At 46.0% G+C, this 115,343-nt stretch carries 99 protein-coding genes, 1 rRNA gene and 1 pseudogene (1 of these 101 running past the window's edge); 47 read left to right on the forward strand and 54 right to left on the reverse strand.

From position 1 onward, the window contains the following. The first annotated feature begins 111 nt into the window (after window positions 1-111). Window positions 112-227 (forward strand): 5S ribosomal RNA (rrf, locus tag L5M29_RS11400). A 299-nt stretch (window positions 228-526) separates the two neighbouring features. Then, window positions 527-2,977 carry a GGDEF domain-containing phosphodiesterase gene (locus L5M29_RS11405; protein ID WP_263167886.1) on the forward strand — a complete coding sequence of 817 codons (2,451 nt, stop codon included), beginning with the start codon at window positions 527-529 and terminating at the stop codon, window positions 2,975-2,977. Here the strand turns inward: L5M29_RS11405 and L5M29_RS11410 are convergent. Both L5M29_RS11410 and L5M29_RS11415 read right to left on the reverse strand, forming a co-directional pair. Beyond that, the gene (locus L5M29_RS11410; RefSeq protein ID WP_263167889.1) at window positions 2,934-3,917 is read right to left on the reverse strand and encodes an alpha/beta fold hydrolase; all 984 of its coding nucleotides are present in this window, start codon (window positions 3,915-3,917) and stop codon (window positions 2,934-2,936) included. The two genes, L5M29_RS11405 and L5M29_RS11410, sit on opposite strands and share 44 nt — an antisense overlap. Window positions 3,918-4,012: 95 nt before the next feature. Further along, window positions 4,013-5,824: a DUF885 domain-containing protein gene (locus tag L5M29_RS11415; protein WP_113940146.1), complete on the reverse strand. Its 1,812-nt coding sequence runs from the start codon at window positions 5,822-5,824 to the stop codon at window positions 4,013-4,015. A 210-nt stretch (window positions 5,825-6,034) separates the two neighbouring features. Here L5M29_RS11415 and add point away from each other — a divergent pair, with 210 nt between their 5' ends. Then, the gene (gene add, locus L5M29_RS11420; protein ID WP_263167891.1) at window positions 6,035-7,030 is read left to right on the forward strand and encodes an adenosine deaminase; all 996 of its coding nucleotides are present in this window, start codon (window positions 6,035-6,037) and stop codon (window positions 7,028-7,030) included. 364 nt (window positions 7,031-7,394) lie between these two features. Here the strand turns inward: add and hemN are convergent, their stop codons facing one another. The 5 genes from hemN to L5M29_RS11445 form a co-directional block, all read right to left on the reverse strand. Then, entirely contained in the window at window positions 7,395-8,771 is a 1,377-nt protein-coding gene (hemN, locus tag L5M29_RS11425) for an oxygen-independent coproporphyrinogen III oxidase (protein ID WP_263167893.1), read from the reverse strand. 261 nt (window positions 8,772-9,032) lie between these two features. Continuing rightward, window positions 9,033-9,500, reverse strand: coding sequence for a DUF2489 domain-containing protein (locus tag L5M29_RS11430; protein WP_006079358.1), 468 nt, complete (start codon window positions 9,498-9,500; stop codon window positions 9,033-9,035). Between the two features lie 74 nt (window positions 9,501-9,574). Next, on the reverse strand, window positions 9,575-10,135 hold the full coding sequence (yihI, locus tag L5M29_RS11435) for a Der GTPase-activating protein YihI (RefSeq protein WP_263167896.1): 561 nt from the start codon (window positions 10,133-10,135) through the stop codon (window positions 9,575-9,577). Between the two features lie 90 nt (window positions 10,136-10,225). Next, entirely contained in the window at window positions 10,226-10,864 is a 639-nt protein-coding gene (locus tag L5M29_RS11440; protein ID WP_263167897.1) for a class I SAM-dependent methyltransferase, read from the reverse strand. Window positions 10,865-11,683: 819 nt separating this feature from the next. Beyond that, entirely contained in the window at window positions 11,684-12,307 is a 624-nt protein-coding gene (locus tag L5M29_RS11445; RefSeq protein ID WP_105250761.1) for a c-type cytochrome, read from the reverse strand. Between the two features lie 167 nt (window positions 12,308-12,474). Here L5M29_RS11445 and yihA point away from each other — a divergent pair, with 167 nt between their 5' ends. Further along, window positions 12,475-13,134 carry a ribosome biogenesis GTP-binding protein YihA/YsxC gene (gene yihA, locus L5M29_RS11450; protein WP_006079362.1) on the forward strand — a complete coding sequence of 220 codons (660 nt, stop codon included), beginning with the start codon at window positions 12,475-12,477 and terminating at the stop codon, window positions 13,132-13,134. Between the two features lie 1,021 nt (window positions 13,135-14,155). On the opposite strand, the gene polA is transcribed toward yihA, so the two are convergent. Beyond that, window positions 14,156-16,924, reverse strand: coding sequence for a DNA polymerase I (polA, locus tag L5M29_RS11455; RefSeq protein WP_263148609.1), 2,769 nt, complete (start codon window positions 16,922-16,924; stop codon window positions 14,156-14,158). Between the two features lie 387 nt (window positions 16,925-17,311). Here polA and elbB point away from each other — a divergent pair, with 387 nt between their 5' ends. Next, a complete protein-coding gene (elbB, locus tag L5M29_RS11460) occupies window positions 17,312-17,974 on the forward strand; it encodes an isoprenoid biosynthesis glyoxalase ElbB (RefSeq protein WP_263167898.1) in 663 nt (220 codons plus the stop codon). Window positions 17,975-18,062: 88 nt separating this feature from the next. On the opposite strand, the gene glpG is transcribed toward elbB, so the two are convergent. The 5 genes from glpG to L5M29_RS11485 form a co-directional block, all read right to left on the reverse strand. After that, window positions 18,063-18,908 (reverse strand): rhomboid family intramembrane serine protease GlpG, encoded by an 846-nt coding sequence (gene glpG, locus L5M29_RS11465; protein WP_263167899.1) that lies wholly within the window; start codon window positions 18,906-18,908, stop codon window positions 18,063-18,065. Next, window positions 18,905-19,210, reverse strand: a complete 306-nt coding sequence (gene glpE / locus L5M29_RS11470; protein WP_006084745.1) for a thiosulfate sulfurtransferase GlpE — start codon at window positions 19,208-19,210, stop codon at window positions 18,905-18,907. Before glpE ends, glpG begins: the two co-directional genes overlap by 4 nt. Before the next feature lie 101 nt (window positions 19,211-19,311). Beyond that, window positions 19,312-20,337, reverse strand: coding sequence for an L-threonine 3-dehydrogenase (gene tdh, locus L5M29_RS11475; protein ID WP_012090660.1), 1,026 nt, complete (start codon window positions 20,335-20,337; stop codon window positions 19,312-19,314). A gap of 11 nt (window positions 20,338-20,348) precedes the next feature. Next, window positions 20,349-21,542 carry a glycine C-acetyltransferase gene (locus L5M29_RS11480; RefSeq protein WP_263167900.1) on the reverse strand — a complete coding sequence of 398 codons (1,194 nt, stop codon included), beginning with the start codon at window positions 21,540-21,542 and terminating at the stop codon, window positions 20,349-20,351. 286 nt (window positions 21,543-21,828) lie between these two features. Continuing rightward, entirely contained in the window at window positions 21,829-22,476 is a 648-nt protein-coding gene (locus L5M29_RS11485) for a TetR/AcrR family transcriptional regulator (protein ID WP_113940155.1), read from the reverse strand. A 147-nt stretch (window positions 22,477-22,623) separates the two neighbouring features. Between L5M29_RS11485 and waaA the strand changes: the two genes are divergently transcribed. After that, a complete protein-coding gene (gene waaA / locus L5M29_RS11490) occupies window positions 22,624-23,889 on the forward strand; it encodes a lipid IV(A) 3-deoxy-D-manno-octulosonic acid transferase (protein WP_263167901.1) in 1,266 nt (421 codons plus the stop codon). A 26-nt stretch (window positions 23,890-23,915) separates the two neighbouring features. On the opposite strand, the gene L5M29_RS11495 is transcribed toward waaA, so the two are convergent. Beyond that, entirely contained in the window at window positions 23,916-24,671 is a 756-nt protein-coding gene (locus L5M29_RS11495; RefSeq protein WP_263167902.1) for a 3-deoxy-D-manno-octulosonic acid kinase, read from the reverse strand. Window positions 24,672-24,769: 98 nt separating this feature from the next. Between L5M29_RS11495 and L5M29_RS11500 the strand changes: the two genes are divergently transcribed. From L5M29_RS11500 to L5M29_RS11550, 11 genes are all read left to right on the forward strand, one after another. After that, window positions 24,770-25,819 carry a glycosyltransferase family 9 protein gene (locus L5M29_RS11500; protein ID WP_263167903.1) on the forward strand — a complete coding sequence of 350 codons (1,050 nt, stop codon included), beginning with the start codon at window positions 24,770-24,772 and terminating at the stop codon, window positions 25,817-25,819. Between the two features lie 23 nt (window positions 25,820-25,842). Continuing rightward, window positions 25,843-26,910, forward strand: coding sequence for a hypothetical protein (locus L5M29_RS11505; RefSeq protein WP_263167905.1), 1,068 nt, complete (start codon window positions 25,843-25,845; stop codon window positions 26,908-26,910). 58 nt (window positions 26,911-26,968) lie between these two features. Continuing rightward, window positions 26,969-27,961, forward strand: a complete 993-nt coding sequence (locus tag L5M29_RS11510) for a hypothetical protein (protein ID WP_263167906.1) — start codon at window positions 26,969-26,971, stop codon at window positions 27,959-27,961. Between the two features lie 18 nt (window positions 27,962-27,979). After that, window positions 27,980-28,729, forward strand: coding sequence for a glycosyltransferase (locus L5M29_RS11515; protein WP_263167907.1), 750 nt, complete (start codon window positions 27,980-27,982; stop codon window positions 28,727-28,729). 114 nt (window positions 28,730-28,843) lie between these two features. Then, window positions 28,844-29,902 (forward strand): dTDP-glucose 4,6-dehydratase, encoded by a 1,059-nt coding sequence (gene rfbB / locus L5M29_RS11520; RefSeq protein WP_263167908.1) that lies wholly within the window; start codon window positions 28,844-28,846, stop codon window positions 29,900-29,902. A 91-nt stretch (window positions 29,903-29,993) separates the two neighbouring features. Beyond that, entirely contained in the window at window positions 29,994-30,863 is an 870-nt protein-coding gene (rfbA, locus tag L5M29_RS11525) for a glucose-1-phosphate thymidylyltransferase RfbA (RefSeq protein ID WP_263167909.1), read from the forward strand. A gap of 47 nt (window positions 30,864-30,910) precedes the next feature. Continuing rightward, the gene (rfbD, locus tag L5M29_RS11530; protein WP_263167910.1) at window positions 30,911-31,792 is read left to right on the forward strand and encodes a dTDP-4-dehydrorhamnose reductase; all 882 of its coding nucleotides are present in this window, start codon (window positions 30,911-30,913) and stop codon (window positions 31,790-31,792) included. A gap of 10 nt (window positions 31,793-31,802) precedes the next feature. After that, window positions 31,803-32,342, forward strand: coding sequence for a dTDP-4-dehydrorhamnose 3,5-epimerase (gene rfbC, locus L5M29_RS11535; RefSeq protein WP_263167912.1), 540 nt, complete (start codon window positions 31,803-31,805; stop codon window positions 32,340-32,342). A gap of 20 nt (window positions 32,343-32,362) precedes the next feature. Continuing rightward, window positions 32,363-33,193 (forward strand): hypothetical protein, encoded by an 831-nt coding sequence (locus L5M29_RS11540; protein WP_263167913.1) that lies wholly within the window; start codon window positions 32,363-32,365, stop codon window positions 33,191-33,193. A 70-nt stretch (window positions 33,194-33,263) separates the two neighbouring features. After that, window positions 33,264-33,755, forward strand: coding sequence for a pantetheine-phosphate adenylyltransferase (gene coaD / locus L5M29_RS11545; protein WP_105250747.1), 492 nt, complete (start codon window positions 33,264-33,266; stop codon window positions 33,753-33,755). Window positions 33,756-33,845: 90 nt separating this feature from the next. Beyond that, the gene (locus tag L5M29_RS11550; protein WP_263167914.1) at window positions 33,846-35,321 is read left to right on the forward strand and encodes a capsule assembly Wzi family protein; all 1,476 of its coding nucleotides are present in this window, start codon (window positions 33,846-33,848) and stop codon (window positions 35,319-35,321) included. 72 nt (window positions 35,322-35,393) lie between these two features. Here the strand turns inward: L5M29_RS11550 and mutM are convergent, their stop codons facing one another. The 8 genes from mutM to L5M29_RS11590 all read right to left on the reverse strand — a co-directional run bounded on the left by mutM (window position 35,394) and on the right by L5M29_RS11590 (window position 42,455). After that, entirely contained in the window at window positions 35,394-36,209 is an 816-nt protein-coding gene (gene mutM / locus L5M29_RS11555; RefSeq protein WP_263167915.1) for a bifunctional DNA-formamidopyrimidine glycosylase/DNA-(apurinic or apyrimidinic site) lyase, read from the reverse strand. A gap of 35 nt (window positions 36,210-36,244) precedes the next feature. Further along, window positions 36,245-36,700 (reverse strand): hypothetical protein, encoded by a 456-nt coding sequence (locus L5M29_RS11560; RefSeq protein ID WP_219235116.1) that lies wholly within the window; start codon window positions 36,698-36,700, stop codon window positions 36,245-36,247. 90 nt (window positions 36,701-36,790) lie between these two features. Then, the gene (moaA, locus tag L5M29_RS11565) at window positions 36,791-37,774 is read right to left on the reverse strand and encodes a GTP 3',8-cyclase MoaA (RefSeq protein ID WP_113940165.1); all 984 of its coding nucleotides are present in this window, start codon (window positions 37,772-37,774) and stop codon (window positions 36,791-36,793) included. Window positions 37,775-37,790: 16 nt separating this feature from the next. Further along, on the reverse strand, window positions 37,791-39,602 hold the full coding sequence (locus tag L5M29_RS11570) for a bifunctional molybdopterin-guanine dinucleotide biosynthesis adaptor protein MobB/molybdopterin molybdotransferase MoeA (RefSeq protein ID WP_263167918.1): 1,812 nt from the start codon (window positions 39,600-39,602) through the stop codon (window positions 37,791-37,793). Between the two features lie 36 nt (window positions 39,603-39,638). Beyond that, entirely contained in the window at window positions 39,639-40,229 is a 591-nt protein-coding gene (gene mobA / locus L5M29_RS11575) for a molybdenum cofactor guanylyltransferase MobA (protein ID WP_113940167.1), read from the reverse strand. Continuing rightward, window positions 40,213-40,923: an energy-coupling factor ABC transporter ATP-binding protein gene (locus L5M29_RS11580; RefSeq protein WP_263167919.1), complete on the reverse strand. Its 711-nt coding sequence runs from the start codon at window positions 40,921-40,923 to the stop codon at window positions 40,213-40,215. The genes mobA and L5M29_RS11580 overlap by 17 nt, the downstream gene beginning before the upstream one ends. A gap of 3 nt (window positions 40,924-40,926) precedes the next feature. After that, a complete protein-coding gene (locus L5M29_RS11585) occupies window positions 40,927-41,634 on the reverse strand; it encodes an ABC transporter permease (RefSeq protein ID WP_168826136.1) in 708 nt (235 codons plus the stop codon). Continuing rightward, window positions 41,631-42,455, reverse strand: coding sequence for a substrate-binding domain-containing protein (locus L5M29_RS11590; RefSeq protein WP_263167920.1), 825 nt, complete (start codon window positions 42,453-42,455; stop codon window positions 41,631-41,633). The genes L5M29_RS11585 and L5M29_RS11590 overlap by 4 nt, the downstream gene beginning before the upstream one ends. 284 nt (window positions 42,456-42,739) lie before the next feature. Between L5M29_RS11590 and L5M29_RS11595 the strand changes: the two genes are divergently transcribed. Both L5M29_RS11595 and L5M29_RS11600 read left to right on the forward strand, forming a co-directional pair. After that, complete coding sequence (locus L5M29_RS11595) at window positions 42,740-44,122, forward strand: sigma-54-dependent transcriptional regulator (protein ID WP_105250738.1); 1,383 nt, start codon at window positions 42,740-42,742, stop codon at window positions 44,120-44,122. 1 nt (window position 44,123) lies between these two features. Beyond that, on the forward strand, window positions 44,124-46,277 hold the full coding sequence (locus L5M29_RS11600) for a cache domain-containing protein (protein ID WP_113940169.1): 2,154 nt from the start codon (window positions 44,124-44,126) through the stop codon (window positions 46,275-46,277). A gap of 338 nt (window positions 46,278-46,615) precedes the next feature. On the opposite strand, the gene L5M29_RS11605 is transcribed toward L5M29_RS11600, so the two are convergent. Together L5M29_RS11605 and L5M29_RS11610 are read right to left on the reverse strand one after the other, a co-directional pair. Further along, window positions 46,616-47,074 (reverse strand): GNAT family N-acetyltransferase, encoded by a 459-nt coding sequence (locus tag L5M29_RS11605; protein ID WP_263167921.1) that lies wholly within the window; start codon window positions 47,072-47,074, stop codon window positions 46,616-46,618. A gap of 100 nt (window positions 47,075-47,174) precedes the next feature. Beyond that, on the reverse strand, window positions 47,175-47,834 hold the full coding sequence (locus L5M29_RS11610; RefSeq protein ID WP_263162618.1) for a 7-cyano-7-deazaguanine/7-aminomethyl-7-deazaguanine transporter: 660 nt from the start codon (window positions 47,832-47,834) through the stop codon (window positions 47,175-47,177). A gap of 205 nt (window positions 47,835-48,039) precedes the next feature. On the opposite strand from L5M29_RS11610, the gene L5M29_RS11615 reads away from it, so the two are divergent. Then, the gene (locus L5M29_RS11615) at window positions 48,040-48,780 is read left to right on the forward strand and encodes a transporter substrate-binding domain-containing protein (protein WP_105250734.1); all 741 of its coding nucleotides are present in this window, start codon (window positions 48,040-48,042) and stop codon (window positions 48,778-48,780) included. A 21-nt stretch (window positions 48,781-48,801) separates the two neighbouring features. Here the strand turns inward: L5M29_RS11615 and L5M29_RS11620 are convergent, their stop codons facing one another. Beyond that, window positions 48,802-50,160, reverse strand: a complete 1,359-nt coding sequence (locus L5M29_RS11620; RefSeq protein ID WP_131524435.1) for an isochorismate synthase MenF — start codon at window positions 50,158-50,160, stop codon at window positions 48,802-48,804. 420 nt (window positions 50,161-50,580) lie between these two features. On the opposite strand from L5M29_RS11620, the gene L5M29_RS11625 reads away from it, so the two are divergent. The 8 genes from L5M29_RS11625 to L5M29_RS11660 all read left to right on the forward strand — a co-directional run bounded on the left by L5M29_RS11625 (window position 50,581) and on the right by L5M29_RS11660 (window position 58,445). Continuing rightward, entirely contained in the window at window positions 50,581-52,650 is a 2,070-nt protein-coding gene (locus tag L5M29_RS11625; RefSeq protein ID WP_263167922.1) for a TonB-dependent receptor plug domain-containing protein, read from the forward strand. Window position 52,651: 1 nt separating this feature from the next. Beyond that, a complete protein-coding gene (locus L5M29_RS11630) occupies window positions 52,652-54,022 on the forward strand; it encodes an ATP-binding cassette domain-containing protein (protein WP_263167923.1) in 1,371 nt (456 codons plus the stop codon). After that, complete coding sequence (locus L5M29_RS11635) at window positions 54,012-54,692, forward strand: energy-coupling factor transporter transmembrane component T (protein ID WP_113940176.1); 681 nt, start codon at window positions 54,012-54,014, stop codon at window positions 54,690-54,692. The genes L5M29_RS11630 and L5M29_RS11635 overlap by 11 nt, the downstream gene beginning before the upstream one ends. After that, the gene (locus tag L5M29_RS11640; RefSeq protein ID WP_012588933.1) at window positions 54,685-55,227 is read left to right on the forward strand and encodes a hypothetical protein; all 543 of its coding nucleotides are present in this window, start codon (window positions 54,685-54,687) and stop codon (window positions 55,225-55,227) included. The genes L5M29_RS11635 and L5M29_RS11640 overlap by 8 nt, the downstream gene beginning before the upstream one ends. 29 nt (window positions 55,228-55,256) lie before the next feature. Then, window positions 55,257-55,994: a DNA-binding protein gene (locus L5M29_RS11645; RefSeq protein ID WP_113940177.1), complete on the forward strand. Its 738-nt coding sequence runs from the start codon at window positions 55,257-55,259 to the stop codon at window positions 55,992-55,994. Between the two features lie 38 nt (window positions 55,995-56,032). Then, window positions 56,033-56,263, forward strand: a complete 231-nt coding sequence (locus tag L5M29_RS11650; protein ID WP_113940178.1) for a hypothetical protein — start codon at window positions 56,033-56,035, stop codon at window positions 56,261-56,263. Window positions 56,264-56,506: 243 nt separating this feature from the next. Then, the gene (locus tag L5M29_RS11655) at window positions 56,507-57,697 is read left to right on the forward strand and encodes an HD-GYP domain-containing protein (protein WP_263167924.1); all 1,191 of its coding nucleotides are present in this window, start codon (window positions 56,507-56,509) and stop codon (window positions 57,695-57,697) included. Window positions 57,698-57,809: 112 nt separating this feature from the next. Beyond that, a complete protein-coding gene (locus tag L5M29_RS11660; RefSeq protein WP_011845398.1) occupies window positions 57,810-58,445 on the forward strand; it encodes a paraquat-inducible protein A in 636 nt (211 codons plus the stop codon). A gap of 73 nt (window positions 58,446-58,518) precedes the next feature. On the opposite strand, the gene L5M29_RS11665 is transcribed toward L5M29_RS11660, so the two are convergent. The 4 genes from L5M29_RS11665 to L5M29_RS11680 are packed head-to-tail and all read right to left on the reverse strand — an operon-like array spanning window position 58,519 to window position 64,124. After that, a complete protein-coding gene (locus L5M29_RS11665) occupies window positions 58,519-58,824 on the reverse strand; it encodes a DUF3240 family protein (protein ID WP_006079422.1) in 306 nt (101 codons plus the stop codon). After that, window positions 58,821-61,874, reverse strand: a complete 3,054-nt coding sequence (locus L5M29_RS11670; RefSeq protein ID WP_259521297.1) for an efflux RND transporter permease subunit — start codon at window positions 61,872-61,874, stop codon at window positions 58,821-58,823. Before L5M29_RS11670 ends, L5M29_RS11665 begins: the two co-directional genes overlap by 4 nt. Before the next feature lies 1 nt (window position 61,875). Further along, window positions 61,876-62,904 carry a membrane fusion-like protein gene (locus L5M29_RS11675; protein WP_113940181.1) on the reverse strand — a complete coding sequence of 343 codons (1,029 nt, stop codon included), beginning with the start codon at window positions 62,902-62,904 and terminating at the stop codon, window positions 61,876-61,878. After that, entirely contained in the window at window positions 62,901-64,124 is a 1,224-nt protein-coding gene (locus tag L5M29_RS11680) for a metal transporter (RefSeq protein WP_263167925.1), read from the reverse strand. Before L5M29_RS11680 ends, L5M29_RS11675 begins: the two co-directional genes overlap by 4 nt. 145 nt (window positions 64,125-64,269) lie before the next feature. Between L5M29_RS11680 and L5M29_RS11685 the strand changes: the two genes are divergently transcribed. Together L5M29_RS11685 and L5M29_RS11690 are read left to right on the forward strand one after the other, a co-directional pair. After that, window positions 64,270-64,815, forward strand: a complete 546-nt coding sequence (locus L5M29_RS11685; protein WP_012090629.1) for a helix-turn-helix transcriptional regulator — start codon at window positions 64,270-64,272, stop codon at window positions 64,813-64,815. Window positions 64,816-64,928: 113 nt separating this feature from the next. Beyond that, window positions 64,929-65,075 (forward strand): hypothetical protein, encoded by a 147-nt coding sequence (locus L5M29_RS11690; protein WP_105253023.1) that lies wholly within the window; start codon window positions 64,929-64,931, stop codon window positions 65,073-65,075. Window positions 65,076-65,098: 23 nt separating this feature from the next. Here L5M29_RS11690 and L5M29_RS11695 read toward each other — a convergent pair whose 3' ends face one another. Both L5M29_RS11695 and L5M29_RS11700 read right to left on the reverse strand, forming a co-directional pair. Further along, window positions 65,099-66,049 (reverse strand): YeiH family protein, encoded by a 951-nt coding sequence (locus tag L5M29_RS11695; RefSeq protein ID WP_263148648.1) that lies wholly within the window; start codon window positions 66,047-66,049, stop codon window positions 65,099-65,101. Window positions 66,050-66,335: 286 nt separating this feature from the next. Further along, window positions 66,336-66,899, reverse strand: coding sequence for a malate synthase (locus L5M29_RS11700; protein WP_011845404.1), 564 nt, complete (start codon window positions 66,897-66,899; stop codon window positions 66,336-66,338). A gap of 255 nt (window positions 66,900-67,154) precedes the next feature. Here L5M29_RS11700 and L5M29_RS11705 point away from each other — a divergent pair, with 255 nt between their 5' ends. Then, a complete protein-coding gene (locus L5M29_RS11705; protein WP_263141342.1) occupies window positions 67,155-68,687 on the forward strand; it encodes a DUF3612 domain-containing protein in 1,533 nt (510 codons plus the stop codon). Here L5M29_RS11705 and L5M29_RS11710 read toward each other — a convergent pair. After that, entirely contained in the window at window positions 68,664-68,795 is a 132-nt protein-coding gene (locus L5M29_RS11710) for a hypothetical protein (RefSeq protein WP_263167927.1), read from the reverse strand. The genes L5M29_RS11705 and L5M29_RS11710 overlap by 24 nt on opposite strands. A 118-nt stretch (window positions 68,796-68,913) precedes the next feature. On the opposite strand from L5M29_RS11710, the gene L5M29_RS11715 reads away from it, so the two are divergent. Next, window positions 68,914-70,461: a KAP family NTPase gene (locus L5M29_RS11715; RefSeq protein ID WP_263167928.1), complete on the forward strand. Its 1,548-nt coding sequence runs from the start codon at window positions 68,914-68,916 to the stop codon at window positions 70,459-70,461. A gap of 263 nt (window positions 70,462-70,724) precedes the next feature. Here the strand turns inward: L5M29_RS11715 and L5M29_RS11720 are convergent, their stop codons facing one another. The 17 genes and pseudogenes from L5M29_RS11720 to L5M29_RS11800 all read right to left on the reverse strand — a co-directional run bounded on the left by L5M29_RS11720 (window position 70,725) and on the right by L5M29_RS11800 (window position 91,097). Next, window positions 70,725-71,051 (reverse strand): DUF3325 domain-containing protein, encoded by a 327-nt coding sequence (locus L5M29_RS11720; RefSeq protein WP_263167930.1) that lies wholly within the window; start codon window positions 71,049-71,051, stop codon window positions 70,725-70,727. After that, complete coding sequence (locus tag L5M29_RS11725; RefSeq protein ID WP_263167932.1) at window positions 71,048-72,637, reverse strand: PepSY-associated TM helix domain-containing protein; 1,590 nt, start codon at window positions 72,635-72,637, stop codon at window positions 71,048-71,050. The genes L5M29_RS11720 and L5M29_RS11725 overlap by 4 nt, the downstream gene beginning before the upstream one ends. Then, a pseudogene (locus tag L5M29_RS11730) lies at window positions 72,634-73,002 on the reverse strand (hypothetical protein). Before L5M29_RS11730 ends, L5M29_RS11725 begins: the two are co-directional and overlap by 4 nt. Further along, window positions 72,995-76,162: an efflux RND transporter permease subunit gene (locus L5M29_RS11735; protein WP_263167934.1), complete on the reverse strand. Its 3,168-nt coding sequence runs from the start codon at window positions 76,160-76,162 to the stop codon at window positions 72,995-72,997. The pseudogene L5M29_RS11730 and the gene L5M29_RS11735 overlap by 8 nt, the downstream one beginning before the upstream one ends. Window positions 76,163-76,166: 4 nt before the next feature. Further along, entirely contained in the window at window positions 76,167-77,216 is a 1,050-nt protein-coding gene (locus tag L5M29_RS11740) for an efflux RND transporter periplasmic adaptor subunit (RefSeq protein ID WP_263167936.1), read from the reverse strand. Window positions 77,217-77,242: 26 nt separating this feature from the next. Continuing rightward, window positions 77,243-77,884: a DUF4198 domain-containing protein gene (locus L5M29_RS11745; RefSeq protein ID WP_263167938.1), complete on the reverse strand. Its 642-nt coding sequence runs from the start codon at window positions 77,882-77,884 to the stop codon at window positions 77,243-77,245. A 39-nt stretch (window positions 77,885-77,923) separates the two neighbouring features. Beyond that, the gene (locus tag L5M29_RS11750) at window positions 77,924-80,110 is read right to left on the reverse strand and encodes a TonB-dependent siderophore receptor (RefSeq protein ID WP_263167940.1); all 2,187 of its coding nucleotides are present in this window, start codon (window positions 80,108-80,110) and stop codon (window positions 77,924-77,926) included. A gap of 402 nt (window positions 80,111-80,512) precedes the next feature. Next, a complete protein-coding gene (locus L5M29_RS11755) occupies window positions 80,513-81,760 on the reverse strand; it encodes a glutamate-5-semialdehyde dehydrogenase (protein ID WP_263167943.1) in 1,248 nt (415 codons plus the stop codon). Window positions 81,761-81,808: 48 nt separating this feature from the next. Next, window positions 81,809-82,909 carry a glutamate 5-kinase gene (proB, locus tag L5M29_RS11760; protein ID WP_263167945.1) on the reverse strand — a complete coding sequence of 367 codons (1,101 nt, stop codon included), beginning with the start codon at window positions 82,907-82,909 and terminating at the stop codon, window positions 81,809-81,811. A gap of 11 nt (window positions 82,910-82,920) precedes the next feature. Beyond that, on the reverse strand, window positions 82,921-84,417 hold the full coding sequence (putP, locus tag L5M29_RS11765) for a sodium/proline symporter PutP (RefSeq protein ID WP_168826179.1): 1,497 nt from the start codon (window positions 84,415-84,417) through the stop codon (window positions 82,921-82,923). Window positions 84,418-84,420: 3 nt separating this feature from the next. Continuing rightward, a complete protein-coding gene (locus tag L5M29_RS11770; RefSeq protein WP_168826181.1) occupies window positions 84,421-84,597 on the reverse strand; it encodes a hypothetical protein in 177 nt (58 codons plus the stop codon). 163 nt (window positions 84,598-84,760) lie between these two features. Beyond that, entirely contained in the window at window positions 84,761-86,827 is a 2,067-nt protein-coding gene (locus tag L5M29_RS11775) for an FUSC family protein (protein ID WP_263167947.1), read from the reverse strand. A 5-nt stretch (window positions 86,828-86,832) separates the two neighbouring features. Further along, on the reverse strand, window positions 86,833-87,696 hold the full coding sequence (locus tag L5M29_RS11780) for an HlyD family secretion protein (RefSeq protein ID WP_263167948.1): 864 nt from the start codon (window positions 87,694-87,696) through the stop codon (window positions 86,833-86,835). 6 nt (window positions 87,697-87,702) lie between these two features. Continuing rightward, window positions 87,703-87,903, reverse strand: coding sequence for a DUF1656 domain-containing protein (locus L5M29_RS11785; protein ID WP_263167949.1), 201 nt, complete (start codon window positions 87,901-87,903; stop codon window positions 87,703-87,705). A gap of 181 nt (window positions 87,904-88,084) precedes the next feature. Continuing rightward, complete coding sequence (gene gorA / locus L5M29_RS11790; protein ID WP_263167950.1) at window positions 88,085-89,440, reverse strand: glutathione-disulfide reductase; 1,356 nt, start codon at window positions 89,438-89,440, stop codon at window positions 88,085-88,087. 146 nt (window positions 89,441-89,586) lie between these two features. Then, the gene (locus L5M29_RS11795) at window positions 89,587-90,153 is read right to left on the reverse strand and encodes a hypothetical protein (RefSeq protein ID WP_263168013.1); all 567 of its coding nucleotides are present in this window, start codon (window positions 90,151-90,153) and stop codon (window positions 89,587-89,589) included. Window positions 90,154-90,305: 152 nt separating this feature from the next. Further along, complete coding sequence (locus L5M29_RS11800; RefSeq protein WP_263167952.1) at window positions 90,306-91,097, reverse strand: hypothetical protein; 792 nt, start codon at window positions 91,095-91,097, stop codon at window positions 90,306-90,308. Between the two features lie 269 nt (window positions 91,098-91,366). Between L5M29_RS11800 and prlC the strand changes: the two genes are divergently transcribed. Together prlC and L5M29_RS11810 are read left to right on the forward strand one after the other, a co-directional pair. Further along, window positions 91,367-93,406 (forward strand): oligopeptidase A, encoded by a 2,040-nt coding sequence (prlC, locus tag L5M29_RS11805; RefSeq protein WP_263167954.1) that lies wholly within the window; start codon window positions 91,367-91,369, stop codon window positions 93,404-93,406. 176 nt (window positions 93,407-93,582) lie between these two features. Then, window positions 93,583-94,113, forward strand: coding sequence for a thioesterase family protein (locus L5M29_RS11810; protein ID WP_011791203.1), 531 nt, complete (start codon window positions 93,583-93,585; stop codon window positions 94,111-94,113). Window positions 94,114-94,137: 24 nt separating this feature from the next. Here the strand turns inward: L5M29_RS11810 and L5M29_RS11815 are convergent, their stop codons facing one another. After that, a complete protein-coding gene (locus tag L5M29_RS11815; RefSeq protein ID WP_131524442.1) occupies window positions 94,138-94,785 on the reverse strand; it encodes a glutathione S-transferase family protein in 648 nt (215 codons plus the stop codon). 206 nt (window positions 94,786-94,991) lie between these two features. On the opposite strand from L5M29_RS11815, the gene L5M29_RS11820 reads away from it, so the two are divergent. The 5 genes from L5M29_RS11820 (at window position 94,992) to L5M29_RS11840 (ending at window position 101,551) form a co-directional block, all read left to right on the forward strand. Further along, window positions 94,992-95,681 carry a DNA-3-methyladenine glycosylase I gene (locus L5M29_RS11820; RefSeq protein WP_173497830.1) on the forward strand — a complete coding sequence of 230 codons (690 nt, stop codon included), beginning with the start codon at window positions 94,992-94,994 and terminating at the stop codon, window positions 95,679-95,681. 814 nt (window positions 95,682-96,495) lie between these two features. After that, window positions 96,496-97,641: an efflux RND transporter periplasmic adaptor subunit gene (locus tag L5M29_RS11825; protein WP_105250703.1), complete on the forward strand. Its 1,146-nt coding sequence runs from the start codon at window positions 96,496-96,498 to the stop codon at window positions 97,639-97,641. Between the two features lie 9 nt (window positions 97,642-97,650). Next, complete coding sequence (locus L5M29_RS11830; RefSeq protein WP_105250702.1) at window positions 97,651-100,785, forward strand: efflux RND transporter permease subunit; 3,135 nt, start codon at window positions 97,651-97,653, stop codon at window positions 100,783-100,785. Window positions 100,786-100,926: 141 nt separating this feature from the next. Further along, window positions 100,927-101,190: a hypothetical protein gene (locus L5M29_RS11835; protein ID WP_263167955.1), complete on the forward strand. Its 264-nt coding sequence runs from the start codon at window positions 100,927-100,929 to the stop codon at window positions 101,188-101,190. Window positions 101,191-101,227: 37 nt separating this feature from the next. Then, complete coding sequence (locus L5M29_RS11840; RefSeq protein ID WP_113940205.1) at window positions 101,228-101,551, forward strand: hypothetical protein; 324 nt, start codon at window positions 101,228-101,230, stop codon at window positions 101,549-101,551. Window positions 101,552-101,607: 56 nt separating this feature from the next. On the opposite strand, the gene L5M29_RS11845 is transcribed toward L5M29_RS11840, so the two are convergent. Continuing rightward, entirely contained in the window at window positions 101,608-103,230 is a 1,623-nt protein-coding gene (locus L5M29_RS11845; RefSeq protein ID WP_263167956.1) for an AbgT family transporter, read from the reverse strand. A 559-nt stretch (window positions 103,231-103,789) separates the two neighbouring features. Between L5M29_RS11845 and L5M29_RS11850 the strand changes: the two genes are divergently transcribed. The 3 genes from L5M29_RS11850 to L5M29_RS11860 are packed head-to-tail and all read left to right on the forward strand — an operon-like array spanning window position 103,790 to window position 106,198. Further along, window positions 103,790-104,356, forward strand: a complete 567-nt coding sequence (locus L5M29_RS11850) for a LemA family protein (protein WP_173248363.1) — start codon at window positions 103,790-103,792, stop codon at window positions 104,354-104,356. A 49-nt stretch (window positions 104,357-104,405) separates the two neighbouring features. Next, window positions 104,406-105,443: a DUF3137 domain-containing protein gene (locus L5M29_RS11855; protein WP_263167957.1), complete on the forward strand. Its 1,038-nt coding sequence runs from the start codon at window positions 104,406-104,408 to the stop codon at window positions 105,441-105,443. Next, window positions 105,443-106,198, forward strand: coding sequence for a lytic transglycosylase domain-containing protein (locus tag L5M29_RS11860; protein WP_263167958.1), 756 nt, complete (start codon window positions 105,443-105,445; stop codon window positions 106,196-106,198). The genes L5M29_RS11855 and L5M29_RS11860 overlap by 1 nt, the downstream gene beginning before the upstream one ends. Before the next feature lie 69 nt (window positions 106,199-106,267). Here the strand turns inward: L5M29_RS11860 and L5M29_RS11865 are convergent, their stop codons facing one another. Then, entirely contained in the window at window positions 106,268-107,113 is an 846-nt protein-coding gene (locus tag L5M29_RS11865) for a 23S rRNA (adenine(2030)-N(6))-methyltransferase RlmJ (RefSeq protein ID WP_263167959.1), read from the reverse strand. Window positions 107,114-107,205: 92 nt separating this feature from the next. Beyond that, the gene (locus L5M29_RS11870) at window positions 107,206-109,470 is read right to left on the reverse strand and encodes a GGDEF domain-containing phosphodiesterase (protein WP_173497835.1); all 2,265 of its coding nucleotides are present in this window, start codon (window positions 109,468-109,470) and stop codon (window positions 107,206-107,208) included. Between the two features lie 266 nt (window positions 109,471-109,736). Between L5M29_RS11870 and L5M29_RS11875 the strand changes: the two genes are divergently transcribed. Both L5M29_RS11875 and L5M29_RS11880 read left to right on the forward strand, forming a co-directional pair. Beyond that, window positions 109,737-110,483, forward strand: a complete 747-nt coding sequence (locus L5M29_RS11875; protein WP_107949945.1) for a class I SAM-dependent methyltransferase — start codon at window positions 109,737-109,739, stop codon at window positions 110,481-110,483. A gap of 228 nt (window positions 110,484-110,711) precedes the next feature. Next, the gene (locus L5M29_RS11880) at window positions 110,712-111,359 is read left to right on the forward strand and encodes a CatB-related O-acetyltransferase (protein WP_219254380.1); all 648 of its coding nucleotides are present in this window, start codon (window positions 110,712-110,714) and stop codon (window positions 111,357-111,359) included. A 46-nt stretch (window positions 111,360-111,405) separates the two neighbouring features. Here the strand turns inward: L5M29_RS11880 and L5M29_RS11885 are convergent, their stop codons facing one another. Beyond that, window positions 111,406-112,326: a LysR family transcriptional regulator gene (locus L5M29_RS11885; protein ID WP_263167960.1), complete on the reverse strand. Its 921-nt coding sequence runs from the start codon at window positions 112,324-112,326 to the stop codon at window positions 111,406-111,408. A 185-nt stretch (window positions 112,327-112,511) separates the two neighbouring features. Here L5M29_RS11885 and L5M29_RS11890 point away from each other — a divergent pair, with 185 nt between their 5' ends. From L5M29_RS11890 to L5M29_RS11900, 3 genes are all read left to right on the forward strand, one after another. After that, window positions 112,512-113,261 (forward strand): 3-oxoacyl-ACP reductase family protein, encoded by a 750-nt coding sequence (locus L5M29_RS11890; RefSeq protein WP_263167961.1) that lies wholly within the window; start codon window positions 112,512-112,514, stop codon window positions 113,259-113,261. Between the two features lie 43 nt (window positions 113,262-113,304). After that, window positions 113,305-114,261, forward strand: a complete 957-nt coding sequence (locus tag L5M29_RS11895; RefSeq protein WP_286992971.1) for an alpha/beta fold hydrolase — start codon at window positions 113,305-113,307, stop codon at window positions 114,259-114,261. A gap of 153 nt (window positions 114,262-114,414) precedes the next feature. Further along, window positions 114,415-115,343, forward strand: the 5' portion of a protein-coding gene (locus L5M29_RS11900) for an MFS transporter (RefSeq protein WP_263167962.1). Its footprint extends 241 nt past the window's final position; 929 of the gene's 1,170 nt are visible here — the first part of the coding sequence; its start codon is at window positions 114,415-114,417; its stop codon lies beyond the right edge, outside the window.

Raw genomic sequence — 115,343 nt, forward strand, 5'->3', positions numbered from 1 at the left:
CTTAGACAGAATATCGACACTTGATGAAGTTTGAACTCAAACAAAGAAAATCAGCTTTCCGAATTATTATTAGCGTGAGCCAGTGATGGACACGGTAATAAACAGAATTTGCTTGGTGACAATAGCCTTGTGGAACCACCTGATCCCATCCCGAACTCAGAAGTGAAACGCAAACGCGCCGATGGTAGTGTGGGGTCTCCCCATGTGAGAGTAGGTCATCGCCAAGCGCCTAATTATCTCATTGAGATGCAACGAAGCCAGCTGAATAAGCTGGCTTTTTTGCGTGTGCAATTTGTTAAATTGTCATTTAAAGACCAATGCTATCGAGTATTGTTCTATTCATTTTAGTTTTGTTTCTTCTGCTAGTTCTTTACGTTTTTTCCTTCCTTTATTTCAGACTTTTATACTCTAAGTTGATTATTTACATGAAGATCTCGCTTAGTTTGATAAGTCCTTTTGCTTAGTGGTTAGTTTCCCGTTAGCATACAAAAATATTAATTTTTTTGTTAACGGCCATCTGTTGCCTATGCTTCGTAAGCTTTCGCTCGCGGTACTGCTTCCTCTTTGTATGCTGACCCTATATTTAGTGTTGGTTATAGGCGAGTACCTGTTCGAAAGTGACCAAGTTAGGGCTGAACTTGCGCAGCGACAGTCGGCTTTGATAAAGCAACAGTTGTTCCGCATGCAGAATGTGGTTCAATCGGCGCAAGCTTTACAGGATGTAGAGCGGATTGAGCAGGAAGTTTCCTTAGCTGCGCTGGATATGGGCACTATGGTGTATATCTTGGTTGATGCTGAAAGCCGTATTCGTTTTGCTAATCATACTGTGTGGCGTGATAGCAATGCGACTCAAGTCATCGATGGTTATGATGCAGACCTTCACCGCTCTGTGGTTCAAGCTTTTCTTCCGCAGATACTCGTTAATCTCGAGCGTTTAACTATTCAAGCATATTATCCCGTTCTTCCCCAGTATGGTGGGGCTGTTGATTTGATTTATCTTGAAGCCGATTTAGCCCCTTTAGTTGCCGAAGCTTCTGCTAAGTTGCAGCAACGTTTTATGCGGGTTTGGGGCCTTGGCGGATTATTGCTGATTGGCTTTACCTTTATTTTATATTTCCTGCTGATCCGCCCATTCCAAATGTTGAGCGAGGCAGCTAAGCAGGTAGGTACTTCTTCCTTTTCGACATCGATACCTTGGAGTTCATCTGAAGTTTTATCTTTGCAAGCCAGTTTGCAGCAGGCACATGAGCGTTTAAGTCGGGCAGTTAAACAGCTGAATGACAGTGAATTGCGTTGGTTATTTGCTGTGGAAGGTTCGCGTAACGGTATTTGGGATTGGGACATCAGTACGGGGGAGGTTTTTCTTTCTGATCGCTGGAAAGAGATGATTGGTTATGCGCCTGATGAATTGGCTGGAGTATTCCAGACATGGGAGACGCGGCTACATCCCGATGATAAGCAGATTGTGTTAGATGCTTTGCAGGAATACGTTAGCGGAAAGAGTAAAGAATTTGAAAGTGTTCACCGCTTACGCCATAGAGATGGCCATTATGTGTGGGTGTTAGACCGCGGTATGTTAGTTGATTGGGATCCCCAAGGGCGCCCGACTCGCATGATAGGCATTCATATGGATGTGTCAGAAAGCGCGAAGAACCATGCTGCAATTACTGAGCTTGTAGATCAATCGGTTGTCGGTCGCAAGATGTTGCCCGATGTCTTTATGGTGCGTTTATCTCAATTTTTAACCCAAGGTAATAGTTCGGGGCAATGGGGGGCATTGCTGCTCGTTGAGGTGGATCGCTTAGGATTGGTCGCCACTTTAAATTCCCATGAATTAGAGCGCTTGTTAACGCAAATCGCGGCCCGCTTATCGAGTTATTTCACTGAAAATATAACGGTCGGCCGATTAGAGTCTGGTAATTTCGTTTTGCTTGCTAAAGATTTAGCGGCAGATGCGTCAGCCGCTGCTCGTCGTGCTTTAGCCCTTGCGAGTGAGTTAAGGCAAGTGATTGCTCGACCATTCCATTACGGTCATCATCACTTTGAGCTGAGCGCGTGTGTGGGGATCTGTTTACTCGATAGTATAGAAACCTTAGATCCTGCTTTAGTGATGCGTCGTGCCGAGTTGGCAACGTTAAGCGCTAAGCAAGCAGGTCAAGCTGGGTGCGCTTTTTACCATGCTGAAATGGACTTTCGCCAGAGCCGTGATGAGCTGTTGCAACAGGAATTACAAACCGCATTACAACAAGATAGCTTAACGTTAATGTTCCAGCCTGTAATCAATGCGACCAGTGAACTTGTCTCGGCAGAAGTGCTCACGCGTTGGTATCGTGCTGATGGAGAGTTTATTCCGCCAGCTGAATTTGTGGCGTTAGCAGAACAAGGGGGAATTATTGCTGAGCTTGATCTTTGGGTGGCTAAGCGAGTGTGTCTGTTTATTCAGAAATCGCGGGCTCAAGGAAGAAGTTTGCCTCCTTTGACTCTCAATATCAGTGCATTCTCATTTGGTCAGGCAGATTTTGTTGATACATTCGTTGGGTTAGTTAAGGAGCATGGTATTGTGGCTAATCAACTGGGTATTGAGCTCAATGAGGCCGCATTGTTAATGCAACCACAGTTTGTCGATGAGCGTGTCTCTAAGTTAGTTGAAGCAGGTGTAGGTATCATCCTCGATCATTTCGGTTCGGGCTTGAGTGCCTTGAGCTGCTTAGCTAATCAGCCATTAGTTGCGGTTAAATTGGATATGAGTTGTATTGATTCATTAACCACAATGCCAACAAAAGTGAATGTACTGATTACCTCTGCGCGGCAATTCAATTTGAGCGTTGTCGCCAAAGGTGTCGAATCATCCCAACAATATCAAGCTTTTGTTGAACTAGGCTGTGATGGCTATCAGGGCTATTTATTCAGTCGAGCCTTAAACCAAGCGGACTTTATCCAGCTTGTTTGTCCTCGTCCTTTATTGCGTAGCGTTTAAAGAAGTCGAGAGCATAGTTTAAGGCTTGGTTTCGGCAGGCGTCTTTTTCCATAAAAATCTCATGGGCAGCCCCACCGATTACTTTCAATTGGCAATGGGTACTCACGGCGAGATTCTGGGCCGCATTATCAACAATCTTATCTTCACTCGCTTGCAGTATCAGTATCGGAGTGCGAATTTGTGCCGTTGCCAGTACGCAAGTATCTGCCGCATCTAAAGATTCAGTCAACCAACGGTTAGTGGGTGAACCGAGTTGTAACTTAGGGGCAGCATCATACAATTCTCGGTAGGCTTGGTATCGGGTTTGGCTGTGAGTGAGCTCATTACCTTTGAATGGAACAGGTTTATAGTTTTGTCCTGCAAGTACATAATTAGGCTCGCCGCCATTGAGTGTGGTATCGAGTTTACTGGCCAACCAGCGTACGAACGCTTTTGGCATAGGTAATTTAATGCCATACATGGGTGCGGAAAATGCCGCGGCGGTAAAAATATCGGGATGCTGTTTGAGATACAAAGTGCCAATCGCGCCACCCATTGAATGGCCAAGTAGCATGAGTTGTTTGTCGTTTTGTGGTAACACTATCTTCTGCATAAATAGTGCAAAATCATCAATATAATCATTGAATCTTCGCACATGGCCCATGTGTGGATTGATTGTCATACGATCCGACAGCCCTTGGCCACGGTGATCTATGGCATAAACAGAGTAACCTTGTTGGTATAAGTCGAAGACCAATTCTTGATACTTTAAATAGGACTCGACTCGGCCACTGCTGAGAACGATTGCGGTATGCGCTTGGGGATGTTTGACCATCATATAGGCCAGCGTGACGCCGTCGGCAGAGGCTAGCGTGTCTTGAACAACGCTTTGCCAGAAGGCTTGCTGCTCTGAGGTATTTAAATCGTGTTCAGTCGAAAATGTCGCTTTGGCTTGGCTCATACTCAGTCGCAAATCATTTGGCTTGAATGGTTTGTTAGAGTGTAACAGACAACCATGGGAGTCTGAAAATACCGACTCCCATGAATTTCATTAACTTAGCGTGCCACCTTTTTCGCTTCAATAAAATCATTGATTTGCTGTTCGAGGATCGACATAGGCACTGAGCCATTTTCGAGCACAGCATCGTGGAAGGCACGAATATCAAATTTGTCGCCGAGTTCCTGTTCTGCCTTGGTACGTAATCGTTTGATTGTTAACTCACCAATCTTGTAGGACAAGGCTTGTCCTGGCCACGAAATATAGCGGTCAATTTCGGTCGTGACATTGTGCAGTGATAGTGCGGTATTGCTGGCCATAAAGTCGATGGCTTGTTGACGACTCCATCCTTGGGCGTGCATGCCAGTATCTACGACTAAACGGGCCGCGCGCCACATTTCATAGGTTAAGCGACCAAAGTTACTGTATGGATCTTGGTAGAAACCCGCTTCTAAACCTAAATATTCGCAATATAGCCCCCATCCTTCACCAAAGGCAGAGATATAACCATAACGACGGAAATCTGGGAGTGAGGTTAGCTCAGAGTTGAGTGAAATTTGCAGATGATGACCGGGTACGGCTTCGTGCAAAGTTAAAGCTTCTAGCTCGTAGAGTGGGCGCTTATCCAATGCATAAGTGTTGACCCAGTAGTAACCGGGTTCATCATCGCTGTTCGATCCTGAATATCGTCCTGTGGTGTATTTCGGCGCAATTTCGGCAGGCACTGGCGCTATACCATAGGGTTGGCGTGGGAGTTTGCCGAAGTACTTAGGTAGCATGGCATCGGCTTTTTTGGCAATAAATGCCGCTTCTTTGAGTAACTGATCGGCACTTGTGGTGTAAAATTTGGGATCGGTCCGCAGGAAATGTAAGAAGTCGGCAAAGCTGCCTTTAAAACCTACTGACGCGATGATTTGTTCCATTTCTTGGCGGATACGTTGTACTTCTTTTACGCCCAGTTCATGCACTTGCGTCGACGTCATATTCAAGGTCGTGTAGTAACGTACCCTATTCTCATAAAATTCTGCGCCGTTAGGTAAGCTACTGGCCGCGATATTTTCCCGGGCATTGGGAATGTACTCTTTAGTCATGAAATCATAAAAGTTTTGGTACAGAGGTAGAACTTTTTGCTCAACTAAAGTGCGGCCTTCGTGGGTCAGCTGAGTTTTTTGTGCCTCAGTGAAATAGTTGGGATATTGAGTAAAAGGTTTGAAATAACTGCTCTTTTCAACAGGGACGATATAAGCACTGATACTGTCTTCAAAGCCATTGAGTGTCACTTTTGGCGGCGTTATTCCCTCGGCTAATCCTTGTTTTAGCCAGTGGGTTTGCTGGGCGAAATAGGTCGGGAGTGCATTGAGTTTGGCAATATAGTTGCGGTAATCCTCAAGGGTGTTGAATCTTCCCTGTGCGATTGACGTGATATAAGCGTGGAAGCCGCTTTCCGCCGTAATGGGCAGGTAATAATCCTTGAAACGATATAGGTCGACATCGTTTTGGATCTGATCTTCCAGTATTTGAGCGTTAATCTTATCTTCTTTACTCAAGCTGCCGCGGTCGAGTGCTTTGAGTTGCGCTAGTACTGCGATTTGACCTTGATTAAGCTTAGCGAGCGCTGCTGGCGAGAGATCCGCTAATTTTCCTGCGGCACTTGCATCGCCCATGCTGTAAGCCATTTCAGGACTCGCACTGAGTTGTAATTGCCAGCTTTGGTCGATAATCGCTTGCAGCGCTGGGGCGATTGGCTCAACTTGTGATTGTGCTGCTGATATTGCCTGTGACGATGGGGTTTGAATATTTTTTGTGGTTTGAGTGGCACTGCAGGCGCCTAATGCGCATATCAATAAACTGGGGGTTAAGAGTTTATGCATGTTAGATCTCTGATATTTTCGTTGTTATTGAAGTCATTATGCCTGATGAATGCGGCCGTTCCTTGTATGGATATTAAGCAGAATTGTGACTGAATGTGAATTTAAATGCGTTTGGCGCATAAATGCCCCCGAAAATGCGTGTTAAACTTAGTATCCGCCCGCGACCAAATAACAAAAGCATTGGCTGGGTAGTTCAAATAGGGGTTAAATATGATTGATACATCCATTCCATTGGTGGATCTGCATCGTCACCTAGACGGTAATGTGCGGGTAAATACCATTTGGGAACTAGGACACCAACACGGCATTGCGCTACCTGCCGATTCTTTAGAGACACTCGCACCTTTTGTGCAAATTCAGGGGAAAGAAACTAGCTTAGTCGCCTTCTTAAAGAAGCTCGATTGGATGGTTGCTGTACTCGCAGATTTGGATGCGGTTAAACGCGTCGCCTATGAAAACGTTGCCGATGCGGCGTTATCTGGCTTAGATTACGCTGAGTTACGTTTTAGTCCTTACTATATGGCGATGAACCATAAGTTACCGATTGAAGGCGTAGTTGAGGCGGTAGTTGACGGCGTTAAAGCGGGCTTAAAAGACTATAACGTGAAAATCAATTTGATTGGTATTATGTCACGTTCATTTGGTCAAGCTGCTTGTACTCAAGAACTTGAAGGCTTACTCGCCCATAAACAACATCTCGTGGCTATGGACTTAGCCGGTGATGAATTAGGCTTCCCTGGCGAGTTATTTAACGATCACTTTAAACGTGTTCGTGATGCTGGCCTTGCGATTACGGCTCACGCTGGTGAAGCTGCGGGTTCACAAAGTATGTGGCAAGCGATTCAAGAACTTGGCGCAACTCGAATTGGTCATGGGGTGAACGCGATTCACGATCCTAAGCTGATGGAATATCTTGCTAAGCACCGTATTGGCATCGAATCTTGCCCAACCAGTAACTTGCATACTTCTACTGTGGCTTCTTACGCTGAGCATCCATTCAGAACCTTTATGGATGCAGGCGTGTTGATAAGCCTAAATACCGATGATCCCGGTGTGAGCGCTATCGATATTAAGCATGAGTATCGTATCGCCAAATCTGAACTCAAGTTAACCGATGCTGAGTTAGCGCAGGTGCAACGTAACGGCGTTGAAATGGCATTTTTATCCGATAGTGAGCGTAAAGCGCTGTATGCCGCTAAGGTATAAGTAATACCAATCACATTTAAATATCTAATCAGTTCAGAGCCTCACAGGCATTTCAATCCGAGGCGCATTGACGCAGAAATGGTTATTCCCTTTTTAGTCAATGCAACACGGGAGTGGGATGCCTGTGTGGCTCCCAAGGGTCGGGTTTCAACGCGCTTTATACTGCGTTTAAGGCTTTCGACAGAGCACCACTATGCCTTCAAGCCTTCGCCTTGTCTAAAGCGCGTTGAACTCCCGCTGAATGAACAGATATTTAATACGATTGGTATAAGCTCTGAGTCATTAATAAAAATAGCTATAAATAAAAAATCCGACTCTAGAGTCGGATTTTTTGTGAGCGTTTGCGAGTGCAGCAATAAGCGTTTTAGATCACGCGTGAGAACTGTTGCTGACGCGCTTTTTGACGATAGTAAAGATCGAAGCACATACAGATATTGCGGATCAATAAACGGCCTGTAGGGCTGATAGTGATCTGTCTGTCGACGATTTCAACTAATTTGTCATCGATAAATGTCTGCATTAACTTAAGATCTTCTGCGAAATAGGTTTCGAAGTTAATCCCCAGTTTCTCATCAATTTTCGCCATATCCAGTTCGAAGTGGCAAATCAGCTGTTTAATCACGACGCGGCGGATTTCATCGTCACGGTTTAGGTTGCAACCTTTCCACAAAGCATGGCCTTCCTTATCTATGGCCTCATAGTAAGGACGGATATCTTTCTGGTTTTGCGCATAGCAGTCGCCAATCTGACTGATGGACGATACGCCAAGACCTAACAAATCACATTCTTCTTGGGTTGTATAACCTTGGAAGTTGCGGTGCAGTCTGCCTTCGCGCTGTAACTTGGCTAACTCGTCATCGGGTTTAGCAAAGTGGTCCATACCGATATATTGGTAGCCCGCGCCAGTTAAGGTCTCGATAGTTTGGTGCAGCATTTCGAGTTTTTGTTTTGGCGAAGGTAAATGCTCGTCTTTGATCTTACGTTGAGCGGCAAAGCGCGCAGGTAAGTGAGCATAGTTAAATACCGACAGACGGTCAGGCGATAAATCTAAAACGCGCTGCATAGTGACGGCAAAGGTTTCTGGTGTTTGGTGTGGCAAACCATAGATTAAATCTATGTTGGTCGACACAAAACCCATGGCTTTCGCTTTGGCCATTAAGTCGAAGATAAATTGCTCGTCTTGTTCGCGATTAACGGCAATTTGTACTTCTTTATTGAAATCTTGTACGCCGATGGAGATCCGGTTGAAGCCCGCTTCTTTCAACGTGTCGAGCATTGACAGCTCAATCTCGCGAGGATCGACTTCAATCGAGTACTCGCCTTCTTCCGCAAAGTTAAAGTTGGCTTTAATCAATGACGTAAGTTTAAGAATCTGCTCAGGATTTAAGAACGTAGGTGTACCGCCGCCCCAATGCATTTGGGTCACACTGTAATGTTTGAACAGGGGCGCACGTTTGATAATTTCTTGGCTTAAATATTCAATGTACTGATCGGCTTTGTGTTGGTGGCGGGTGATGACTTTATTACAGCCGCAGTAATAACAAAGCTTGGCGCAGAACGGGATATGAATATACAGCGACAGTTTATCGCTTTTGCTATTTTCAATGGCCGTCAGCAGGCTTTGTTCGGTGAATGTATCATCGAACTCTAATGCCGTTGGGTAAGAGGTATAACGGGGACCGCTGTAGTTATATTTTTCGATCATCGACTGATCCCAGCTAATCTGAGTGGGCTGCTTCAAGGCGTGTCCTCCGTGGGTAAATTAGCAACAAGCGAAGTATGCAAGGTTCTTAAGTAAATAACCTTGATCTAGGTTGTAAAAATGACGTCTGTCATTTTAGAAGTTACGCAATATCTATCAAAAAAGTACGCTTGTCTGTCGATATTTGGCGGTTTTGTGCGCAGGCTCACGGGAGTAAGGAGGGTAAGATTAGTACGGGTTTTATCGAGATGACCTCAAAACCACAATATAAGTGGTCTTGAGGTATAACAATGAGCGGGTTTAATGCATCGCTTTGGCTTGGTAATCCGCCAGCTTTTTCGCATCATCACTGATGCCTTGCTCTAATGCCGCTTCGGACTTCATTCTGATCAAGTCTAACTTCATCCTTTCTTGCTTAGGCAAGGCTTGGCGAGCATCCATGATGGGATGATCTTTAATTAGCTCAAAGTGTTTGAATAATGAAGGGTAATCAGGAGCCACACGCTCACTCAATGACAGGATTTCAAATAATCTCCCAATTCTGACCACGCCTTCAGAGATCTCACAGCGGTCTTCAATCATGGCTGTGGCGATATAGCGGATATCATCTAAAACTTGGGCGCGTTTTGCATTCGCCGTGACTTCACGCTCGGCTTGTTCGGCCTGCTGACGCTTTTTTTGCTGCTTGAGTTTTAGAATTAAGAAGGTGGCGTAGCTACTAAGCGCTACTATGATGATAAAACCGAGAATAATGATAGCCGTAGACACAGAGACTCCTTATATGAATGGCATAAGGAGCACAGCTAAAAAACTGAGTTCCCTATGCCTTAGCACTGAGAGGTTTAGAACTTGTCTTGATAATCTTTCAGTAAGTCAGCGCCTGATTCGAACTTATCGAACAACTCATCGTCAGACAAAGACTTAGCTGGTGATGAAGGTGCGTCATCGTCCATATCGTCGCTAATGCCGAGTTTAACCATCAGAGCTTCAATCTTATTCAGCTGTTGATCTAACCATTTTTGATCCACATCGTTGAGATCACGGCCTTCTTCCAGCATATCTAACAGCTGATTTAGTCTTGGATCTTCTTCCAATTTCAGCAGTTTTTGCTCGTCAGTCAGCTTAGCTTGTTTCACTTTTGGCTGAGCGGTTTTGTCTGTTACCACTGCCGCAGGAATCGCTAAAGCAATAGGCTTTTTGCTGCCATGACGCGGGTCTTTTTTCTTAGCGGCCTGCTGTTGCGGCGCTTGCGCTAAAATTAAGCTTTCGTTATGACGACTGCCTGATTTATTGCCAGAATCTTTACGTTTGCCAGTCGCTACAGCGCGATCTTGCTTCTTCACTCTTGGCTGTAACTTAGGGCTGTTCTCGCCGCCCTTGCGTGTTTTCTTGCTACGAGACATGGTCTTCTCAATTGTTTACAACGTATGGCCCCGCAGACTAAGGTTGAGCTTGTCTACAAGGTGCGAAATTAGGCCGATTGTTATACCAGATTATGATGTTTTTTGCATCAAAACGAGGTCCTTTGCGGCAAATAATAGTTCAAAATCGCTATTGTTTGCTAGGTACTCGAAGGTTTGTCGCTGGTAAAAGCTCACATGGGTGAGGTTGTTCTTGTAATGCCACTTAGCAAAACCATCTAATTCAGTCAGTAACGGTGTGCTTATCGCTAACCAACCACCAGGATGCAGTAGTCGAGAGAGTAAGGCCCACTCTTTTATTGGGTACTGAAAATGCTCAAAAACGCGATAACAGCAGATAAAATCATATTCTTGCTTTAACACATCATGATTAGGGGCAAAAAAGGGATCGTATTGGTTTAACTTGTGGCCCGCATTTTCTATGGTCGCCAAACTCTCATTATCGAGTATGCGTCCAAAATTCAATCCTAATAAACGACCAGCTTGCTGCTGTTCTAATTGCGCTAACAGCGGCAAAATAAATTGCGATAGCTGCTTTTGCTTCAACGCTATGCGTGAACGACCGTATCTTTGTTTCTCTGCCGCGGGTGGTAAATGGCTATTGGCATCCGCAAAGGTTAACTCACATGCCTTGCAAACATAAAAACTCCGTTTTTTATCTTGATGAAGGAGTTGTGTCTGACTGTTATGACAAAGAGGGCATCTGGGCATTGAGTCTGCTGAAGTGGTTATTAAGGCTTTGATTGTACCAATTATATTGGTCGAGTGCACATTTTAGACACTGGTGGTGTATTTATACCAAAGAAAAAAGGCGGCAGTTAAACTGCCGCCTTACAAAGGGTGCTTTAGCACCTTATCCTGATTCCAAGTATCCATACTTGCTATGCGACTTTCCCGGTCGGTATCCTTCTTTTTTTTACTGCTTTCCCTGCATTATTTTTGTTAATGGTCTTCCAGACACTTTATTTTTTCTGTCGCCATCCTGACCACAGTTTCCGTAGATGGTCTCGCGACACATCATTGTATAGCATCGTCATCATTGACGTTTAGTTAACCATCCGTGTTACTTAAGTACCTTCCTGTGATAACAAGCATCCAGCCAGTGCATCCTAAGCTTATCGCTTCCTTTGCGACAGTTTACATCATGTAAACTGTGTCCTGATGGGGCAAGTTACCCTGAGTGTAAGGTGTTTTGCTAGAAGCAAATTGGCGTTATCGGCCATCCCTTACAAAATTGTGCTGACCTGGATTTCAAGTGGAAATCACGACTCTTGTTATTATTAGAGAGTGGTCTTAAGTATATTATTGTTATTGAGTATCTTTATTCTTATATCTTGAACGTTAATTATACTGAAACCTGTAAGTTATTATTAATCTTTTTGTACAAACAGATGGGTTTATCTCGGTACGGGGCTTATTAAACCGAAATCTGTGATCTATGTCAAGCACGAATCTTAGCAGTTTACGTCCACGTCAACTTTGTGGTGTAAAAAAAGGGTGACAATACACCCTTCTTTTCACTCGCGAAGATTACTTCAGGCTAGAAAGATACTTTGATAGCGCGTCGATATCGCTATCATTTAGTTTTTTAGCCACATCTTGCATCATGCCATTCAAGTCATTATGGCGGCCAGCTTCACGGAATTTTGTCAGCTGGATCTTGATGTAGTTTGCGTGTTGGCCTGCCAACGTTGGAAAACCTGCAAGCTCAGCGCCTTTACCATCTGGGCCATGACATGCCATACAAGCGGTAATGCCACGAGAAACATCACCACCCTTGTAAAGTTTAGCACCTAACTCAGGAACATCTTTTGCTTCAGCCACTTGGATTGCTTGGCTAGAAAAATATGCGCTAATGTCGAGAATATCCTGATCGCTTAGAGGCATTGCCATGCCACTCATGATAGGATCCATACGCCCATCTTTACCGCCAGTTTGTGCTGCGCTACGGAAATCATGTAGTTGCTTTTGGAGGTAAGTGGCGTGTTGGCCCGCAATTTTGGGGTACATATCGATCATACTGTTACCGTCCATACCGTGACAGGCCGAACAGACAATGATTTTCGTTTTTCCCGCTTCAGCATTACCTTCAGCAATCGCAGGTGAAGATATGGCGGCAATTACAACAGACAGCGCAAGAGCTAGCTTTTTCATGGCGTTCCAACTTCTGGTTAAATTATTATCCTGAGCTTACTAGGGTGACCCGCAAGCGTGGTAAAATATGATTAATGTGATCGGAGTAATATTTTACACGAAAACGTGGGAAAGTAAGTAATTCTTCATAAATTATGGTATTGCGTAGAAAAATTTCGGAGTAAATAGTGACTGAATCTCGTATAGATTTTCGTAGGGCAAAGTTTTTAATCAGTGCACCTGACATTGCACATTTGGATCAATATCTGCCCGGCGATGTTGGAGTTGAGATTGCATTTGCTGGCCGCTCTAATGCTGGAAAGTCTAGTGCACTCAATGCATTAACTGAGCAAAAAAGTTTAGCAAGAACCAGTAAAACACCGGGCCGTACTCAACTAATTAACGTATTTGAGTTAGATGCTCAGCGTCGTTTAGTTGACTTGCCTGGTTATGGCTTTGCGCAAGTCCCACTTGCGTTGAAAAATAAATGGCAGCAAGCATTGGGTGAATATTTGCAAAAACGCGCTTGTTTAAGTGGCGTGGTTGTCTTGATGGATATTCGTCATCCATTAAAAGATCTCGATATGCAGATGATTGAATGGGCAGTTGCTAGTGAAATTCCAGTATTAGCTTTGCTAACGAAATCAGACAAATTAGCCCAAAGTGCTAAGATGAAAACCGTAAATGAAGTGCGTCTCGCACTAAGTGAGTTTGGCGACTGGGTGCAAGTTGAACCCTTCTCATCACTCAAAGGAACCGGTAAGCCTAAAGTGTTGGCAATTCTTAATGAATGGTGTCATCCACAGTGGCTGACTGATGAGTTAGATGCAGCGAATAACGCTGAATAATATCGCCTGTTTTGGTGTACATGGTAGAATTTGACTGTGTATACCTTCTCTTTGTTTTTACTGCAATTTTTTCTCTTTTGTTCAGCCTCGTTCCCATCGGTTCTTCGTTAATTTCAAGCAAAAAAATAGCCGATGATATTATCATCGGCCAAAAATATTAGCTCTTTTGGGGAGAAGCTAAATTCAACAAGACTCAAGCACCATCAAATTAGCTTCAATGGTTCTCAATGAAACTAGCATACAGTCAATTCGCCCCTTGTTAAAGTAAATACTCTAAAATTTACTTAAAGTCTGAAAAAAGAGCAAAAAAAAGCCTCAGCAAACAAGTTGCTGAGGCGCCAGAATTTGGCTCATCACTATAAGTGAAATAAAGGTCTGAAAGATAGAACATCTTAACCTCTGTACCCTACGCAGAGAATATTACTCTATTTATCTTTAAATGGAAAACAGTTTTTTCAAAAAAGAGGTAATTATGTGCGCTTGATCTCAGGTTGTGAGTGAAAAAGCATCTCAAATTGATCCTAAAATTTCAGTGAAAATGGTTAATTGGCTGATTTAAAGAGAAAACTCGAAATTTATATACAAAAGTGATCAATATTTGAGATTTGATTTTTTACTCTAATCCTGACCTAAGATTTTGGTGTACGCGAGAGAGAACAACCGTTATGGCACTCTTGAGCATATATGGCTGACTTGAATGCAGTTTCAATTAGAGTAAATCACACCCTTTAATATCCATCTGCTGTGGCAGTGTATCGATGAACTCTACTGCCAAATGTATCAGATAAAGATTGTTTGACTGTGAGTGAATCATTTCTGCCGATGAAGTTTGTCTAACTTAACGAGCTAATTTGTATTGTGAAAGGGTTATTTATGCTGAGTGATGAAAAGGACTCTGTATTGATGTTCTTAGAGGCGATTAAGACGGGAGAGAGCTAATCTGAGCTCAAAATATTGAAGTCAGATTAGCTTTATTTTCAGTTAAATCATATTGATAGTGTTCTTCTGGATATTACTGAGATTAGTGGGCTTCATCCCAGTTATCACCAATGCCTGCTTCGGCAAGCAGTTCAACATCGAGATTAGCTGCTTGCGCCATCAAGGTGCAGATTGTCTTTTTAAGTGCCTCTGCTTTATCCGCATCGACTTCAAACACTAATTCATCGTGAACCTGCATGATCATAGTGATTTCGCCTTGGGTTTCTGTTTTGATCCACTGGGCAATATTGATCATGGCCTTTTTGATGATGTCAGCAGCCGTACCTTGCATTGGCGCGTTAATCGCAGCACGTTCAGCACCTTGGCGGCGCATCGCATTACGATCACGGATTTCGGGCAAGTAGAGGCGACGACCAAACAGAGTCGACACATAACCTAAGTCAGCAGCACCCGCGCGCGTTTCTTCCATATAACGTAATACGCCAGGATAACGGGCAAAGTAGGTATCGATATAGGTTTGTGCTTCATGGCGTGGGATATCAAGCTGACGCGCCAAACCAAAGGCTGACATGCCATAAATTAAGCCGAAGTTAACCGCTTTGGCACGGCGGCGTTGTTCTGTGGTGACTTCATCAAAGTCGGTACCAAATACTTCTGCAGCAGTGGCTCTATGAATGTCTTTGCCCTCGGCGAAGGCTTTGAGTAAGCCAGCATCTTGGGATAAATGGGCCATGATCCGTAGTTCGATTTGCGAGTAGTCGGCGGCCAAAATTTTACGGCCTGCTGGGGCGATAAAGGCTTGGCGAATACGGCGACCTTCTTCGGTGCGAATCGGAATATTCTGCAGGTTAGGTTCGCTTGACGATAAGCGACCTGTTGCCGCATTAGCTTGATGATAGCTAGTGTGTACGCGACCCGTTTTAGCGTTGACCATCAGTGGCAGTTTATCTGTGTAAGTACTCTTTAACTTAGATAGACTTCGATGTTCGAGGATCACCTTTGGCAGTGGGAAATCTAATGCTAATTCGACCAACACTTCTTCCGCGGTCGATGGCGCACCCTTTGGGGTCTTTTTGGTGATCGGATAACCTAGCTTTTCATAAAACAATACTTGCAGCTGCTTAGGTGAACCAAGATTGAATTTTTCACCGGCAATGTCGTAGGCTTTTTCTTCTAAGGTATCGATTTTACGCGCCAGTTCATCGCTCTGTTGGCCGAGTAACATACTGTCGATTAATACCCCTTGACGTTCAATGTCCGACAACACTTGGATTAGCGGTAATTCGACTTCGGTAAACATGGCGGCAAGTTCGGCTTCTTTCTCGAGTCTTGGCCATAAATGTTGGTGTAAACGCAGTGTGATGTCAGCATCTTCTGCTGCATAAGGTGCAGCCGTCTCTAGCGGGATTTGGTTGAAGGTCAGCTGTTTTGCACCTTTGCCAGCAATTTCTTCAAAACTGATATTTTTATGGCCTAAATACTTGAGTGCTAAACCATCCATGTCATGGCGCGAAGCCACTGAGTTGAAAACATAGGATTCGAGCATAGTGTCGAAAGCGACGCCCTGTAGTTTGATCCCTGCATTGGCTAAGATACTGATGTCGTACTTAAGATTTTGACCGACTTTCTTCAGTTTCGGATCTTCAAGCAACGGGCGTAGTTTTTCTAGCGCGACGGATTTATCGATTTGAGTCGGCGCGCCAACGTAATCATGGGTCAAAGGCAGATAAGCGGCTTTTCCTGTCTCAACGGCGAAGGAAATCCCGACTAATTCGGCCACCATGTAATCTAAGCTGGTGGTCTCAGTATCGACTGCCATTAAGTCGGCTTGTTTAAGCTTAGCAATCCAAGTGTCTAATTCGGCTTCGGTGAGAATGCAGTCGTACTGTGTTTCAATCGCTTCGACTGGAGATGAGTCTTCTTGCGTTTCTGTGGATGCCGCATCAATTGAGGTATTTGCCGTCATTTTATTATCTAAGACTTCGGCTAACCAACGTTTAAACTCCATCTCGCCGTAGCATTTTATCAGTTCATCTTTGTCTGCTGGCATGATGGTAAGTTCGTGCCAATCTTGCTCAAGTTCGACATCGGTTTTGATGGTGGCGAGTTCGTAAGAAAGCTTGAGCATGTCGGCATTTTCAATGATTTTCGCCGCCATGGTTTTAGAACCTCTAAAGCCGAGCTCGGCGACTTTTTCGGGTTCCGCTAATAAGTTACTCACACTGCCGGCTCCCGTGAGCATAGCGAGCGCCGTTTTCTCACCTACGCCGGGTAAGCCTGGAATGTTGTCGGCCTTGTCGCCCATCAGCGCGAGTAAATCTATGATACGGTCTGGACCGACACCAAATTTGGTGACGACTTCTTCTGGGCCCATTATGGTGTCTGTCATGGTGTTGATGAGCGTAACGTTCTCATCCACTAATTGCGCCATGTCTTTATCGCCTGTGCTGATAAGTACGGCACGGTTTTCTAAGCTGGCTTGGCGGGCAATAGTACCGATCACGTCATCGGCTTCGACGCCGGAAATTGAAATCAGTGGTAAACCTAGTGCGCGAATAATGCGATGCAAGGGTTCGATTTGCGAACGTAGATCATCAGGCATAGGTGGGCGCTGTGCTTTGTATTCGCTGTACATGTCATTGCGGAAGGTTTTTCCCTTGGCATCGAACACGACTGCGATATGGCTTGGTTGATAACGGGTCAGCAAGCTGCGTAACATATTCACTACGCCATAAACGGCACCGGTTGCTTCGCCCTTTGAGTTTGTCAGGTGAGGAGGCGCATAATAGGCGCGATACAAATAAGAAGATCCATCCACAAGCACAAGTGGGTTTTTAGCGACGGTTGGCATAGGTATTTTTCGTTTATCGATGACTTAGATGGCGCTAAGCATGCCACAGAAGCACTATTTCAGCCATGGCAAAATGACTCCCAGCCTGTGGATAAGTCTGTGAGTGAAAAAGTCAACTGAGAATAATGGCGATGATTACGGCTTAGTGCGATTTTTTTAAGTTGTTGTTTTTTATGTTTATAAAAGATTTGTGTGAGTTCAATACTGTTTCTTAAAAAATCTTCCCAATTTGTGGATTTTTTATTGACTCCGTAAAATACATCTAAGGATTGGCTTAATTTTCGGCACTCGTCAGATTCGACGAATTAAGTTAGCACGATTTTTAATCAGATCAACTAGTTTGTTTATGGTTTGTTAAAACTTAATGACATAAGAAGGATATTTTTAATGAGAAAAGTCGCAGTGTTACTGAGTGGATGTGGTGTTTTCGATGGAACAGAGATACATGAATCGGTTTTAACGCTTTTATGCTTATCCCGATCAGGGGCTCACTACCAGTGTTTTGCACCTGATATCAAACAGATGCATGTGGTAGATCATCTCACTGGCGAGGTCGATGCTGCTGCAAGTCGTAACGTGCTGGTGGAGTCGGCGCGTATCGCCCGTGGCGAAGTCAAAGCGACTACAGAATTAGATATCGCCGAATTTGATGCCTTGATCATTCCCGGTGGCTTTGGTGCGGCGAAAAATCTGTGTAACTTTGCGACGAATGGCAGTGAGTGTGAAGTGGAACCGCTGGTGACTGATTTTATCAATGAGTTCATTCTGGCGAAAAAGCCCGTTGGTTTTATCTGTATTGCTCCTATGATGATCCCGCGTTTATATCCCCACGGTGTAAAAGGCACTATTGGTAATGATAGCGATACTGTCGCAGCGTTTAATTTGATGGGCGGTGAGCATCAAGTTGCGACAGTACATGAGATAGTCGTGGATGAAGCAAATCGGATTGTCAGCACTCCCGCTTATATGTTGGCTGGTAATATTGCTGAAGCGCATTCAGGCATCGAGAAGCTAGTCGTTAAGCTACTAGAAATGACTGATCAGAGTTAGTTTGAGCTGTTTGTAGAAGAGTGAAGCGAGTCATTAAACCAAGATAAATTTCAGGATTTATCTTGGTTCACAATATTAGATTGAGTTATTAGATTGAGCTTGAGGATTTGCGGCTATCAAATAAACCTTGGGCTAAACCTATGAGTAAGCCGCCAATGTGGGCACCATTAGCAACCGAAACCCCTAGAATATCTGTGAATCCCAATGCCAACCATATCATCATAAAGCCCATATATGATGGTGGGAAATCTATTCCAGCTGCGGGTTTACGTATACCCATGATCCAAGTGTAACCCACCACTGCATACACAACGCCGGACAGCCCGCCAAAGTTAGGTCCACCGACATAATATTGGATAACGTTTGGCAGAGTTCCTGCGACAAACAGCAAAATGAGCAATGGTGCAGTACCGATACGGGTTTCTATTTTTCCACCTAAATACCACCACCAGAGCAAGTTAAAGATGACGTGCATTGCAGAAAAATGTAGCAGGCTCGGTGTAAAAACACGCCAGAATTGGCTGAACTCTGAATGAGGTACTGCCCCAAAATAGGACAGTGCTTCGTAGGTTTGGTTGGCGAATCCTAAGTTCATCGCCGCAAAAATGAGTACGCAAACCGCAAAAACGATCAACGTGACTGGGCCTGCGCCGGTAATAAATTGGGTGAATAACTGCAGCGAAGGGGCACCATAATCGAGTTTGGTTTGGGTATCGCCGTGTTCCCATGAGGCTTGCAGATATTTATTGTCGTAAGGGTGAGCAATAAAGTGGGCAAACTCTTTGCGTGCTTGCTCCACATCTTTCTCATGGATAACCAGAATGGCAACACCCTGAACCAGCGGCTCAATTTGGCAGTCAATGTCTTCCCCTTTGAGGTAATCGACAAATGCCTGCGCGGCTCTGCTGTTGGGGAGTCTGCCAATTTCTATCATGCATTCGCCTCATGCCAGGCGCTATAGCCGCCGTCTAGGCTGTAAACGTCATCAAAACCTTGTTCGCATAAATATTGCGCCGCATTTTGGCTGCTCATGCCGTGGTAACAAACCACCACGAGTGGGCTATCCATATCGGCTTGGCTAATAAATTGCGCTAGGTTTTCGTTATTCAGGTTAGTTGCACCTGCAATATGGCCGTTGGTGAAGCTATTGCCATCGCGGATATCGACGATTTGCACTGGCTGTGCTTCGGTCATTTGCAGCAATTGATTAACGCTTAAGTGTTTAAAGGAAGACATAATAAAACCTGACAAAGCTAAGAGATGAAAATCAAGATGGGATAAGTGTGCAACAAGGGGCTGTGAGTGTACAGCCCCTATCGAGGTTATGCTCTGGTGGATTAATCCCAGCTGAGGATCACTTTACCCGATTGGCCCGAGCCCATAGCGTCGAAACCTTGTTGGAAATCATCAATCTTGAAGTGGTGAGTGATGATAGGTGAAATATCTAAGCCTGATTGGATAAGACTGGCCATCTTGTACCAAGTTTCGAACATTTCACGGCCGTAGATGCCTTTAATGACCAAACCTTTGAAGATCACTTTGCTCCAGTCGATGGCCATTTCACCACTTGGAATACCGAGCATAGCGACTTTGCCGCCGTGGTTCATGGTATCTAACATGGCGTGGAAGGCCGATGGTACGCCAGACATTTCTAATCCAACGTCGAAACCTTCGGTCATGCCCAGTTCTTTCATCACGTCTTTTAGGTTTTCTTTTGACACGTTCACAGCGCGCGTGGCGCCCATTTTACGGGCCAGTTCTAAGCGGTATTCGTTGACGTCGGTGATCACCACATGGCGAGCACCTACGTGACGACATACTGCTGCCGCCATTATGCCGATGGGACCTGCGCCTGTGATCAACACGTCCTCACCGACTAAATCGAAGGATAATGCTGTGTGCACAGCGTTACCAAACGGGTCGAAGATTGATGCTAAATCATCGCTGATGTCATCAGGGATTTTAAAGGCGTTAAAGGCGGGAATCACTAAGTATTCCGCGAATGAGCCTTCACGGTTTACACCGACACCAGAGGTGTTACGGCATAAATGGGTGCGGCCTGCGCGGCAGTTACGGCAGTGGCCGCAGGTGATATGGCCTTCGCCAGACACGCGGTCGCCTATCTTAAAACCACGAACTTCTTGACCGATATCAACCACTTCGCCTACATATTCATGACCAACAACCATGGGGACTGGAATGGTTTTTTGTGACCATTCGTCCCAGTTGTAGATGTGCATGTCGGTGCCACAAATCGCAGTTTTTTTAATTTTGATCAGCAGATCGTTGTGGCCCATCACTGGCTTAGGCGCATCGACTAACCAAATACCTTTTTCGGCTTTTAACTTGCTTAGTGCTTTCATTGTCTTAAGTCCTAAATAATGCCCATTTCTTTGGCAATACGGGTAAAGGCGGTGATCGCTTTGTCGAGTTGCTCACGGGTATGTGCCGCTGACATTTGCGTACGGATACGGGCTTGTCCCTTAGGAACGACTGGGAACGAGAAGCCAATAACATAAATATGTTCTGCTAATAAGCGGTTAGCAAAGTCGCCCGCCAGTTTCGCATCGCCAATCATCACAGGGATAATCGCGTGGTCGGCGCCGCCTAAGGTAAAGCCAGCTGCTGACATTTGCTCACGGAAATAACGGCTGTTTTCCCATACGGCTTCGCGCAGTGCTTGGCCTGATTTGAGCATTTCTAACACATGGATAGACGCAGTCACGATTGACGGCGCTAATGAGTTAGAGAACAGGTAAGGACGTGAACGCTGGCGTAACCAGTCGATGACTTCTTTTTTACCCGAAGTGAAACCGCCCGATGCGCCGCCTAAGGCTTTGCCTAAGGTGCCAGTGATGATGTCGACTCTGTCCATCACATTGCAATATTCGTGCGTGCCACGGCCGTTTGCGCCGATAAAGCCCACAGCGTGAGAGTCATCGACCATCACTAGTGCGCCGTATTTATCGGCTAAATCACATACGCCTTTAAGGTTAGCAATCACGCCGTCCATCGAGAATACGCCATCGGTGGCGATCAAGATGTTACGGGCGCCTGCTTCTTTCGCGGCGATCAACTGAGTTTCTAAATCGGCCATGTCGTTGTTGGCATAGCGGAAACGCTTTGCTTTACATAAACGTACACCGTCGATGATAGAAGCATGGTTTAACGCATCGGAAATAATTGCGTCTTCTGCATCTAACAAGGTTTCGAATAGACCTGCGTTTGCATCAAAACATGAAGAGTAAAGAATGGTGTCTTCGGTGCCGAGGAATTCGCTTAGGCTAGCTTCTAGCTTTTTATGTATGTCTTGGGTACCGCAAATAAAACGTACTGATGCCATACCAAAGCCGTGGCTGTCTAAACCCTGTTGGGCGGCTTTGATTAGCTCTGGGTGATTCGCTAGGCCTAGGTAATTATTCGCGCAAAAGTTAACAACTTCTTGGTGATTAACTTGAATGGCAGTCTGTTGTGGTGAGGCAATAACACGCTCGCTTTTATATAAGCCTTCGGCTTTGATGTCTGCAAGCTGTTGATTAATCTGTGCGTAGAATGAGGTAGAGGCCACCTGATATCTCCTTAGTTAACTTTATTCTGATTTTGGGAGTGGCGGCATTCTAACTCTAAACCTAATCGGCCTACAGCCTTTTTTTCATGCAGGTTAGCAAGATAAACTAGTTTAGGGCTAAAGTGTTTTTTACATTATAAAAACTAATGTGCAACATAAGTTTGCCACTGTTTGACTGAGTATTCTTTTAAGCGTTGTAGAGCGAAAACGGGTTCGCACTCAGCACTATGATTGCTTTGAGTTTAGTTCCGAATGCGAGTTCCCAACATAGGCGTTTGGGATGATGTTATAGGGATTCTTGACTCGCTAGCGCGTGGTAATGTTGCTCTAGGCGAGTAAAAGTCGCAACGGAAGTCGGGGTTGCATAGGCTTTGAAAATCATCAGCACCCTTAAAACGCCTTCATAAAGTGTCGCTTTAGTAATGGTTGACGTGCTGGATTGTGTGAGTTGATAACCAATCCAAAAGCTGACGATCATCTTAATGGTATCCGCCAGTGGCGTGATTTTGTCAGCATCGACACACAGAAATCCATCTTGTGTGAGTTTATGCAGCACATGGCTCGAACGCGTTAAGACTTGCTGCTGTGCGTGCAAATAGCGTTTTTTTAGTTCTTCATCGCGGGCGAGAATATCCGCAAGATTGGCGTACATAAAGCGGAATTGCCACAGGGTATAGAACATAGCATCGAAGTAGCCGATTAACAGTTCTACATCCACTTGCTTATCTTCATAGGGTTGGAAACCCGATTCGAGATGATTCTCATATAGACTGAAAATACAGCGGATAATGTCTTCTTTATTGCGAAAATGGTAATAAAGATTCCCGGGACTCATATTTAAGTGAGCAGCAATGTGATTGGTGGTGATGTTTCTTTCGCCATGCTCGTTGAACAGTTCAAGACTGGCATAGATTATTTTGTCGCGGGTTTTCATAAGTTATCCAAATTGCTAGTGAACGCCACATAATTGATCAAAGAAAGCTAACCAACGACCGCCGAACTGCTGGTAAATTATCCCTAATTTGGTGCATATGCTAACATTGCCGCTATTCATCAGGCAAAACTCATAAGCACGTTTTTAATGAATCGTTTTCTCTATTCCACGATCTTATATTTATTATCCCCTTTGCTAATCGTCTATTTGGCATTTCGTGCTATTAAAAGCCCTGATTACCGCGGTCGTTGGGGGGAACGTTTTGGATTAACCCGACTTAAATCGACGGATGTACTGGTCCATTCTGTGTCTATGGGCGAAACGCTCGCGGCAATCCCATTGATCCGTTTGATTATGCAATCACACCCTGAGTTAAGCATTACGGTTACCACAACCAGCCCAACAGGGTCTGCAGAAGTGCGTAAAGCCTTTGGTGACTCAGTGCAGCATTGTTATTTGCCCTTTGACTTACCTTGGTGTGTGAGGCGTTTCTTGCGCCAAGTCTCGCCTAAGTGGTGTGTGATTATGGAAACTGAGCTGTGGCCTAACTTAGTTGCTGTTGCTGCCAAACGCGGTGTGCGCTTGATGTTAGCGAATGCCCGCCTGTCGGCCAAGTCGGCGGCGCAATATGCTAAGCGCCCTAAACTCAGTCGACCTATGTTGCAACGACTCGATGTTATTGCGGTGCAGACTCAAGTAGAAGCGCAGCGTTTTATCGAGTTAGGTGTATCGCCGGACAGAGTAACAGTATGCGGTAGCTTGAAGTTTGATCTCAGTATTACGCCTGAGCGTTTAGCCAATGCCAAGCAGCTACGTCAAGCTTGGGGGCGTGAAACCTCGCCTATTTGGGTCGCAGGCAGTGTGCATCCTGGAGAATTTGACGCCATGCTTACAGCCCATAGGCAATTATTGGCTCAGTGGCCAGATGCTTTGCTGATTATTGCACCGCGTCATCCTGAGCAGTTTTCTGCCGTTGCTGAGTTTGTTGCCAGCCAAGGTTTTGAATCTGTTCGCCGCAGCGGTAATTTTCCCGTGACGGCCACGACTCAAGTGCTTGTCGGCGATACCATGGGTGAACTTCTGACCTTTTATGGCGCGGCGGACCAAGCCTTTGTCGGTGGTACGCTGATCACTAACGGTGGTCATAATCCCTTGGAGCCTGTTGCTATGGGCGTGCCTGTTATGGTGGGGCCGAACCATTGGGACTTTGCTCAAATTACGCAGATGTTGGCGGATGCTGGTGGGTTAAGGGTTGTCGCTTCGGCGGATGAACTTGCCGCTAACTTGATTGAGTATTTTGCTAACCCTGAGTCACGCCTGCAGGCGGTGAATGCGGGATTGGCTGTGGTTGAGGCTAATCGTGGTGCCTTGCAACAACAATATCTTCTCGCGCAATCTTTAATAACCGCTTAATTCAACTGGATAATTCGTTTAGTGGATCAGGCGCTTTGCATCGCCGCTTGATAGCCTTGCATTAGTGATGACCAGTTATCAGCGGTGAAGGCAAGGTTTGGTAGCTTGGCTTGTTCTTTATTAAAGGAACGTAACAGTCTGTCTAGATTTGATTGCTGCCATTGCGGGCTCGGTGTTTTTAACTCGCCGCGGTCGAAATCGATAAGATAAAACCGCTCTGGCGTTAAGGGTTCAGTTTGTGCGGGCTGGAACAAAATATTCTTGGCATTGAGATCGGCGTGGTACACACCACGCTGGTGGAATTGGGCGATGCAAGCCCCTAATGCCTGCCATTGCTCAGTGCTCATGACCCCTTTGCCGAGTTTAGCGACTAAATCTTCGGCGCCTTCGACCCGTTCGATAATAATATCGGCGCGGTAAAATAATCCATCGCGCACTATGTTGGCGGCAATCGGTTTAGGTACAGCAAAATCTTCGCGATACAAAACGTCTAATAAGCGTAACTCACCCATGGCGCGGGTATTTTCGAGGCCAGTATAAACGTAAGCATCTTTGCTGAATTTTTCCATTAAGCCGCCACGCCAATAATGACGCAATACCCAATGACTATGCTCAAATGCCACAAACCAAGTGGTGTAGCGGCCTTTGGATGAACCGACGACAGCATTTTTAGCCCGCCAAAAATCCACCGAGAACCACGCGGGATCGATATATGTTGGCGTATCTTGGCAAACTGCCATGTGACCTTGGGCGGTTTTTATGAGCTGTATCTGAGCATTCATCGGAGATTTGTTGACTTAAGCGTGGCACCTAGGGCCATTCTACATTAAGATCCTTAGCTTGCGCCAAATAACCTTAAGAGCTTTTAGCTTCAATCCCAATGAGTTTAAATCCCAATACCATGAATTCTCTTTGTTTGCTTCGCTTATCCGCTATCGGTGACGTCTGTCATGCCGTGGCTATGGTGCAGGCGATTCAGCGGCAATACCCCGAGCTCAAAATCACATGGGTGATCGGTAAACTCGAATATCAATTGTTGAAGCATTTACCCGGCATTGAGTTTGTTATTTTCGATAAATCTCAAGGATGGCGCAGCTATTTTAATTTGCGTAAGGCCTTAAAAGGCCGACATTTTGACGTGCTGCTGCATATGCAGGTTGCGCTGCGTGCTACCTTGGCTTCATTAGCCATTTTGGCAAAGGTGCGCATAGGCTTTGATCGTGCCCGCGCTAAAGAAGGTCAGTGGCTAGTGACAAATCACAGGGTGGAGCTCTTGGCCAAGCCCCATGTGCTCGAAGGATTTATGGGATTCGCTAAGGCGATTGGCGTTAACGATCTCACTCCTCAATGGCATATTCCTGTGCCAATTGCGGATACTGAATTTGCCCAGACGCAGATTAAAGACAATGAAAAAGTCTTTATCATTTGCGCTGCAGCCAGTAAGGCAGAACGTAACTGGTTACCAGAGCGTTATGCCGCCGTTGCGAGCCATGCGATTGCGAAAGGATTTAGAGTCATGCTTTGCGGTGGCCCAACTCAACTTGAGAAGGATTTAGCAGAGCAAATTTTGCAGGCTTGTCCCTCTAAAATCGATAATTTAGTGGGCAAAACCAGTCTGACTCAATTATTGGCCCTGCTAAAACGCGCAAGCTTAGTGTTAGCACCAGATACGGGCCCTGCGCATATGGCGGTTACCCAAGGTATCCCAGTCATTGGTTTATATGCCCATTCTAATCCTGGGCGCACAGGTCCTTACCTATCGCAGCAATATGTGGTGAGTGCCTATGATGAGGCCATGAGATCGCAACATAGTGGACAAATTAAGTGGGGAACTCGCGCTAAAGGTGAGCATCTAATGTCATTGATCAGTGTTGAAGCTGTGATTGAGAAGTTTGAGCTGGTGGCGCATGACACTAAAGCTTCAGAATAATTTTTTTGGATTAAAGGTTAATTATGGCTCCTCAAAAAGCCCCTAAGTTCTTGTTTATCCCAGTCTCATCGGCTGAGGGCATAGGTGAGTATATGCGCTCAATGATCATTGCCGATGAGGTGAAGAGAACTTGGCCGAATGCCGAGATCAAGTTTATTTTAAGTGAACAAGCTTCCTATGCGACTCAATGCCCTTATCCTGCTGAGCTACTCGAAGATACGCCGACTAAACAAGTCAAGGCGGTTAACCAAATTATGTCTGATTTCCTGCCTGATATAGTATTGTTTGACGCATCAGGTCGTAAATCGCAGTTAGTCCATGCCCATAAACTCGGTGCAAAGGTAATCTTTCTCAGTCAGCATAAGCGTAAGCGTAGCCGTGGAATGAAAATTGGCCGCGCTTTAGTGACGGATTGTCATTGGGTTGTGCAACCAGAATTTGTGATTGGCCCTATTAGTTGGTTAGATCGCCTTAAGCTGAAGCTAATTAATAAACCTGAGCCTTTGAATATTGGTCCTGTCTTTACCCAGCCAGATACAATTACCCAATCTGCATTATTAGCGCAATATCAGCTAACGCAAAATGAGTTTGTATTATTCAATGCGGGTTCTGGTGGTCACAGGGTGAATGGTGAACTAGCCGCTGATATTTTTGCTAAGGCTGCCAGTGAAAGTTATAAAGCATCTGGTATTTTAAGTGTCATGGTTTTCGGCCCGAATTACCCAAATCTTCTGCCTGAGCTTGAGGGGGTAGTTGTTATTCCTCAATTGAATAATCAGCAATTTATTAATATGTTGGCTGCGGCTAAGGTTGCCGTATTGAGCGGTGGAGATACTTTATTACAAGCGATAGCGCTGCACAAACCGACATTAGCGGTTCCTGTATCGAAGGATCAGCCGCCAAGGATTACAGCTTGTGTGGCTCAAGAGTTGGTTTTGAGTTGCGATACAGCATTGGAGCCAATGAAAAATAACCTTGCAAAACTGTTATCTCAAGAACAAATGATGCATCTTTGTACTAAATTGGCACGAAGCAAACATTTGAATGGATTGGATATTGCGATAAAACAACTAAGGCTATGGGTAAAATAGCTGTTAGAAGAGTCACGTTTTAGCTTTTTGCATTTATAGAATTAGGGACGCTCATATTATGGGGTTTGATGGAAAAGTATTGAATTATGATGAGTTTAAAGTAGATCTCGCTAAACTTGATGAGCCGAGAAAACCTGGAATAAGTGCTATTCTGCGAATAAAGAATGGTGCCGAATTTCTGAGATCTAGTATTGAGACCCATATTCCTTACTATGATGAAATTATTGCCTGTTATAATGATTGCACTGATAATACTGCTGAAATATTAAATGATTTGAAAGAAAAATATCCTGAAAAAATAAAAGTTTTTGAATATTTACCTAAAGTTCATCCTATATTCTCAGATGCACATAATAGCTGTACAACCTATGATATTCATAGTTTGGCAAATTTTTACAATTACACCCTTTCAAAAACCAGCTATAATATAGCAACAAAGTTAGATGATGATCATATTGCAATTGACCGAAACTTGGCTTCAGTAATCACAGAAATTAGATATGATATGTTTTTAGGGGTTAAGAAGCTATATACATTCTCAGGTGTTAATTTAGCATTTGATGTGAATAACAAGTTAGGAGTTTATAAAAGAGAACCTCTCGTTGGTACAGGGGATCATATGTACTTCCCTGTTTCTTCTAAAATTTATTTTTCTCAAGAAAAAAATGTTGAAGCATTTAAGTTTTTGGACAGTAAATATGAAAAGAAATATATGGGAGTTATGTATTTTCATCTTAAACATTTAAAAAGTGGTTATGGTTTTTTAAATTTGGAACCCCAGAAGCGTAATGAGATTGTAAAGCAATATGTTTCAAATTCTGATGTTGTTGGCTTCGAAGATTTTATTAGTGAAGATTCTATAAATAATCTATGTAAGTATCATAACTCTATTGAGTATTGGTTGCGAACACAGAAAATTTTCAATGTTATCATTTACGCTTTATTTAAAAGAAATCCACCATTAAGAATTGCGCGCTTAAATCAGCTTTTTCAGGATTTAAATGGTATTGATTTAGATGAATGTGTTACTAAGCGTTTAAATAAATTTTAATTTATGATAGGTCTTGTTATGAGTAATAACACAGTTTCACTGGTTGTAACGAGTTGTAATCGTTTTGACTTACTCGAAAAAACAATTGAAAGCTTTTTAAAATATAATACCTATCCTATATCACAATATATTGTGATAGAAGATAGCCATAATCGCGAAAAACTTGAGAATACTCTGGCAAAGTTCAAGGGAATTGAATTTGTTATGGTTCACAATGAACCGCAGTTAGGGCAAATGAAAAGTATCGATAGAGCCTATTCTTTGGTAACTTCTGACTATATATTTCATTGTGAGGATGATTGGGAGTTCTATCGCGAAGGCTTTATCGAAAAATCGTTCGAGGTTTTACTTTCAGATGACAAAATAGTAACAGTCTGGTTGCGTGAAACTAATGATACTAATGGCCATGCAGTGCTTCCTGAGTTGTACTTTTGTAAAAACGATCCTTCATTGACGTATCGGGTTATGCATCAAAATGATTTGCTTCACGGCGTCTATTGGCATGGCTTTACGTTAAATCCAGGCTTAAGGCGTTTAGCTGATTATCAGTTGATTGCGCCAATTGCACAATATACAAGTGAAGGGGGAGCTGGTAATAAGTATTATGAACTAGGCTTTAAAGCTGCAATTTTTCCCGAGGGATGTGTGAGGCACATAGGTTATCATCGGGGAATTCGTTATAAAGCTGATATAGCTAAATGGCGAAAAGATTTCAATGTTACGTTTAGACGTTTTAAGTCAAAAATATACAAGATATTTAAGAGATAAGATTGTTGATGTAAATTAAATAATGGCATATGTGGAATGGCGTTAGATGTACCTTTACTGAGTGGTTTGATATCATAAACCTCATAATTTTTGTGATAATTTTTTGAGGTTGGAATGAAGATCTTAGTAACGGGTGGTGCAGGGTTTATTGGTTCAGCATTGATCCGGTATATCTTAAGTAACACCGAAGACTCGATCGTGAATCTCGATAAATTGACCTATGCGGGTAACTTAGAATCTCTGGCTGGCGTTGAATCGAATCCAAGCTATCAATTTGAAAAAGTTGATATTTGTGACAGAGCCGAGTTAGACCGTGTATTTTCTGCTCATCAACCTGATGTTGTTATGCATCTTGCTGCTGAAAGTCATGTTGATCGTTCGATCGATGGTCCAGCCGCTTTTATTGAAACCAATATTATAGGCACGTATCAGTTGCTGGAAGCGGCTCGTCATTATTGGCGTGGACTCGATGCTGAGCGACAGTCACAGTTTAGATTTCACCATATTTCAACCGATGAAGTGTACGGTGATCTCCCCAATATGACGGATCTTTTCACTGAAAAAACTTCCTATGCCCCTAGTAGTCCGTATTCTGCCTCTAAGGCCTCCAGTGATCATTTAGTACGTGCTTGGCAACGCACCTATGGCTTGCCTGCTATCGTCACGAATTGCTCGAATAATTATGGACCCTTCCATTTCCCCGAGAAGCTTATTCCCTTGATGATCTTGAATGCTTTGGAAGGTAAGGCTTTACCCGTTTATGGTAATGGCCAACAGATCCGTGACTGGTTATATGTGGAAGATCACGCCCGCGCACTTTATCGAGTTGTGACTCAGGGCGTTATTGGTGAGACTTATAATATCGGTGGGCATAACGAACAGAAAAATATCGATGTTGTAATGACTATTTGTGAGTTATTGGAAGAGTTGGCGCCGACAAAACCTAACGGTGTAAATCGTTATAGTGATCTCATTACCTATGTTGATGATAGGCCTGGGCATGATCTGCGTTATGCTATTGACGCATCTAAGATTGCGGCTGAATTAGGCTGGCATCCTGAAGAGACCTTCCATTCAGGTATTCGTAAAACTGTTGAATGGTATCTCGCCAATCAATCTTGGTGCCAACATGTGCTTGATGGCTCATATCAGCGTGAACGTTTAGGCATTTAATCATTTCACTCAATAACTTCAATATGATCTTAGGTTTTCGGTCATTTTTGTTTTGACTGGGAAACTAGGATCTAAAATCTTAGGATAATCAATGAAAGGTATTATTCTCGCGGGTGGTTCTGGTAGCCGTTTATATCCTATCACTCGAGGTGTCTCCAAACAGCTGTTGCCTGTTTATGATAAGCCAATGATTTATTATCCATTATCGACACTTATGCTGGCAGGAATCCGTGATGTGTTAGTGATCACTACACCGGAAGATAATGCGAGTTTCCAGCGATTATTGGGTGATGGCCGCGACTTTGGCATTCACATTTCCTACGCGATTCAAGCGAGTCCCGATGGATTAGCGCAAGCATTTATTATTGCTGAAGATTTTATTGGTAATGACAGTGTTTGTTTGGTACTCGGCGACAATATCTTTTATGGCCAATCTTTTAGTAAAACCCTCAGACTGGTAGCGAGTCGACCTACTGGAGCGACAGTATTCGGCTATTACGTAAGAGATCCCGAGCGTTTCGGCGTTGTGGAGTTTGATCAAGATTACCGCGCCATCAGTATCGAAGAAAAACCGCTCACACCGAAATCGAATTGGGCTGTGACTGGTCTGTACTTTTATGATAATTCGGTCATCGATATTGCTAAAAGCATCAAACCCTCCGCCCGTGGCGAGCTTGAAATCACTGAGGTGAACCAAATCTACCTTAATGCCGGCAGCTTAAATGTTGAAATTCTTGGGCGTGGCTTTGCCTGGTTAGACACTGGTACGCATGAGAGTCTGCATCAGGCCTCTTCCTTTGTGCAGACAATTGAAAACGTACAAGGTCTAAAAGTGTCATGCTTAGAAGAAATTGCATGGCGAAATGGATGGTTGAGTGATGCAGAATTGATTGCTCTCGCTCAACCTATGCTAAAAAATGATTATGGTCGCTATTTAGTCTCACTTATGGATAAGCGATAGTCCTATGACTTTTCATTCAGTTCGATTCATTGTGGGTAGATAAGCCGATGAAGATACTCATCACAGGTGCAAAAGGACAAGTCGGTAGTCAATTGGTTGAGAAACTGAGCGGCGGCATTAATACCCACGTGGAATTATTGGCAGTGGATCGACACTTGCTGGATATTACCGATGAGTTGGCCGTAAATGCTTGCATTGAACGTTTTTGCCCTGATGTCGTGATCAATGCCGCAGCTTATACTGCGGTGGATAGAGCGGAGCAAGATGAGCTTAATGCAAAGCGTGTAAACCACTTGGGGCCTCTTTATTTAGCTGTTGCGGCCAATAAGATTAAAGCCACTATGATCCATGTTTCTACCGATTATGTGTTTTCTGGTGATGCAAAGGTTCCTTATATTGAATCAGATACAGTCGATCCTCGAAGTGTTTACGGTGAAACTAAGCTGGCGGGTGAACAAGCTGTTATTGACGCAAATCCTCAGCATTTTGTCTTGAGAACCTCATGGGTATTTGGCGAGACTGGGGCTAATTTTGTCAAAACGATGTTGCGTGTTGGCCGTGAACGGTCGGATATCCGTGTTGTCTGTGATCAGTTTGGGAGCCCCACCTATGCGGGTGATATTGCCGACACGCTGATCGCTATGGCAAAACGCTCAATGGAGCCTGAATGTCCTTGGGGTATCTATCATTTTAGTGGCTCACCCTATGTTTCTTGGCATGAATTTGCACAGTATATTTTTGACGAGGCCTATGCCCAACGGTGTCTAAATACGCACATTAAGGTTAAGCCTATTACTACATCTGAGTACCCCACTGCCGCTAAAAGACCCTTAAATTCACGGTTGAATTGTACAAAAATTGCAACAAACCTAGGTGTTTATGCGAGTGATTGGCGATTGGCGTTTAAAGACATTAAGGCCTATTTATAGTAGTAAGACCATGAATATTATAGAAACTAACATTGTAGATGTGAAAATTATCGAGCCTCAAGTTTTCGGTGATGAACGTGGCTTCTTTATGGAGACCTGGAACCAGAGAGATTTCCAACAAAAGGTCGCCGACTGCCTATTTGTGCAGGATAATCATTCGAAGTCTTGTAAAGGGATACTGCGCGGTTTGCACTATCAGACTGAGCAAACTCAAGGCAAACTTGTACGAGTTACCTCGGGTGAAGTCTTCGATGTGGCAGTTGATTTACGTAAAAATTCCCCGACTTTTGGCCACTGGGTTGGCATTTACTTATCAGCAGAGAATAAAAGACAGTTGTGGATTCCTGCAGGCTTTGCCCATGGTTTTTATGTCACGAGTGATGAAGCTGAATTTGTTTATAAATGTACCGATTACTACCATCCAGCCTCTGAACAGAGTATTGCCTGGGATGATCCTGAGTTAGCAATAGCTTGGCCGATAACTGTCCCTCCCATATTGTCTGCTAAAGATAAGATGGGTACGGCATTTGCCGATGCTTTTACATTTTAGTTCGTCGAGGTTTACTGTAAATGTATGATCGAAAACGCCAAGCGATAGTAATTCTTGTGAGTTATTATCCGCATTACAAGGAAAGCGCACTTAAGTACAGTGCCGATATCCTGTCAAAAATTTCCGACAAAGTTAAAATCTGTGTTGTATACAATACGGCTGAGGCGCGTTCACAAACCACTCAATATGATCACTTTATTGATTTTGAGCTTGAAGGCAGTAATAAAGGTTGGGAGTTTTCTGCTTGGGACGAAGGGCTTGCCCATGTTCGACAGCAGATTAATATAGCAGATGATGATGTACTGATTTTTGCTAATGATACTTTTTGCCACCATTGGCCGTTTTCATCACTTAATGTGAATTTTATTAGTCAGGCTATTAATCGCGCGAGTTTTGGCGAGGTAGTGGGCGATATTAAGCATTTTAAACAGACCATTCAGTTAAACCAAGTGACGGGTGATGCATGGATGGCATCTTATTTGTTGGCAATACATATGAAGGATATCGGGCTATTACTGCCATTCGACAAGATTGGTTGCGATGATGATTTTAAAGCGTCAATTCTAGTTAATCATGGCAAAGTTGAGTTTGCCCGTAGCTGTGCTGAAATACAAAACCATTTGTCGACTTATATGTTTCCGACCAAACAAGGTAAAGGCTGGTATAACGCGAGTTGTAAAAATCCAGAGCTGATAAAGCTTAAGGTGAACGCCATTCTCAATGAGATACTATTGTCTATAACTTGTGTTCAGCGTGGCGGTAAGTTAGTTTCATTTCATCCGCAGAAGTGGATGCGATCCTTAAATCGTTTTCGGCGGAAGTGGATGGCATTTAAGCGTAAATTGAGTTAGCAGCGTGTTTTAGGGTATCTTCTTGGGTACCTTTAATTAATATATGATAGCGGTGGGATGTACTTTTACTATGCACACAAGAGCAATTTACCCAGGAACTTTTGATCCTATCACCAATGGTCATGCCGACTTGATTGAGCGTGCGGCTAAACTGTTTAAACATGTGGTGATTGGCATTGCGGCTAATCCTTCCAAGCAGCCTAGATTCACCCTTGAAGAGCGAGTTGAATTGGTCAATCGGGTGACTGCTCATTTGGATAATGTCGAGGTGGTGGGGTTTTCTGGGTTGCTAGTGGATTTTGCCAAGGAGCAAAAGGCCAGTGTACTTGTGCGTGGGTTACGCGCGGTATCCGACTTTGAATATGAATTCCAATTAGCAAATATGAATCGCAGATTGAGCCCTGATCTGGAAAGCGTGTTTTTAACGCCTGCCGAGGAAAACTCATTTATCTCTTCAACCTTAGTAAAGGAAGTTGCTTTGCATGGTGGCGATGTGAGCCAGTTTGTTCACCCTGAAGTAACGGCTGCATTGGCGGCAAAGCTTAAGTTGGTTAAACCTTAGATTTTACCTGCGAACTAGATAGTTTTTACGTAGGAGTTTTGTGTTAACTTTGAGGCATTGTTGCCTTGTGATGATACTTAAAAGGATGTTATGAAGGCTTTTTTTTCCCCCACGATCCTTGCTACTAGCATTGCCTCTGGCCTGTTTTTTTCTTCAATGCTTTCTGCTGCACCTTGGGTCGATGCCTCTGATATTTATCTTAGAGCTGACATTCAAGCACTTGCTGATGCGGGTGTGATCACTGTGCCAGTGAATACTTATCCATTGATGTGGTCAGGCATTGGTGGTGATTTAGCGAAAATTGAGCCTGAGCTGCTTTCTCCTTCTTTAGTACAAGCCTTTGCACGGGTTAATTTTTATTATCAAAATGCTGTCAATAATCGTGGTAATGCACGGATAAAAGTATCGGCAGCATCTGATCCTGCTCGCTTTCAACATTATGGTTCTGACTATCGCGAGAAAGGTGAAGTGCTGGGCTCCTACGAGTATTTAGGATCGCGTGTTGCTTATAAGGCGACTGTGGCAGAAACCTATGATCCGCAAGATAATAAAAACTTCCGCCTTGATGAGTCTTATTTTGCCATCATTTTTGGCAATTGGATCGCAACCTTAGGCGCGGTTGAGCAGTGGTGGGGACCGGGGTTTGACTCGGCTCTACATCGTTCTAATAACGCCCGCCCTATGTCATCGTTAACCTTGAGCCGTAACAATGCCGCAGATTTTGAAACACCTTGGTTATCTTGGATTGGCCCTTGGACCTTTAAAACCGGATTTAGCTTAACTGAAGTGGATCGTGCTGTGCCTAAGACGGCTGAGTGGGATATGCGCTTAAGTGCAAGACCGATTAAACAGTTAGAAGTGGGATTGTCTTGGTCGACCTTATTTTGTGGTGAGGGCCAAGATTGTAACTTTGACTCTTGGTGGGATTCGGTTGCGAGTAATGCTGTTTGTATCGATGGTACAAATGATTGTGCGCCAAATGAGCGCCGCGATGCAGGCCATAGAACTCAAAGTATTGATATGCGTTATGCCGATACTTTGCAGGATATCCCCGTTGGATTATATCTCGAACATAGTTGTGAAAATGGTAGTGACTGCGGCTCACTTTGGGGTATTGATACCCATTTTGGCACATCGGGTAAGCAGTTTAAGTTGTTCATGGAATATTCGGACACCTATGTAAAATGCGATGGTGATAGTGCCAATTGTTTCTATGAGGATCCTGTCTATCTGAGTGGTGCTCGCTACTATGGTCGTGCTTTGGGTTCTACCTATGATAGCGATGCACAAGTGTTCGTGGTTGGATTAGTTGGCCAGTTTAATAACAGCCGTGGTTTTACCTCGTTGCTGCGTTATGCAAAGCTGAATAAAGATGGCTCCAATGTGGTTAACACTTGGGCACCACAACCGCCAAAAGAAGATTTATTGATGCTGGAGCTTTCTTACCGTATGCCTGTGTGGAAAGGCATGTGGAGCTTAGGTGGAACAGTATCGAGATCGGAGTTTGAAGTTCAAGAAAATGATACCAATGCCACGCTATTTAGCAGTTTTGAGTATCGTTTTTGACAGCTGTAATTGATTAAATAACGAAAAATGCCAAGCACTTGCTTGGCATTTTGGCTTATAAATAACGCAATATTAGCGTGTTTGGCAAATGCCACAAAATACTGTGGTGCGTTGGCCTAAACGGATTTCACTTAGTAAGTTACCGCAGCTTGTGCAGGTTTCACCGCCGCGACCATAGACATGCAGTTTCTGGGCGAAGTAGCCAGGCTTACCATCGGCATTGGTGAAGTCTTTCAGCGTGGTGCCACCCTGTTTAATGGCGTGGGCTAAGATTTGCTTCACTTCGGCAACTAAAACGGTCAAACGCTCGATATCGATTTTACCTGCTTCGGCCTCTGGGTGAATGCCCGCCGCAAACAGGGCTTCATTGGCGTAAATGTTGCCCACTCCCACCACGATATGATTATCCATCAGGCAGAGCTTGATCGCTTTTTTCTTGCCCGCTAAAGCTGCCGCTAATTGTGCGACATTAAAGGCATGGGTCAGTGGTTCTGGCCCTAATTTGGCGAGTAATGGATGCGCTTCTTCTGGGAGTTCACACCATAGCCAAGCACCGAATCGTCTCGGATCGTTAAAACGTAAAATACGGCCGTTGGCGAGCACTAAGTCGATATGGTCATGCTTTTCCACTGGGGTATCGTGGGGCAAAATCCGTAAACTCCCTGACATACCCAAATGCACTATGCTAGTACCCGCGTCAGTGTCGATTAACAGATACTTAGCACGGCGTCGCACTTGGCGTATGACTTGGCCGATAATCTGTTTGGCTATGTCAGGCACTGGCCAGCGCAACGAGCCATTGCGGATCACAAGATCAACTACGGTTTGCTCGACAAGGTAGGGGGCAATACCCTGACGGGTGACTTCAACTTCTGGTAATTCCGGCATGGATTCTTTCTTATCTTAAGTAAAATGGGGCGGCATTAAGCAGCGGGTTTCGCATCGAGGATCGGTTGGAGTTTAGATCTTAAACTCGGTGGTACTAAATACCAATTACCTGCGGGAGACTTTAAGGCGCCTTCATTGGGAAAATAGATCCACAGTTGAGCATCGCGGATATCTGCAATCTGGATGACTAATTCTTGTGGATTATCTGTGGTTTCTGGTGCAGCCGTTAAGGGAGACACCCGTATGGTTTGCCACGCCTTTGCCCATTCATCACAGTTGAGGACTTTAGTGTCGCACTCCCATTGTGATGCTTGCTTGTGCAGCCATAACCCATCGAGTTGCAGCTGTGAAAGCGGTGCATTATCGTCAAACAGTCGCTGAGCATCACTCGGAACATTATTGGTTTTGTTATCCATAAAAGTCAGCACGGCGACCATAAAGGCGCAGGCGACTATGATGATGTTATTCCATTGCTTACGAGTTAATGCCATAGAAATGTGTAACGCTAAGTATGGGGTGATGCTTCGAGTTTATCACGGCCAAATTGAGATGCTAGCCCTTAAGCGATGGAGTGGTGATGCTTAACCGCCAGTGGTGTTCATAAAGCGTAGGATTTGTACCTGATTATTGCCAAAGTCGTGCTGCTTAGGCTTGAGATTAATTCCCGCGAGAATAGCGACTTTTAATCTTTCAATATCAGCCGGAAATTCCCGGACTATGCTTTTGAGATCAACGGCATGTTCATTGCCTAAACACAGCAGTAATTGGCCTTCGACTGTGACGCGCACGCGATTACATTCGTGGCAGAAGTTGTGGCTGTGGGGCGAGATAAAGCCGATATGGATTGGGCTGTCGGCCATAGTGTAATAACGTGCTGGGCCACCGGTACGTTTGTTGGAAAGCTGTAGCGGATAGTGACTATTAATGATGGCTTTTACTTCATCGCTGCTGCAATGACGGGCGCGTTTCCGCTCATCCATTTCGCCAAGTGGCATTTCTTCGATAAAGGCGATGTCTAAGTTACGGCCACGGCAGAAATCAACTAAATCAATAACTTCATTATCGTTCTGCTGTTTTAAAATCACCGCATTAATCTTGATACGTTCAAATCCCGCCGCAATAGCCGCATCAATACCATCTATGACTCTGTCTAATTTGCCGTTACGCGTTAGCTGAGTAAACAGTGTGGGGTTTAAGGTATCTAGGCTGATATTGAGGCGCTTTAATCCTGCATCAAACATGGGTTTAGCGAATTTTGTCAGCCTTGAACCATTGGTGGTCATGGATAAATCCGTCAGCCCAGGCAGTTTGCCAAGCAGACCCACTAGCTGGTCGCAATCGGTGCGAACTAAGGGCTCACCGCCGGTCAGGCGAATTTTAGTCACACCAAGCTCGGTAAAGGCTTGGGCAATCCAAGCTAATTCTTCGAGGTGGAGTACGTGGTCCTTTGGCAGAAAACAGGGATCTTCCGTCATGCAATAAACACAGCGAAAGTCGCAGCGGTCGGTGACCGAGAGCCGTAAATATTCGACCTTACGGCCAAAGGAATCCACAATTAGACTCATAAAAACTCACTGGATCCTAAAGCAGATCCGCAAAGGGTTGAATAAATACAGTTTCACCTGCATTCACGGCTTCTGCATCATCCCCTATGATGATGAGGCAATTCCCTTTAACCATTGAACTTAACATCCCAGAACCTTGGTTGCCCGTGCTACTCACGTGCAGACGTCCATCTTTACCAAGCTGATAAATCCCGCGAATAAATTCGGTGCGGCCTTGACGGCTTCGTAGAGTTTCATCACTTATTGCAGGGAATAGCTGCGCTTGCCAGTTCACTTCACCTGCTAATTTTCGTAAAGCGGGCTGTACAAATTGCAGGAAGGACACCATGACTGCGACTGGGTTGCCCGGTAGCCCGAAGAATAAGCTGTCATTCACTTTACCAAAGGCGAGTGGCCGACCCGGACGCATGCTAATCCGCCAGAAATCAATTTTTCCGAGGCGTGCAAGCACGGTTTTAATGTAGTCCGCATCGCCGACAGACACGCCACCCGAGCTAATGACGACATCAGCAAGGTTGGCGGCTTTAGCGAGAGTTGCTTCAAGGGCGGCTTCAGAATCTTCGATAATGCTTAAATCGATAACGTCACAACCGAGACGTTTTGCCATCGCTTTGATGGTAAAGCGGTTTGAGTCATAAATGCAGTTAGCTTTGAGCACTTCGCCGGGCTGGCTCACTTCATCGCCGGTAGAGAATACTGCAACAGTTGGGCGGCGATATACACTCACGTGATTGAGCCCGAGTGAGGCCAGTAAACCTTGTTCGGCGGCGCTTAGGCGAGTGGCTTTTGCAAGTGCGACTTGGCCTTGAGCAATATCTTCTCCAGCGAGGCGAACGTGTTGGCCAGAAAGAATGCGGCCTTCAAAGCTAACAATGCCATCGACTTCCTTGGCAAGCTCTCGGGGCTGCACTGTATCAGCACCTGCAGGCACTGTTGCGCCCGTCATGATACGCACGGTTTCGCCGACTTTAAGCGTGGCCGAATATTGATGACCGGCAAGAACCTCTCCCACCAATTTTAAGGTGGGAGGCATGGGGTCTTGATAGACAAAGGCGTAGCCATCCATCGCCGAATTGGTTTGTTGTGGCACGTTGACGGGAGAAATGCTGTCGCTGGCTAGTACGCGGTTATCTAAGGCATCTAACTCAATGTCTTCAATCTCTGCCACAGGTGATACATGGGATAAAATCTGCGCTAAACCTTGGCTGACGGTAAGGTTTTTGTTGTCGCCTATGGCGCAGGTATCCACGGCCGAAATGGGGTATTGGAGTGGCGCTTCCCAGTTTTGGGTGTACTCCATCACAAAATCGGCAATCTGGCAGACATTGTTGAGATCGAGTCGGCGCAGCTCACTCGGGAGTGCGTCGCTGGGCAATTGAGTATCGTCGCAACAGGCGATGGCGAGGATATTCTCATCTTGGGTGTAGATAAAAGGTTTGCCGTGGGCGGCGCGGTGCAATTCAATTTTAGGTAATGCGAGCTTTTTAAAGCCTTCGACGAGGACAATATCGACTTTGTCGGCTTCGATTTGCTTGAGTAAATGGACTAACTCAGGATCGCCATCGCGCGCATCTTCTGTCATCAGCGCCCAGCGTACATGGGAGGCGACCAGCATTTGTCGCGCGCCAGCCTTGCGCATTTCGTAACTGTCTTTGCCGGGAATATCTACGTCGAAATTATGGTGGGCATGTTTGATTACGGCTAAGCGCAGGCCACGTTGATTTAATTCGGGGATCAATTGCTTGAGTAAGGTGGTTTTCCCCGTGCCACTGTAGGCACAAAATCCGAGAACGGGAATAGCGAGCGGATTGACGAAGGGGTTACTCATTTGCACCTCTAATTTGGGTTATTGGAGCCTTTTTAGCTATTGGGTGATTTCTATCGCTAGTCGTTGTTTTTGTTCTGGCGTATTTACATTCACAAAAGCATTGGGCTGGTCGGCGAATGACGCTACGACGAAGTGATGTTTGATATACCAAAAGTCCACTTTACGCTCACCCGCCTCAAGAAACGCTTTCATCGAGTCACGTAAGCTAGGTTTTAAGAGTAAAACAACGGGTTGTTCATACTCACCGTCACTGGCGACAGCAATCTCGGCCTTTTCTGCTTCAATTGCTGCCAACATACGCGGAACAAGGTCGAGTGGCAGGAGTGGACAGTCGCAGGGCACTACTAATAAGTAGTCTGCATCTGTTTGGCCCATAGCGGTGATCATACCCGCTAAAGGTCCGAGGAAACCACTATGCTCGTCACTTATTACCTTAAAACCGAACTCAGCATAACGTGTTTGGTTACGATTTGCGTTGATCAGGATCTCCTTAACCTGAGGTTTTATTCTATCTATTGTGTGCTTAATCATGGCTTCGCCGTTTAATTCGACAAGACCTTTATCGTCGCCACCCATGCGACGGGCCATACCACCGGCGAGAATAACGGCATCAATTTGCGATGACATACAAAGGCTCCTGTGCTGGCAAAGATTCAGGCTGTTGATAAGAGGTCATCACGTGCTCACCTTCTATGTGCCACTGTTGTTCGCAGATGGCGGTTAGCGCGCAATTCTGATGGCTACTCAGTAACATTCCTGTGCCTTCGTGTTTGAGTTGTTGGATCATTTTTAATACTAGCTCTTGGGAATCCTTGTCCATATTGGAGGTGGGTTCATCGAGCATTAATAGTTTAGGTTGTAGGATCCAAGCGCGCGCAATCGCGAGGCGCTGTCTTTCGCCACCAGAGAGATTACTGGCCCTTTCGTGCAGCAGCGACCCTAGCTGCGCCATCTCAATTGCTTGAGTAATCCGCTGTTTAGCCTTGGCTTTTGTTTCTGAGCTGAAATTCAGCCCATAGGTGAGATTATATTCCACTGTGCCGTCGAACAAATAAGGATGTTGGTGCAGATAAACGGCCTTACCTAACAATGGATTGCGTCGCCACCAAGCATTTTTGGCAAAACCGACAGCCTCAATATGGCCTTTGGTTGGTGGCATTAAGCCCGCCAGAATTTTCATCAAGGTTGATTTGCCTGTGCCATTGTCGCCTTGCAGATAAATCACATCTCCTTGGCAGAGCGATAATACGTCGGCTTTGAATAACAGGCGCGCACCAAAGGACATTTCTACGTCACGGGCGATCAGTTTGACCTTAGTCATTGCTTAATGGCTCCTTGGCATGGCTTTGCCGCGTAAACTACCTAAGGCAAAGTTGAGGATCAAGGCCAAGATTAGCAGCACTAGCCCGAGGGCGATAGCTTGGGCGAAGTCACCTTTGCTGGTTTCAAGTGCGATTGCGGTAGGAATATTACGGGTCACGTTTAAAATATTGCCGCCGACCATCATAGAGCAGCCGACTTCGGTCAGAATGCGACTAAACGCCGCGACAATCGCCAGCAGTAAGGGCATGCGCAGTTCTCGGCATACTGTCCACACTGCGCTGCACCAAGAGGCACCTAAGGTGCGTGAGGTTTCCCAAGCTCTGCGATCAACGCTAGTGAATGCGGCTTGGCTCATTGCAATTAGCACGGGGGCACAGATGAACATTTGCCCGAGAATCATGCCTTCTTGGGTAAATAACCATTTTAGATCGCCCATAGGACCGTTGCGTGTTAGCAGTAAATACACGAGTAGACCGATAACCACTGTGGGGATTGATTGCAGAGTTTGAACTAAGTTAGTGACTATCCATTTGCCACGAAATGGTGCAAACGCCAATACAAAGCCGAGCACCATGGAAGGAACAAGCGTGATCAGCAGTGCCGCGAAAGAAACCGAAAACGAGATCGAAATGATGGACCAAACGTCAGGGTCTAAAGAAAACAGCAGGCTTAACGCCTGCTGTAATAGTGCTAGCCAGCCGTCGTTCATTCGCTATAAGTTGCCTTGAACAATTGCTCGCCTTCAACTTTGAAGCTGTTGATCATGCTTTGACCTTCTTTGCTGATCAACCAGTCGCTGAATGCTTTAGCGCCTTTGTGGTTCAGATCTGGGTATTTAGCAGGGTTGATGAGAATGACTTGGTATGGGTTGGCTAAGGTTTTGCCACCATCGAAATCAACGGCAAGATCGAGCTTAGTTTTATAAGCCACGAAAGTACCACGGTCAGACAGAGTGTAACCTTGCATTTCGTTTGCCATCAGCAGGGTTTTACCCATGCCTTGACCTACTGAAGTATAACCTTTGAAGTTAGGAGTAACATTTGCCGCTTTCCATACTTCTAACTCTTTGATGTGAGTGCCTGAATTGTCACCACGAGAGATAAAAGGCACGCCTGATTTTTCCATTTTAACGAAAGCTTCTTCGGCTGTTTTGCTGTCACGGATTTTTGCTGGGTCGTTTTTAGGGCCAAGTACTACGAAATCATTTTCCATAATGCCACGGGGCTCAACACCAAAACCATCGGCTACGAATTTAGCTTCGGCGCTAGGCGCGTGAGTCATGACTAAATCCACGTCACCTTGCTCACCTAGTTTCAGGGCTTTACCTGTACCTGTGGCGATGACTTGAACCTTGTAGCCTGATTCACTTTCGAACTTAGGTAACAGTTCTTTCAATAGGCCTGAGTTTTCTGTGCTGGTGGTGGTGGCTAACTTGATAATTTCAGTCGAGTGAGCGGGTAAAACAGTGAACATACTGGCTGCAACAACCAGTCCCAGTAATGACTTCATATGAGATTTCATGTTTAGCATGGGTACTCCTTGGCGGAAAATAGGATTCCAACTCAAATGCCTACTGAGTGGAAGGTCTCGTAAATTGTAATACGTTCGGTTGAAAGCAAGTTAGATGCCAAGCTGAGAATGCGGTCATTTTCTTCACAGCTTAACCTAATTTGTGAGCTTGATCCCAAGCTTAACAAATACTCTACAGACAAATTGTCTCAGGACAAACTTCTGATGGTTCATAGTGACCTATTCATCTATTTTCAGTGCTAGAATTGGTCGCAAATGAGTCAAAATGTCCAGAAGCAGACAATATGAGCCAGATAGATAATAACCTCAAGCCTCTTCCATCGGCAGTATCGGTACTGATTGTTGATGATGAACCCGGAATGCGGAGTTTTTTAAATAAGGCACTCTCGAAGAAATTTGCCTTAGTCGAAACGGCGGGCAGTATCGAAGATGCGGAGCAGCTGCGTAGCCGTTGCCATTTCGATTTGCTTATCGTCGACATTCGTCTGCCTGGTCGTTCGGGTATCGAATGGCATGAAGCGTTGGATGAGCAGGGGCGTCGTTCGGACATCATTTTTATGACCGGCTATGCTGACATGGAAGTCGCGATTACCGCGCTACGCGCGGGTGCGTCTGACTTCATCATGAAACCTTTCCATCTCGAACAGATGATGACAGCGGTCGATCGCTGTATCGAACGTCGCTTGCTTAAACGTGAAAACTTGATGCTGCGTCGTGAAGTTTCAATCGGTTATTCATCGACCATTATTGGCAGCAGTGAAGCCATGAAGTCGGTGAAACATATCATCGAACGTGTGGCGCCGACCAATGCCGTCGTCTTGATCCAAGGTGAGTCGGGCACGGGTAAGGAATTAGTCGCACGGCAATTGCATTTGCTCAGTGGACGTCAGGGACCTTTTGTCCCAGTTAACTGTGGCTCTATCGCCCCTGAACTGCTCGAAAGTGAATTGTTTGGCCATACCGCCGGTGCATTTACGGGTGCGAAAGGCAATCGTGAAGGTTTATTCAGTTTTGCCTCGGGCGGGACGATTTTTCTCGATGAAATTGGCGAAATGCCACTGAAAATGCAAACGGCTTTACTTCGAGTGTTAGAGCAAAAAGCGATTCGCCCAGTGGGCAGCGAGAAAGAAGTGAACATTGATGTGCGAGTGATCGCGGCCACTAACCGTACTCTGATTGATGAAGTGGATGCAGGGAATTTTCGTCGAGACTTATATTATCGGCTGAATGTGCTCGATATTTTAATCCCGCCATTACGTGATAGACCCGAAGATGTAGTGGAGTTAACCCATCATTTCACTCGCCAACTTGCCGCTGAATTAGGGGTAAGAGAAGTCGTATGGAGCCATGAAGATATGGTGAAACTACAGCAACACGAGTGGCCTGGTAACATTCGTGAATTGCGCAACATGATTGAGCGTTGTATTTTGCTGGGCAAACCGCCAGCGGAATATTGGAAGCAACAGCTGAAGAGTGAGTCTTTATCCACATCGGGTTATCCATTGGATTGGCCATTGAAAGACGTGGAAAAACACCATGTGACCAGTGTTGTGGACTTACATTCTGGCAATAAGTCTGCCGCGGCGAGGGATTTAGGCGTTTCGCGTAAGACCTTAGATCGCAAGTATAAAGAGTGGTTTGATTTTAGTGGCGAACAGGAGTCATAGGGTGTCATTCTTCACTCACTTTTTTGGTGTCAGTTGGCAGCAAATGCAGGCCAAGGTGCGCTATCGCATATTAATCCTGACATTACTGCCTATTTTGCTGACACTGGTGAGTTTAGTGTTTATCACAATTTACTGGAACATCAGTTATACAGGTAAGCAGCTGTTTATGAAGGTTAAAGCTGACTTATCTGTTGCCGAAAACACTTTGCAGCAAGTGCAAGTACGCCAAGAAAAACAACTTGAACGTGTGGTGACGTCTTGGACCTTTCAAAATGACTTTAGGCCACTTTTCAGTGGTAAAGAATTAAGTGGTGAAGTCAGCTACCGAGCCAGTATTGATGCTTTTCTCCTTGAACAGAAAAAACAGCTAAATCTCGATTATCTGCGTTTAGTCAGTGTTGCCGAAGCGGCCGCAGACCCAGATTTACGCCAAATCCTTCCTAAGTTAGACGGTTTATTACCTTACTCCGGCTTGATGGTGCTGCCGCCCGAGCGTTTAGCTCGTATCGATCCCGAATTGGCTATCACTGCGAGCATTCCGATAGTTGCAACCTTGCGGGCGCAGAGCCCCGTTAAAACCGTTGAAGAACGTGGTTTATTGAGCCGTAGCCTATTGCCCGTCCCTGATATGGAAGGCAAAGTGGCTTGGTATCTCGATGGTGGGATCTTGTTTAATCGCGATACTCGAATTGTCGACCACATTCGTGATCTGGTATACGACAAAGGCACCTTGCCCGAGCGTTCCATCGGTACTGTGACCATCTTCTTAGATAACATCCGTATTTCAACCAACGTACCGCTGCATTTTTATCCCACAGGCAATGAGACGCTGGGCCGCGCGCTTGGCAGTTTAGTATCGGAGGAAGTGAAAGACAAAGTGTTAACTCAAGGTGAGCAGTGGGTCGATCGCGCTTTCGTATTTAACGATTGGTTTATTTCCGCTTATGCCCCCTTGGAAGATGTTCGCGGCCAACGTGTCGGTATGATCTATACTGGCTTTTCTGAATCGCCATTTATCCATAATTATTTACTCAATATCATAGAGCTAGGCACGATTCTAATGTTAGTGCTGTTGGTCTCTGGCCTGCTGGTTTATCGCGGTGCTTATAGTTTATTGCAGCCAATTGAACGTATTCACCATGTTGTACAAGCTGTGCAGTCGGGGCGCAATATTCGTATCGGTGCCTTAGGATTAGATCGGGATAACGAGTTATCGAACTTAGCCGAGCAGTTTGACAGTATGCTTGACTTGCTACAGCGTCGAAATGCCCAAATTCAAGCGGCGGCAGAACAGCTTGAAATGAAGGTTGAAGAGCGTACTCGTAGCCTGCAGGATAAAACCTTAGAGCTGCAACGTAACGTGGCATTACTAAACGAAACGCGTCAACAGCTCGTCACTAACGAGAAGCTCACTGCTCTTGGCGAATTGACCGCAGGTATCGCCCATGAAATCAATAATCCGACGGCCGTAATTCTTGGCAATATGGAATTACTGCGCTACGAACTTGGTGATAATGCTGAAGTAGTAAAAGAAGAAATTGATCTAGTCATTCAACAGGTTGGGCGGATCAGCACTATCATCCGTAGCCTGTTGCAATACAGCCGACCTGGCGAATTCAACGCACCACTAGAAATGCATCCGATGACTCCTATTATCGAAGAAATGTTGGTGTTGGTGCGACATTCGATTCAAAAACAAGAAGTCGTGCTGATCACTGAGTTGAACGCCAGTTGTCCAGTACAGGTTAATCGTCCGCAGTTGCTGCAAGTCTTGATTAATCTTGTAGTGAATGCGGCGCATGCGATGGACGGTAAAGGACGTATTTGGGTGCGAACCTATGACTGGGTGCAGCAGGATATGCCGATTGGCGTCAAAATCGAAGTGGAAGATGAAGGCTCAGGGATAGCGGCAGAGCAGCTTGGACGGATTTTCGACCCTTTTTATACCACACGTAAGGATGGCACTGGTTTAGGTCTTTCGCTCAGTTACGGCATTATCAAGCGGATTGGCGGTACGATAGAAGTGAGTTCAACTTTGGGTAAAGGGTCTTTATTTACCATAGGTTTGTATCATGAAGCGAAGGAAGATCAGCAAAATAATCCCTACGATGGCTTACACTTTGCGGGCAACTACAGCGATATGTCTGCAGATTAGTCTTATCCCGTTAGATAGGCAGTGTGTTGTATTTGGCTGATTAAGTTTGAATTAAAATATGTCGAGCGATTGCTGGCTTTGTATTATGTGGCTTTGCATTACTGATTTTTAGGCAAAAAAAAGCCGGATGATGAGTCCGGCCACAAAGAGTGTGTGTGAGCAATGTCGTGCTTGCAAACTCAGGAGCTCCATAACAACGTCGATTACCAGTCATCGTTGTTAAAGATGAGTTTTGGAACGCACGTTAACGATAATCATTCTCAATTGTGTTTGCAAGCTATTTATTGCAAAAAGTGCACATCTTTACAAATATCGTTTTGCTCTCATCCATTAACGGTTTAGATCGACTTGCACAGATGCAGTTTATGATCGACTAAGCTTTTAGGATCGGCTGTCAGTTCAGTAATTAAATATTGATTACTGATCAACAAATTAAGCATCGCAGGAAAACGATTCATCGTTTTCACTTGAATATGATTATATCCTTGGCGGCGCGCCCAAGTTTCTTGATATTCGAGTAGACTCTGCGCTAAGCCTAAACGTCTAAAGTCGAATGCAACGCCACCCAACCAGCTGTAAAATATGGCTTCTTCTTGCTCGTAACCCAGTTTAAAACCCGCAAGTTCACCTTCTACATATGCGACTAAGATCAAACATGTCTTGCCCTGTAAGCGCTGGTCCAACACTTCGTTTGTGAGTGGGTGATCGAGCTCAGGGATTTGTTGGCTAAGTTCGATAAGCTGAGCGGCTAACTCGGGAGTCAAACTTGACTCTGCTTTAATTTCAATAGAATACATAGTTTACTCTCATAAAAAATCAGCCCCACTCGCGCGTTAACAGGAGCAGGGCTGAGCTATTAACTGGTTAAATTATAACAGGTCTGGCCAGTTGGGTTAATTAGGAAATTGATTCTTGCGGATTGGCTCGCAAAATCTTGTCCTGTAAGACTTTTAGCAAAACACCGTATGCCGGTAGGAAAAGGCCTAAGCTCACGATTAGCTTAAAGCCGTAATCGACTGTAGCGATTTCGGGCCAATTGGCTGCCATAAAGCTATCGGAAGAGGCGTAAAAGGCGATACTGAAAAAGACTAAAGTATCGACCAGATTTCCGACTAAGGTTGAGGCGGCTGGGGCGACCCACCAAGAGCGACTGGCTCGAATACGGGCAAAAACCTTAATATCCATCAACTGACCAATCAAATAAGCCGCGAAGCTGGCAAAGGCAATTCGGAACACAAAGGTATTCCACTGTGCAAGTGAGTCAGCGCCTTGGAAGCTACCTTGATGGAACACAACTCCCATCACGTAGGAAATCATCAAAGCGGGGATCATAGCTTTGAGTATGATACTGCGTGCGGCTTGTTGGCCAAAAATACGGACAGTGAGATCTGTGGCTAAGTACACGAACGGAAAGCTGAATGCCCCCCAAGTTGTGTGGTAGCCAAACAGTTGAAATGGCAATTGTACTAAGTAGTTGCTGACGCAAATAATCAGTATGTGAAATCCTACTAATAGGAATAAAGCGCGGCGAAGCTGCGCTGTGGTTAACATTAACATATGTGGCCTTTTTAGTTGTGTAGGGCGGGGTGAGGGAACCCGCTAATATTCAATTTATTATGTTTACGACTTTATTGCCGGTGACAGCGTGCTGAAATCGGGTCGCCATTATAGTGGTCGAGTTTTAAGATGCAAGTCTGCTGTTTAAATGTGCACATAGAATGAAAACTCTTCTACACTTTGAATACGTCGAAGGAGGATAGCCATGAGACGATTTTTTGCTACTTTTTGCTTATTTTTAGCTGTGTTACCTGTGTCAGTTTCCGCCGCTCAGCCGATAGTGGTCGATGTAGCAACGTCAACTTGGGAGGGATTTGCCAATCGTGATAAAACGGGTTACTACTTCGAGTTACTTCAGCGGATTTTCCCTGAGCCAGAATGGCAACTCAATGTGCAGTTTATGCCTTTTGCCCGCAGTTTATATCTTGTTGAGCACAATCGTACCGATATCACGCTCAGCGTTTACAAGGGTGATATTAAAAAGGGGCTATTAACAGAGAATATGGTTGAAGTGGACTCTATCGATGTGGCTGTTACTGCTGAGGTGGCGGCAGGATGGACTGGTATTGAAAGCCTATCCCACAAGAAGGTTCAGGCCATGCTGGCCTACAGATACAATATGCTGACACCTGTGCCTATGTATTACGAAGAAAGTAGCGATATGTTGACTATGCTCAATAGCTTAAATGCTGGACGTATAGATGCCGTGCTAGATTACAAACCTAATTTACTTACGTTTGTTCCTAAATTAAAGGCGCCACAAAATTTTGTGATTATTCAAGGTGTACTCAAGGCCGAAACCTATTTTGTTTTCGCTAACACCGAGAAAGGCCAGATGTTGAAACAACATTTTGACCTTGCACATAAGCGCTTAATCGATTCGGGTGAACAGGACAGGCTTTACCTTGAAACGATTGAAAAACGAAGGGCTGATGGCGCTGAATAGTCTTAATGTTTACTAGGCTTATTACATTTCGAATAAAATCGACATTATGGTTGCGAGTTTATTTTCAAGCTCTTGCCACTCAGCTTCGGGCTCAGAACCTGCAATAATTCCCGCCCCCGCAAATAGGTTAATCCGACCTGGTTCGATCAGCGCACTGCGGATCGCTACCGAAAACTCACTCTCATATTTATTGAAATAGCCGCAGGCACCGGCGTACCAACCGCGAATATAACCTTCACGTTGACGAATAAAGTTTAGCGCTGAATACCGCGGCAAGCCGCCAACTGCAGGAGTAGGATGCAGGGCTTGCAAAAGTTGGAAATCATTCACGCCCGGCTTCAATTCGGCTCGAATTGCACGGTGTAAATGTTGAATATGGTTCAGCTTAAAAATAGTCGCTAATTCATCGGCGCCAACATAATTGCTCAGCGGCGTGAGCATATTCACTATGTGACTGCGAACAAGTTGGTTTTCAACGCTATTTTTGTTGTCTTCTAATAAAGCGTTCGCCAGCGCAACATCTTCTTCTTGATTGAGACCGCGTACCGTTGTTCCAGCAAGTGCCTCGGTAAATAGTTCTTGCTGACGGCGGCGGAATAAACGTTCTGGTGAGCAAGAGATAAAAGTGCGATCTGGGCTAAATTGAAAGCCAAACTGGAAACTATTGGGATTACGGCCCTGCCAGCAAGCCAGCACCATCCAAGGATCGATAGGTTCGTTGACTTCAAGTTGTGTTAAGCGGGATAACACGACTTTTGGGGTATCTTGATTGAACTTAGGATCCACCACTTGCTCGACTAATGTCTTCCAACGTTCAAAATCAGGTTTGTCACTGCGCCCAAGTGGAACGATCTTTTTAGGTGGCGAAAGTGGCTTAGCAGGCATGACGGCTTCGATAGCGCCGATGGCCTTATCTATCTCACTATGGTGATCATTATCAGCAAAATTAAGATTCACTAATAGGCTAAATTTGTTACCACTGCGTCTAAATTCAATGCGCGGCAGGATAAAGCGGCTATTACCGAACTCAGGCCAAGACTCTATAGTGCGATCGAAGGCAACACCGCCATAGTAGCGAATATTCTGATTCGTCGATAAGGCTCGCTGCTCTTGGTAGGCCATGGCCAGTTGCTGATCATTGATTCCGGTTTCAAATCTAAAGTCTTTGCACGCCCCTATCGCCGCGACTTCTTCGATTCTGTCGCGCCCATGCCAGTAGATCCTTGGGTATTGAGTCTGGGATGCCAGCCATGAAATTAAAGGCATAGCGACAGTGTTTAGTGACAACTGCACTATCGGTTCCGTCGGTGGAACTTGCTTTAATTGAATGAGTTTGTCGATGAGAGACTTAAGGTCTTCAGACAGGGCATGAACGGGCAAATAGAACTCCAAAGATAACGGATGAAGGCGAAAGCTGAAGGTCACTCTGTCAGCGTCAGTAAATTCGACTCAGGTTAATGTCCTCTTTTACAAGCCATTTACCTGTAGTGATTTTAGTCTGTAAATAAGAATCTTTCGCTCAAATTAAAGGCCACGGTCGAGTGTGTCAAGATGTAAGGCCCTATCGTGTGACTTTCGCCATAGTCTCATTTTACGCTGATAAAAAATGTGACTTGAGTGGGTCTTTTTGTCGGGCAAGTCACCCTCGGTGGACATTTTGTCTCTTAGTCGCTAAATGTACTTTCCCTTTGTCGTAATTAGTCGATCTAGGTTGGTTTTTAAACGTTTTTCGGTTGAGACAGAATAATCGCGGTCCACAATAGCTGGCACATCTTAAATTTTCTACGTGACAACAATAATATGATTACCACGAATACCCTCTTTAGAGTGTCATCTTTAGCCTTAGCTATTGGTCTTAGTTTTACTGTTCAAGCCGATGAAATCGCCCGTGATCCGCGACTCAATATCAATGAAGTGATCGTCGTGCATGGTGACGGCGGAGAAGCCAGTGAAATGGCGACGACCCATTGGAGCATTAGTGAAGAAGAGATCCGTGCAACCGGAGCGCAAAGTCTAGATCAAGTCTTAAAGAATGTGCCGGGTGTGTACATTCGTGTTGGTGGTGACGGAACACCAAGGGTTGATATTCGTGGTTTTAAAACTCGCCATGTGACTTTGTTGGTCAATGGTGTGCCTATGAGCAGCGCCGACGATGGTCAGTTCGACCCGAGTATCATTCCCACAAGCCAAATCGCCTCGGTAGAAGTGTCTGTCGGCCCGACATCTGTGCTTTACGGTCCAAGTGGTGCGGGCGGCGTGATCAACATTATTACTAAACAGGGCAGTACGGCGCCAGCACTGGCGGGGCGCCTCGAAGCCGGCAAAGACAATACATTTAATGGCGATATCAGCGCCGCAGGTTCGGGTGACGATTGGCAAGGTTTGGTCAGTGTCAGTCGGCAGCAAACCGATGGTTTCCCTATGTCCAATGACTTTGAGCCGACACAATACCAAGATGGTGAGCTGCGCGTTAACTCGGATAAAGAAGTCACTAACGTTTATGCCCAAGGCAGTTACTGGTTATCCGACAAGACCCAATTGATTGCCAATATGGCGCTGCGCAGTGGCGAATGGGGAAAACCTGCCCGTGACGGTACTGGGAGCGGCAAGTTGAAATTCGAACGTACCGATGACTATGACGCGCATACTTTCCAACTGGGGTTAGCGCATCAATTTGATGACACTTTCACCCTACGTGGCTTTGGCTATCACAATCAAAGCGATACCTTAGAAGCCTCCTATGCCGATGAAACCTATCAGGCTGTTACGCTGTCGCAAGATGGGCGCTCGGTTGTGCAAGGCGTCAATCTGCAGTTAATCACAGACTTGCATACCGCGGGTTTATTCACGACCTCAGTCATTGCCGAGAAACAAAGCTGGAAGTCAGTCGTCGATACTTATACGGCTAATACAGGCAGCAATAATGGTGGCACTACCGGTTCTGGCGGCGGAACAGGCACAGGTGGTGGAACAGGTACAGGTGGTGGAACAGGTACAGGTGGTGGAACAGGTACAGGTGGCGCCGAGAACTTAAATGATTCCGCTTGGCTATATACGGCCGCGGCTGAGTATCAGTATCAATCTGAGCTGCAGTACGGCTTTACCTTAGGTGGCGCTTATCATTCACTCGACACTGCAGATAGTACCGATGGCAACTATTCGGCCATGGCCTCCAGTTATTGGCAGGCGGCGCAGGATTCTCGTTTAAGTTTAAGTGTGGCACGTAAAGTGCGCTTCCCCTCTATGGTGAACTTGTATTCACAGCTATCTGGTAATCGTGATTTAGAAGCCGAAGAGTCTAAGCATGTGGAGCTGGGTTTAGAGCAGAATCTGCCGGCGAGTACCGATTTCTCCCTTTATGGTTATTACACGGATGCGAAAAATTACATCGCCAAAGATGTCGATGGTTTCTACCAAAATATGGGGCGTTATAAGTTCAAAGGGGTCGATTTCCAAATCAATAACCATGCGATCGAGCACTTAGATCTGAGCTTCTCCTATAGTTTTCTCGATTCAGAAGAGATAGACGGCGACGATACCTTAGATGCCTTGCAATATCGTCCACGTCACCAGTTACGTTGGCAGATGAGTTACGAGTTTCCCTTCGAGACTCAAGTTCACCTCAACGTGGAGCGTATTTTAGACCAAGTCTATGCGACGCAGGTGAAGGTTGGCGGTCAGACCCAATATCAACAGCAGTCGTTAGACAACTACACCTTAGTGGACGTAAATCTGGTACAGCCATTAATTCGTGACAAGTTAGATGTTTACCTACGTGCGACTAACTTGCTGGATGAAAACTACTACCAGAGTGAAGCTCTGCCACAGGCGGGACGACAGATCTTCATCGGTGTGAACTGGCAGATCTAAGATGAAACTCCTAGCGCTCGAAGGCGTTAGCTTCAACTATGGTAGCCAGTTACCGACTGTATTGCAGGAGGTAAACTTGGCCATTGGCACTGGCCAATGCCATTGCGTGAGCGGTCCTACGGGCTCTGGGAAATCGAGTCTGCTAAACCTACTGGCGGGCGTGTTAAATCGCCCGCATGAAGGCGACATCTGGCGTTACCCACAACTGGTTACGGGTCTGGTGATGCAGGACCCGCAAACTCAGCTACTTCGGCAAACCGTTGGCGCCGAAGTGGCTTTCGCGCTAGAAAACCTCGGCATTCCCGCTGAGCAAATGCTGCCTAAAGTGCAATTGGCTCTGCGACGCGTGGGCTTGTATCTGCGTCTCGATACCCAAGTCAGCACGCTTTCCCTTGGTCAAAAATATCGTTTAATGATAGCCGCTCAACTGGTGTGCGAGCCGCATTTACTGCTGCTCGATGAGCCTTGGGCACAACTCGATGATCACGGTGTGAGTGAGCTGCTGGTCGTGCTCCGCAATCTTATCCAAGATGGCATGGCGCTAGTGTTGGTTGAACATAACGCCTCGGCCTTCGCTGAGATTATTCAGCATTACTGGCAGTTAGAGGCCGGCAAGCTATCCGAAGGCGTCTATACCGTGACCGATGCGCCGCAAACTGAGGCGCCTGCGTGGCGTAATCAGCCTAAGTTTGAGCACTTAGGTAAAGTCTTGGTCAGCGCCGAAGCCTTTGATTTTGGGTTCGATGCTTGTCCCACATTATTTGCGTGTCCGCAGGGATTTCAACTGCAGGCGGGTGAGATAGTGACCTTAGTGGGAGATAACGGCTCTGGTAAAACGAGTCTATTGAAAACTATAGCGGGCGTGCACAGTTTAAGGCAGCGTCTTCCCCTTAAAGTGCTAGGGCGAAGGCCTAAATTGGGGATTTATGGCGCTGAGCTGGGTCTGCTGATGCAAAGGCCGAGTCGACAATTATTCGAGACCAGCGTGCTGGCCGAAATGCAGTTTAGCCTTAGGCGTTTTGAACTCCCCAAAGAACGCGCGGCGCAGATGTTGGATGAATTGGATTTATTTAGCTTAGCTCAGCTGTCGCCCCACAAATTATCCTACGGTCAACAGCACTTGATTGCCTTAGCGTCACTTGCCTGTTTACGCCCTAAGGTGCTGCTTTTGGACGATCCATTGGCGGGGATGGATAAGCATTACTACGGCAAAGTGTGGTACTTGCTGAAGCGGTTAAGCTCGCAAGGTTGCGCTATTTTGCTTAGCAGTCACAGAAGCATTGAACACAGCGCTGTATCATGGCAATTGAGTTTGCGTAATGGTCTATTGGTGGAGGAATTGATTGAAACAGGAGAGCGTTATGTGGGCTAGTTGTCGGCGCCTACGCGCGCTGCGGCATTGGAGTTATGAGCGGCGGGAAACGGCACTCTGTGCGTTGTCGCTGCTATTGGTGTGCGTGCTCTCAGCCTGTGCTTTTGTATTGCCCGCTGCTTTACTCTTGCCATTAGCTGGACTTAATGGACTGCTTGTTATCCACGGTTTGCTGCGACGCGGCAGTATTTGGGGCGTGCTAAAGCTAGGTTTAGTGCAATTGAGCATCACTTTGAGTCTGTATTTAATCCTCTATGGCGTTGAATATTTAGCCCAAGGCGCCGTGGTGGTTGCGCGTATTATTTTGGCGACCATTCCCGGTTGGTGGTTGTGTATTACGGCTGCTCCCGAGCGGATTGGTGAAGTGTTAAGTGCGTTTTTACCGACCAAGTGGGCCTTTGTGGTCGCGGCATCCTTAAGTTTATTGCCCTATATGGCAGATGAAATTCGCGAGATATATCAGATCCAGTGTCTGCGCGGGGCTCGCATTACACCTAAGGCGCTGCGTAACCCTAAAAATTGGTCCGAGTTGGTGTATTGCGTGTTGTTTCCCGTCTTAATCCAATTACTTAAATTATCTCGCCAGATGGCCGTTGCAGCGCAGAGCCGTCACTTTGGTTTAGCGCAACGGCCAACACATTGGCATTCACCGAGAGACAAAAATGACTAAAAAAATCCCGCTGAGTCTACAAGACTCCTTATTTGTCGGCTTTTGCGCCACCTTGCTGGTGGCATTAACGGGCATGTTAAGGCTGAAACTGGGCTTGTCTGGTCACAGCATGTTCCTGATGAGCTTCTTTTATCTGATCTGTTATGGCGTGTTAGGTCGTTTCGGCAGTATGACGGCATGCGGTGCTATCGCGGGCATAGTGGCTATGGCTTTAGGCGTAGGTAAAGGCGGGCCTATGATTTTACTGAAGTTTGCCTTGCCTGCCATAGCAATGGATCTCGTTGCCTTACTCTTGCCGCTCAGTATGAACCTGCATTGGCGCTGCGTGATCTTGGGCATTGCTGGCTGTATCGCTTGGGCAGGTAAAGTAGCACTCACCAATGTGCTTGCGGGCATGGCGCTGGATGTCGTGTTGATTCAATGGGGCTTGAGTGTATTAAAAGGCGGCTTCTTCGCCACTCTGGGCGCCTTGCTTGTACCGCCTGTGCTGACGCGATTAAAAGCTCATGACCTGTTACACCGTGATAAATTTTAAAAACCTTTTTAGAGCTTTAGGAAATGCAGATGAAAAATTGGCTGATTTGTATCGACGATACCGATGATATAGGCACTAAGGGTACGGGCGAAATTGCCGAGGAAATTGCCCATCTGCTCGCCAATATGTCGGGCGGCCATGCTTCCTTTGTGACGCGGCATCAATTGTTTGTGCACCCCGATATTCCTTATACCTCACATAATAGTGCCATGTGTTTTGCGCTGCGCTCGCCACTGACGCAGGCCGAGATCCATCAACATGCCGTTGCGCATTTGGTCGCGGAATCGGCTCCTGCGGCAGATCCTGGCATCGCCATACTCGATGTCGACTCTGACTATGATGCCGCGGCTTTAATGGATTTTGGCCGCAGAGCTAAGGTTGAAGTGATTACGAAAGCGGCGACCTATGATTTGGCTGAACAACTTAATATTCAGCTGACCGAACATGGCGGCACAGGCCAAGGTGTTATTGGAGCGTTAGCGGGATTAGGGCTACGTTTGATGGGCAGCGACGGTCGGGTAAAAGGCCAGATTAAACTTGGCCAATTTGAGGATGTTTCACTCGAACTCAGCGTTGCCGACATCCTAGAACAAACCGGACTTGATGCTGTGATGAGTACGGACAAGTATCGACTTGCGCTTGATGAGCGAGTGCAACTGAAGGGCAAAGTGAAAGCTGTATACCTTGATCACCAGTTTGTATTGCTCGTTCACCAAGAGGCAGAACAATGGCGCAATGCGGGCAAGCAAGCCCTGCAAGCCTACTAGAGCAAGTTTAGTGAAAGAGTTTAAAAAGAGAGTGCTAAATGGATCTCAACTTGGTCGAACATGCATTTGAATTAAAGGATGACCGCTGGATTTTTAAGGCGGGACTGGCTCAATATCCACAGGCGAGGCAAGTGGCCAAGCTGTGCACGCATTTTATCCCAGATGATGAAGACGAGCAGATCGACGATGAGCCCCGCTCCTGCTACAACTGCCAATATCGCCGCTGGATGGTCGCCGGTTTCGAATGCTTAGCCTTAGGCATTTATTGAAAAAGTGAGAGTGTGAAATGTGCCTTGCCTAAGCCTTAGGCCCTTATTCCATCGCATCCTGTTTAGGGCATTTTGTTTACCAAGAAAGTCTATGGTGATTTTCTAATCCTCGTCTTATAATGCCCCTCACGTCTGTTCTATAATAATCAAAAATAACAACAGAACATTTGAGCGTAAGTCGCTTTAATGTCGTATGGTTAAGTTGATATTTTATTCAGGCACATCATCCTTGGGGTTGTAGATATGAGTGAGTCGGCAGAAACAGTTGAGCTTATCAAATTACCAGTGTCGCAATTGACATTAGGTATGTTTGTCAGTGCCATAGACAAAAATGATCAGGGTCAACTTGCTATTGCAAATGCTGGACAAATTAAACATAAGGATGCAATTTTAAAACTGGCCAAAAGTGGCATCAAATTCGTTTGGGTGGACACTGAGCGTTCGGCAGAACATTGTGGGTTAAAGAAAAAATCGACTAATGATAGTCAACCCGACAATCGAAAAGCGCTAGTGAGTCGCGATAAACAACAAGCTCAAGCTAAGGTTATGCTGACCGAAGCGAAAGATCTTATTCGTAAAGTGTTATCCGAAACCTTCGAAGGTAAAGCCATCGAAGTTGCGCCCTTCGAAGCGTTAGCCGATACCATGATTGAGTCTGTCATGTTAGATGCTGATGCACTTAAATGTATGTCTGCGCTCCGTTCAAAAGATGCCTACCTACTCGAACATTCAGTGAATGTCGCCTTTCTGCTGGTAACCTTTGGTAAATATCTACAGCTGGATCGCGATATGCTGCGGCAAATGGCGGTCGGTGGTATTTTGCACGATATTGGCAAGATTAAAGTCGATAATAAAGTGCTACACAAGCCGGGCAAACTGACACCAGAAGAGTTCGAACATATGAAGCTGCATCAAGTGTATGCGCTTGAAATTATGAACGAAACTACTGGTCTGTCGCAGATCAGTAAAGATATCTGCTTGATGCACCATGAAAAGTTAGATGGCCGTGGTTATCCAAGGGGATTGAAAGACGATGAAATCCCTCACCACGGTCGTATGAGTTGTATCGTCGATATCTTCGATGCGTTAACTGCAACGCGCTGTTACAAAGAGGCAATGAGTCCTGCCGCGGCCTTTAAAATTTTACTCAGTCTGACGCCATTTCACTTAGATCAAGGATTGGTCTATGAGTTTATTCGTTGTATTGGTGTTTACCCTGTGGGTTCCTTAGTTGAATTATCGGACGGCCGAATTGGTATTGTCTGGGCCTCGAAGGACAGAGATGCACTGCATCCGATCGTAAAGTGCTTTTATTCTTTAAAAGTAAAACGTTACACAGATGTCGCTATGGTGGATTTATTAAAATCTGAGTTGTATATCGAGCGCGGCGTGTCACCGAGTTCATTGGATATCGATCCAACGCCTTTCTATTAATCCTCAAATCTTGTCTCTAATGCCGGTCATCTAAGTCGATGGCTGGTGTGAACGATTGCAGAGCCTGCGCTAAAAACCGTAAACTGAATGTCTTCTCCAGTCTGGCAATGGGATGAACAGTGCTATGAAATCATTATTTCCTATTTTTATCATTCTCTTATCTTTGGCTTTATTAATCCCTGGGGTGACTCAACCTATTTTGAGCATTAGCGGCACTATCGATAAGGCCAAGCTGACCGAGCAGGGCATAGAGCAAGTTGCTCAACGTTTCGATGAAGACTCGGGGCGCGACAGCGCTCGCGGTATGCTGAGTATGGTCAGTGGTTTGCTTGGGCTCAATAGCCTTAAGGGCGAAGTCGAAGTGTTGCAGAAAACCCGTAGTATTTGGGGGACGGTGACCGAACTTTATCACTCTGGGAACGGGCTCGTCGCAGGATTAGTGATGTTATTCAGCGTGGTGGTGCCTGCCTTGAAGTTGAGTTTAATGCTGGCACAGCAATGTGTGAGTTCGATTGGTCTGAAACTGAGGATTAATGCCGTCGTCAACGCACTCGCCAAGTGGTCGATGGCCGATGTGTTTGTGGTAGCGCTGATCATCACCTTTATGGCGGGGAACGCCTCAGGTGGCATGGGGGAAATGTTAAAAACACAGGCACAATTTGAAAACGGTTTTTACTTCTTTACCGCTTACTGCATTTTATCGATCCTGAGTGGGTTTTTAGTGCGGCGTCCAACGCCAATTCTTTAGCTATTTTAAAGGCATACTGACTTTAGTGACAAAGTGAGTATGCCTTGCTCAGTGAGATCGACATCAATCTAGATTAAGACAGAGTGCCATTTTGATAAATGGGCATAATCCAATAGCGACAGGGATTATGTTTGCAGACCAAAGCCAGCGCCGCGAGTAGCGCCGCTTGTTGTGCAGCGGGGTGCATGATTTCGAATTTGCAAAACTCCCGATAACCTTCCACTTGTTCCTTGATATTAAAATGGCTATGTTCACGGCTAAAACCACAAATATTCCCTAGGCTAAAACCCGATAGAAACTCCAACTCTATCAAGGTATCGACTATGTCGTCCTTAATATCATTTTGGGCGATCAGTACTAACAGTTGTTCTGTGCTCATTTACGTTTCTCCAGCCAAAAATACAGAATTGGCAGTAAATACAGTGTGGTAATGGTTGAAGTGAGCAGACCGCCAATCACCACAATCGCTAAAGGTTTTTGAATTTCAGCCCCAGGGCCCGAGGCAAACACCAGCGGCATAAGACCAAACATCGCCGTAGTCGCTGTCATCAAAATGGGGCGTAAACGCCGCGCCGCACCTTGTTCCACCCGTTCGCGCAGGTTGCTGAACATGTGCTTGGTTTGTTCGTAATAGCTGACCATCACCACGCCATTGAGCACAGCGACGCCGAGTAGGGCGATAAAGCCAACCGAGGCGGGCACGGACAAATATTCCCCCGATAAATACAGGCTAACTATGCCGCCCATCATAGCGAAGGGAACGTTAGCGAGGATTAAGCCCGCTTTGGCCAGTGAGCCAAATGTGGTGAATAAAATCAGGGTGATCAGTGCGATAGCAATGGGGATCACTAGTAGTAAATTGCTGGTGGCCCGCTGTTGGTTTTCAAACTCGCCACCAAAACTCACGCTATAACCGCTCGGAAGTTTGATTTCCTGCGCGATTTTAGCGTTGAGCTCTTCTACAAAACTCACGATATCGCGACCTTGCACGTTGGTGGTTATCACTGAAAAGCGATTCCCTTGCTCACGCTCGATAAGGATGGGGCCTTGCTTATAGCTTAAGGTGGCGACATCACTCAGGCGTTTTAAGGAGTGATCTGGCATCACCAGTAACTGATTTTTAAGTTCATTAATGCTGCTTAAGTGGCTCTGATTGTTAGCAATCAGCACGGGTGTGCGCTTTTTACCTTGTAGCACTTCGGTCACGATTACGCCTTCGAGCTGGCTTTTCAGGTAGCGGGCAAACTCCATGGTGCTCATGCCAAAGCCTCGGGCGAGCTCGTTATCTAAGGTGAGGTTGATAAAAGGACTGCCTTCGATCATCGCCATTTTCACATCGACGCTGCCGCTGGTGGCATTAACCAGCTGTTGGATTTGGCTCGTGAGCTGACCTAAGGTGTCGATATCGTTACCAAAGACCTTGATCGCCACGTCGCCAATGCTGCCGGTGAGCATTTCGGATACGCGCATTTGGATCGGTTGAGTGAAGTTAAAATTAACGCCGGGATAGTCCAATAACACAGTGCGGATCGCATCGATAAGCGCTTCTTTATTTGCAAAGCGCCATTCGCTGCGGGGCAAAAGTTCTAAGAACACATCGGTTTCATTGAGTCCCATGGGATCTAAGCCGATTTCATCCGCGCCAGTACGCGCCACCATCTGTTTGATTTCAGGTACTTTAGCCAGCAAAGTTTGCTGAATTTGCTTGTCGATGGCAATCGAAGCCTCGAGTGAAATCGACGGAGACTTCTCCAACTGCAGAATAATGTCGCCCTCATCTAAGGTCGGCATAAAGGTTTTTCCCACTAACCCGAACAAGCCTAAGCTGACAATAAGCAAACTAAAGGCGATCACTATAAAGCGTTTTTGATGGCTAAACGTGCTCTTGAGGCTGCCCAGATAAAGCTGTTTAAGCTTTTCAATCGCCTTAGGTTCCTTGGCGGCTTTTTCGTTGACGAGGTAAGAGGCGATAACCGGAATAACAGTTAACGACAACACCAGCGCCGATAGCATGGCAAACACGATAGTGACCGCAACTGGGGTAAAGAGTTTGCCTTCGAGCCCGCTCAAGGTCAGCAAGGGCGAGAACACTATCATGACGATCACTGTGCCCGACACCACGGGAATGGCAACGTCCTTGGTCGCGCGAAAAATCAAATGCAGTCGGGGTAATCTCTGCTTAGTCGCGATGAGATTCACCATGTTTTCGACTACGACCACAGATGAATCCACTAACATGCCTATGGCGATAACGAGCCCGCCTAGGCTCATTAAGTTCGCAGAAAGATTAAAGTAATCCATCATCAAAAACGTCATCAGCGCGGCGAGTGGTAGCGAGAGTGACACGACCAATGCGGCGCGCACGTTACCTAAAAACAACGCCAGCAAGATGATCACTAGCACTACGGCTTCGAATAAGGCATTGGAGATGGTATCAATCGCGGTATTGATCAGATTCGCGCGGTCGTAAAAGGTGTTTATCTGGCTCCCTTCTGGCAAGGTTAGGCTGATTTGATCGAGCTTTTCCTTAATGTTTTTCACCACTTGTGCGGTATTAGCGTCTTTCAGGGCGATGATTAACGCTTCGGCGGTTTCGTTGCCGTCTTTAGTCACTGCGCCATAGCGGGCTAAGTGGCCAATTTGAATATCGGCCAAATCCTGCAGTCGATACACTCTGGCATCATCGGCCTTGATCACTAATTGTTTGAGTTCGTCGATGTCATCGATGCGGCCTTCGGCGCGGACTATGATGGTATCTGTACCAATAGTGAGCTTGCCCGCACCTTCGTTGTGATTATTCTCCACTATCGCCTGTTGCAGCGCCGCAAAACTTACGCCCGCGGCCGCCATAGCCGCAGGTTTGGGGGTCACACTAAAGCTTTTGGCATAGCCACCGAGGATATTCACATCGGCGACACCTGCAACGGTTCGTAGTAGCGGACGGATTTCCCATTCGAGCAACTGCCGTCTTTCCATCAGCGAAAGATTGGGATTTTCGAGTGAAAACATAAAGATTTCGCTGAGCGGCGTACTCATTGGCGCTACGCCGCCCGTCACACCTTCAGGGAAACTGTCCCACACGGCTGCGATGCGTTCGCTCACCTGCTGGCGCGCCCAATAGATATCTGTGCCTTCGTCAAAATCGAGGGTGATATCGCTGATGGCGTATTTAGTGGTCGAGCGCAGAATCGATTGATGGGGAATACCTAACAGTTCGGTTTCAATCGGCACGGTAATTTGCGCTTCGATTTCCTCCGGCGTCATGCCGGGCGCCTTGAGGATGATTTTCACTTGGGTGGGCGAAATATCGGGAAAGGCATCCAAGGGAATGGAAAACCAGGCTCGCGCTCCCGCTAACATGATGATCAGCGCCACAATCAGCACAAATAAGCGCTGCGTAAGCGAAAAGCGGATGACTGAGGTCAACATCTTATTCGCCTCCTAGGCCAAGCATTATGCCTTTGACTGCAGCAACTGACTGGGATAACACTTGGATTTGGCTGAGATCTTGATCGCTTTCAACGATATATTGCTCTGGGGTTGAACCGAGAATATCGATCGTAATCGAGGTGAGCGTGTCTGCGGTTTTAGTGAAGACTTGGCTGTCTTGCTCCCAACTGAATACGCTATTTTTAGGCAATAAATACACCGCCTTTTGATACTCGGGTATCACAGTGATCTGTTGTCCTAACAGTAAGTTACATTCCTGCGGCAAGGGTGATGACCAAGCGGTCACAAAGGCACCTTCGGCGATGGCCGACACGGACTCAATGGCGATATGACACTGATTGATATTCACCGCCGAGAGCGAATGTGACTGACTCATTGGCACACTGACCTTGACGCGAATGCTGTCGCTGGGCACCAGTGAGAATAGCTGTGAACCTGCCATATAAGGTCCATTCACTTGGTTGAGTTTAACGATCCCCGCCACTGGCGTGCCTACCACTAGGGAGTCTGTGGCGGCATCTGTGCTTTTGACTATCTCCATAAAATGCTGCATGTGCTCGTATTCGAGGTGAGTGCTGAAGTAGTCTTTGCTGATCTCTTGCCATTTTTCTGCGCTAATACTGCCATTGTTTAATAAGGGTTTATTGCGCTCATAACGGCTCTTTGCCAGTTGATATAAGCTGCCAGCGGCTTCGACTTGGGCGAGGTAGTGGAACACTTCTGGCCCAGTCAGTTTAACTATTGCTTGGCCTTTAGTGACGAGCTGGCCTTGGCCGACGAGAAAGCTGATCTGCTGGATATTCTCCGGTGTGCTGATCCAGTAATCGTTACCGGGGAGGATTTCAACCTGCGCGGGCAACGGGCTGCCCTCATAACTGGCGACTTTCTGTGGTTGCACATAACTCAGGTCTAGATTACCGAGGGAGCTAATTGTTAGGGATTCAGCCTGCACTAAGGTGGCAATACTGGCGGATAAACAGAAAAGGCATGCGCCGTATTTGGCCATCATAATGAAATTCCTAAGGCTTGCAGTTGTTGGGAGTGCAGTTGTTGCTGCGCGACTTGGTTCAGTGCCAAGCGGGATTCGGTATCGAGCGCATCCATATAGCGGCGCAGCCAGACTTCGTAGCTAACTTGGTTTTGGTCTTTGACCTTAGCCAGCTCCTCTGTGATGGTGCGGCTAAGGTGTAATGCTTGAGTCAGCAATGTTTGTTGGTCGAGTAAGTTTTGTTGCTGTTGCTCTAGCTTTTTAAGCTGAGTTTTCAGCTCGATATAGGTACGGTCGAGGTTGAGCGTGTGCTCGGTATTGGCTTGTTGCCATTGGGATAATTCGGTTTGTGATAGGGCAGAACCCAAAGTCAGTGGTACAGAAACGGCGATGCCAAGCTGTTGATCATCGACTTGATTATCGGCGGTATTTTTGGCCGTGAGTGAGACTGCCCAAGGATCGTTATTCCCTGCTTGCTGACTCTGGATGATCAACAGCTGTTGCTGCTTCTGCAGGCTCAGTAGTTGCCATAATGGATGCTGCGCGAGCATGTCATTGGGTTGGTTGTTGGCAGAAAGTGGCCGCGCGGTTTCGGCTATGTTCTGCGGTATTTGCTCTTGTCCGGTGAGTTGTTGATAGAGGGCACGCGCCTCGGCCTGTTGCTGATTAAGATCGACCCGCTCCAGTGCAATATCCACCAGTTCGCGCTCTAACAAGAGTATGTGGGCAATCGGCAGTTCGCCCGCATCTGTGAGTTGCTTTTGCTGACTATGGAGTTTGTCGAGTAATTGGCTCTTGCGATCTAATTGGGCCAGTTTCACTGCAGCAAGACGATGTTCCCACAGGCTTTGTCGCAATAATCCCGATAAATACAGGCCTTGCAGCGCGACTTGTTGCGCCTGAATGCTTTGGGTGAGTTGTTTAATCTGCTTGTCGCTGCTGTGCAAAGCAGGGGATTTTATTGGCAAATTGAGTGAGAGTTCCTGCTCGTAGCTGTTACCATTATCTAGGCTACCTAAGTGACTCAGGCTAATGCTCGGCAGGCCATTGAGCCAAGCTGAGCTGCTCAAGCTTATTTGTGATTGCGGTAACTGGCCGCCCGATTGAGATAGAGAATGTAATCTAGCTTGGCTGGTGGAGAGTGCTTGAGATAGCTCGGAATTCGCGGCGTGGCACAGGAAACTGCTGCTGACTAAGGTCGCCAACAGACATAACTTGATACAAGACGTACTGACAGACATAGGACGATTCTATGGTAATAAAGTGTGCTGTCAGTGTAGGGATTGGTGGGCGAAAGTCGTGGGGGACATGTATCATAAAACCGTCTATGGTACATATGTCCCATAAATTAATTGGTTGATTTTGCTTTTATTTAGGAGTTTTTCGATGAAGGATCTTGTCATTATTGGTCTGTTGGCCTTGATCATATGCTTTAAGCTTTTTGACATCTCATCCGACATTCAATTAGGCATTCCCCAATGGCATATTGCTCAGGAAGCCATGTTATTAGTGCTCACTGTGATTGGTGCCATGTACTTAAGTTATGACCTTATTCGTCGCTCCCGCGAGGTGAAAGCGTTAGCTAAACGGTTGGAGCATGCGGATAAAAAAATCGACAATATGTCGACGCAAATGCGCTCTGCCAGACAAGAATACAGCCAAGCTGTGTCGCAGCAATTCGAGACTTGGGGCTTTACTAAGAGTGAGCAGCAAGTGGCATTTTTATTACTTAAGGGCTTAAGCTTTAAAGAAATTGCCGAAGTGCGCCAGACTAAAGAAAAAACCGTCAGACAACAGGCATCGACCATTTACGGTAAAGCGGCAGTCGATGGACGCCATACTTTTTGCGCTTGGTTTATGGAAGATTTTATTCAAGAACATAATCAAGATCTTGCTGCGAATGAAGCGGCATCAAGCCCTAAGGCGGCTTAATCAACGCAGGATTGGCTTAGCTGTTATAGCTATTTGTTATTGAAAATCGATATTTGCTGAGTTTTTAGTTCTAAACAATAATGAGCATCCCCTAAGTTTGCAGGAAGATGCAATTGAAAAACTGGCTGATTATCGTGTTTTGCCTGATTGCCTTGGTCGCTTCGACGCAAACCACAGGACTCGTGCGTTCACTTATCGAATTCTCCGCCTTTGTTGGCGTCCTCTACTGGGCTTGGCGAATGAAGCCGACGGCAGAGTAGATTGGCTTTGAGTTAAATCTTAGCTATTGAAAATAAAGAATATACACTAAAGACGTGATACCAATCGCTGCCCACAGCATCACCCCAAGTAACAAAGGTTTGGGGCCACTCGCCCGCATTTTCTGCACTGTAATTCCTGCACCAATCAAAAATAAACACAGGACTAATGCCCGTTTCGACACCATAAATAAGGTGTCATAAACAGCGTGGAATTGTGGCAACCAATGGGCTACGGCAATGGCTAAACAATAAAAACCGATAAAATACGGCAGGTTAAGCTTGCGCTTATCGCCACCAAACAATATAGCGCTGACTAATGCGATCGGGATAATCCACAGGGCACGGGCGAGTTTTATGGTTGTTGCGGTTTTTAAGGCTTCATCGCCGTAGGCCGAAGCCGCGCCGACAACCGATGAAGTATCGTGGATGGCGATGGCGCTCCACACGCCAAAATCGTATTGGCTCATATTGAGCAAGTGGCCGAGTGCGGGGAATAAAAATAGCGCGACTGAATTGAGCACAAATACGCAGGCTAATGCAGTGGCGGTTTGATCGTTACGCGCATTGATGGCCGGAGCGACTGCGGCAATGGCACTGCCACCGCAAATCGCGGTACCAGAGGCGATTAAGTGGCCCGTGACATGATCAAATTTCAGGGCGCGGGTGAGCACAAACCCTAAGCTGAGGGTGAAAAAGATTGAGCCAACAATCAGGCCGAAGTTGTGGGTGCTCGCCTCGATCGCCGCGTTTAAGTTAATCCCAAACCCTAAGCCAATGATCGAATAAGACAGGAGTTTTTTGGTGAGTGCGGCGATATTCCATTGCACTGGCACCCAACCAAGGCTGGCTAAGGTAAAACCTAACACTAGCGCCATGGGCGATGAGATAAAAGGCGCGAGGCATAACAAACCCGCACAGATGAAAACGATGCGATGAGTCTTATTATCTTGCTGTGATGTCGATGAAGAATTCATAACGCCTTAGGCTCGAGCGATTCGGTTTATCGTTCCAACCACAGATCTTCACATTAAGCGACGGATACAAAATGGCGATCAATTGGATTGATCATGGAGACAGATGCAAGAGGGCATTATAGCTGGGTGTATGAGCCTCAATAAAATCAATTAAACTTATCTAGTCAGTCAGTTTTATTGACTATCAGAGGATTGTGCAAAGCAGGAGGGTAAATTGAAGAAGATGAACTGAGCTCAGTTCATCTTCTTGGCTAGATAATAAATGGCGAGGTTACAAAGCGTGAAATTATAAATTTACGATACTTTTCAAGTTGTAATCGCTGCCATCCTTTGCGGTAAACAACTTATCTTGGGTGTCGTTAGCGCTGGACATACCCGCATGTAATAGGCTGAGCCAATGGCGCGATGCGGCAGAACGTGACTCTGGTGTTCCGACTACCATGTTTAATGACGTTCCGATTTGGATATCTTCCAGATTGGCAACGTCTCTCGCACCTATCATGCCACTGCGGTCGAAACTGAGTTCAACGTGGCAACCTAGGTCCTGTAACACTATGGCGCAAGGCGCATCTTTAGTGCCGTTAAAGGCCACAAACTGTTTTGGCTGACGTAAACCACTGTGGCTGCCGTCGGCAAAAAAGGCCAACAGGTGTTGGTAGTAAACCACATAGCTGCTCACATCTTGGTGTGAACCAGAGTTAAGTGGAAAGAGGCGGTCGAGGAATTGTTTCGCATTAGCGATCTTCTCGTGCTCGGCGACATTCACTTGGGCCACGGCTAGCACTTCTTCTGCGATGAGGCTGTTTAGATTCGGTTGGATCTGGTTGCTCTTGATAATTGACATATTCATCGCTTGTTCCTCTTACTCTTTCAATTTAAAAAAATTCAGGGTTTTGATTTAACTTTTGGCTTATCAAAGTTTGTCTTCAATTTGGTTTGTCCGCTTTGAGTGCTTAGCCACTTTTAGTGGGAGTGGTTAAGCCTTTCTTGTACTGGAATGGCTTAGCTTGTTCGCATTAGCCTTTCCTTGATTGCTTGATTTGTAGTCTAGTCTTTTTTTGACTACAATTTCACAATAAAAATTTTACACTGTGAATTTTACAAAATGCGCAATGACCAGAGCTTGATGAGAAAATCACATTTCCTAGGCACAAAAATACGTAACCTACGGAAACGTAATAATTTAACTATGGAAGATTTGTCGGCACGATGCATTCGAGTCGACGCCGGAAGTGCGCCCTCTGTGTCATATTTGTCGATGATCGAACGTGGCAAGCGTGTGCCGAGTGCCGGAATGCTGGCAGTCATCGCCGCGGTTTTTCAAAAAGACGCCGAATGGTTCTTAGACGATGTGCCCGAAGAAAACGCCATTACGCCAGACAAGGGCCGACGTGGTGGCATAAGTGGTATGGCACTTGAACCCAGCTTTTTGTTTTCCAATGATATTTTACAAATAGCGATACCTGAGATGCTGTCGCAGACAGGGATCTCAGGTCGGCAGTTTGCCCATTTATTGATCCGCGCCCATCAAGAACACCATCAAAATCATTTCCCCGATCTTGAACGTGCCGCCGAAGAAGTCGGCCTCAAACGTATGCCCCTATCTCTGGACGATATGCTGGATATCGCTAAGGGAATGGGATTAAAAATCAAGTGGATAGATAGTACGCCGCAGGAAGTTATCGATGAAATGGGCGTGAGTTCGCGCCAGTTGGTCACCTCATTTATTGAGCCGCCGAGCACGATTTATGTAAATAAAATCCTCAAAAATCGCCCCAACAGACTCAAATATGATTTAGCTGTGCACATAGGTCATTGCGTGTTGCACAACAAGGACGGCCTCAAGAGTGTGATGATCTCAGGCCGCAAATTAGAAGTGGATGAAGAGGCGGGTATGCAGTCCAATACCTTGAACGCGCAGGATATCTTGCATGCGTGGCGCGATTTTGAATCGAGCTTCTTCGCCGGTGCGCTGCTGTGCCCTAAAGTGCCTTATCGCCAATTACTCGACCGCCACGGCTATGAGATTGAAGTACACAAGCAACTGCAAGTGTCAGCCTCAGTCGCCATGCGGCGTATGACTGTCGTCTCTCCTTATCCCCATTGGCATTATTTCGACGCTTACGCACCAGGCAAACTCAAAGCCGTTTACCGTGGTAACGGTATTCCACTGCCTTGGGGCAATATGCGACTAGTGGAAGACCCTTGTCAGCATTGGGCCGTCTTTAGGATGATCAGTGAGCCGACGGTCGGTACTTCGGCACAGATTTCGATTTTAAACGTCGGCAACGAACCCCGCATTTACTGCTGTGAGTCGATTAAAGTCGAAGATTCTGCGGGTAACCCGCATGTGCTCTGCGCTGGTATTGATTTGAATCCGGCCATTGAAGCCCAAGGCAAAGATGCCCTGTCTATTGCCCACGATTTGAAGAATGCCTGTGTCGCCAGCGGCGGTTCAGTCGCTATTCCCAAACACATTAAAAGCGATCTGGTGAGCGTCGCAAAAATCCTCAATATCAACTGGATAGAACGTGGGATCAAAAACGACGCCCGCCTTATTTGCTCCCGCGGCGCCGTATGCCCACGTCAACCCAGTTGCTATCAAGCAGGTAAATCACAGTGTGATGGTACTGAATAAAGTATCGCAGATGGGATTGATGTTAAGCACTCTCACTTCAGTGACTCGCCGTAAACTCGTCCCTGAGGGCTCGACGGCGGCATCCATGCCGCCAACGGTCACTTCCATGAGAGTGCTTAACTCTGTGGACTCCTGTGTTTGTCTGTATCGCTCATTTAGTTGATAGTTAAACAAAATAACGACTTTATTCTGAAGTATGAGTAACTGATTAATAAAAAGGGATTTTATGTCTGATGATATTGTAGAGTTTAACTGGCAGAAGCCTATGTTATGCACTGATGGAACGGAATTATTTCCAAAAGACACATTAAACAGAGCAAGATACGCTTCATTTTTGCACAACTATTTGGCAAGTAATGCCATCGATGGCGGTTATGTATTAAACCTAAATGCTAAGTGGGGATCGGGTAAAACCTATTTCATTAACCGCTGGATAGAGAGCATTAAAGAGAGTCACCCTGTCGTTTATATTGATGCTTGGAAGCAGGACTATTCAGACGACCCAATGCTTACTGTGATTTCATCTTTGATAAACGCTTTAAGTGATCAATTACCTCATGGAAATAAAATAGTATCTAATATCAATGAAAAAACGGCTCGTTTTATCAAAGCTGCAGCACCTGCTTTACTCAAAGGATTGGTTAAAAAGGCAACTGGATTGAATTTAGATGACATTTCAATCGAAGACAAAATTACACATGAGCCTAAAAATGATGACAAAGGTTCATCAGATATTTTTAGTGAGTCTGCTGCAGCTATTGCACAATGCTTAGTGAAAGATCACAACGATAAACTGAAGTCGGTTGAATATTTACGATCCGAAATTAAAGAATTAATTACTGCGGTAATTGCACATAAAAATGATACTTTAAAAGCACCGGCTTTTATATTTATCGATGAATTAGACCGCTGTCGTCCAAGTTACGCAGTAGAGATGTTAGAAGTAGTGAAGCATTTCTTTGAGCTAGATAATATTGCATTTGTTGTTGCGACTGATACTGAGCAATTACAGCATGCAGTTAAAGCAGTCTATGGGGAAGGCTTTGATGCACAAACCTATTTAGGGCGATTCTTTAGGCGCCGTTATTCGTTAACTGAGCTTTCTCGCTATGAGTTTGTAAGCCGAATCGCAGAAAGCAAAGTGACTTATAATCCTAAGTGGAAAGAATATATTCCTAGATTAGATGAGATCGATGACTTCACAAGAGTTGTTTCTATTGTTGCCGATAGATTTAGACTATCGCCAAGGGAAACGGATCAGTTAACAGATAAATTTATAGCTGTTTTAAGCAATCAAAATAAGACTTTAAATCCTTATTTATTGTTAATTCTATTTGTATTGAGAGATAAGCATTACTCTTTGTATGAGGTATGGATTGAGTCAACCAATAAAGAGGCTAGTTTTGGACAATCTATTGGGAAATTAACTTATCGAATCGATATTTCCCCCATGGTTTATAAAAACAGAGAGCAAGGTTTTTTTCCAAGAGAGGTGGATACCGATTCTTTGGTTGATCTTCAACAAAGCCTTGATATGATCTTATCTAATATGAATAAGGTGTGTTCTCCTTGGAACCAGAGAGAAAAAGATAAATTTATAGGCAATCTGGAAGATTCATTATATTCATCTTCATCTTCATCTTCATCTTCATCTTCATCTCCGAACTTAACTGAAAGAGCAAATAAGGTGTATCAAATAAGGCTTATGAATCTCAAAGCTAATAAGTCAGATTATAAAAACTGGGTTGAGCTAGCGGTGTCTTTTGATGAATAGAAAGAAGCGCTTATCTATACTCCTAAGTCATTTTAGAGCTATCCATTTATGAAATTTTGGTATTAATGTAAGAATAGTAAGCTTCAAAAATACGCAGGAATTGACATGATTAAGCACTCGCGTGTAAGTGCTTAATCATTAGTTATGTCGTCACTCATTTGTTTATCGCTTTAAAAAGAACTCATCTCACAATCCCTACTCTATGATTTTTTAGCAATCAGTCTCGCTCATTCTTGACGTGATTTTGTGTTTAAAATCATTGGTTAATACAACAAGCCGAGCAAACACACTACGGTGCTGGCGGGTAATATGGGCTGTAGCCAACGCGGCTTGTAGCTGAGTAAAATCACTAGAATTATCGAACTCAAACATACCCAGCCAAGCAGTAATACGCTGGCGTACGCTGGGCCGTAATGACGACTGGCAAGCCAATAGCACAGGACGAGCGTTGCAGTACCAGCGGTGCGAAATCCGCGTGCCTGTGCATCGGTTAACGTGCGGTTACGCACGGCGCGGTGGTGGCTAAAATAAGATAAGGCCAACAGCCCCATGGCGATAAAACAGGTTAACAATTCGCCTGTGGCTGTCATGATTCAACTCCTAATTCTGTCGTCGTTTTGGTTACCCGTGTAGCCAGCACTTTTTTAGGGCTACGCAAGCGTTTGGCTGCCATGTAAAACAGCGCTGCAAGTGCGAACATCATGAGATCAAATCCTGCGAGAACATAGGCTTGGCGCTGTAGATTGCTTATCAGCTGATACTGCGAAGTCATGGCATTGAGCAGGGGTAGCAGGCCATAAAGCAAGGATGTGAGTAAAAAAAGTCGTTGCCATGTTTGTTTATTTCGTTTGAAACAAGCGAGCAGTGCGACTAACGCCCAACTGATAAAGAAACAATGGATTTCCCAGTTTTCTCTATCTGCAAAGGTGACGGGTAAGAGTCGATTGGCATAAAAATAACAGGCTAGCGCAATGGGCAGGCCACCAAAGGTGGCGAGATTCAACATGTTCACTAGCGTGAGCCCGCTATGATTCTTATCTTTTTTAAGCTGCTTTTGTGCCAGTTTATCGGCCCACATAATCGCGCCGCTGGCGATCATCACGCAGCCCGTTAATCCCGCCAGTAAATACAGTAAACGTAGGCCTTGGCCTGCAAAGCGACCACTGTGCAGGGCTATCATGGCACTTTGGGTTTGATTCGCTCCCGAAGTCACAGCCGACTGCGCCAACACAGCACCTGTCACAGTAGACAAGTGATACCAAGGCGCTTGCTGATTTAAGCTGTGCTCAGGGGCGATTTTGACTGTTACGCTGGCATTGCTGTCGTTGAGATTATCAAACTGCAAGCCTTCAAGTGGCGACTCACCGACGACACTGTGAATCGCACTGAGTAAACTCTGACTATCGAGCATAGTGGCTGGCGTGCCAGTGGCGGCGGGAGTTTGGTAAATGGGTTTCCATTGCGAATAAAAGGCTTGAGTTTCATCACCATATTGCGTGTTAAGTCCCCATGGCATATACATAAACATCAAAGTCACTAGGCCGGTGTAAGTGATCATAAGATGAAAGGGCAATGCGAGAACTGAGCTGGCGACATGGGCATCTAACCAAGAGCGCGGGCCTTTTCCGGGGCGAAAACTAAAAAAATCCTTAAAAATACGTTTGTGGATCACTATCCCGCTGATGATGGCGACCAGCATGAACATAGTGCAAAAGCCGACAATCCAACGCGCCGTGAGCACACTCATGTAGTACAAGTCGAAATGCAGTCGATAGAGAAAGTCGCCCCCTCGGCTTTCCCGTGCTTTAGGCAGGGCTTCACCCGTCGCAGGGTTAATAAAGCCTTGATGATAATTACCAAATCGCTGTCCTTCAGCGGCGGGATCGCTCCATGCATAGGTCAGTAATGGCACCCGTTGTGTGGGTAAGTAAATCCACCATGACTCAGCGTCAGGCGCTTGTTGTGCCAAGGACGTGAGGCCCTTGAGTATCAATTGTTGATTATCCGCATTGGCATCATATTGGCTGCCGTGGTTTTCGGGTTGCATCCACAGGTTGATTTCAGCACGGTAATAGGCCGCTGTTCCGGCGAAAAAAACCAGAAACAACACCCAGCAGGTGAGTAATCCAACCCAAGTGTGTAGCCAAGTCATTGAACGAAAAAAGGAGTCTTTCATAATCCACTCCCTTGAGCACTTGTAGCATCAAACGCTTTAGCGGCGAGGTAAGCTAAATACAGCAGACCGCTAAGCGCGAATAAATCCAGCCAGTATCGCCATGTTGATTTAACGCTGAACACCCAAATCACGGCGCAGGTGTACACAGTAAATGACAGCATCATGGCGGTTAACACCCGATCAACCTGAGATAACGGCAGGATTTACGCGAATAAAATAGTCGCTACTGCACTTAACAAATAGCCGCCAAAGGTTGCTGCGAGGCAGCGATTGCCTATGTGCAGGCTATCGCTCCAGATGGCTGACGTTTTCCAGCGCATCAGTCTTTGTGTTAACGGCGGAGTCATGTTGGTTTTTTCAGTCATTATGGTGTGCCACTTCTGCTGAATTTGTCTTGTGGGTGCGGGATAGCACAGAGATTAACAGGGCGGGTAAAAAGGTTAAGCTGAGTAGCGTTGCCACGATAAGACCTGCCAATACCACTATGCCAACGCCGCGGTAGAGTTCGCTGCCAGCACCAGGGAATAACACCAGCGGCAATAAGCCAAACAAGGTCGTCGCGGTAGACATTAAAATCGGTCGCAATCGACTGGCGACGGCAGATTTGACGGCGTCAACGACACCAAACTGACCCGATTGCAGGTTTTTACGGCTCTGTTCCACGATCAAAATCGGGTTGTTAACGACAGTGCCGAGTAGGATTAGAAATCCAAGCATAGTAATCATATCAAAGGGTTGGTGCCAACCTTGGCCGCCAAGATACGCAAATAAGCTGCCAATAGAATTAAGCGCTTGTAAGCCGACTAACCCGCCAGCAAGTCCGAGCGGGATAGTGATCAGCACAAATAACGGATAACCCCAGTGATTAAAAATCGCGACTAATAACAAGTAGATGATCAACACGGCGACCAGAAAATTGCTGGAGAGTGCCGCTTTTGTCGCTTCGAGCTGATCGGCTGCGCCCGAAATGTCCAAACTGACATCTTTGCCGACCGCACCTTGTTGATAGAGGATGGGGACTAGTTCTTCCCGCACCTTAGCCACAGCGGTTTCCAATGCAATGGAGCGCGGCGGAATAATGTAAAGGGTCACGGTTCTGCGGCCATCGACGCGGCGTAAACTGTCGCTATCCATCTGCTCGCTAATGTCGGCTAAGGCTTGCAGTGGCAGTACATTACCCTTAGGCGTGACTATCGGCGCGAGCGCCAATTGCGACAGACTCTGTTGATTGCCTGCCAGACTAAATAGAAAGATATCCACCTTGTTATCATTGAGGAAAAACTCGTCGACATAGGCGCCATCGCTCAGTGCCGAAACCGCATAACCAAACTCGCTGCCGCTAAAATCTTGTTCTACAAGACGTTGCCAGCGAGGGGAAATCTGCCACAGCGGTTGATCTAGCGACAAGGTCGATGGGTCTGAATACAGCTGTGGTTCGGCAAATACTTTTTCCGCCGCTTGATACGCCGCTTCTGCAGCACGATAGAGGCTGGCTTGATTTGGGCCAGAAATATCCAAGGCGACAGCGCGGGTGCCACCATCGTTGCTGGAAATAATGGAGCCCCGCGATGAATAGGCGCGCATGCCAGGATATTGCTCAAACAAGGCGGTGAGTGAGCTCATCATGGCATCCATATCTTGGCTGCGAACGGGCTCGCTCATCACCCAAATACTGCCGACACCCACGCTGAGGGTATAGTATTTTAGCGGCGGGATCTTTTGCTCACCACGTTCAAAGGATGCCGCCTCGGCATTGACTCTCGCGGATAGCTGAGTCGTTAATTCTTCAGCAATTTTAGCCATTTCCGATAGGTTGTAACCCGGCGGTGCGACCATAGAAGTAAAGGCTTTTGGTTCTTCGCCTTCGGGTAAATATTCGGCCGGAGGCATCAGCCAAGCCGCAAGCCCGATCGTCGAGACGAGTGACAGCACAATCACAAAGGTGCGGCGTCTTGCCGACAGTACAAGTTGGCTGACTAAGCTCAATATGCGTGATGCTTTGGGCGGCTCACTTTGGTTTGTCTGCGCCGAGTGCATCTTACCGAAACCAAAACGGGCAATAGCGGCGGGTACGATGAACACCGCGACCAGCATAGAAGCGATAATGGATGAAGCGATGGCAATCGCGATATCCGAGTACAGTTGTCCCGCTTCTTGTTTGATAAATAGAATGGGTACAAACACTAGTACTGTGGTGAGCGTCGAGGCCAGTACCGCAGGCCACACATCGTAGATACCACTTATGGCTGCTTCGAGACGCTCTAATCCGCGTCTGCGCGCTTGTTCAATGCTTTCGAGCACCACAATGCTGTTATCGACCGTCATGCCGATGGCAAAGGCAACACCCGCCAGTGAAATGACATTAATAGTGCGATTAAACACCAGCAGCCCGACGAAGGCGGCTAAGGTACACAGCGGAATACCGATAACACCAATCAGGGTTGCTCGATTCGAGCGCAAGAAGAGGTACATGACCAAGGTTGCCAGTAAGGCACCTAGACCTAAATTCACCCACACATTTTCAACTGAATCTTGCACATAGCGCACATCATCACTGAATAACTCTAACTGCATGGCGTGCTGGGCGAGTTGATTTTGATTGATCTGCGCTATCACGGGCATCATGGCATCTTTGATGGCGATAACGTTAGAACCGACATCCCGTTTGACCGCTAAGCTGAGGGTGCGTTCTTGTTCGGCAAAGGACAGTTCACGGATCTCGGCGTGGTCGAGTTTTATCTCGGCAACGTCTTGCAGCAGAATATTCGTATTACCTTGGCGTTTTAAAATCAGTTGCTTAAGTTGATTTAAATCCTCAAAACGGCCAATTACCCGCAGTAAATAACGTTTTTTACCACTGTCGATATCGCCCGCAGAAGTGTCCTTGTTGCGATCTCGAATGGCTTGGCGCACGTCCATAATGCTGATGCCGCGTTGGGCGAGTTTGGCGGGATCGAGCCGTATTTGAATTTGCCGTTCAGCGCCGCCTTGAATAGTGACAGAGGAAACGCCTTTGACGCGCTCCATTTGTGGGCGAATAAAGTCGTTAGCGAAATCGCGCATCATGTCTATGTCTAGATTCAGCGGGTTCCCCGCGACAGGCACGAGGCGGAAATACATGAAAGCGTTGTCTGAATATGAACTGCTGTAAAGCCTTGGTTGATCGACGTTTTCAGGGTAGGACGATACTTGGCTGAGCGCATTGCTAACACGAATAAGCGCATCGCTTATCTCTGTGCTTTGGGGGAATTCGAGTTCTATCCATGCCGAGCCCGTATCGGCCCAAGAGGTCATGCGTTGTAAGTTGGGCAGGGTGCGCAGGTAGCGTTCCTGCTCAAGTAGAATTTCTTTTTCGACGTCTTGCGGTGTTGCCCCCGGCCAACCTGTGGCCACGCTGATGGTGCGCACATCTAAGTCGGGGATCATTTGGATTGGGATACGCAGTGCGGCAGCTGTGCCCAATACGCAAAATATCAAGACGATGACCGACAGTAAGGTGCCATGTTTAATTCCAAACTTCAGCATCCCACTAACCTCTTACTGCAGAGTTGAGTACAGAGACTGGCTGTTGGTCTTGTAGGCTTTCGTTACCGCGGATCACCACGGGCGTATCTTTGGGTAATGGGCTAAGGATTTCAATCCCGATGGCGCTCGTATGGCCCACTTGAACGGTATGCCGTTGGGCTATGTTGTTTTGCACGGTAAAGACACTGAACTGGCCGTCGGGGTGACGGACTAGCGCATCTTGCGGCACGACAACACTGTGTTGCGCCCGCTGTAAGTGGAAGGTCGCAGTGGCCGATGTGCCGGGCATCAAAAGTCCACTCGCATCAGGAATGGTTAAGCGCACCAAGAAGCTACGAGCATTGTGGTCGCTCACGGGGACGAGTGCATTCACATGGCCGATAAACTGCTGTTCAGGCAGCATATCTGCGGCAATATCGACTTGAGTTGCAGTGGCTATGTTTTGGAACATTTCCTGTGGGACTTGAATATCAAGCCAGAGCTGTTCTTGGGATACTAAGGTGAAGATTTCAGTGCCGACATTGACCCATTCACCGGTTTCAGTTTGTTTGCTGGAAATCACTCCCGCAAACGGCGCGATCAGTTGGTGGCGGGCGACCACCTCTTTTTGGTGTGCTAATGCTGCCGTTAAACTCTGCAGATTAGCTTCGGCTTCGGTTAACGCCGCTTGACGAATCGCGCGCTCAGTTTCGGGGAATAATTGCTGAGAACTGAGTGTTTGCGCTTCGGTGAGGAGTCGCTGCTTTTCTGCCAGCATGGTCTTAGCGGCCATTACATCAGCCTGACGCTGTGCTAATTGGTGTATGGCTAAGGTGTCATCGAGTGCGAGTAGAGGCTGGCCAGCTTTAACGTTAGAGCCCGCATCGACCAGCACTTTGGCGACTAGGCCATCGGTACGTGCAGATAAGCGGGCTACCCGTGCGGATTTAATGGAGCCACTGAGTGGCAAAAGTTCATTGGTACTGCCTGTTTGGGGCAAGGCGACTGTTACAGGTGCTGTGCTTGCGTGGACTGCAGAACACAGCATGTATAAACCTATCATTAAATAACGCACGTTAACTCCATCTCACTATAAGATTATTACTGAGTGATAAAACTCGTGGTGGTGATGTGTAAAACGCTATCAACCTCGTTGCCTGCGAGTGTTTGTTTACCTTCTGTGGTGTGATTACTGACGAGCAAATAGCGGCCTGCATCTGGGGTATCGAGGGCGAATTTGCCTTGGGCATCGGTGGTGAAAGATTTACTCCAAAAACCGGGGCGATAAACTTGTACTGGATGATTCACCAGTGGTGCGCCTTTATAGCTAAGTACAAACTCGGGAGCGCCTGACTTTACTGGCGTAAATTCAAAATCTTGCAGCGCTTTTGTGTGTTCTTGTCCCGTGCGGGCATAGAGTATTGCAGCCTGCAATCCGGTCTCGGTTTTCCATGGTTGCCACGCGGTATCGGCATAGAAACTGATGTCACTCTTGCCATCTTGGGTTTTGACCAGTAGATGATCGGCCTGCGCTGTGGCGGTTAACGGTGTCTTGGCATTGGCGGCGAAAATACGCGCCGCGCTTAACGATGCTAACTCTTCTGCCGAAGCTTGCTCTGAACCCGGTTCGCCAAATTGCACTTTAACCGAACCATCGGTATTACGCTCAAGCCATACTTCATGTGCTTGAGCCGAAAAAGCGATACCGCCGAGTAAAGTGAGTATTACAAGTGCTTGTTTCATTTGATCATCCTTAATGTTATTTCGGGTTAGGGCTATGTTTTAGAGCGTCCAACGTAGTGACAGTGTGGCATTACGTGGCTCGCCAAAGTCGGCGTAACCCCAGAGTGAGCGGTTGTAGTTCTTGTCAAAAATATTGTTAATGTTCAATTGCATAGAAATAGAAGGTGTGATTTGGTAGCCAAACATTAAGTCAACGAGTGAGTAGACTGATTGTGTTTGGCGGTAAGCCACATTCGGCGCGCCATCGACACCCCAAATAGTGCCTTGATAGAAGGTGCTGCTCTGCCAGCGCCAGCTCGCACCTGCAGTAATGCCCGGCAGAATATCTTCAAAGTTATATTTAGTGGTGAGTTTGAAGATATCTTCGGGCAGATAAGTTTGACGACGTAGGCCATCTTTATCTTCTGCATTGTTGTGGGTATAACCACCGCTGATATCCCATAAGTCGGTAAGACGTCCGGCAATTTCTAACTCATAGCCCTTGGTGGTAATCCCATCCACACTTTCGTAGATAGAGTCACCGGAAGGTAGCTGACCTTTACCTGCATATTCGGGTTCGTTGTCTTTATTGGTTTCGTAGACGGCGGCTGACATGTTTAGCGTGTCATCGAACAGCGCGACCTTGACGCCGCCTTCGACGTTTGTGCCTTCTGCAGGTTCGAGCAGTTGGCCATCTTCACCAAAATAGGTGCCAGGTTTGAAGATTTCAGTACGGCTAGCGTAGACAGCAATCTGCTCGGTCACATCGTAGACTAGGCCGTAGTAGGGGATGAAAATACCGGTTTTTTCCATGGTCGCATCTGTGCTGTTACCCACGAGATCATGCTTTTCATAGGACCAGTTACTTACGCGTCCACCGACCATTAATTTCAGTGAATCCAATACATTGACACGGACCGTGCCGTAAACACCCGATTGGCTTTGCTCATTGGTTTGGCCATTGGTGGGTGAATTAGGAATATTAGGCTTGGGGTAATTGCCCTGATCCGCGACGTTATAGCGACGTTGGCGTCCAGATTCAGTGTTGATGTTATCGAACTCGTTGTCACCGTAGTTAAAACCGATCACAGCGCTATGTTCACGGCCGAGTAAGTCGAAGTTACCCGTTGCATACAGGTTGAAACTGTTGGTATCTGACTCGCGATCATGTTGGGCGGCATAGGTATCGCCCCAAGGGCCAACAAATTCGCCGGTTGATTTGACGATATAATCGCCTGGGTAAAAGGCCAATGCGTCTATGGTGGCGTTAGCAATACGATAGGCACTGACGAGTGACCAGTCGTTATCGAATCTATGTTTAAACTCGGCCATGAGACTTTTTTGGGTCACGTCCCAATGGGTCCAGTCCTGTGAGCTAGAGTAGTTGCGGCCAAAATCGACAGCTGTGCCATCGGTATAAAATGCGGGATTAGAGTTCCAGTTATACACACCGTCGGTTTGTGATTTTTGATAGTCCGCAAACAGCGACAAGCTAGTATCTGTGCCGAGACTCGTTTCAACTACGCCATAGAGCACTGTGGTATCGCGCTGATAGCGATCGATAAAAGAGTCGCCTTTCTTCACCGCACTCACGAATCGACCTTTCACATTGCCCGAATCCGTTAGCCAGCCAGAAACATCGGCCTCAAGTCTATAGGTATTCCATGAGCCATAACTTGCACTTGCCGTGGCACGGGTGTCATCCGTTGGACGTTTACGAATAAAATTAACCGTGGCAGAAGGTTCACCTAAACCACTTAAAATCCCTGCCGCACCTTTTAATACTTCAACCCGTTCGGCAATCACAGGGTCTAAACCTTGATCAATTGAGCCGCTGTAAACATGGGATGAAGAGGTTGTGATTAAGCCGTCAATTTGAACACCGCTGTCTAGTGCATAACCGCGCACGAATATCTGACTATTTTCAGAGGCATCGCCCACCATAGTCACGCCAGGAGTGTGATTTAACACTGACTCCATAGTGACCAAACCTTTGTCGCTAATCATCTCTTCGGTAATCAAAGTGACGCTTTGTGGGGTTTCTTTGAGTGACATAGACAAACCCGTGGCGCTATTCATTGCCGCGCGGGTGTATGTTCCTACCACGTTCAATCTTTCTATCTGTTCTGTATCTTTTTTCTCATCTTGCTTAGGGTCAGTATTGGCTTGAACCGTCAGAGTAAGTGTGCTGAGAAGTACAGGGATCAATGGCGAGCGCCAAGACGTTAAAACAGATAGGGGAGGCATGGTATTTCAATCCTTTCAGGCGATTTCAGATTAAATAATGATTGGTGATCCTGAGTGCAAACAAAGTGTTTAGGTGCAAATGAGAATCGATCGCATGATAGGTTTGTTTAAAATAAATGCAATATGCTCAATGTGTAAATTGTTTAAGCTGGGTTGTAACTTATTGGCGAATAGCTTGTCAGCGAGCTGTGATAAGTCATCGCAGTGGGATCTGAGGTTTTAGCGCATGCCTTACTATAACTCGGTTTCAGGGCATTGACTGGGAACTCAGGCTGTTGTGGATAGGGTCAATTTAGCCAACAAAAAGGCCACAGTCGTTACTGACTGTGGCCTTTAATCTTTACAATTGAATCGAAATCCAACGGACTTGTTAAGCCTAAAAGTATGATTTACACCTTAGGTTTACGCCCGCACTTGGCCTGTGCCTGAGACTAAATACTTCTCAGCGGTCAAGGATTCGAGTCCCATTGGGCCATAGGCATGTAGCTTAGATGTCGCGATGCCGATTTCTGCTCCAAGGCCAAGTTCGCTGCCGTCGGAGAAGCGCGAAGAGGCATTGACCATTACCACAGAAGCATCGACTGCACGTTGGAAGCGTGCGGCTGTAACTTCGTTTCCGGTGCAAATTACTTCGGTGTGCTGGCTACCAAAACGGGCAATATGTTGGATAGCATGGTCAAAGTGATCGACTTGGCGAATGGCAATTTCGAGATCTAAATACTCTTGGCCGAAATCGTCTTCTTCCATGTAAGTACAGTTTTCAAAATAACCACCGGCTTGAGTACAAGCATTGATTTTAACCTTATGCTCGGCCAGCGCTTTGGCTACTTTAGGCAGGAATTGCGAGGCAATTTCTTGGTGTACTAATAGGGCTTCGAGGGCATTACATACGCCAGTGCGCTGGGTTTTACCGTTGAGCAGTAAGTCCATAGCAATATCCAGATCGGCATCTTTATCGACGTATAAATGACACACACCTTTAAAATGCTGGATCACTGGGATTTTACTGTTGTCAGTCACAAAGTTAATCAAGCCTTCACCGCCGCGGGGAATGATCACATCGATATAATCTCGTTGCTGCAGCAGTTCTAGCATGAGGGCGCGATCTGGGTCGGGCACCACAGTGATTAACGCCTCGGGCAAGCCGTATTGTTTCAATACGCTTTGCAAAATAGTGGCGATAATTTTACTGGTGTGCAGCGCCTCTTTACCACCGCGCAGGATCACGGCATTGCCGGATTTAAAGCACAGGGCACCCGCATCGGCGGTGACATTGGGGCGCGCTTCATAAATCATACAAACCACGCCTAAGGGAACGCGCATCTTACTGATGGATAAACCATTAGGTCGTTGACCAATATAGCGTTCGTTGCCAATGGGATCGGGTAAGGCGGCGATGGTTTCAATGCCTACCGCCATAGCTTCTATACGCTCTGGCGTTAGCGTTAATCGGTCGAGCATGGCAGGGCCGACGTTATCGGCGGTCGCTCTGTGTAAGTCGATTAAATTTGCGCTTTGGATTTCATAGGACTTTTCGCGTAATGAGCGTGCCATATCGAGGAGTACAGTATTTTTAAGCTGTTCGTCAACTTGGGCGAGGATCAGAGCCGCTTTGGCAGCTTCTTGAGATAAATTTTTGATTAAAGTCATATTTACTCCGCTTAGATGTTTACTCGCTTAGTTTTATTCGGCTGATGCTTATTCGAGAATGGCGATGTTTTTCTCGGAAATGATCGGTCCAGTCTTTTGCTGAAATTCACTGGCAAACTCGCGATCGTCTTGGTCCGTAATAAAGCTAAGTAAACAACTGCTGTAATTGGATTTGGCCTTGGCCAATTTAGTGCCATCGTCTTTGCGTACTAAAATGGTGTCACCGACAGAAAAGTCCCCATTGATGGCAACGACATCGTCACTGGTCAATTGCTCGCTATGGATATCAAGGGCGATATTAAAGTCATTTTCAACAATGACTTCGCCTTGAGCCTGCGAGGTATGTGTCATCCAGTGCAAGTGATCCTGCATTGGCTTCTCATCAGGGGTAAATAAGGTTCCTGGGTTTTGGCCCTTCAACAATTGGTTGAATGAGTCGGCATCAAAACCATTGATAATAAAGGTTTCGATCCCGTGGGAAATCGCCTTCTTGGCGGCTTGTATCTTAGTCCGCATACCACCTGTGCCGACGGCACTGCTGGCGCCGCCTGCCATGGCGTAGATTTCGGCATTAATCTCGTTCACTTGCTTGATAAGCTGTGCATCGGGATTTTCATGGGGGTTTTGTGTGTAAAGCCCGTTCACATCTGAACAGATAATCAGGGTATCGGCATCGGCCGCCGCGGCTACCATGGCCGAGAGATTATCGTTATCGCCAACTTTGAGCTTGTCGGCGGTAACGGCATCGTTCTCGTTGATGATAGGCAATAGCCCATGTTCGAGTAGGCTGAAAATCGTATCTTTAATACTGATATAACGATCTCGATTGCGTAAATCGCCGTGGGTTAACAGTAGCTGTGCGGTCGGGAAATCAAATAACTTGTTCCATGTGGCCATCATATCGGCCTGACCTGCTGCTGCCATGGCTTTCTTCACAGTGACGCTCGGTTTATCCACCACGCCAAAGTGATGCCATCCCGCGGCGACGGAACCCGAAGAGACCAAGACAACTTGGATCCCTTGGGCACGACAATAAGTAATAAATTGGGCAATGCCGAGTAAGTAGTGGCTGCTGCAACCTTGTTTGTGTGGAGCAATCAGGGCACTACCTACCTTAACGACAATGCGTTTCCAGGGTAAGTCAGTCATACCTGCGCGCCTCATCTGTCTTCGGCTAAAACACGGCCAGCCTTATGGAATAATTTAGTGGTTTTGGCACAAGGATCAGTATCGAGTAACGAGACTATCCAAATCACCACACTGCTCACGGCAAAGCCGGGGATCATCTCATACACCACTGTGGTTAAAGCTTTACCGTCAGCAAGTACTGGTGCATAAATCCAAAACAGGACTGTGGCTGCACCTGACACTATGCCGGCAATCGCGGCTTTGTGGGTTAGGTTAGCTTTATACAAGCTAAACAAGACTAACGGACCGAAGGCTGCACCGAATCCTGCCCATGCATTACTCACCAATGACAGCACACTGCTAGAGCGGTCAAGCGCCAGTAGACTTGCTACAATTGCCACGCCTGCTACGCCAAAGCGTCCCATTTTCACCATGTCTTTTTCGCTAGATTCTTTCTTCGAGATCACGCGATAAATATCTTCCGTTAGCGAGCTTGATGACACTAATAGTTGCGATGAAATGGTGCTCATGATCGCGGCCAGAATTGCGGCTAATAAGAAGCCACTAATGATCGGATGGAACAACAACTCAGAAAACACGATAAAGATGGTTTCAGGATCGGTCAGCTTCATGCCAAATTTATTGGCGTAAGCGATACCGACAAGACCTGTTGCCAGTGCACCCACAATGGTCACTGTCATCCAGCCCATACCTATGTGTCTGGCGGTTTTAATGTCAGCGACTGAACGAATTGCCATAAAGCGGACAATAATATGCGGTTGGCCAAAGTAACCGAGTCCCCAAGATAAGCTTGAGATAAGCCCTAACATAGTGACGTTCTGCATGGCATCGGTGAAGTGTGGAATCGATTGATACGCAAAGTTCAGCATAGTGTCAGCGCTGGTAAACTCTTGATATGCCACCACAGGCACTAAGATTAAAGCGACAAACATAATACAGCCTTGGACAAAGTCAGTGAGGCTCACTGCTAAGAATCCGCCCAACAAGGTATAAGAAACCACTACGCCGAGGGTGACGACTAAACCTATGTCGTAGTTCAGGCCAAATGCTGACTCAAATAACTTACCGCCAGCCACTAAACCCGCTGAGGTATACAAGGTAAAGAAGATCACAATGATCACGGCCGAGATAATTCGGATACTGCTGTTGGCATTGCCGAAGCGTTTAGCAAAAAACTCCGGGATAGTGAGGGCGTTATCCGCGACTTCGGTATAGACCCTTAATTTGGGTGCAACGACCAAGTAATTAATTAGAGCACCAATTAATAGTCCAAGTGCGATGTAAATGGTTTCGAAACCAACCAAAAACATTGCGCCGGGAAGACCCATTAGCATCCAGCCACTCATGTCAGATGCACCCGCTGATAGTGCGGTGACCTGTGGGCTCACCTTGCGGCCGCCCAAAATATAGCCGGATACATCGCTGGTGGATTTTTTATAGGCGAATAAGCCAATAGCAAGCATGGCGATAAAGTAAATCGCTAAGGAAACGTAAGCCAGGTAATTCATGGGTTATTTGTCTCCTAACGCTTTGTTATTTTGAATAATACTCGGTTTCAAAATGACAAAGAGATAGGTGCTTAATATTGCGCATAAACACATAAACTGCATGGTTTCCTTGGCGTGTAATCGGGTAAAGCTTGCTACTTGCGAGATAAGATTTTCCTCTGGTGGGTTCTCCGTAGACATAATTGCTCCTTGGTTGATAATTGAATTTATATCACCAATATAGTTAGTGATCTAATTATATTAAGGCATTTTATCGGCCAAATATCAAGCTTCTATTGGATTTAAGTGGTTTTGGCGGCAGCACGAGAGTGGCTTTTTTGGCGGAAAATAGTTTGAGAACTGACTATTTTTCAGAGGTGTTTTTCTGCTCGGCGATACTGTGGGCAGTGCGTTCGAAGGTTAAGGTGATGCGTTCAAACATCCCAGTAATCAGAGTGAATTGTTCGTGGGGTAACGGGCATTGCGCCAGCGCTTGTAATAAGGCTTCGCTGCTGGTGTTAAACTCTTCTGCGACTTGGCCGTGGGCGCAGGCGATAAATGCCTGACCTAAATTGTATTGCCAGAGGTTGAGTGCATTTTCTAAGTCCGAGTGCGTATCTGATATCCCCTGCAACATGCGTCGCATTCGAATCGACACATGGCCTAGATTCAGTGCAGTGAACACCAGATCGGTAAATACCCTCGAACTCTTGCCCGAGCCTTTTTCGTAACTGGCTATCCGCAGCAGTCGATCGCCCATGCGGGCGTTAAACCAAGGCTCAGGATCGTCATGCTGCGCGATATGCACTAGATCTTTTTGGATGGATTGCAGCAGACGATATTGCATCAACCGCTGGCTAGGTTCGGTAATCAATTTAAACAACCAATACAGCACAGTAACGCCAACAAAAATCGCTAAGGCATTGCTGACAGTGTTTTCTATCGCAAATGAAATGGTGTTACTGGGCTGTACTAATACCGCAAACGGCACGCAAATCCCAAGACCATAGGGCAAGGTCGGTCGATTCGCTAAGGCGAGTAGCCCAATAAAAAAGGGGCCTGCGAGCACTAAAATGAGGATTTCGAAATCGCCGCTACTCTCTGCCAGCAAAGGTAAAGCGTAAAACACTGTGAGGGGTACAGCGATAGTGATACCGACAAGAATACGGCGCAAAATCGTGGTTAGCATTGGTAGTGGCTGGCGCGCCATCATGATGGAAAAAACCACTGGCATCAGGATCATCATGAGTACCGCGCTCGACCCTGTGCCAATCCACAGCGAAGCACCAATGACAAATACCGCCATGCTGCGTAGACCGGTCGTAAACCCTATCAGTGGATCTCGGTGAAATTCCATTGGCGGCGCGTTGAGTTGTACCGCAGAATTGCTTGTCAGTACGTTATAACTCTTGAGTACCATGATTAGATCGGCGCTTAACTCCATCGCAATTTTGAGTAAGCGAGTCTCTAATGGGGTTCGGTCGCGGTATTGCATCAGGTTTTGTTGGAGTTGATACCTTAAAGTACGCGCCATTTTGTAGCATTCTTGGTCATCAGTGGATTGCGCCATCAGGGTAAAACTGCTGCGCATATTGGCTAAGGTTTTCGCGAGCGGTTCGCTGACCAGATGGGAATGATTACGTTGTAGTCGGCCAAATATTTGGATTGCCGCCAACAGCGAAAGGGTTTTATTGCAGAGAAAGTTCGCCGCATGGCTCTGCCCGCGACCTTCGGGACCTTCATAAATCACCGCGCTGGAGTCGTCACTCAGCGCCGATACTGATTCCATAATAGTGTCGATATGTTCATGGCGGCTCGCATGTACGCCCTGTAAATCTAGTTCTAATGCAAGATATTTAAGTGTTTGATTAATTGTGTTTTTAGCATGCAGTTGCAGACCATGTTTTACCTTAGTCGGCCAAAGTAGCGAACTGACCAAGACGGCACAAATTGCGCCGACGATAATTTCGCTGATCCTCGCCTGCGCCACATCGAATATTTTTGCACTATCGGCTGTGCTCGGGCTCGCCATCACAATGAGCACTATCAAGCAGGCTGTCATGCCCGCCATAGCAAAGGCATAGACAAAGTTTTGCTGGCGCACCATGGCCGACAACCCAGAATTTAACCCTATCCAACAGGCGAGTAATCCTAAGGCGAGTTCGGGGTAGGGCGTAAACCCGTTGAGTATGGCAATCCCTGCAAGTGCGCCGACTAAGGTGCCGCCAATTTGGCATAAGCCCTTTTCGATCACGAGGCCACTTTCGGGGCGAATTTGCAAAAATACCGCCGACACCAGCGCCCAATATGGCCGTTCTAAATTTAAGAACATGGCCACATATAAGGCGAGCGCCATCGAAATCACGCCTTTAATCGCGAAGATGAGGGTTCGTCGGTCAGGAAAAAATAAACTCTTAAGGAACAGCGTCATAATGACTATTTGTCAGTCTGTAGCTGGATGGAAACTGTCATGCCGACACTCAGCTCTATGTCCTTAGGAATGCTATCTAGCTGGATATCGACCGGAATCCGCTGCGACAACCTCACCCAATTAAAGGTTTGGCCGATTTGCGGCAATAACTGCCCATTAGCGGTGACATTGGTATTTGCAATCGCCTTACCTATGCTGACCACTTTACCGTGCAAGACATGGCCGCCACTCATCAGGCTGACATCGGCATTTTGACCTATGTGAACCAAGGGGATTTTGGTTTCTTCAAAATACCCTGTGATATAGAGAGAATCTTGTTTGACGAGCGAAAATACTGAGTTGCCTTTGCTGACATAGTTGCCATTACGCAGGCTTAAATTGATCAGTGTGCCATTTTCGGGAGCGTGAATTTGCGTCCGCGCTAAGTCAATTTTGGCGGTATTCAATTGCGCCTGTGCGAGTTCATAACTGGTTCTTGCCAGTTCGGTATTGATAAAGGCTTCGTCGAAGGTTTCTTTGCTGACTAAGTTGTCATTGGTCAAACCGATACGGCGTTTGTACTTATGTTTTGCCAGTTCCCATGCCAATTTTTGGCTTTCCGCTTTGGCATTCAATTCGGCAATGGTGGCTTTGTAGCGGGTATCGTCCACTGTGAATAATACATCACCTTTATTAACGACTTGATTGTCTTTTACATTCAGTTGGTTTACCCAACCGGATACATCTGGCGCTATGGTAATGATTTCGGCGCGAACTCGGCCGTCGCGGGTCCAAGGAGAATAAAGGTAGTGCGACCATATCCAATGTCCGGCGATACCTGCAATCGCGACCACAATAAGGGTGAGGCTGATACGAAAGATTTTTCCCATGAACAATCAACTCCCAAGCAAGTAAATGACCAAAGCCAGATAGCAGATAAACAGCCCAACTTCGAACCAAGCTGCGCGCCACAGCGTGTGATAGAGCCCAGTTTGATAGAGTACCCAGCGAGTGATGCAGGAAAGCAGAAAAGCTAAGGGGATAAAGATAATTAATGGACTAAATAACAAACCATCGAACGCGAGTTCTTTAAGCATTACGCTATTTATCCCGATAACAGTGGCGCAGCGATAACAGCGCTAAGTGTTTAAAATGCAAAGTACTCAGTCGAGATTATAGGAAAGTCGCGTGAGAGTTAATGGTTTTATGCTATCTGTGATCAATTAGGGCCAGCATAAGCTGGCCCTAAATATGATGAAATCAAAGCGAAAATCGCTTCTATCTCATAGTAACAAACTCTTCCGCGCCCGTGGGGTGGATAGCAACGACCGCATCGAAATCGGCCTTAGTCGCGCCCATTTTCATGGCGACGCCGAAACCCTGAAGGATTTCGTCCATACCAAAACCAATACCATGAATACCGACGACTTTTTCGTTCTTGCCAGCGCAGACTAACTTCATCTTACAGGCTTGGCGATGGGCCGTGACGGCTGTGTACATTGAGGTAAACGTCGACGTATACACTTTGACGTTATCGTCGCCGTATTGAGTACGGGCTTCTGGTTCGGTCAAGCCCATAGTGCCGATAGGTGGATGGCTGAATACAACGGTTGGGATCAGGTTGTAATCCATTTTGGCATCTGTCATGCCGTTAAATAAACGCTCAGATAACAAACGGCCCGCTTTAACCGCAACAGGGGTGAGCTCTACGCCGCCCGCCATAATGTCGCCGACACAGTAAATCCCTTTGTGAGTTGTATTTTGCTGCTCATCAGTGATGACATAGCCTTTGCTATCTAATTGCACTTCGGTATTTTCTAGGCCGATATTGCCTGTTGCAGGTGAGCGGCCAATTGCCCAAATTAGGCAATCGACTGTAATGCTTTCACCGTTTTCTAAGTTTAATGTCAGGCTGTCATCGGCATTTTTAACCACGGCTTTTGGCACGCTATGGGTGTGTAATGTCGGGCCTTCGGTTGCCATCGCATCGACGAGAGCATCGACTAATATAGGGTCAAAGTTACGCAGCGGCGCATGTTTACGCACTAATAAGTGAGTTTCACTGCCCAGAGCGTGTAACACGCCAGCGACTTCAACAGCGATATAACCCGCGCCAACAACGGCAACGCGCTTAGGTTGCTCGCGTAGAGCGAAGAAACCATCGGAATCGATACCGTATTGCGCGCCAGGAATGTTCGGAATCGTCGGTGCGCCGCCAGTGGCGATAAGGATGTGATCGGCGGTGTAATGTTCGCCGTCCACTTCGATGGTGTTGCCATCCACAAAACGGCCGTAGCCATTTAACAGCGTCACTTTATTGTTGGCAAAACCACGGCCATAGGCATCGTGAATGCGACCAATGTAGGCTTCGCGGTTTTCGACCAAAGTGTTCCAATCGAATTTATTAACAGTGACGTCGAAACCATAATCTTTGGCGTAAAGGTTCATCGCTTCGGCAACATGGGCGCCATACCACATGACTTTTTTGGGCACACAACCTACGTTTACACAGGTGCCACCCACGTGTTTGGCTTCGATGAGTAGAACCTTAGCACCACGCATTGCCGCTCGGTTTGCTGAGGCGATACCGCCGCTGCCTGCGCCTAGGCAGATATAGTCAAAATGTTGAGCCATGAGTTTCTCCGTCTTACTTCAAGGATGAGATGCTTTACAGCAGAAGGTCATTGTAGGGGGCTTTGCGGTAACAGACCAGCCTATTGCATCACTAACGTATAAGGCATTGCTTTTAATAAAAATACTCCTAAAGTTGCATTCAGTTGTTATCGTGTGGCTGTTTCGCGGCGATATTGGCACTTAGAGTGATCGTTTTGAGCTGGGCCTTCTGCACCACATTTCAAACATTGCCACTCCTTTTGGCGGGCGCTGAGTTCGTCGGCTTGATGTTTAGCAGCGTTATCTTGCTTGTCGCCGAGTAGGGACTCTAGCTGATCCATACGTTTATCGAGCCAACGGCAGTTAGGATCATTGGCGACATGTTCACGACTGGCGAGCTGTTGTTTGCGACTGAGTTTTTTACTCTTAGCGGCTTTGTTCGATTGAGTGGCTTTAGTTGATTTAGTGGTTTTGGATGGCTCTGCGGGTGTGACAGTGGGGGGCGAATACTCGAATGCACTTTGCACTTGGTTAGGCACATTAATCGGCTTGCCATCATTGTCGAGCAAAGTGCCTAGGGGCAAAGGCGCGGTTTGTGTCGGTTGCGCTAAGGATTCTAGACTCGGTTCAGGTTCAGATACCTGCTGCGCATTTGTCGAGCTTGTCACTGGGATAAAAAGCAGGGGCAAGGTAATGACAGCGGTTCGGATAAAATAGAAATGATACGTTAACATTCCCTGTTCCTCGGCAAAATCGATATGAATAGTGAGTCGCTCCGTCGACATTTTGAGTTTAGTTAGTGAGCTTTGTTTTTGCCAAATGTCGCGGGATAAATTGACAGAGGAAGGTTGCAATACAGCGCTAGAAACACAGAGCTAAAACGACGTTAAAACGTTATCGCAAAGTGGATGCCTGCATAGGTTTGATCCTGTGAACTCATATCGCCATTGGCTGAGGCTTCTTGCTCAATATCACTCTGGGCAATGCTGTGGCTAATGTGTCCGCTAATACTCATGCTTGGGGTCAGTTGATAATTCGCTTCGAGGCCAAACTGCAGGTTATTACTGCCATCGTGTTCTTCTGTGCGGTATTTAAAATCAAACCCTTGAGTGATATAGGGCGTGAGGCTGAACTGGTCTGTGATATTCCAATAACTGTGCAAACTCACTTCAACAAAGTAGCCTGCCGCCTCTGTGGAATAGACATAACTCACCGATGGTACCAACCAAGCTGTGGCGTTGTAGGCGAGTTCTGCAAATAGCTCGTTATCTTGGCAGCGGCTATTGCTATAGCCTTCAATGCGCTGACATCCCAGATTAGCCTCTAGGTTTTCGGCTAAGTTGAACCCATATTCAAGGCCGATATTCCACTCTGTATAGGCTTGGCTATCACCGCGTCCGACTAAGGCATAAGTGGTTAAGTTGCCGTGTTGAATGGCAGCATTGAGCCAATAAATACCCCCATTTTGCAAGTTATTGCGACCCTGTGAGACATATTTGCTGTCCCAACCTAAATCCAGCGTCACCGCCAAAGGTTCTGTCATCTGGCGGGGTAATATGGTGTTTGAAATACTATCGACTTGTTCTAGGCCCTCATTAGCAACTGCGTTGTGACTAAGGCAGTTGATCCCTAATGTGCAGAGGACGCTGGCGATAAGTTTCACTGAGTGTGTTGCCATATTTTTGCTGATTTTGGTCGAGGTACGTTAGTTATGCAGATAATACCTTGCCCACATACAAACATTAATGCGAATTGATTCGATTTGCGATCGAGATTGCAACAATGTGTAGGTAAATAAAACGTAAATCCTAAATGCGAACTAGTTCACTTTTTTTCAGGGGAAATAGGGTTAAGTAAGGCGTTCGAAGGGGACAATCGGTTTTCTCGCCTTGATAAATAGGCCATTAGCCCTTATCTATAAGTGATACAGATTGTTGAGGAGTCAATATGAGCAACCCTTTGCTTAGCGGCGCAAAATTACCGCTTTTTTCACAGATTAAACCGGAACATATTCAAGTCGCCGTTGAGCATGCCATTGCTCAGTGCCGCACTAAGATTGATGAAGTGCTGCAGAATCAAGGTCCTTACACTTGGGACAACTTGGTCGCGCCACTAGAACAGGTTGACGATGAACTGAGCCAAATTTGGTCGCCCGTTTCTCACATGAATTCAGTGACCAGCACAGATGAGTGGCGTGCCGCCCATGATGCTTGTTTACCTCTTTTATCGGAATACGGCACTTACGTTGGCCAACACCAAGGTTTGTATCAAGCCTATAAAGCGCTGCGAACATCCAATGAATTTGCACAATTGAGCCAAGCCCAGCAGATGGTGATAGAGCACAGCCTGCGCGACTTTGAACTATCGGGTATTGGCTTAGATGACGCGCAAAAAGTGCGTTATGGCGAGATTGTAAAACGTCTTTCTGAACTCACCAGTGGTTTTTCGAATCAATTACTGGATGCGACGCAAGCTTGGACTAAGTTGATCACTGATGAAGCTGAGCTTGCTGGTTTGCCTGAGTCTGCCAAAGCCGCCGCTAAAGCGATGGCGCAGTCGCGTGAGCTAGAAGGTTGGTTATTTACCTTAGATTTTCCCTCTTATCTACCCGTCATGACCTACAGCGAAAACCGCAGTCTTCGGGAAGAATGCTACCGTGCGTTTGTCACTCGCGCTTCAGATCAAGGTCCCAATGCCGGAGAGTTTGATAACAGCCCGCTGATGGACGAAATTCTTGCTTTGCGCCACGAACTCGCATTGTTACTCGGTTTTGACAGTTTTGCTGACAAATCCCTAGCGACGAAAATGGCTGAAACGCCGGCGCAGGTGATGGCATTTTTAAATGAATTAGCGCTGCGCTCAAAGGATCAAACTAAGGCAGAACTGGCTGAGCTGAGAGCGTTTGCTGAGGCCGAATATGGCGTGACTGAAATGGCCTCTTGGGACTTAAGTTTCTATGCTGAGAAGTTGCAGCAGCATAAGTATGAGATTTCACAGGAAATCCTGCGTCCGTATTTCCCCGAAGATAAAGTGCTCTCGGGTTTGTTCTACACAGTATCGCGTTTGTTCGGCCTTAAAATCCTTGAGCAAAAGGATTTTGACCGATGGCATAAAGACGTGCGTTTCTTCGATATTTTCGACGAAACTGACGAACACAGAGGTAGTTTCTACCTCGATTTATATGCCCGCACAGGTAAACGTGGTGGTGCTTGGATGGATGACTGCCGTGTGCGCCGTCAAACCGCTAATGGATTACAAAAGCCAGTGGCTTATTTGACCTGTAACTTTAATGGTCCGGTCGATGGCAAACCCGCGCTGTTTACCCATGATGAAGTGACAACCCTGTTCCATGAATTTGGCCATGGTATCCACCACATGCTGACCAAAATCGATGTTGCAGGCGTGTCGGGTATCAATGGTGTGCCTTGGGATGCGGTCGAGTTACCAAGTCAATTTATGGAAAACTGGTGTTGGCAGGAAGAAGCATTAGCCGAAATTTCTGGCCACTTTGAAACCGGCGAACCATTACCTAAAGCCTTGTTAGATAAAATGCTGGCAGCGAAAAACTTCCAGTCTGGCATGATGATGCTGCGCCAACTCGAGTTCTCGTTGTTCGATTTTAGAATGCACCACGAATACGACCCAGCTAAAGGCGCGCGCATTCAAGAAACCTTAGACGAAGTGCGTCGTCAGGTGGCCGTATTAACACCGCCGGATTTTAACCGTTTCCAACATGGATTTGCCCATATTTTTGCGGGCGGTTATGCCGCAGGTTATTACAGCTATAAATGGGCAGAAGTGCTGTCGGCGGATGCGTTTTCTCGCTTCGAAGAGGAAGGTATTTTCAACCCTGAAACGGGTCGTCGTTTCCTGCACAATATCCTCGAAATGGGTGGTTCAGCCGAGCCGATGGACTTGTTCAAACAGTTTATGGGACGCGAGCCGAATATCGATGCCCTGTTAAGACATTCAGGTATTGCTGCATAAGCAATTGTGAGTTTTGATAAATCAGCCCATTTTAATGGGATGATTATCTGAGGGTATTTAGCTTAATCGCACGATAAAAAGACGCCTTAGGGCGTCTTTTTTTGTGAGCTATATCTCGCTTGCCCTGTGGTATGACCTCTGTTAGCCTGTGGCTCTTATTTCAAGGGCGGCGCGTTATGAATCTGTATTTTCGTTTGTTTTGGTTGTTATTCTGGCGCACGCGCCATTGTCGTAAGATCGATTTTCTAGGGACAAGCCGTATCACTTATCGTGCTTTACCGAGCGATTGCGATATCAATTTCCATCTAACTAATTCTCGCTATCCCGCGTTTATGGATCTGGCGCGGACTTATATGTTGGCTGAGATGGGTCTGCTGAAACGTTTCTTAAAGTTGAAGTGGATGCCGATAGTCAACGCCGCCGAATTTACTTATATTCGCGATATTAAGCCGCTGAAAACCTTTGAGATTGAAACCAAAGTCGTCGGTTGGGATGAAAAATATTTCTATATTGAACAACGCTTTGTGAGCGAACGTGGCCTACATTGTATCGTGCATGTGCGCGGTGTGTTTGTGTGCAAAGGTAAGCAAGTGCCGTTAGATGTACTAGTGAAAGAGGCGGGTTATACCGATCCTGCACCTGAGTTGCCGCCAGAAGTCGTGAAGTGGAAAGCGTTTTTGCAGTTGAAGAAAGAACGCAATATGTGATTGTGTTGAGGCATGACTTACTCGCTAAGGTATGCCTCTTATTCCTGCCGTTTCCTCCATCTCAGCCAGTAACACCTCTTCTTGTACTAACATCCAAGCGCCACGCAGTTGTGCCTGCTGCCAATAGCGCACGATTTCATCTAAATCCAACAGGTTTAGATGTTGGAAGCTATAGCTTAAACAAGGGATGAGTGCACAGTCGGCTAAGGTAAAACTGTCGCCACAGACCCAATGATGTTGTGTGAGTTGCGCGTCTAAGCGTTGAAACTGTGTCAGTAGTTGCTTCTCTAATTGTTTGATTTCGAATTCATTGCTGTCTTCTATGTGCTTTAACTTTTCTAATTGAAATAATGGGTTGTTAATATCATTGTCTATGATGCGATCGAACAAACGTACCTGTAAGTTGCGTTGTGGTTCTTGTGGCAGCAGCTGGGTACTGTTTTCAAAATGCCTATCTAAGTACTCGATAATAATGCTGGATTCGGGTATCAGCTGTTCATTTTGGGCTTTAAGCAGGGGGATTCGCGCTTGCGGATAACGTTGGTGAAATTCCTTGCGGGACAAAGGGTCGCGTAGATCTATGATTCTGGGGTAGAAGTTGGCCTGCTTTTCATAAAGTGCGATGAGCACTTTCTGTGAATAGCGTGATAACGGGTGATAAAAAAGCTCCATAGGCACTCACTCCAAACCCAGTCTTTTACGGACTTTACGTTTTAACTTTAGTCGTAATTGAAGCGCTTGCTGTAAGAGTTTTCTTAAAAAATGCTGGAATAAACACAATTTTTCTTGGCAAAGCCAAGTGATCCATCAGGGGTAAAAATAGGTATTATGAGCCCATATAGGAAGTGTCGGGATTTAATCATTTTAAAGGTAATAATATGAGCCAGTTAGAGCGTTTTTCATCTATTTATGCCAGAGCCAGTGAGCGCAAAGGCGGACCTGCTGGACTCGAAGCCTTATTGTCTGGTTGCCTGTCTGATGATGAAATTCGCCAATATCGGGATGCTGAATTATTGTCGGCGATGAGCCGTCAGGTGTTTCAAAGTGGTTTTGTATGGCGGGTGGTTGTGAACAAATGGCCCGAGTATGAGAAGTCTTTCTTTGGGTTCGAACCGCATAAAGTATTAATGTTATCGCCTGAGCAAATTCAAGCGCGGGCAAGTGATGCGACCTTGATTCGCCATCTTAAAAAGACTCAAGCCATTTATGATAATGCTCTGATGATCCACGATGTTGCTCGCGAACATGGCAGCTTGGCGCAGCTGATCGCCGCTTGGCCGACGCAGGATATTATCGGGTTGTGGGCATTTTTAAAGAAACGAGGTACTCGATTGGGCGGGAATACGGGTCCCTATTTTCTGCGCGGTATTGGCAAAGATACTTTTTTGTTAACCGATGATGTACAAGGTTATTTTAAAGCACATAAGTTAGTCGATGCGGGCTTTTCATCACAAACGGCGCTTAAGCAAGTACAAGCCGTATTTAATCAGTGGCAACAGGAGTCGGGTCGTTGTTTGGCTGATATCAGCCGTATTTTGGCTTGCAGCGTGGGCGATAATCGAATTTAGTCCTGTTAAGTTGTGATTGAAGATGAACAAATTAGTTTTAATAGACAAATATTGCTTTGCTAGCAATATTTGTCATTACAGAAGCATTATTTGTGGGAGTCTGAGTTTCATTTAATGGGGTATTAATCTGAATTTCGGGTTTGCTCCGTTTTGGGGTAACCACTAAAATAGCCCGCTAGCTATTATTTGTGACTGTTTAATTGTGTGGCGTTACCTCATAACGCTGGCGCTGCCTTTTAGCCGTGCACAAATAGTAGATGTAATAAACTGCACAGCAATCCGCTATCGGATGTATTCATGTTTTTACGCACAAGCAGTCTGAAGCCAGCTCTTTGCTTACTCTCTTTCGGTATTGTCAGTCTTGATAGGGTCGTTTTTAACGACTTGATGCTGAGAGTGGCCTGAGTAAAAACAAGCGCGCTGCGTTTTCGTCTCTATGTACAAATTATTGCAACAAGTGACGGTTAAGCTAACGTCATTGAGCTGTGGGCCTTGGCCTGCCGCAAGTCTAGAATATGAACAGATTTGCAACATATTCAATATGGAGTAGGCTTATTGGGTGTTTTACGGCATATCTCCCTAACAATGCCACTCAAAGTTAACCGATTTTTTAAATCGAATAACAATTCGATGAATATAGTAATGCTGAATGAGTGAAAATTTTCATTAGTTTACAATTTAGTTTCGTTATCTTCCTTGTTGATTCATATAGGCTATGAGATAAATAACGGATTTGATTTTAGTTACAATTACGGCTCGTGTCAGCGCAATAAGTGTACTGGTATGTGGGCAGTTAATATTTGAAGGAGTTCTCATGCGGCAGACAATTAAACTTGCCTCAGTTATAAGCGTGGCGTTATGGATGGCAGCTTGCAGCCCTCAAGAAGAGAGCGCTCAGGCGGGTGCTGGTCCACGTAGTATGGAAGTGGGAATCCTTAATGTTGTTGCCCAGCCACAAGTGATTCAGGTGGAATTACCAGGACGCAGTAAAGCTTTCCTCGAGGCTGAAGTTCGTCCACAGGTTAACGGTATTATCACTAAGCGTAGTTTTGTTGAAGGTGGCAATGTGAAACAGGGTGAATCCTTGTATCAGATTGATTCTTCAACTTATAAAGCTGCTTTAGTGAGTGCCAATGCTGATTTAGCCAGAGCGAATGCGGGCTTAGCCTCAGCAAAAGCTAAGGCGGCACGTTATCAGCAATTGGTAAAAACCAACGCCATCAGTAAGCAAGAGTTCGATGAAGCTGAAGCGGCTTATAAAGAAGCATTAGCGAATGTAACCGTGGCTGAAGCTGCGATTAACACCGCTAAAATCAACCTGCAATATACTGAAGTATTAGCGCCTATCTCTGGTCGTATCGGTAAATCGAGTGTGACTGCGGGTGCGTTAGTCACTGCCAACCAGAGCCAAACGCTGGCGACGATTCAACAACTTGATCCTATCAATGTGGATATCGCGCAATCGAGTGCTCAGTTGTTACGTCTTAAAGCTAAGTTGCAGCAAGGTAAGCTACAAGCTTCAGAAAATGCAGACGTGAAATTATTGCTTGAAGATGGCACTCAATATAGTCATCCGGGTAAGTTGCAGTTCGCTGAAGTGAGCGTGGATCCAAACACTGGCTCAGTTATTCTGCGCGCCGAATTCCCTAACCCTGAAGGTATCTTGTTACCTGGCATGTATGTTCGCGCTATGTTAAATGCGGGTACTGATCCACAGGCTATCTTGGTTCCACAAAAAGCGATTACGCGTAACTCTAAGGGTGAAGCTGTGGCTATGGTGGTGAATGACCAAGGTTTAGTCGAAGCGAAAACAGTGACGACCGCAGAAGTGATTAACAACCAATGGCGAGTCACTTCTGGTTTAACTGTGGGCGACAAGTTGATTGTGGAAGGATTACAGAAAGTTCGTCCCGGCGCTCCAGTAACCACCAAAGTTATTTCTGAAACGCAAGCACAATAGGGCATAGCTATGGCACGTTTTTTTATTGATCGCCCCATCTTTGCGTGGGTGATCTCCTTGATTATTATGCTGGCGGGGATCCTCTCGATCCGCTCGCTGCCAGTGTCCCAATATCCTAACATTGCACCACCGACCGTGGTGATCAGTGCTAACTATCCTGGCGCTTCCGCTAAGATTGTTGAAGATTCTGTGACTCAGGTGATTGAGCAACGTATGACGGGTATCGATCACCTCCGTTATATCGCCTCAGCCAGTGACAGTTTTGGTAATGCTGAGATCACTTTAACCTTTAACGCTGAAGCCGATCCGGATATTGCACAGGTTCAAGTACAGAACAAGTTACAGGGCGCTATGACCCTGTTACCGCAAGAGGTGCAGGCGCAAGGGGTTAACGTTAACAAGTCGAGTTCAGGCTTCTTAATGGTATTAGGCTTCGTATCGACCGATGGTTCGTTAGATAAAGGCGATATCGCCGACTATGTTGGTGCGAACATTCAAGATCCTATGAGTCGCGTACCTGGCGTAGGTGAAATTCAGCTGTTTGGTGCCCAATATGCGATGCGTATATGGCTAGATCCGTTGAAATTGACTCAATACAACTTGACCAGTTTAGACGTTATAGCAGCGATTCGTTCTCAAAACGCTCAAGTTTCAGCTGGACAGTTAGGTGGCGCGCCCTCTGTGGCTGGCCAAGAGTTGAACGCAACGGTATCGGCTCAAAGCCGCTTACAAACGGCAGAAGAGTTCCGCAAAATTATCCTTAAATCGGATATTTCAGGCGCAAACGTCTTCCTAAGTGATGTGGCACGGGTTGAATTAGGTTCTGAAAGTTATGCTGTGGTGTCACTGTATAACGGTCAACCTGCGACAGGGTTAGCGATTAAACTGGCAACGGGTGCTAACGCGCTTGATACTGCTGAAGCCGTTCGTGAAAAAATTGCTGAGATGAAACCTTTCTTCCCGCAAGGGCTAGAAGTTGTTTATCCTTACGATACAACGCCTTTCGTTGAAAAATCGATAGAAGGTGTAGTGCATACCCTGCTTGAAGCTATTGTACTAGTGTTCATCATCATGTACCTCTTCTTGCAAAATTTCCGCGCAACTTTGATCCCGACTATTGCAGTACCTGTGGTATTGCTGGGAACCTTTGCGATTCTGTCGTTAGCGGGTTTCTCGATTAACACTTTAACCATGTTTGCTATGGTGCTCGCCATTGGTTTGCTGGTGGACGATGCGATTGTGGTGGTGGAAAACGTCGAGCGGGTAATGGCCGAGGAGGGCTTAAGTCCACTGGAAGCGACGCGTAAGTCGATGGATCAAATTACCGGTGCTTTAGTCGGTATCGGTCTGACCCTCTCCGCAGTGTTTGTCCCTATGGCATTTATGTCAGGTTCAACTGGGGTTATTTATCGTCAGTTCTCTATCACTATCGTATCTGCGATGGCGTTGTCTGTTCTAGTTGCTTTGATTTTAACTCCTGCACTTTGTGCGACTATGCTCAAACCGATTAAGAAGGGCCATGCTCATATCGAAACTGGCTTCTTTGGTTGGTTTAACCGTAGTTTCGATAAACTGACTAATCGTTATGAGTCGAGCGTTGCAGGGATCATCAAGCGCGGCTTTAGAGTGATGGCGATTTACGTTGTGCTGGTTATTGCAGTGGGTTGGATCTTTATCCGTATGCCTACGGCATTCTTACCAGATGAAGACCAAGGTATTTTGTTCACGCAAGCCATTTTGCCGACTAACTCAACTCAAGAAAGTACCTTAAAAGTATTGGAGAAAGTGTCTGATCATTTTATGGCTGAGGAGGGCGTGAGATCGGTGTTTAGCGTAGCGGGCTTCAGTTTTGCGGGTCAAGGGCAAAACATGGGTATCGCCTTCGTTGGTTTGAAGGATTGGTCTGAGCGTGAAGCGCCTGGTATGGATGTGAAGTCTATTGCTGGTCGCGCTATGGGTGTGTTCGGTCAGATGAAAGATGCCTTAGTATTCGCCTTCGTACCGCCTGCGGTAATCGAGTTGGGGACGGCGAACGGTTTCGACATGTACCTGCAGGATAAGAACGGCCAAGGCCACGAGAAGTTAGTGGCGGCACGTAATCAACTGCTTGGTATGGCGGCACAGAATCCAAATCTGGTGGGTGTGCGTCCAAACGGTCAAGAAGATGCGCCAATTTATCAATTACATGTAGATCACGCTAAGTTGAGCGCGTTAGGCATTGAAATCACTAATGTGAACAATGTGCTTGCAACGGCTTGGGGTGGTTCTTATGTGAATGACTTTATTGACCGCGGCCGCGTGAAGAAAGTATATGTGCAAGGTGATGCCCAGTATCGTATGCAACCGGGAGATTTAGATTCTTGGTACGTGCGCAATAACAAGGGTGACATGGTGCCATTCTCTGCGTTTGCCACTGGTGCATGGGAATACGGTTCTCCACGTTTAGAACGCTTTAACGGATTACCATCGATGAACATTCAGGGTGCCACGGCTCCTGGTTTCAGTACCGGTGCAGCTATGACAATTATGGAAGACTTAGCCAAGCAGCTTCCTCCTGGTTTTGGTGTCGCGTGGAACGGTCTATCGTATGAAGAACGTTTATCGGGTAACCAAGCGCCAGCGCTGTATGCTCTGTCGATCTTAGTGGTCTTCTTAGTATTGGCTGCACTCTATGAAAGCTGGTCGGTACCCTTTGCAGTTGTGCTCGTGGTTCCGCTCGGGATCATCGGTGCCTTGATTGCAATGAATGGTCGCGGCTTGCCAAACGACGTGTTCTTCCAAGTGGGGCTGTTAACCACAGTAGGGTTAGCGACTAAGAACGCCATTTTGATTGTGGAATTCGCTAAAGAGTTCTATGAGAAAGGTTCAGGCTTAGTTGAGGCGACCTTGCATGCGGTGCGTGTGCGTCTTCGCCCCATCTTAATGACGTCTCTAGCCTTTGGCCTAGGTGTTGTGCCGTTAGCAATCAGTACTGGTGTCGGCTCTGGTAGTCAAAACGCCATTGGTACAGGTGTACTCGGCGGTATGATGAGCTCGACTTTCCTAGGGATCTTCTTCGTACCATTATTCTTCGTGATAGTGGAGCGTCTCTTCAGTAAGCGCGAGAAGAAAGGTAAAGAACAGAAGCCAAACTCAGCTGAATAAGCTCGATCGTTTCTAAACTTCTAAACTAAAGCCCTGCAATTGCAGGGCTTTTTGTTATTTTAATGCTGTTAGTTATAAAGATGGATAGGCACTGTCCGCGAGTTCTGGCATATTGCGCTTAGGCAGTTAAGAGGATGAAACATGGATGATGCTGCGTTGGAATTGCAAAAACTAGATGCACTCATTGCTAAAGGTAAGATGTACGTCATTTTGGTCTTTGGTGTATTTTTCTGGGGTATGCTGACCTCCCTCGTGGTCGCCTTAATACATTATTTTATCTCGGGCGATCCATTCTGGGCGGAACTGCAAAGAGCGCTCTATATTTATCCCATTGGCGGTATTTTATTTGGTTGGTTTGTGTGGGGGCAGATTAATCGTAAGCGAGATAAACTGCGCGCCCAATAGTATCAATAGTTCTGGTTAAGCTGAGTATAGGAGTGACATGGTGTTTTCGTGGGGTAATCTTGCCACTAAGCAACTTATCGTGGGAATGATATGTCATGGCATAGCGCTTGCATTTTTGGCCTATGGCGTTTATGCATTTTACTTGCAGGAGCTTGTACTGCCAGAGTTAACTCGCTGTGTCGGTGCTGCAGTGTTATTTGTGGGCATGGGGCTAGCCCCTCAATTATTTTTTATGTCTGTGAGCCAGATAGTATCGCAAGCTGAGGACTCGACATTAAAATCTACCCTACAGACCTATGTGTTTAATCTAGGTATTTTTTTGATGATCTGCAGTCTGTTAATGGAATGGCTATACGACTAAAGTTATCGAATAAAGAAAGGGTGTCGACTTCACCATCGACGCCTTTTTTATTGCGATTAAGGCGTGTAGTAAGTCGCGGCTCCCGGCCCAACGGGCAGACCAAAGCCAAATACCCACAGGAAGAAGAACGCTGTCCAACCCACGAAAAACACGAGCGAGTACGGCAGCATAGTGGCGATCAGCGTACCTATCCCTAGGTTTTTCTGGTAACGACAGGCAACCGCTAAGATCAAACCAAAGTAGCTCATCATAGGTTTGATTAAGTTAGTCACCGAATCTCCAATACGGTACGCCGCTTGAATCGTTTCGGGCGCATAACCAACCAGCATGAGCATAGGCACAAAAATAGGAGCGGTAATGGCCCACTGGGCCGAGGCACTGCCAAGCATCAAGTTGATCATGCCGCAGAGCATAATAAAGAACAAAAATACGATCGGGCCCGTCAAGCCTATGGATTGCAGTGCATCGGCACCTAACACCGCCAATACTGCGCCTAAATTACTCCAGTTGAAGAAGGCGACAAACTGTGCGGCGAAGAAGACGAGGACGATATACATGCCCATAGTGCTCATGCAGTGGGACATGGCATTGATGACATCTTTATCATTTTTGATGCTGCCCACGACTTTGCCGTAAATAAAGCCCGGTATGGCAAAACAGATAAAGATAAAGGCGACTATGCCCTTGAGGAATGGCGAACCTGAGATGAGACCGGTTTCAGGATGGCGCAGCGGTGCGCCTTCTGGTACGACTGAAATCGCTAAAATAACCGCGAGCACTAACATAGATAACCCAGCCCATTTTAAGCCGCGTTTCTCAATAGCACTGATGCTCTCCATTGATTGCAGTACGGTTTCGTCTGCATCATCATTTTGGTATTGACCTAACTTAGGTTCGACGATTTTCTCTGTGACAAAGGCGCCAAGGAAAGTGATCACAAAGGTGGAGACAAACATGAAGTACCAGTTTACTTCTGGGCCGACGTTGTATTGAGGATCTATCATGCGCGCCGCAGCTTCGGTAATGCCCGATAGCAAGGGATCGACAGTACCAAGCAATAAGTTAGCACTATAACCTCCTGAAACCCCGGCAAAAGCGGCAGCTAAACCTGCAAGTGGATGGCGGCCAATGGAGTGGAAAATCATCGCCGCCATAGGGATTAGTACCACATAGCCAAGCTCGGCAGCGGTGTTAGACATAATGCCGGCAAATACTATGGTCACAGTGACTAATCGTTTAGAGGCGCCCATGACTAAAGCACGCATAGCCGCAGATAATAAGCCAGAGCGTTCGGCAATCCCGACACCGAGTAGCGCCACTAGCACAGTGCCGAGCGGTGTAAAGCCAGTAAAGTTGGTCACTAGATGCGAGACTATCATCCGCAAACCTTCGGCGTTCATTAGGCTCACCACATGGATTAAACCGTCGGCACTGCGGCCGTGTGAGCCAATAGGTCTAGGATCCACCACGGTTAACCCAAAGTAGCCCGCAATACCTGAAATAATGACCACGGCAACACAGAACAGTGCGAATAAGGTGATTGGATGGGGCAGCAGATTGCCTAAGCGTTCAACAATATTGAGAAAACGTACAAACCAACCACTAGAGCTGATATCGCCCTGTTGTGGATTGGGTTCAGAAGCTTTTTTGGGGGGAATATCGCCGGAATTAAAACTCATCGTCCTTCCTTTATGTCGACCTTTACGCAGCGCAATATTTTGACCCTATAACAGACTCGAGACATTGCCGACGGCCGATTGTGGATGACGTGGCTGAGGGGATAACTCTAGGTGCAAGACTCGGAGTGAAAGCTAAGGTAAAAGTTAAAAAATTAGCGGCAAAGTATGATTGTTAAGTTTTAATTGAAACTTAAATGTTGCTATTGACTGTGTTGAGGTGAGGAGGGCTAAAATTAGGATAAAAAAATGGACTCTCGAGGAGTCCAGTATTCACGAGCAAAATTGGATGCTCTAATGTTGTGCCAATACACTATAGACCTTGTTTGCTGTATCGGAGCTGAATATCGATAAATTTATAGGTTAAATACTGTTTTTTATGCAGATGATCACTTTTCATCGCTGAATATGGCCAGTTTCGTTGATGATTGCTCGTTAGATGACATCGCCAGCTCTGACCAGCGAGTAATTTCATTGTCTTAATCAGCCCGCAGGTGAAATTTTCACTCATTTATGGTTAGCTGTATCCTATTAACAAGAATAAGAAACCTAAGGATGGAAGATGGAAAAATTGTTATTGGGATTAACGCTGATTTTTATCGTGACCTATCTTTGGTACGTCAGCCTAGTCAAAAAGCGCAATACCGCGCTCGAAGCCTTGTCGGGTATCGATGTACAGCTGACCAAGCGTGCCGACCTTGTGCCTAATATTCTAAAAATTGCTAAACGATTTATGGAGCATGAAAAGTCACTGCTCACTGAAATCACCGAATTACGCACTCAGCTCAGCCATAATTACAACAAGGCCGATCCGAGTGCCGTTAAAGAGCATTTAGTTCAGGCCGAGCGGTTGAACGACAAAATGAGCACCTTGATGGTGAATGTGGAGAACTATCCTGAGCTCAAGTCCGACAACACTATGTTGCAGGCGATGCAGACCTATAACGAGGTCGAAGCGCATATCTCAGCTGCGAGGCGTTTTTACAACTCGGCAGTTTCCGAGCTTAATACTGCGGTAGAAATCTTCCCCGGCTCGATTATCGCTTCTATGGCGAGTATTAAAGTGATGCCATTCTATGAGGTGAGCGAAGCGGCAAAAGCGCCCGTAGATGCGGCCGAATACTTGTAAGCTTAGCTGTGCAGGGTGAGTTATCACCCTGCAATACTATGACATCAATATGAATATCATCACTTTTATTTTAGGTAGCCCGATTCGGACTTATCGGGGGTCTGTTGGTTTGTCTGCGGATTTTGACGAACTACCTCAACTCGAAGCCTATTACGAAGAACATATCGCGCCCATCAGTCGCAAATATGAAACTAAGCGTGTGGCTTGCCTTAAGGCGGCGCGTAAACGTTTGTATTTGAGTTTGATGATAGTGCTTGGGCTGAGCTTGCTCACCGTTATTGGCTACTACAGCGGTGGCGCTTATTTCCCGCCTTTGCCATTGCTTGCCTTAGTCGGATTATGCTGGTGGAGCTTTGCTCCGACTCGTGAGTTTAAGCATTTGGTTCAAAATGATATTTATCCGCTGATGTTTAAATATTTCGGCGATGATTTTATTTATAGCCGCGAAATGCGCCTCGACATGAATCGACTCGTTGCGGCTAAAGTATTACCGCGATACGACAAAGTCAGCTTCGGTGACTATATACAAGGCTGCTATAAGGGCGTTGAGTTGACGGTCAATGAGCTTACCTTGACCAAGAATGTGCAAGTCGAAGAGCTGGATGTCAGTACCAGCAGGCGCAGAACTGTGACCCGCACGGAAACCCAGTTTCGTGGCTTAGTGGTTGAGCTGAGTAGCCATAAAGCGTTTATGGGTCATACTGTTGTGCTGAGGGATCGCGGTGGTTTAGCAAATTTCCTGTCCGACAGCCATGCGGGACTGGTACGAGTCAAACTTGAAGATCCGCAATTTGAAAAAGAGTTCGACGTGTTTTCAACGGATCAAATCGAGTCACGCTATTTGCTCAATACGGCATTTATGGAGCGCTTGCAGGAGCTTGCAAAACATTTCGATGGCAATATTCAATGTGCATTTTTCCGCAATAAACTAACTTTGTTCCTACCGAATCGCAGAACGCATTTTCAAATGCAGTCCATTTTTCATGGCGCAACCTTTTCAGTAGAATTTAGTCAGATAAACCGAGAAATGAAGCAACTCTTTGCTATTATTGAAGTACTTAAACTTAATCAGTACACGGGACTTTGATGTTGCTTACTCGCTTAGCGCTTGCTCGTACACTGACTTTTGCAGCCTTTTCATTGCCCTGCAGATTTGAGGTACTAGGCCTGTGCTTATTATTGATTTCGAGTTTGATGATAAATGCAAATGCTGAGGAGGCGCGCGAAAAAGCTAAGCCGCGTATTGTGGCGCGGTACTCACAAAGCGGCATAGTGAGTAGTGAAGGTCTAGAAAAACTCAAAATTTATCAATACCAACAAGCTAATGGTGTCACCGTATTTACCGACAAAGCCCCCGCAAATAACCAGTATCAAATTTTGTTATATGACTGTTTTGCCTGTCGTCCCGATTCGACCATAGACTGGAATGGTATTCGGCTATTTACCGCTAATTATGATGCCTTGATCTCCCATGCAGCCCATAAGCATCAACTTGATCCCGCCTTAATCCGCGCTGTGATCCACGCGGAATCAGCCTTTAATGCGCGTGCACTTTCGCGAACTGGCGCCATGGGATTAATGCAATTGATGCCAGAAACAGCAAAAGAAATGGGTGTGGCAAATGCGTTTTTACCCGAAGAGAATATCTTAGGTGGCAGTAAGTATTTGGCACAAATGCTAAAACAGTTCAATGGTGATATCGCATTGGCCTGCGCGGCTTACAATGCGGGGCCGACGACCGTGGTTCAGTACAATGGCATTCCGCCCTATCCTGAAACCCAAGCCTATGTTGAGCGTGTGAAAATTTTATTGAAGCGTTACCGCGAGCAGAAAGACGTTTAGTTACCGCATTGATAAGCTGAAATGAAGTGGCGAAAATCCAGAGATCATCGCCGCCATTCGAGTCGAAGGTTACTCGCCGACTTCCCATTTTACGGTAATGTTACCGTCCACTTGTCCAAGTGTTTTACCCAAGTAATCCATTAATTCTGTTGCGATTTCGTCTAACTGCCAAGGTGGATTGATGATCCATAATCCTGCCGCAGTCATGCCAAATTCATCTGAATCGGGCTTAATGGCTTGTTCAATTCTCAACTGACGTTTAATGCCACTGCTGGCGAGGCGCGATAACATACCTTCGGTCTGAGCGCGATTTACGACTGGATACCACAGGATAAACACACCCGTAGCAAAACGCTTGTGCGCTTTTATCAGGGTTTCGGCCACATCTTGGTAGTCGGTTTTCATCTCGTAGCTAGGATCGACGAGCACCAGAGCACGACGCTCTAATGGTGGTACTGCGGCGATAAGGCCTTTTAAGCCATCGCCTTTGATCACTTTAACTTGTCTGTCTTCGCAGAAATAATCATCCAATAACACATAATCAGTGCTGTGCAGCTCGTGCAAGACCATGCGATCTTTAGGCTCTAGCTCCATGTCGATAATGGCGGGTGAACCTGGGTAGAAGTTTAGTTCGTCTGGATTTTCTTCATTAAAATGGCGCACGGCGGCGACATAGTCCTGCAGTGATTGTGGTAGGTCAGTTTTATCCCAAAGCTTAGCTACACCTTCGAGGTATTCACCTGTTTTCTGTGCAAATTCATCGCTTAAAGCATAACCACCCGCACCTGCGTGGGTATCGATATACACGAGTGGTTTGTCTTTTTTGTGCATCAGCTGCAAGGTTTGTAGCAAGATGGCGTGTTTCAACACATCGGCATAATTGCCAGCGTGATAACCATGGCGGTAACTTAACATGGGGGATCCTAGTAATTTGCAAACATAGCAAAGAGAGGCAAATGCCAGTCGCCAATTATACCTGCGATGCTTCTAGGCGTAAATTTAATACCTCAGTTGGCGCTCTTTTTATTGGCAAACCAATGTGTGGGGGTTTGCATTTGAAAGGTTTTCAGCCAGAGATTCGCTGGTGCGGGTTTACCGAATAAATAACCTTGAAATTGTTCGCATCCTAGCGCAGTGAGTTGCAATAACTGGGCTTCGGTTTCGATACCTTCGGCAATGACGTTGAGTTTTAAGCTCTTGGCTAACAGGATGGCAGCGTTAACAATTTGGGTATGGCGTTCACTAATGCCCATTTGACTGACAAAGTAACGGTCGATTTTAATTGTGTCGGCACTGATATCAATGAGCTGGCTTAATGACGCATGGCCAGTGCCAAAATCGTCAATGGCGATAGAAACCCCCATGCGAGCTAAGGTGTTTAGGCGTCGGCCTGTTTCTTTATGGGTTGAAAATACAGAGGTTTCAGTAATTTCAATTTCCAACAATGGGATGAGTTCAGGATGATTCATATAGGTTTGGATTAACACCTTAAAGAAGCGATCCGACAGAATATCTTGCCCTGATAAATTAAAGGCTATCCTAACCAGAGGCACATTCTTAGGCCAAGAACGGATCAGTTGTAGTAATTGCCTGAAGACTTTTATCGCAAAAATCGCCTGCAATTGAGATGACTCTATGATGGGGATAAAAGTGTTCGGCATGATCATAGTGCCGTCTTCGTCAAACATTCTGGCTAGCGCTTCAAAGCTAGTAATGTGGCCATTGGCCATCACTTTAGGTTGCAGCCACATTTCAAGGCGGTTGTGTTTCAGCGCGTCACGGATTCTGGCTTTTTGCGATGAAGCTTCGAGCAGATTGTTAATCAAACCAATGTAATACACCATCACTGGGCTAGCTTGGGTGGTTTGTTTTATGGCAATTAAACATTGCTCCGCGGCTTGCTGCGGTGAGGCTTTATTACCAGAGCTGCAACCGACTCTGCACTCGAGATGATATTCAGTCTGTTGTTCTTGCTTAAGTTGTAGGTTTGTTGGAATACGCTCGCGTAATTGTAGCGCTAGGTTTTCAGGGGAGATAAGCGGCAGGCTAGTAAACTCGAGTGCAAACGATGCTCCTCTAAATCGGTATATTTTTGCGATATGACCAAAGCGATTTTTGAGTTCAATAGCAAAGGCCTTTAGGATGGCATCTCCGACGCTGATACCGAAAGCAGCATTAATTTGGCTAAGATTATCAATTTTGATTAAGGCTACGGTCATTTCCTGATGGATCAAGCTTGGCGCTGGGTTATACCAGTGATTTTCGTTGGGTAATCCCGTCACTAAATCATAGAAATGCGTGCTGATGTGGTGCTTTTTAAGTCGACTCAGCTCAATCGCATGGTTTGCCTGTTCTGTGACATCGTGGCAGTGAAACAACAAAGTATCGTGGTGCTGTAATGAGGCTTTTTGCAGCAGATATTTAGTGCTGTTATTGTTCTTTAAATGGGTCGGAAACGAGGCCGCCAGTAAATTCGTGCTGGTATCTTCGGTAAGTTCAAAAATGTCACATAGGCGAGTGCGGTTTAGTGTGACTTCTCCAGCGATTTCCCTCGCGGCATTATTCAGGTTGAGAATGACTCCATCCTCATTGCAGAAGAAAGAGGCTGTACCATTATTTTCAAAGATTTCAGCATATTGGTCTAATGTATGTTGCAGTGCATTTTGATGCTGGATCATTTGCTGCGCATGGATTTTCTGGGTTTTTAGCAGGCGCATCGCCGACAACGGGATACAGATATTAAAAAACATAAACAGCAAACCGTTTAGATAAGCGTGGGTCGCAGGTAGGCTGATATCAATATCGATAATGGGTGGCAGGTTTTGGTTACGCAGTAGCAGTAAAAAAGGCAATACGTTGAAACACATCATAATAAAAGCGACTTTTCTGCCAAACAGGAAAAGCGCCATCAAGGGCAAGGTATATAAGAAAGTAATACCTACCTGCGATAAGTTAAAGTCAGGGATAAACAACAGCATAGATAAACAGGCTGCAATAACCATCGCCAGCAGGCTGATAGAGCTGACGAGTAAATATTTGCGCGTAAACCATAAAGACAGGAATAGTACGGTTAAAAAACTGACCGTAATGCTGATAATGAAAGTGAGGTTTAACTCATACGCAATTAAAGAGCTATGCAGCACTATGCTAGTGGTCAAGATGGCGCCACTGAGCAGAATAATCCGCAATAAGCTGGTTTTTAATATCGTTTTGTCAGGATTTAAAAAATCTTGCTCCCTGATAAACAAAAAACCTTTTAGCCATTGAAGCAAAAAAAGTCCTTATCCCGTACGGAAGTCACGCAGGTTGGCTGGGGACGTAACATATAACATAAATCACTAAACTGTTATACAAATAGATTGCCGCCTTTATAAATCAGTACATTACAGTGTGATGCTTGTTTGAATTATTAAGGGCGTACTGAGACAAATTGGCTAAGACAGTGATGAGCTTAGCGATGTGTTTTGCTTACTAGCATATTCATAAACGAGATTTTTAGGCATAATGGCCATCATTTTCGTTGGTTAGAAGACAGCCTGTGACCCCGATTTTTTTCAATCAGCAATACCCAACACTTGTGGATATTTGTGCACGTTGGCAACTCGTCTACGATGCGAATGCGACCTTCGAATTGCGTTTTGAATCAGATACTTTATCACTGCATAAACGCGATGAGCCTAAGCTCGATGGCATAGTGGTGGATTTTGTGACTGGCGCCGTCGCCCATAGACGTAAGTTTGGTGGCGGTCGTGGCCAATCTATCGCTAAAGCGGTGGGATTAAAGCAAGGGGTAACACCGAGTGTGGTCGATGGCACTGCGGGTTTAGGGCGCGATGCATTTGTGCTCGCAAGCCTTGGTTGTACAGTGACTATGGTAGAGCGTCATCCTGTGGTTGCGGCATTGCTTGAAGACGGCCTGCGCCGCGCCTATCAAGATGCTGAAATTGGCGATTGGATGCGTGAGCGGATGCGCCTATTTCATGGATCTAGCCTAGAAGCACTATCGAAATTGGCACAAGAGGTGGATGTGGTTTACCTCGATCCTATGTACCCCCACCGTGATAAATCGGCCCTTGTTAAAAAAGAAATGCGTGTATTCCAATCCTTAGTCGGTGCCGATTTAGATGCCGATGGCTTACTCGCCCCAGCTTTAGCCTTAGCAACTAAACGTGTCGTCGTTAAGCGCCCAGATTATGCCGAAGATTTGGATGGGGTTAAGCCTAATACGGTTATTGAAACCAAGAAAAACCGTTTCGATGTCTATGTAAAAGCCGCGATGAAATAGGGAATATTTTTCTCATCGTGAACATAGTATGCTTTCAGTGACAACGGCTTAGCTCATGTCGATATTTCAGTTTTATGGGCTATTTTCTTTTTTATACCCACTTGTGATTTTTTATATGAAACTCATTCCTCTGCTAAAACAGCCGCGTATTCACTGACTATTCTAATGTAAAACTTCTCATAACATTATGTTTCGTATTAACAATTTTGTTTATAAAGAGGATTTGCAATGCAGAAAAAGCATTGGTCAAAAGTTCAGTTATTGCATGAGGTAGTCACCAATCCCAATATCATAGTCAAAGGTCAACATAGCTATTACAGTGATTGTTGGGATGCTGGCTTTGAGGGATCTGTAGTGAGATATCTTCATGGCGATGAAGTGAGCCGTGAGTGGGAGCCTAAGTGGCCTATCGATAAACTTTATATCGGTAACTATGTGTGTATCGCCGCCGAAGTTGTGATCTTAATGGGCGGAAATCATACGCATAGAGCAGATTGGTTTTGTTTATACCCCTTTGTGGATTTTATTGAGGATGCCTACGTAGGCAAAGGCGATACTCATATTGGTGATGGGGCTTGGTTAGGTATGAGATGTATGCTGATGCCTGGGGTGACGATAGGTGAAGGTGCGGTTGTTGCCGCAAATAGTGTTGTCACCCAAAATATCGAACCCTACAGTATTGTGGCGGGATCACCCGCGAAATTAATCAAGTATCGGTTCGATAAAGACGTTATTACTGAGTTACTGGCGTTAAAAATCTACGATTGGCCTGCCGAAAAGTTTGATAGCTTAAAGCAGCATTTGTGTTCGGCGGATTTTGACGCGCTCAGGAAAGCGATCACTCTCTATGACCAATCTGTACATCAAAATAAATAGCCGTTAGTCCCAAAGTGAAAGGTCGCGATTAGTCGAGGCCTTTTACTTATCCTGCCTTAAATCTGCTTTTTGGCGCTTTCGCTAAGTCGGCCAGTGCTTCGATGATCACTCGTAGCTTTGGTTGGAGGTAAGGAGTTTTAAGCCAAATTAAGTGGATGGGTGTGTCGTCACTGGCGAGTTCGTCTAGTACCGAGATAAGTTCACCAGTTTTAAGATAGTCCTCAACTAACCATATCGGCACTTGTGCTAAACCCACTCCCGCCAGTGTGGCCGCTAAAATGGCTTCGCAATCAGCTATTTCGTGGCGTACTGGAATGTCATAGGCCTCGATGATCCCATCCTCATTTTTAAGTAACCAGCGATGTTGCTGCCCAAGCGGCCAGCCGACAATGCATTGGTGCTGGCTGAGATCTTCTTTGCCTTGTGGCGTGCCAAGTCGAGCGAAATAGGCGGGAGATGCGCAGATCACTCGGCGTTGTTCTCCTAATCTACGGGCGACTAAATCAACAGTGTCGCCGAGTTGTCCGACACGCACCGCCAAATCAATGCCGTCACTAAACAAATCGGTCGCTCTATCGTTAAAGGTAATGGATAACTCGAGCTTGGGATATTTTTGCGACAGTGCTAATAGGGTTGGCAGTATATATCGCCGCCCAAACGTCACAGGTAAATCCACTCGCACTCGACCTGAGGGAATTTGCTGTTCGCTGCCGAGTCGGCTCTGTGCATTGTCTAGGATTGCCATGGCATTTTGGCAATCTGTGAGATACGAATCGCCATCATTGGTTAAGCTCACACGCCTTGTGGTGCGGTGCAGCAGCTTAGTGCCTAAGCGGGTTTCTAATCGCACTATGCTTTTACTGAGCGCCGAACCTGTCATGCCTAACGCCTGCGCCGCTAAGGTAAAACTGCCGAGCTGGGCAACAGTGACGAAATGGCGTATCTCAACAAATTGATTATTTATCACGGCAATTAATTCCTTGAAGGACTCAGTGATGGTCATTTTAGTGACTTAATCATGGGAAGTGAATCGCGTAAGCTACTACCACAGTATGAAAAAGAGCGTTAACTAACGGGCGATCGCCATTTTGCGATTGATTAACAACGCTTTTCTTTACCATAAATTTTATATTCCTATTGAGTGAGCTAACTATGAAATCGTCAAATAATCTGCAAGGTAAAGTGGCTTTTGTACAAGGCGGTAGCCGTGGTATCGGCGCTGCCATCGTTAAAAGATTGGCGAGTGACGGCGCCGCGGTTGCCTTTACCTATGTGTCATCTGAGGCGCAGTCACAATTACTAGTAGATGAAGTGCTAGCTCAGGGGGGGCAAGTCATTGCCTTTAAGGCTGACAGCACAGAGCCGGAGGCAATTCGCCGTGCCATTCGCGAGACCAAAGCGCATTTCGGTCGATTAGATATTGTGGTCAATAATGCGGGCACGCTGATTTGGGATAGCATCGAAAATCTGACGTTAGAGGACTGGGATCGAACAATTAACACTAACGTGCGCAGTGTGTTTGTGGCGAGCCAAGAAGCGGCGCTGCACATGAATGACGGCGGCCGCATCATCAATATCGGTAGCACCAACGCTGAACGTATTCCGTTTGTAGGTGGTGCGATTTACGGCATGAGTAAATCGGCATTAGTCGGCTTGGCCAAAGGATTAGCGCGGGATTTAGGCCCACGTGCGATTACGGTGAACAACATTCAGCCAGGCCCTGTGGATACCGATATGAACCCTGATAACGGCGATTCATCTGAGCCCGTTAAGGCGATAGGCGCCCTAGGGCGTTATGGTAAAGCCGAAGAGATCGCTAGCTTTGTCGCCTTTATTGCGGGCCCAGAAGCGGGCTATATCACAGGGGCGAGCTTGATGATTGATGGTGGGTTTTCAGCATAAGTTTTGTTGACATTTTAAAGTAGGTTCACTGAAAGGTTTAATGATGATTAAAAAAATGAAGTACTTGATGTTTGCGGCATGTACAGCGGCCACTTCGTTGACGGTAAACGCCACGACTGAGTTCCCTATTCCATCAGGATTTGAGAGCGGTTTCGAGGAAGTTAATGGTATTAAGATGCACTATGTCGCTGGCGGCAGTGGCCCAGTATTATTAATGGTGCATGGGTTTGCCCAATCATGGTATGAGTGGCACCAACTTATGCCTTTACTTGCCAAAAATTATCGAGTTATCGCCATTGATATACCGGGTCTAGGGTTATCTGATCCGCTTAACAGCTCTTATACTGGGGAAGACGTTTCCCCTTATATCTATTCACTCGCGAAACGTTTTAGTCCAGATGAGCCATTTAATCTTGTCGCGCATGATATTGGCATATGGGCAACTTATCCTATGGTGGCAAAGTATCAAAAGGATATTGCTAAAGTGGCCTATTTAGAAGCAGTGATCCCAGATGAGAGAATTTACGCTTTCCCAGCGTACACACCTCAAGGGGAATCAACCGCTTGGCATTTTAGCTTTTTCTCTGCGGATGGCAATTTACCAGAAACCTTGGTCTCGGGTAATGAAAAGAAATTCTTCTCGCATTTTATTCGAAAGCATGCAGAAAAGCCGGAAGCCTTTTCAGAGGAGCTCCTAGGACTTTATGCAAAATCATATGAGAAGCCTCATACATTGCATGCAGCATTTGAATACTACCGAGCTTTACCAAAGTCGGTTCTACAAAATAAAGAAATATTGGCTCAAGGTAAGCTAAAAATGCCACTGTTAGCGATATCGGGTAATGGTCTAGGCAGCTTAGGTCAAACTCAAATTGACCAAATGAATGAGTACGCTACTCAAGTTGAAGGACATATATTGGATGGATGTGGACACTGGCTAATGGAGGAGTGTCCAACTCAAGTGGAACCATTAGTGCTTAAGTTTTTTAATACTAAGTAACAGAAATACTGTATTCATATCGAGTCTAATGCCGAGTAATTTAAATGCTCGGCATTTATTTTTTCGTTAATTTACCTCAAATCTATTGTCCATAGATTTAGTCGTTAGAAGTTGCAACGCTTTCTTATGATCCCAATATTCTAAGAGTTTTGAATGATGAAAAAAGAAAACATATTGTTATTCTCACTGTCGTTAGCGGTATTTGGCATCATAACAACAGAGTTGTCTATTATTGGTTTGCTACCTTATGTTGTTCAACAATTTCAGGTAGACATTCAACAAGCTGGTTTCTTAGTTAGTATTTATGCCATTGTGGTTGCATTCACTGGTCCTTTTGTGACGCTATTTATGTCTGGGTGGAATCGTAAGTATGTGCTGGCTGGGATACTTGCATTATTTGTGGTGTCAAACTTGGTGTATGCGAATACGCAAGAATACTCCACCATGATGATATTCCGTATTTTACCCGCGTTAGTCCATGCGGTGTTCTTCTCGGTAACTTTAGTGGTCGCTACCAGTATGGTTGCAGAGAGTGAGCAGGCGAATGCCGCAGCGAAAGTATTTGCAGGTGTTGCAGTTGGCCTTGTTTTAGGTGTTCCAGTGAGTTCATTTATTGCGGAGCAATATTCTTTATCAGCAGCGTTTTATTTCGGCCTAACAGCATGTGCTATCGCTCTGGTGAGTGTTTTATTGTTGATGGAGAACATGCCCGTAAGAACTAAGATGTCATTTGGAGCGCAGGTAAATATCTTACGAAACCCTGCTATGTGGTTATCCTTGATGACTGTCGTGTCTATCTTTGCTGCAATGTTCTCTTCATATAGTTATATCGCTGAGTATTTGAGCACAGTGACAGGTATGAGTGGTAAGTTAATCAGTGCAATGCTGATGTGTTTTGGTATTTTTGGCGTAGTAGGTAATTTCATTTTTGGTCATCTAATTAATGCCAATATGCTAAGAGCCGTAGTGTTATACCCGATAATGCTTTTAGTGATATTTGCAATGATAAATTTTTTAGGTTTCTCATATTATTTTATGATTGCTATTATCGTTTTCTGGGGCGCGGTACACTCTGCAGGTTT

This window comes from Shewanella sp. SM95 (genome assembly GCF_025653595.1).
Classification (GTDB): Bacteria; Pseudomonadota; Gammaproteobacteria; order Enterobacterales; family Shewanellaceae; genus Shewanella; species Shewanella oncorhynchi.

Excerpts from the sequence above, each read along its gene's own strand:
- L5M29_RS11405 (WP_263167886.1), top strand. The coding sequence starts at position 527 with ATGCTTCGTAAGCTTTCGCTCGCGGTACTGCTTCCTCTTTGTATGCTG.
- L5M29_RS11410 (WP_263167889.1), bottom strand. The coding sequence starts at position 3,917 with ATGAGCCAAGCCAAAGCGACATTTTCGACTGAACACGATTTAAATACC.
- L5M29_RS11415 (WP_113940146.1), bottom strand. The coding sequence starts at position 5,824 with ATGCATAAACTCTTAACCCCCAGTTTATTGATATGCGCATTAGGCGCC.
- add (WP_263167891.1), top strand. The coding sequence starts at position 6,035 with ATGATTGATACATCCATTCCATTGGTGGATCTGCATCGTCACCTAGAC.
- yihI (WP_263167896.1), bottom strand. The coding sequence starts at position 10,135 with ATGTCTCGTAGCAAGAAAACACGCAAGGGCGGCGAGAACAGCCCTAAG.
- L5M29_RS11440 (WP_263167897.1), bottom strand. The coding sequence starts at position 10,864 with ATGCCCAGATGCCCTCTTTGTCATAACAGTCAGACACAACTCCTTCAT.
- L5M29_RS11445 (WP_105250761.1), bottom strand. The coding sequence starts at position 12,307 with ATGAAAAAGCTAGCTCTTGCGCTGTCTGTTGTAATTGCCGCCATATCT.
- polA (WP_263148609.1), bottom strand. The coding sequence starts at position 16,924 with ATGCCAACCGTCGCTAAAAACCCACTTGTGCTTGTGGATGGATCTTCT.
- elbB (WP_263167898.1), top strand. The coding sequence starts at position 17,312 with ATGAGAAAAGTCGCAGTGTTACTGAGTGGATGTGGTGTTTTCGATGGA.
- glpG (WP_263167899.1), bottom strand. The coding sequence starts at position 18,908 with ATGATAGAAATTGGCAGACTCCCCAACAGCAGAGCCGCGCAGGCATTT.
- glpE (WP_006084745.1), bottom strand. The coding sequence starts at position 19,210 with ATGTCTTCCTTTAAACACTTAAGCGTTAATCAATTGCTGCAAATGACC.
- tdh (WP_012090660.1), bottom strand. The coding sequence starts at position 20,337 with ATGAAAGCACTAAGCAAGTTAAAAGCCGAAAAAGGTATTTGGTTAGTC.
- L5M29_RS11485 (WP_113940155.1), bottom strand. The coding sequence starts at position 22,476 with ATGAAAACCCGCGACAAAATAATCTATGCCAGTCTTGAACTGTTCAAC.
- waaA (WP_263167901.1), top strand. The coding sequence starts at position 22,624 with ATGAATCGTTTTCTCTATTCCACGATCTTATATTTATTATCCCCTTTG.
- L5M29_RS11495 (WP_263167902.1), bottom strand. The coding sequence starts at position 24,671 with ATGAATGCTCAGATACAGCTCATAAAAACCGCCCAAGGTCACATGGCA.
- L5M29_RS11500 (WP_263167903.1), top strand. The coding sequence starts at position 24,770 with ATGAGTTTAAATCCCAATACCATGAATTCTCTTTGTTTGCTTCGCTTA.
- L5M29_RS11505 (WP_263167905.1), top strand. The coding sequence starts at position 25,843 with ATGGCTCCTCAAAAAGCCCCTAAGTTCTTGTTTATCCCAGTCTCATCG.
- L5M29_RS11510 (WP_263167906.1), top strand. The coding sequence starts at position 26,969 with ATGGGGTTTGATGGAAAAGTATTGAATTATGATGAGTTTAAAGTAGAT.
- L5M29_RS11515 (WP_263167907.1), top strand. The coding sequence starts at position 27,980 with ATGAGTAATAACACAGTTTCACTGGTTGTAACGAGTTGTAATCGTTTT.
- rfbB (WP_263167908.1), top strand. The coding sequence starts at position 28,844 with ATGAAGATCTTAGTAACGGGTGGTGCAGGGTTTATTGGTTCAGCATTG.
- rfbA (WP_263167909.1), top strand. The coding sequence starts at position 29,994 with ATGAAAGGTATTATTCTCGCGGGTGGTTCTGGTAGCCGTTTATATCCT.
- rfbD (WP_263167910.1), top strand. The coding sequence starts at position 30,911 with ATGAAGATACTCATCACAGGTGCAAAAGGACAAGTCGGTAGTCAATTG.
- rfbC (WP_263167912.1), top strand. The coding sequence starts at position 31,803 with ATGAATATTATAGAAACTAACATTGTAGATGTGAAAATTATCGAGCCT.
- L5M29_RS11540 (WP_263167913.1), top strand. The coding sequence starts at position 32,363 with ATGTATGATCGAAAACGCCAAGCGATAGTAATTCTTGTGAGTTATTAT.
- coaD (WP_105250747.1), top strand. The coding sequence starts at position 33,264 with ATGCACACAAGAGCAATTTACCCAGGAACTTTTGATCCTATCACCAAT.
- L5M29_RS11550 (WP_263167914.1), top strand. The coding sequence starts at position 33,846 with ATGAAGGCTTTTTTTTCCCCCACGATCCTTGCTACTAGCATTGCCTCT.
- mutM (WP_263167915.1), bottom strand. The coding sequence starts at position 36,209 with ATGCCGGAATTACCAGAAGTTGAAGTCACCCGTCAGGGTATTGCCCCC.
- L5M29_RS11560 (WP_219235116.1), bottom strand. The coding sequence starts at position 36,700 with ATGGCATTAACTCGTAAGCAATGGAATAACATCATCATAGTCGCCTGC.
- moaA (WP_113940165.1), bottom strand. The coding sequence starts at position 37,774 with ATGAGTCTAATTGTGGATTCCTTTGGCCGTAAGGTCGAATATTTACGG.
- L5M29_RS11570 (WP_263167918.1), bottom strand. The coding sequence starts at position 39,602 with ATGAGTAACCCCTTCGTCAATCCGCTCGCTATTCCCGTTCTCGGATTT.
- mobA (WP_113940167.1), bottom strand. The coding sequence starts at position 40,229 with ATGTCATCGCAAATTGATGCCGTTATTCTCGCCGGTGGTATGGCCCGT.
- L5M29_RS11580 (WP_263167919.1), bottom strand. The coding sequence starts at position 40,923 with ATGACTAAGGTCAAACTGATCGCCCGTGACGTAGAAATGTCCTTTGGT.
- L5M29_RS11585 (WP_168826136.1), bottom strand. The coding sequence starts at position 41,634 with ATGAACGACGGCTGGCTAGCACTATTACAGCAGGCGTTAAGCCTGCTG.
- L5M29_RS11590 (WP_263167920.1), bottom strand. The coding sequence starts at position 42,455 with ATGCTAAACATGAAATCTCATATGAAGTCATTACTGGGACTGGTTGTT.
- L5M29_RS11595 (WP_105250738.1), top strand. The coding sequence starts at position 42,740 with ATGAGCCAGATAGATAATAACCTCAAGCCTCTTCCATCGGCAGTATCG.
- L5M29_RS11605 (WP_263167921.1), bottom strand. The coding sequence starts at position 47,074 with ATGTATTCTATTGAAATTAAAGCAGAGTCAAGTTTGACTCCCGAGTTA.
- L5M29_RS11610 (WP_263162618.1), bottom strand. The coding sequence starts at position 47,834 with ATGTTAATGTTAACCACAGCGCAGCTTCGCCGCGCTTTATTCCTATTA.
- L5M29_RS11615 (WP_105250734.1), top strand. The coding sequence starts at position 48,040 with ATGAGACGATTTTTTGCTACTTTTTGCTTATTTTTAGCTGTGTTACCT.
- L5M29_RS11625 (WP_263167922.1), top strand. The coding sequence starts at position 50,581 with ATGATTACCACGAATACCCTCTTTAGAGTGTCATCTTTAGCCTTAGCT.
- L5M29_RS11630 (WP_263167923.1), top strand. The coding sequence starts at position 52,652 with ATGAAACTCCTAGCGCTCGAAGGCGTTAGCTTCAACTATGGTAGCCAG.
- L5M29_RS11635 (WP_113940176.1), top strand. The coding sequence starts at position 54,012 with ATGTGGGCTAGTTGTCGGCGCCTACGCGCGCTGCGGCATTGGAGTTAT.
- L5M29_RS11640 (WP_012588933.1), top strand. The coding sequence starts at position 54,685 with ATGACTAAAAAAATCCCGCTGAGTCTACAAGACTCCTTATTTGTCGGC.
- L5M29_RS11645 (WP_113940177.1), top strand. The coding sequence starts at position 55,257 with ATGAAAAATTGGCTGATTTGTATCGACGATACCGATGATATAGGCACT.
- L5M29_RS11650 (WP_113940178.1), top strand. The coding sequence starts at position 56,033 with ATGGATCTCAACTTGGTCGAACATGCATTTGAATTAAAGGATGACCGC.
- L5M29_RS11655 (WP_263167924.1), top strand. The coding sequence starts at position 56,507 with ATGAGTGAGTCGGCAGAAACAGTTGAGCTTATCAAATTACCAGTGTCG.
- L5M29_RS11660 (WP_011845398.1), top strand. The coding sequence starts at position 57,810 with ATGAACAGTGCTATGAAATCATTATTTCCTATTTTTATCATTCTCTTA.
- L5M29_RS11665 (WP_006079422.1), bottom strand. The coding sequence starts at position 58,824 with ATGAGCACAGAACAACTGTTAGTACTGATCGCCCAAAATGATATTAAG.
- L5M29_RS11670 (WP_259521297.1), bottom strand. The coding sequence starts at position 61,874 with ATGTTGACCTCAGTCATCCGCTTTTCGCTTACGCAGCGCTTATTTGTG.
- L5M29_RS11675 (WP_113940181.1), bottom strand. The coding sequence starts at position 62,904 with ATGATGGCCAAATACGGCGCATGCCTTTTCTGTTTATCCGCCAGTATT.
- L5M29_RS11680 (WP_263167925.1), bottom strand. The coding sequence starts at position 64,124 with ATGTCTGTCAGTACGTCTTGTATCAAGTTATGTCTGTTGGCGACCTTA.
- L5M29_RS11685 (WP_012090629.1), top strand. The coding sequence starts at position 64,270 with ATGAAGGATCTTGTCATTATTGGTCTGTTGGCCTTGATCATATGCTTT.
- L5M29_RS11695 (WP_263148648.1), bottom strand. The coding sequence starts at position 66,049 with ATGAATTCTTCATCGACATCACAGCAAGATAATAAGACTCATCGCATC.
- L5M29_RS11700 (WP_011845404.1), bottom strand. The coding sequence starts at position 66,899 with ATGAATATGTCAATTATCAAGAGCAACCAGATCCAACCGAATCTAAAC.
- L5M29_RS11705 (WP_263141342.1), top strand. The coding sequence starts at position 67,155 with ATGCGCAATGACCAGAGCTTGATGAGAAAATCACATTTCCTAGGCACA.
- L5M29_RS11710 (WP_263167927.1), bottom strand. The coding sequence starts at position 68,795 with ATGGAAGTGACCGTTGGCGGCATGGATGCCGCCGTCGAGCCCTCAGGG.
- L5M29_RS11715 (WP_263167928.1), top strand. The coding sequence starts at position 68,914 with ATGTCTGATGATATTGTAGAGTTTAACTGGCAGAAGCCTATGTTATGC.
- L5M29_RS11720 (WP_263167930.1), bottom strand. The coding sequence starts at position 71,051 with ATGACAGCCACAGGCGAATTGTTAACCTGTTTTATCGCCATGGGGCTG.
- L5M29_RS11725 (WP_263167932.1), bottom strand. The coding sequence starts at position 72,637 with ATGAAAGACTCCTTTTTTCGTTCAATGACTTGGCTACACACTTGGGTT.
- L5M29_RS11735 (WP_263167934.1), bottom strand. The coding sequence starts at position 76,162 with ATGCTGAAGTTTGGAATTAAACATGGCACCTTACTGTCGGTCATCGTC.
- L5M29_RS11745 (WP_263167938.1), bottom strand. The coding sequence starts at position 77,884 with ATGAAACAAGCACTTGTAATACTCACTTTACTCGGCGGTATCGCTTTT.
- L5M29_RS11750 (WP_263167940.1), bottom strand. The coding sequence starts at position 80,110 with ATGCCTCCCCTATCTGTTTTAACGTCTTGGCGCTCGCCATTGATCCCT.
- L5M29_RS11755 (WP_263167943.1), bottom strand. The coding sequence starts at position 81,760 with ATGACTTTAATCAAAAATTTATCTCAAGAAGCTGCCAAAGCGGCTCTG.
- proB (WP_263167945.1), bottom strand. The coding sequence starts at position 82,909 with ATGACTGACTTACCCTGGAAACGCATTGTCGTTAAGGTAGGTAGTGCC.
- putP (WP_168826179.1), bottom strand. The coding sequence starts at position 84,417 with ATGAATTACCTGGCTTACGTTTCCTTAGCGATTTACTTTATCGCCATG.
- L5M29_RS11770 (WP_168826181.1), bottom strand. The coding sequence starts at position 84,597 with ATGTCTACGGAGAACCCACCAGAGGAAAATCTTATCTCGCAAGTAGCA.
- L5M29_RS11775 (WP_263167947.1), bottom strand. The coding sequence starts at position 86,827 with ATGACGCTGTTCCTTAAGAGTTTATTTTTTCCTGACCGACGAACCCTC.
- L5M29_RS11780 (WP_263167948.1), bottom strand. The coding sequence starts at position 87,696 with ATGGGAAAAATCTTTCGTATCAGCCTCACCCTTATTGTGGTCGCGATT.
- L5M29_RS11785 (WP_263167949.1), bottom strand. The coding sequence starts at position 87,903 with ATGCTTAAAGAACTCGCGTTCGATGGTTTGTTATTTAGTCCATTAATT.
- gorA (WP_263167950.1), bottom strand. The coding sequence starts at position 89,440 with ATGGCTCAACATTTTGACTATATCTGCCTAGGCGCAGGCAGCGGCGGT.
- L5M29_RS11795 (WP_263168013.1), bottom strand. The coding sequence starts at position 90,153 with ATGTTAACGTATCATTTCTATTTTATCCGAACCGCTGTCATTACCTTG.
- L5M29_RS11800 (WP_263167952.1), bottom strand. The coding sequence starts at position 91,097 with ATGGCAACACACTCAGTGAAACTTATCGCCAGCGTCCTCTGCACATTA.
- prlC (WP_263167954.1), top strand. The coding sequence starts at position 91,367 with ATGAGCAACCCTTTGCTTAGCGGCGCAAAATTACCGCTTTTTTCACAG.
- L5M29_RS11810 (WP_011791203.1), top strand. The coding sequence starts at position 93,583 with ATGAATCTGTATTTTCGTTTGTTTTGGTTGTTATTCTGGCGCACGCGC.
- L5M29_RS11815 (WP_131524442.1), bottom strand. The coding sequence starts at position 94,785 with ATGGAGCTTTTTTATCACCCGTTATCACGCTATTCACAGAAAGTGCTC.
- L5M29_RS11820 (WP_173497830.1), top strand. The coding sequence starts at position 94,992 with ATGAGCCAGTTAGAGCGTTTTTCATCTATTTATGCCAGAGCCAGTGAG.
- L5M29_RS11825 (WP_105250703.1), top strand. The coding sequence starts at position 96,496 with ATGCGGCAGACAATTAAACTTGCCTCAGTTATAAGCGTGGCGTTATGG.
- L5M29_RS11830 (WP_105250702.1), top strand. The coding sequence starts at position 97,651 with ATGGCACGTTTTTTTATTGATCGCCCCATCTTTGCGTGGGTGATCTCC.
- L5M29_RS11835 (WP_263167955.1), top strand. The coding sequence starts at position 100,927 with ATGGATGATGCTGCGTTGGAATTGCAAAAACTAGATGCACTCATTGCT.
- L5M29_RS11840 (WP_113940205.1), top strand. The coding sequence starts at position 101,228 with ATGGTGTTTTCGTGGGGTAATCTTGCCACTAAGCAACTTATCGTGGGA.
- L5M29_RS11845 (WP_263167956.1), bottom strand. The coding sequence starts at position 103,230 with ATGAGTTTTAATTCCGGCGATATTCCCCCCAAAAAAGCTTCTGAACCC.
- L5M29_RS11850 (WP_173248363.1), top strand. The coding sequence starts at position 103,790 with ATGGAAAAATTGTTATTGGGATTAACGCTGATTTTTATCGTGACCTAT.
- L5M29_RS11855 (WP_263167957.1), top strand. The coding sequence starts at position 104,406 with ATGAATATCATCACTTTTATTTTAGGTAGCCCGATTCGGACTTATCGG.
- L5M29_RS11860 (WP_263167958.1), top strand. The coding sequence starts at position 105,443 with ATGTTGCTTACTCGCTTAGCGCTTGCTCGTACACTGACTTTTGCAGCC.
- L5M29_RS11865 (WP_263167959.1), bottom strand. The coding sequence starts at position 107,113 with ATGTTAAGTTACCGCCATGGTTATCACGCTGGCAATTATGCCGATGTG.
- L5M29_RS11880 (WP_219254380.1), top strand. The coding sequence starts at position 110,712 with ATGCAGAAAAAGCATTGGTCAAAAGTTCAGTTATTGCATGAGGTAGTC.
- L5M29_RS11890 (WP_263167961.1), top strand. The coding sequence starts at position 112,512 with ATGAAATCGTCAAATAATCTGCAAGGTAAAGTGGCTTTTGTACAAGGC.
- L5M29_RS11895 (WP_286992971.1), top strand. The coding sequence starts at position 113,305 with ATGATTAAAAAAATGAAGTACTTGATGTTTGCGGCATGTACAGCGGCC.